This is a genomic window from Mesorhizobium sp. M0518 (genome assembly GCF_040321125.1).
In the GTDB taxonomy this organism is placed as follows: domain Bacteria; phylum Pseudomonadota; class Alphaproteobacteria; order Rhizobiales; family Rhizobiaceae; genus Mesorhizobium.
The window spans coordinates 1-101,801 of the sequence record NZ_JAMYQY010000024.1; the positions used below are offsets into that span (position 1 = coordinate 1).

The 101,801-nt window shown below is 59.8% G+C and carries 79 protein-coding genes, 9 pseudogenes and 2 riboswitches; of the genes and pseudogenes, 49 read left to right on the forward strand and 39 right to left on the reverse strand.

Annotated elements, in window-relative coordinates; genetic code table 11:
* Window positions 1-182 (forward strand): winged helix-turn-helix domain-containing protein (locus tag NKI66_RS27305; RefSeq protein WP_352753548.1); only part of this gene is annotated, 182 nt, incomplete at its 5' end.
* 152 nt (window positions 183-334) lie between these two features.
* Here NKI66_RS27305 and NKI66_RS27310 read toward each other — a convergent pair.
* Both NKI66_RS27310 and NKI66_RS32695 read right to left on the reverse strand, forming a co-directional pair.
* Complete coding sequence (locus NKI66_RS27310; protein ID WP_352753550.1) at window positions 335-9,181, reverse strand: Ulp1 family isopeptidase; 8,847 nt, start codon at window positions 9,179-9,181, stop codon at window positions 335-337.
* A 282-nt stretch (window positions 9,182-9,463) separates the two neighbouring features.
* A complete protein-coding gene (locus NKI66_RS32695; protein ID WP_023671820.1) occupies window positions 9,464-9,598 on the reverse strand; it encodes an aldehyde dehydrogenase family protein in 135 nt (44 codons plus the stop codon).
* Between the two features lie 908 nt (window positions 9,599-10,506).
* On the opposite strand from NKI66_RS32695, the pseudogene NKI66_RS27320 reads away from it, so the two are divergent.
* The 3 genes and pseudogenes from NKI66_RS27320 to NKI66_RS27330 form a co-directional block, all read left to right on the forward strand.
* Window positions 10,507-10,865: pseudogene (locus NKI66_RS27320) on the forward strand (DDE-type integrase/transposase/recombinase); the annotation flags it as partial.
* Window positions 10,866-11,132: 267 nt separating this feature from the next.
* Window positions 11,133-11,509, forward strand: a pseudogene (locus tag NKI66_RS27325) (type IV secretory system conjugative DNA transfer family protein); the annotation flags it as partial.
* 641 nt (window positions 11,510-12,150) lie between these two features.
* The gene (locus NKI66_RS27330) at window positions 12,151-14,685 is read left to right on the forward strand and encodes a two-component system VirA-like sensor kinase (RefSeq protein ID WP_352753552.1); all 2,535 of its coding nucleotides are present in this window, start codon (window positions 12,151-12,153) and stop codon (window positions 14,683-14,685) included.
* Between the two features lie 856 nt (window positions 14,686-15,541).
* Here NKI66_RS27330 and NKI66_RS27335 read toward each other — a convergent pair.
* Window positions 15,542-16,158: pseudogene (locus tag NKI66_RS27335) on the reverse strand (oxygen-independent coproporphyrinogen III oxidase); the annotation flags it as partial.
* 1,048 nt (window positions 16,159-17,206) lie between these two features.
* Between NKI66_RS27335 and NKI66_RS27340 the strand changes: the two are divergent.
* The 3 genes from NKI66_RS27340 to NKI66_RS27350 all read left to right on the forward strand — a co-directional run bounded on the left by NKI66_RS27340 (window position 17,207) and on the right by NKI66_RS27350 (window position 18,348).
* Window positions 17,207-17,512, forward strand: a complete 306-nt coding sequence (locus NKI66_RS27340) for a hypothetical protein (protein ID WP_245271846.1) — start codon at window positions 17,207-17,209, stop codon at window positions 17,510-17,512.
* A gap of 120 nt (window positions 17,513-17,632) precedes the next feature.
* On the forward strand, window positions 17,633-17,905 hold the full coding sequence (locus NKI66_RS27345; RefSeq protein WP_352753554.1) for a Fic family protein: 273 nt from the start codon (window positions 17,633-17,635) through the stop codon (window positions 17,903-17,905).
* 23 nt (window positions 17,906-17,928) lie between these two features.
* Window positions 17,929-18,348 (forward strand): Fic family protein, encoded by a 420-nt coding sequence (locus NKI66_RS27350; protein WP_352753557.1) that lies wholly within the window; start codon window positions 17,929-17,931, stop codon window positions 18,346-18,348.
* Between the two features lie 77 nt (window positions 18,349-18,425).
* On the opposite strand, the gene NKI66_RS27355 is transcribed toward NKI66_RS27350, so the two are convergent.
* Both NKI66_RS27355 and NKI66_RS27360 read right to left on the reverse strand, forming a co-directional pair.
* Window positions 18,426-19,919 (reverse strand): NAD-dependent succinate-semialdehyde dehydrogenase, encoded by a 1,494-nt coding sequence (locus NKI66_RS27355; protein WP_352753559.1) that lies wholly within the window; start codon window positions 19,917-19,919, stop codon window positions 18,426-18,428.
* Window positions 19,920-20,042: 123 nt separating this feature from the next.
* Complete coding sequence (locus tag NKI66_RS27360) at window positions 20,043-21,422, reverse strand: aminotransferase (RefSeq protein WP_352753561.1); 1,380 nt, start codon at window positions 21,420-21,422, stop codon at window positions 20,043-20,045.
* A gap of 98 nt (window positions 21,423-21,520) precedes the next feature.
* On the opposite strand from NKI66_RS27360, the gene NKI66_RS27365 reads away from it, so the two are divergent.
* From NKI66_RS27365 to NKI66_RS27380, 4 genes are all read left to right on the forward strand, one after another.
* A complete protein-coding gene (locus tag NKI66_RS27365) occupies window positions 21,521-22,402 on the forward strand; it encodes a transketolase (RefSeq protein WP_023768618.1) in 882 nt (293 codons plus the stop codon).
* Window positions 22,399-23,379, forward strand: coding sequence for a transketolase family protein (locus NKI66_RS27370; RefSeq protein ID WP_352538806.1), 981 nt, complete (start codon window positions 22,399-22,401; stop codon window positions 23,377-23,379). The genes NKI66_RS27365 and NKI66_RS27370 overlap by 4 nt, the downstream gene beginning before the upstream one ends.
* 33 nt (window positions 23,380-23,412) lie before the next feature.
* Complete coding sequence (locus tag NKI66_RS27375; RefSeq protein ID WP_023737065.1) at window positions 23,413-24,726, forward strand: aspartate aminotransferase family protein; 1,314 nt, start codon at window positions 23,413-23,415, stop codon at window positions 24,724-24,726.
* Between the two features lie 88 nt (window positions 24,727-24,814).
* Complete coding sequence (locus NKI66_RS27380) at window positions 24,815-25,498, forward strand: GntR family transcriptional regulator (protein ID WP_023737066.1); 684 nt, start codon at window positions 24,815-24,817, stop codon at window positions 25,496-25,498.
* 44 nt (window positions 25,499-25,542) lie between these two features.
* On the opposite strand, the gene NKI66_RS27385 is transcribed toward NKI66_RS27380, so the two are convergent.
* From NKI66_RS27385 to NKI66_RS32700, 7 genes and pseudogenes are all read right to left on the reverse strand, one after another.
* Entirely contained in the window at window positions 25,543-27,336 is a 1,794-nt protein-coding gene (locus NKI66_RS27385; protein ID WP_023737067.1) for a hydantoinase B/oxoprolinase family protein, read from the reverse strand.
* A 32-nt stretch (window positions 27,337-27,368) separates the two neighbouring features.
* Window positions 27,369-29,429, reverse strand: coding sequence for a hydantoinase/oxoprolinase family protein (locus NKI66_RS27390; RefSeq protein ID WP_352753565.1), 2,061 nt, complete (start codon window positions 29,427-29,429; stop codon window positions 27,369-27,371).
* A 16-nt stretch (window positions 29,430-29,445) separates the two neighbouring features.
* Window positions 29,446-30,435 carry an ABC transporter permease gene (locus tag NKI66_RS27395; RefSeq protein WP_031204409.1) on the reverse strand — a complete coding sequence of 330 codons (990 nt, stop codon included), beginning with the start codon at window positions 30,433-30,435 and terminating at the stop codon, window positions 29,446-29,448.
* Window positions 30,428-31,402, reverse strand: coding sequence for an ABC transporter permease (locus tag NKI66_RS27400; protein ID WP_023685593.1), 975 nt, complete (start codon window positions 31,400-31,402; stop codon window positions 30,428-30,430). Before NKI66_RS27400 ends, NKI66_RS27395 begins: the two co-directional genes overlap by 8 nt.
* Window positions 31,399-32,901, reverse strand: a complete 1,503-nt coding sequence (locus NKI66_RS27405; protein WP_352753567.1) for a sugar ABC transporter ATP-binding protein — start codon at window positions 32,899-32,901, stop codon at window positions 31,399-31,401. The genes NKI66_RS27400 and NKI66_RS27405 overlap by 4 nt, the downstream gene beginning before the upstream one ends.
* A gap of 74 nt (window positions 32,902-32,975) precedes the next feature.
* Entirely contained in the window at window positions 32,976-34,046 is a 1,071-nt protein-coding gene (torT, locus tag NKI66_RS27410; protein ID WP_023707089.1) for a TMAO reductase system periplasmic protein TorT, read from the reverse strand.
* A gap of 475 nt (window positions 34,047-34,521) precedes the next feature.
* A pseudogene (locus NKI66_RS32700) lies at window positions 34,522-35,027 on the reverse strand (ISNCY family transposase); the annotation flags it as partial.
* Between the two features lie 365 nt (window positions 35,028-35,392).
* On the opposite strand from NKI66_RS32700, the gene NKI66_RS27420 reads away from it, so the two are divergent.
* Window positions 35,393-36,145 carry an SDR family NAD(P)-dependent oxidoreductase gene (locus NKI66_RS27420; RefSeq protein WP_352753569.1) on the forward strand — a complete coding sequence of 251 codons (753 nt, stop codon included), beginning with the start codon at window positions 35,393-35,395 and terminating at the stop codon, window positions 36,143-36,145.
* Between the two features lie 11 nt (window positions 36,146-36,156).
* Here NKI66_RS27420 and NKI66_RS27425 read toward each other — a convergent pair whose 3' ends face one another.
* Window positions 36,157-36,825, reverse strand: coding sequence for a GntR family transcriptional regulator (locus NKI66_RS27425; RefSeq protein ID WP_352753571.1), 669 nt, complete (start codon window positions 36,823-36,825; stop codon window positions 36,157-36,159).
* Window positions 36,826-37,670: 845 nt separating this feature from the next.
* Here NKI66_RS27425 and hemA point away from each other — a divergent pair.
* The 8 genes from hemA (at window position 37,671) to NKI66_RS27465 (ending at window position 46,297) form a co-directional block, all read left to right on the forward strand.
* On the forward strand, window positions 37,671-38,882 hold the full coding sequence (hemA, locus tag NKI66_RS27430; RefSeq protein ID WP_352753573.1) for a 5-aminolevulinate synthase: 1,212 nt from the start codon (window positions 37,671-37,673) through the stop codon (window positions 38,880-38,882).
* 537 nt (window positions 38,883-39,419) lie between these two features.
* On the forward strand, window positions 39,420-40,724 hold the full coding sequence (locus NKI66_RS27435; RefSeq protein ID WP_352753664.1) for an ATP-grasp domain-containing protein: 1,305 nt from the start codon (window positions 39,420-39,422) through the stop codon (window positions 40,722-40,724).
* A gap of 224 nt (window positions 40,725-40,948) precedes the next feature.
* Window positions 40,949-41,065: riboswitch (TPP riboswitch) on the forward strand.
* Between the two features lie 103 nt (window positions 41,066-41,168).
* Entirely contained in the window at window positions 41,169-43,004 is a 1,836-nt protein-coding gene (gene thiC, locus NKI66_RS27440) for a phosphomethylpyrimidine synthase ThiC (RefSeq protein ID WP_352753576.1), read from the forward strand.
* A complete protein-coding gene (gene thiO / locus NKI66_RS27445) occupies window positions 43,001-44,002 on the forward strand; it encodes a glycine oxidase ThiO (RefSeq protein WP_352753578.1) in 1,002 nt (333 codons plus the stop codon). Before thiC ends, thiO begins: the two co-directional genes overlap by 4 nt.
* Window positions 43,971-44,168 (forward strand): sulfur carrier protein ThiS, encoded by a 198-nt coding sequence (gene thiS, locus NKI66_RS27450; protein WP_023737080.1) that lies wholly within the window; start codon window positions 43,971-43,973, stop codon window positions 44,166-44,168. The genes thiO and thiS overlap by 32 nt, the downstream gene beginning before the upstream one ends.
* A gap of 1 nt (window position 44,169) precedes the next feature.
* Complete coding sequence (locus NKI66_RS27455; protein WP_352753580.1) at window positions 44,170-44,943, forward strand: thiazole synthase; 774 nt, start codon at window positions 44,170-44,172, stop codon at window positions 44,941-44,943.
* A complete protein-coding gene (locus NKI66_RS27460; RefSeq protein WP_023737082.1) occupies window positions 44,940-45,545 on the forward strand; it encodes a thiamine phosphate synthase in 606 nt (201 codons plus the stop codon). The genes NKI66_RS27455 and NKI66_RS27460 overlap by 4 nt, the downstream gene beginning before the upstream one ends.
* Window positions 45,536-46,297, forward strand: a complete 762-nt coding sequence (locus tag NKI66_RS27465) for a hydroxymethylpyrimidine/phosphomethylpyrimidine kinase (protein WP_352753666.1) — start codon at window positions 45,536-45,538, stop codon at window positions 46,295-46,297. Before NKI66_RS27460 ends, NKI66_RS27465 begins: the two co-directional genes overlap by 10 nt.
* 21 nt (window positions 46,298-46,318) lie before the next feature.
* On the opposite strand, the gene NKI66_RS27470 is transcribed toward NKI66_RS27465, so the two are convergent.
* Window positions 46,319-46,492 (reverse strand): hypothetical protein, encoded by a 174-nt coding sequence (locus NKI66_RS27470; RefSeq protein ID WP_352753582.1) that lies wholly within the window; start codon window positions 46,490-46,492, stop codon window positions 46,319-46,321.
* A gap of 104 nt (window positions 46,493-46,596) precedes the next feature.
* Between NKI66_RS27470 and NKI66_RS27475 the strand changes: the two genes are divergently transcribed.
* Window positions 46,597-47,493, forward strand: coding sequence for a hypothetical protein (locus NKI66_RS27475; RefSeq protein WP_352753584.1), 897 nt, complete (start codon window positions 46,597-46,599; stop codon window positions 47,491-47,493).
* On the opposite strand, the gene NKI66_RS27480 is transcribed toward NKI66_RS27475, so the two are convergent.
* Complete coding sequence (locus NKI66_RS27480; protein WP_352753585.1) at window positions 47,426-47,737, reverse strand: DUF6471 domain-containing protein; 312 nt, start codon at window positions 47,735-47,737, stop codon at window positions 47,426-47,428. The genes NKI66_RS27475 and NKI66_RS27480 overlap by 68 nt on opposite strands.
* A gap of 34 nt (window positions 47,738-47,771) precedes the next feature.
* On the opposite strand from NKI66_RS27480, the pseudogene NKI66_RS27485 reads away from it, so the two are divergent.
* A pseudogene (locus NKI66_RS27485) lies at window positions 47,772-48,731 on the forward strand (IS1595 family transposase).
* Here the strand turns inward: NKI66_RS27485 and NKI66_RS27490 are convergent.
* The 5 genes from NKI66_RS27490 to NKI66_RS27510 all read right to left on the reverse strand — a co-directional run bounded on the left by NKI66_RS27490 (window position 48,676) and on the right by NKI66_RS27510 (window position 52,272).
* On the reverse strand, window positions 48,676-49,206 hold the full coding sequence (locus NKI66_RS27490) for a hypothetical protein (protein WP_352753587.1): 531 nt from the start codon (window positions 49,204-49,206) through the stop codon (window positions 48,676-48,678). The pseudogene NKI66_RS27485 and the gene NKI66_RS27490 overlap by 56 nt on opposite strands.
* A gap of 1 nt (window position 49,207) precedes the next feature.
* On the reverse strand, window positions 49,208-49,618 hold the full coding sequence (locus NKI66_RS27495) for a helix-turn-helix domain-containing protein (protein WP_352753589.1): 411 nt from the start codon (window positions 49,616-49,618) through the stop codon (window positions 49,208-49,210).
* The gene (locus NKI66_RS27500) at window positions 49,618-50,091 is read right to left on the reverse strand and encodes a hypothetical protein (protein ID WP_352753591.1); all 474 of its coding nucleotides are present in this window, start codon (window positions 50,089-50,091) and stop codon (window positions 49,618-49,620) included. The genes NKI66_RS27495 and NKI66_RS27500 overlap by 1 nt, the downstream gene beginning before the upstream one ends.
* A gap of 63 nt (window positions 50,092-50,154) precedes the next feature.
* Window positions 50,155-50,571, reverse strand: a complete 417-nt coding sequence (locus tag NKI66_RS27505) for a hypothetical protein (RefSeq protein WP_352753593.1) — start codon at window positions 50,569-50,571, stop codon at window positions 50,155-50,157.
* Window positions 50,572-51,984: 1,413 nt separating this feature from the next.
* Window positions 51,985-52,272 (reverse strand): hypothetical protein, encoded by a 288-nt coding sequence (locus NKI66_RS27510; RefSeq protein ID WP_081726247.1) that lies wholly within the window; start codon window positions 52,270-52,272, stop codon window positions 51,985-51,987.
* A gap of 551 nt (window positions 52,273-52,823) precedes the next feature.
* Between NKI66_RS27510 and NKI66_RS27515 the strand changes: the two genes are divergently transcribed.
* The 4 genes from NKI66_RS27515 (at window position 52,824) to NKI66_RS27530 (ending at window position 56,847) form a co-directional block, all read left to right on the forward strand.
* Window positions 52,824-53,489, forward strand: coding sequence for a hypothetical protein (locus tag NKI66_RS27515; protein WP_352753595.1), 666 nt, complete (start codon window positions 52,824-52,826; stop codon window positions 53,487-53,489).
* The gene (locus NKI66_RS27520; protein ID WP_352753598.1) at window positions 53,486-55,141 is read left to right on the forward strand and encodes an MFS transporter; all 1,656 of its coding nucleotides are present in this window, start codon (window positions 53,486-53,488) and stop codon (window positions 55,139-55,141) included. Before NKI66_RS27515 ends, NKI66_RS27520 begins: the two co-directional genes overlap by 4 nt.
* Window positions 55,142-55,463: 322 nt before the next feature.
* Window positions 55,464-56,054 carry an NAD(P)/FAD-dependent oxidoreductase gene (locus NKI66_RS27525; protein WP_352753600.1) on the forward strand — a complete coding sequence of 197 codons (591 nt, stop codon included), beginning with the start codon at window positions 55,464-55,466 and terminating at the stop codon, window positions 56,052-56,054.
* Window positions 56,055-56,655: 601 nt separating this feature from the next.
* Window positions 56,656-56,847 (forward strand): hypothetical protein, encoded by a 192-nt coding sequence (locus tag NKI66_RS27530; protein ID WP_023685615.1) that lies wholly within the window; start codon window positions 56,656-56,658, stop codon window positions 56,845-56,847.
* Between the two features lie 175 nt (window positions 56,848-57,022).
* On the opposite strand, the gene hemN is transcribed toward NKI66_RS27530, so the two are convergent.
* Window positions 57,023-58,384, reverse strand: a complete 1,362-nt coding sequence (gene hemN, locus NKI66_RS27535; RefSeq protein WP_352753603.1) for an oxygen-independent coproporphyrinogen III oxidase — start codon at window positions 58,382-58,384, stop codon at window positions 57,023-57,025.
* A gap of 1,002 nt (window positions 58,385-59,386) precedes the next feature.
* Here hemN and NKI66_RS27540 point away from each other — a divergent pair.
* The 6 genes and pseudogenes from NKI66_RS27540 to NKI66_RS27565 all read left to right on the forward strand — a co-directional run bounded on the left by NKI66_RS27540 (window position 59,387) and on the right by NKI66_RS27565 (window position 62,752).
* Complete coding sequence (locus NKI66_RS27540) at window positions 59,387-60,544, forward strand: porin (RefSeq protein WP_023737095.1); 1,158 nt, start codon at window positions 59,387-59,389, stop codon at window positions 60,542-60,544.
* Window positions 60,545-60,562: 18 nt separating this feature from the next.
* Window positions 60,563-60,826 (forward strand): annotated as a pseudogene (locus NKI66_RS27545) (thiazole synthase); the annotation flags it as partial.
* 75 nt (window positions 60,827-60,901) lie between these two features.
* On the forward strand, window positions 60,902-61,174 hold the full coding sequence (locus NKI66_RS27550) for a beta/alpha barrel domain-containing protein (RefSeq protein ID WP_352753605.1): 273 nt from the start codon (window positions 60,902-60,904) through the stop codon (window positions 61,172-61,174).
* 66 nt (window positions 61,175-61,240) lie between these two features.
* Window positions 61,241-61,774 carry a bifunctional hydroxymethylpyrimidine kinase/phosphomethylpyrimidine kinase gene (locus NKI66_RS27555; protein ID WP_352753607.1) on the forward strand — a complete coding sequence of 178 codons (534 nt, stop codon included), beginning with the start codon at window positions 61,241-61,243 and terminating at the stop codon, window positions 61,772-61,774.
* Window positions 61,775-62,078: 304 nt separating this feature from the next.
* The gene (locus NKI66_RS27560) at window positions 62,079-62,231 is read left to right on the forward strand and encodes a hypothetical protein (protein WP_352753609.1); all 153 of its coding nucleotides are present in this window, start codon (window positions 62,079-62,081) and stop codon (window positions 62,229-62,231) included.
* Between the two features lie 26 nt (window positions 62,232-62,257).
* Window positions 62,258-62,752, forward strand: a complete 495-nt coding sequence (locus NKI66_RS27565; protein WP_352753611.1) for a MaoC family dehydratase — start codon at window positions 62,258-62,260, stop codon at window positions 62,750-62,752.
* Window positions 62,753-63,540: 788 nt separating this feature from the next.
* On the opposite strand, the gene NKI66_RS27570 is transcribed toward NKI66_RS27565, so the two are convergent.
* Entirely contained in the window at window positions 63,541-64,017 is a 477-nt protein-coding gene (locus NKI66_RS27570) for a PIN domain-containing protein (protein ID WP_352753613.1), read from the reverse strand.
* Window positions 64,014-64,316 (reverse strand): hypothetical protein, encoded by a 303-nt coding sequence (locus NKI66_RS27575; protein WP_023737099.1) that lies wholly within the window; start codon window positions 64,314-64,316, stop codon window positions 64,014-64,016. Before NKI66_RS27575 ends, NKI66_RS27570 begins: the two co-directional genes overlap by 4 nt.
* 398 nt (window positions 64,317-64,714) lie before the next feature.
* On the opposite strand from NKI66_RS27575, the gene NKI66_RS27580 reads away from it, so the two are divergent.
* From NKI66_RS27580 to metE, 7 genes are all read left to right on the forward strand, one after another.
* Window positions 64,715-65,050, forward strand: a complete 336-nt coding sequence (locus tag NKI66_RS27580) for a recombinase family protein (RefSeq protein ID WP_352753616.1) — start codon at window positions 64,715-64,717, stop codon at window positions 65,048-65,050.
* 267 nt (window positions 65,051-65,317) lie between these two features.
* A complete protein-coding gene (locus NKI66_RS27585; RefSeq protein ID WP_245260337.1) occupies window positions 65,318-65,647 on the forward strand; it encodes an ArsR/SmtB family transcription factor in 330 nt (109 codons plus the stop codon).
* A 28-nt stretch (window positions 65,648-65,675) separates the two neighbouring features.
* Window positions 65,676-67,013 (forward strand): serine hydroxymethyltransferase, encoded by a 1,338-nt coding sequence (glyA, locus tag NKI66_RS27590; RefSeq protein WP_352753618.1) that lies wholly within the window; start codon window positions 65,676-65,678, stop codon window positions 67,011-67,013.
* 53 nt (window positions 67,014-67,066) lie between these two features.
* Window positions 67,067-68,239: a methionine adenosyltransferase gene (gene metK / locus NKI66_RS27595; RefSeq protein ID WP_023812683.1), complete on the forward strand. Its 1,173-nt coding sequence runs from the start codon at window positions 67,067-67,069 to the stop codon at window positions 68,237-68,239.
* Between the two features lie 106 nt (window positions 68,240-68,345).
* Complete coding sequence (locus NKI66_RS27600) at window positions 68,346-69,338, forward strand: adenosine kinase (RefSeq protein WP_352753620.1); 993 nt, start codon at window positions 68,346-68,348, stop codon at window positions 69,336-69,338.
* Window positions 69,339-70,524: 1,186 nt separating this feature from the next.
* Entirely contained in the window at window positions 70,525-71,931 is a 1,407-nt protein-coding gene (locus NKI66_RS27605) for an alpha,alpha-trehalose-phosphate synthase (UDP-forming) (protein ID WP_352753622.1), read from the forward strand.
* A 558-nt stretch (window positions 71,932-72,489) separates the two neighbouring features.
* A riboswitch (cobalamin riboswitch) is annotated at window positions 72,490-72,691 on the forward strand.
* Window positions 72,692-72,786: 95 nt separating this feature from the next.
* Window positions 72,787-75,138 (forward strand): 5-methyltetrahydropteroyltriglutamate--homocysteine S-methyltransferase, encoded by a 2,352-nt coding sequence (gene metE, locus NKI66_RS27610; protein ID WP_352753624.1) that lies wholly within the window; start codon window positions 72,787-72,789, stop codon window positions 75,136-75,138.
* Window positions 75,139-75,582: 444 nt separating this feature from the next.
* Here the strand turns inward: metE and NKI66_RS27615 are convergent, their stop codons facing one another.
* On the reverse strand, window positions 75,583-76,638 hold the full coding sequence (locus tag NKI66_RS27615) for a cytochrome-c peroxidase (RefSeq protein ID WP_352753626.1): 1,056 nt from the start codon (window positions 76,636-76,638) through the stop codon (window positions 75,583-75,585).
* A 956-nt stretch (window positions 76,639-77,594) separates the two neighbouring features.
* Here NKI66_RS27615 and NKI66_RS27620 point away from each other — a divergent pair.
* The gene (locus NKI66_RS27620) at window positions 77,595-77,948 is read left to right on the forward strand and encodes a hypothetical protein (RefSeq protein ID WP_352753629.1); all 354 of its coding nucleotides are present in this window, start codon (window positions 77,595-77,597) and stop codon (window positions 77,946-77,948) included.
* 137 nt (window positions 77,949-78,085) lie between these two features.
* On the opposite strand, the gene NKI66_RS27625 is transcribed toward NKI66_RS27620, so the two are convergent.
* Window positions 78,086-79,090, reverse strand: a complete 1,005-nt coding sequence (locus NKI66_RS27625; protein WP_352753631.1) for a glycosyltransferase family 10 domain-containing protein — start codon at window positions 79,088-79,090, stop codon at window positions 78,086-78,088.
* A gap of 82 nt (window positions 79,091-79,172) precedes the next feature.
* Window positions 79,173-79,830 (reverse strand): annotated as a pseudogene (locus tag NKI66_RS27630) (transposase); the annotation flags it as partial.
* Between the two features lie 413 nt (window positions 79,831-80,243).
* Here NKI66_RS27630 and NKI66_RS27635 point away from each other — a divergent pair.
* Window positions 80,244-80,714 (forward strand): Ros/MucR family transcriptional regulator, encoded by a 471-nt coding sequence (locus tag NKI66_RS27635; protein WP_023783325.1) that lies wholly within the window; start codon window positions 80,244-80,246, stop codon window positions 80,712-80,714.
* Between the two features lie 220 nt (window positions 80,715-80,934).
* Here NKI66_RS27635 and NKI66_RS27640 read toward each other — a convergent pair whose 3' ends face one another.
* The gene (locus tag NKI66_RS27640) at window positions 80,935-81,147 is read right to left on the reverse strand and encodes a cold-shock protein (protein ID WP_023679670.1); all 213 of its coding nucleotides are present in this window, start codon (window positions 81,145-81,147) and stop codon (window positions 80,935-80,937) included.
* Window positions 81,148-81,519: 372 nt separating this feature from the next.
* Between NKI66_RS27640 and NKI66_RS27645 the strand changes: the two genes are divergently transcribed.
* From NKI66_RS27645 to NKI66_RS27655, 5 genes are all read left to right on the forward strand, one after another.
* Window positions 81,520-81,747, forward strand: a complete 228-nt coding sequence (locus NKI66_RS27645; protein WP_352567335.1) for a hypothetical protein — start codon at window positions 81,520-81,522, stop codon at window positions 81,745-81,747.
* Window positions 81,748-82,667: 920 nt separating this feature from the next.
* Window positions 82,668-82,946, forward strand: coding sequence for a hypothetical protein (locus NKI66_RS32705; protein WP_502900973.1), 279 nt, complete (start codon window positions 82,668-82,670; stop codon window positions 82,944-82,946).
* Window positions 82,871-83,104 carry an insulinase family protein gene (locus tag NKI66_RS32710; RefSeq protein ID WP_502900971.1) on the forward strand — a complete coding sequence of 78 codons (234 nt, stop codon included), beginning with the start codon at window positions 82,871-82,873 and terminating at the stop codon, window positions 83,102-83,104. Before NKI66_RS32705 ends, NKI66_RS32710 begins: the two co-directional genes overlap by 76 nt.
* A complete protein-coding gene (locus NKI66_RS32715) occupies window positions 83,043-83,414 on the forward strand; it encodes a hypothetical protein (protein ID WP_502900976.1) in 372 nt (123 codons plus the stop codon). Before NKI66_RS32710 ends, NKI66_RS32715 begins: the two co-directional genes overlap by 62 nt.
* Before the next feature lie 175 nt (window positions 83,415-83,589).
* The gene (locus tag NKI66_RS27655; protein ID WP_502900972.1) at window positions 83,590-85,047 is read left to right on the forward strand and encodes an NAD-dependent succinate-semialdehyde dehydrogenase; all 1,458 of its coding nucleotides are present in this window, start codon (window positions 83,590-83,592) and stop codon (window positions 85,045-85,047) included.
* A gap of 757 nt (window positions 85,048-85,804) precedes the next feature.
* On the opposite strand, the gene NKI66_RS27660 is transcribed toward NKI66_RS27655, so the two are convergent.
* From NKI66_RS27660 to NKI66_RS27670, 3 genes are all read right to left on the reverse strand, one after another.
* Window positions 85,805-87,808: a class I tRNA ligase family protein gene (locus NKI66_RS27660; RefSeq protein ID WP_352753637.1), complete on the reverse strand. Its 2,004-nt coding sequence runs from the start codon at window positions 87,806-87,808 to the stop codon at window positions 85,805-85,807.
* A 337-nt stretch (window positions 87,809-88,145) separates the two neighbouring features.
* Window positions 88,146-88,925, reverse strand: a complete 780-nt coding sequence (locus tag NKI66_RS27665) for a phytanoyl-CoA dioxygenase family protein (protein WP_352583627.1) — start codon at window positions 88,923-88,925, stop codon at window positions 88,146-88,148.
* Window positions 88,926-89,431: 506 nt separating this feature from the next.
* The gene (locus NKI66_RS27670) at window positions 89,432-90,763 is read right to left on the reverse strand and encodes a lysine N(6)-hydroxylase/L-ornithine N(5)-oxygenase family protein (RefSeq protein WP_352753639.1); all 1,332 of its coding nucleotides are present in this window, start codon (window positions 90,761-90,763) and stop codon (window positions 89,432-89,434) included.
* Between the two features lie 182 nt (window positions 90,764-90,945).
* Here NKI66_RS27670 and NKI66_RS27675 point away from each other — a divergent pair, with 182 nt between their 5' ends.
* From NKI66_RS27675 to NKI66_RS27685, 3 genes are all read left to right on the forward strand, one after another.
* Entirely contained in the window at window positions 90,946-91,308 is a 363-nt protein-coding gene (locus NKI66_RS27675; protein ID WP_352753641.1) for a hypothetical protein, read from the forward strand.
* A gap of 990 nt (window positions 91,309-92,298) precedes the next feature.
* Window positions 92,299-92,700: a hypothetical protein gene (locus NKI66_RS27680; RefSeq protein WP_352753643.1), complete on the forward strand. Its 402-nt coding sequence runs from the start codon at window positions 92,299-92,301 to the stop codon at window positions 92,698-92,700.
* A gap of 140 nt (window positions 92,701-92,840) precedes the next feature.
* Window positions 92,841-93,536, forward strand: a complete 696-nt coding sequence (locus tag NKI66_RS27685; RefSeq protein WP_352753645.1) for an OmpW/AlkL family protein — start codon at window positions 92,841-92,843, stop codon at window positions 93,534-93,536.
* A 400-nt stretch (window positions 93,537-93,936) separates the two neighbouring features.
* Here the strand turns inward: NKI66_RS27685 and NKI66_RS27690 are convergent, their stop codons facing one another.
* From NKI66_RS27690 to NKI66_RS27730, 9 genes and pseudogenes are all read right to left on the reverse strand, one after another.
* On the reverse strand, window positions 93,937-95,097 hold the full coding sequence (locus tag NKI66_RS27690; protein ID WP_352753647.1) for an IS110 family RNA-guided transposase: 1,161 nt from the start codon (window positions 95,095-95,097) through the stop codon (window positions 93,937-93,939).
* Window positions 95,098-95,309: 212 nt separating this feature from the next.
* Window positions 95,310-95,599 (reverse strand): annotated as a pseudogene (locus NKI66_RS27695) (IS630 family transposase); the annotation flags it as partial.
* A 3-nt stretch (window positions 95,600-95,602) separates the two neighbouring features.
* Window positions 95,603-95,871 (reverse strand): annotated as a pseudogene (locus NKI66_RS27700) (transposase); the annotation flags it as partial.
* A gap of 134 nt (window positions 95,872-96,005) precedes the next feature.
* Entirely contained in the window at window positions 96,006-96,221 is a 216-nt protein-coding gene (locus NKI66_RS27705; RefSeq protein WP_352753649.1) for a hypothetical protein, read from the reverse strand.
* 196 nt (window positions 96,222-96,417) lie between these two features.
* On the reverse strand, window positions 96,418-96,642 hold the full coding sequence (locus tag NKI66_RS27710) for a hypothetical protein (RefSeq protein WP_352753652.1): 225 nt from the start codon (window positions 96,640-96,642) through the stop codon (window positions 96,418-96,420).
* A 188-nt stretch (window positions 96,643-96,830) separates the two neighbouring features.
* Window positions 96,831-97,085 carry a hypothetical protein gene (locus NKI66_RS27715; protein WP_352753654.1) on the reverse strand — a complete coding sequence of 85 codons (255 nt, stop codon included), beginning with the start codon at window positions 97,083-97,085 and terminating at the stop codon, window positions 96,831-96,833.
* Window positions 97,086-97,897: 812 nt separating this feature from the next.
* Window positions 97,898-98,899: an alpha-ketoacid dehydrogenase subunit beta gene (locus tag NKI66_RS27720; RefSeq protein WP_352753657.1), complete on the reverse strand. Its 1,002-nt coding sequence runs from the start codon at window positions 98,897-98,899 to the stop codon at window positions 97,898-97,900.
* The gene (locus NKI66_RS27725) at window positions 98,889-99,920 is read right to left on the reverse strand and encodes a thiamine pyrophosphate-dependent dehydrogenase E1 component subunit alpha (protein ID WP_352753659.1); all 1,032 of its coding nucleotides are present in this window, start codon (window positions 99,918-99,920) and stop codon (window positions 98,889-98,891) included. Before NKI66_RS27725 ends, NKI66_RS27720 begins: the two co-directional genes overlap by 11 nt.
* A gap of 1,160 nt (window positions 99,921-101,080) precedes the next feature.
* Window positions 101,081-101,801 (reverse strand): IS3 family transposase (locus NKI66_RS27730; protein WP_352753661.1); only part of this gene is annotated, 721 nt, incomplete at its 5' end.

Below are 101,801 nucleotides of genomic sequence, written 5' to 3' on the forward strand. Positions count from 1 at the left end.
TCGCGAGCCGTGTGCGTGGAGAAGAGGTGTACGATCGAAGTATCGATGTCCTAATCATGCGCTTGCGCCGAAAGCTGGAGGCTGATGCGGCCAACCCTCGCCTGGTCAAAACATCCCGTGGCGCAGGCTACTTCTTCAACGCTGACGTAGATGTTAGCTACGGAGGCACGTTGGCCGCGTGACAGTGAGCTATGCTGGAGATTGGGGTGACGAGGCTGATCAAGCCTTCCAACAGTACCAGCCTGATCAATTACGGCGAGAGCTACCGGTCCGGAGATCGCATCAGCGCCTCTGTCGTCAAGAGAGCTGTTCTGCTTGACCCCAGCCATGGAGCTCAACGCCCCGCGTCGGAGCGCTCCCTGCTTCTGAAGGAAGCCACTAGGTCCGCTCGGGCTTGATCGGAGGCTTGGCTGATGGACGTCGTGGTTGCTTCGCTCAGTTGCCGCCCCATGGCGCGGCTTTGCGGATTATCAGTCCTCTGCCTCTTCGCCGGTCTCAACAGCGCTGTGGAATGTTCATTGTTTATGATGACGCCCCCGCTGTTCACGAGGTTGCTCCTGTCAAGTGTACTCGTCAGTCCGTCCTGGGCCTCGCGCTTCTTGCCCAAGTGCCGTTCAAACGGCGCTGGCGCGACTTGTTGAGCTCGAGAGATGGGTCCCTGCTCTCCTGCGTGGCCATGAGCTTGTGCCGCGGTCTGCGCAGCGGCGTCCCCAATGGCACGAGCCTCCATGCCGACTGCGTCTTCCGGACGAGCAGCAAGGGCAATTTCGCGCCCGAGTGCGAACTTCCGGACATGAGTTAGTGCACTGATTTCAGCGGTTTTCATATAGCGCTTGGCATCTTCATCCAGCGACCGCTCGTGAAGCCGATCCGCAATCCCCGGCTTTTTGTTTTCAACCAGGCATTGACTGAAACGTCTAAGAGCAGACCCATAGACCTCAACGGTACGGGGTTTCGGCCCGGTCGGCGCTGCCTCGTACGCTTTGATGAGAGCCGCTGTGTACTCTCTGATGAGCACGGCGTCGGCAGGGTGGGGATTCAGGGCCGGGCGGCCCACCACTGGCGCTCCGCCCGCCCACGTCTTGAGACGACCCAGTGACCCAGCCACGGCCGAGGGGCCGCCACCCCAGATCTCGTACTCCTTGCGATCCCGATCCAGCGACTCCTCGTGAAGCCGATCCGCAATCCCCGGCTTGTTATTTTCAACGAGCCAATGACCAAAGCCGAAAAGAATATCTACATGGCGCTTGACCGTGATCTCCCCGACCTTACCGGCATAGAGTGCTGACCTCAGCCCTTCGACAAGGGTCGCATCGTTGGAATAAAGAGGACCCTTGTCGGGACCGGAGACCACTTTTGGGCGATCTGGCTGCACCGCCGCCGGCACAGAACGAGCATGGTCACGCAACTCGGACGGTGCGGGGGGATTCAGATCAACCACTGACGAATCCGGCGCATGATGATGGCGCGCCGTTGAGTGACCCGGCTGCAGCACCGAGGCACCCAGCATCGACCCACTGCCTCCGGCGTACGGCGCCGCGGCGTGTTCTTGTCCGCTCCCTTGCATCATGGGCTGCGCTTCCCATGGCAATGCACCCACTTGATGGGTGGGGGCCTGCATCAGCACGCGAGCGCCTGAATTGCCGATCTCGCTCAGCTGCGGCTCAGTGGCAACGTCCTGCAGACGACTGTTCGGGGTCCTTTGCCTCTTCGCTGGTCTCAACTCCGCTGTATCATGCTCACGGTTGATGAGGACCTCCTCGCTTGGTAGCTGGTTGCTCCTGTCCTGTGCTGCGATCCGCTCGTCCGGCGCGCGCTGGTCGCCGTCGCGCCAGCTCAGGGGACGAAAGGACCCTGCGGGATCCGAGGCTTGGTGATGGGGCCCAGTTGGCACGAAAGACGATGCCAGTACAGCGTCGTCTTCATTAGCTTTCCCAGGGGGGAGATACTCTGGCCAACTGTATTCCTCCTGCGGCCCGCTGTGCTGCGCAGCGGCGTCCCCCTTGCTCTCAAGACTTTGAAATTTAAATGGGTCCCCGGGAGCAACGTCTGGCGCTGACTGGCCGAGCCGCTTGATCTGCTGGTGAAACGTCCCAACGGGGCTTTCCTTAACCGCGTCTCGGGCCTGTCGGTCCATGAGTTCAAAGTTCGTGAGATTATTTGCCGTTCCGAATGTATCGTCACCCCTGAGGCGGGTTTGTAGTGCCTGCCGATTGACGACGAGGTTGTTGAGGTTCAGGTCATCTGGCTGCGATTGCAATCGCCCAACCAGCGCCCGCGTGCCGTCCACCACGTAGACTCCGCAATCCACCACGTTGCTCTGCTGGGCGATGCGGGATACGCCCACGCGGGTCTCCAGGCTGGCGCCCAGATTTTCTGCGAGCTCTTTTGCAAGCGGGTCATGCCATCCGTTGTAGGAGTCATAATGATAGGCAACCGGCCGTTCCCGGTCGCTGCGATCAACGAACAGCAGCGACCAATGTTTGCCGCGCTCCTCACGAGTCGTACCGGCATCGCTCACTGGCACGAACAGGAAGTCGGCTGTGTCGTTGCCGTTCTTATGGACGATGCGCTGGAATGCGCTTAGCATGACGCTCTTGGAGCCCAAGCGCAGATGATAATTGGCTACGAGGGGATCCACGAACCGCGTCCGGGCGGCGAGATCTGGATTGTTCCCCTGCAACTCCTGCTCCAGGAGTTGGTAATCCCTCTGGATATGTTCGTCGCCTAGCCATTCCAATGCGCCGAGCACCCGCCCGTCTTTAGCTTTCCCAGGGGGCCTCTCTGGCCGACCCAATGCCTCCTGCGGCCCGCTGCGCTGCGCAGCGGCGTCCCCAATGGCACGAGCCTCCATGCCGACTGCGTCTTCCGGACGAGCAGCAAGGGCAATTTCGCGCCCGGGTGCGAACTTCCGGAGATGAGCTAGTGCACTGATCCTCCGGTTACCACCGGAGTTCACATAGCGCTTGGCATCTTCATCCAGCGACCCCTCGTGAAGCCGATCCGCAATCCCCGGCTTTTTGTTTTCATGCAGGTATTCACTGAAACGTATAAGAGTAGATCCATAGACCTGAATGGTACCGCGATTCGGCCCGGTCGCAGGCGCTTCTTTGTACTCTTTGATGAGAGCCGCTGTGTAATCTCTGATGAGCGCGGCGTCGGCAGGGTAGGGATTCCGGACAGGGCGGTCGACCACTGGCGCTCCGCCCGCCAACGTCTTGAGACGACCCAGTGCTCTAGCCACGATCGAGGGGCCACCCCTGCTCTCGTACTCCGAGGGGCCACCCCTGCTCTCGTACTCCTTGCGATCCTGATCCAGCGACGATTCGTCAAGCCGAGCAGCAAATCCCGGCCTGTTATTGTCAAAGAGCCAACGACCAAAGCCGAGAAGAGAATTTACATGGCGCTTGACCGTGCTCTCCTTGACCTTACCCGCGTAAGCTGACCTCAGCCCTTCGACAACGGTCGCATCGTTGGAATAGAGGGGACCCTTGTCGCGACCGGAGACCCCTATTGGAGGATCTGGCTGCACCGCCGCCGGCACAGAACGAGCATGGTCACGCAACTCGGACGGTGCGGGGGGATTCAGATCAACCACTGACGAATCCGGCGCATGATGATGGCGCGCCGTTGAGTGACCCGGCTGCAGCACCGAGGCACCCAGCATCGACCCACTGCCTCCGGCGTACGGCGCCGCGGCGTGTTCTTGTCCGCTCCCTTGCATCATGGGCTGCGCTTCCCATGGCAATGCACCCACTTGATGGGTGGGGGCCTGCATCAGCACGCGAGCGCCTGAATTGCCGATCTCGCTCAGCTGCGGCTCAGTGGCAACGTCCTGCAGACGACTGTTCGGGGTCCTTTGCCTCTTCGCTGGTCTCAACTCCGCTGTATCATGCTCACGGTTGATGAGGACCTCCTCGCTTGGTAGCTGGTTGCTCCTGTCCTGTGCTGCGATCCGCTCGTCCGGCGCGCGCTGGTCGCCGTCGCGCCAGATCAGGGGACGAAAGGACCCTGCGGGATCCGAGGCTTGGTGATGGGGCCCAGTTGGCACGAAAGGCAATGGCAGAACAGCGTCGTCTTCATTAGCTTTCCCAGGGAGCTCGCGCCCGAGTTCGGACTTCCGGAGATGAGCTAGTGCACTGATCCCACCGGAGTTGTTATAGCGCTTGGCATCTTCATCCAGCGACCCCTCGTGAAGCCGAGCCGCAATCCCCGGCTTTTTGTTTTCAACCAGGTATTCACTGAAACGTCTAGGAGCAGATCCATAGGTCTGAATGGTAGCGGGATTCGGCCCGGTCGGCGCTGCCTTGTACTCTTTGATGGGAGCCGCTGTGTAATCTCTGATGAGCGCGGCGTCGGCAGGGTCGGGATTATTCAGGACAGCGGCGCGGTCCAGCACTGGCGCTCCGCCCGCCCACGTCTTGAGATGACCCACTGCTCTAGCCACGTCCGAGGAGCCACTCTTGCTCTCGTACTCCTTGAGATCCGGATCCAGCGACTCCTCGTGAAGCCGAGCAGCAAATCCCGGCCTGTTATTATCAAAGAGCCAACGACCAAAGCCGAGAAGAGAATTTACATGGCGCTTGACCGTGCTCTCCAATGCTGACCTCAGCCCTTCGACAATGGTCGCATCGTTGGAATAGAGAGGACCCTTGTCGCGACCGGAGACCCCTATTGGAGGATCTGGCTGCACCGCCGGCGGCACAGAACGAGCAGGGTCACGCAACTCGGACGGTGCGGGGGGATTCAGATCAACCACTGACGAATCCGGCGCATCATGATGGCGCGCCGTTGAGTGACCCGGCTGCAGCACCGAGGCACCTAGCCTCGACCCACTGTCTCCGGCGTAGGGCGCCGCGGCGTGTTCTTGTCCGCTCCCTTGCACCATGAGTTGCGCCTCCCATGGCGATGTATCCACTTGAGGGCCGGGATCATGCACTGGTTCGTCCATTTGCTTTTGCAACCGAGCCCACCTTTCGGCCACCGCGGCCTCGCCAACCGCGGAGGGCGTCTCCTCAGCCCTGGCGAACGCTGGCCCGGCAGGCGCCGCCGGCACAGAACGAGCATGGTCACGCAACTCGAACGGTGCGGGGGGATTCAGATCAACCACTGACGAATCGCGCGCCGTTGAGTGACCCGGCTGCAGCACCGAGGCACCCAGCATCGACCCACTGCCTCCGGCGTAGGGCGCCGCGGCGTGTTCTTGTCCGCTCCCTTGCGTCATGAGTTGCGCCTCCCATGGCGATCGTAGAAGGTCCGCGTGCGGAATCGAGTCGAAATATCCCGACAAATCAGCGTCGACCTTCTGCTTTTGCAACCGAGCCCACCTTTCGGCCACCGCGGCCTCGCCAACCGCGGAGGACGTCTCCTCAGCCCTGGCGAACGCTGGCCCGGCAGGCGCCGGCGGCACAGAACGAGCAGGGTCACGCAACTCGGACGGTGAGGGGGGATTCAGATCAACCACTGACGAATCCGGCGCATGATGATGGCGCGCCGTTGAGTGATCCGGCTGCAGCACCGAGGCCCCCAGCATCGACCCACTGCCTCCGGCGTAGGGCGCCGCGGCGTGTTCTTGTCCGCTCCCTTGCACCATGAGTTGCGCCTCCCATGGCGATGTATCCACTTGAGGGCCGGGATCATGCACTGGTTCGTCCATTTGCTTTTGCAACCGAGCCCACCTTGCGGCCTCCGCGGCCTCGCCAACCGCGGAGGGCGTCTCCTCAGCCCTGGCGAACGCTGGCCCGGCAGGCGCCGCCGGCACAGAACGAGCATGGTCACGCAACTCGAACGGTGCGGGGGGATTCAGATCAACCACTGACGAATCGCGCGCCGTTGAGTGACCCGGCTGCAGCACCGAGGCACCCAGCATCGACCCACTGCCTCCGGTATGCGGTGCCAGGTGCTCGTCCCCCAGCATCATGGGCTGCGCCTCCCATGCCAATGCACCCACTTGATGGGTGGGGGCCTGCATCAGCACGCGAGCGCCTGAATTGCCGATCTCGCTCAGCTGCTTAGCTTTCCCAGGGGGCTTCTCTGGCCGACCCAATGCCTTCTGCGGCCCGCTGTGCTGCGCAGCGGCGTCCCCAATGGCACGAGCCTCCATGCCGACTGCGTCTTCCGGACGAGCAGCAAGGGCAATTTCGCGCCCGAGTGCGGCGTACGGCGGGAACTTCCGGAGATGAGCTAGTGCACTGATCCACCGGTTACCACTGGAGTCCAAATAACGCCTGGCATCTTCATCCAGCGACCCCTCGTAAAGCCGAGCCGCAATCCCCGGCCTGTTGTTTTCATGCAGGTATTGACTGAAACGTCTAAGAGTAGCCGCATAGTCCTGAGTGGTTTTGGGATTCGGCCCGGTCGCAGGCGCTCCCTTGTACTCTTTGATGAGAGCCGCTTTGTACTCTTTGATGAGCACGGCGTCGGCAGGGTCGGGATTCAGGGCAGCGCGGCCCACCATTGGCGCTCCGCCCGCCGACTCTTTGAGACGACCCAGTGCTCTAGCCACGTTCGAGGAGCCACTCTCGCGCTGGTACTCCTTGAGATCCTGATCCAGCAACGGATCGTCAAGCCGAGTAGCAAATCCCGGCTTGTTATTATCAAAGAGCCAACGACCAAAGCCGAGAAGAGAATTTACATGGTCCGTGACCGTGCGCTCCCCGACCTTACCGGCATAGAGTGCTGACCGCAGCCCTTCGACAACGGTCGCATCGTTGGAATAAAGAGGACGCTTGTCGCGACCGGAGACCACTACTGGAGGATCTGGCTGCACCGCCGCCGGCATAGAACGAGCATGGTCACGCAACTCGAACGGTGCGGGGGGATTCAGATCAACCACTGACGAATCCGGCGCATGATGATGGCGTGTTTCCCCGGGAACAACGTCCCGTACGAACACCGAGTCTGGGTTGCCTTGGTCCGGCGCGACTGGAGCCAGGGCTCTGTCGTGCAACGCTCGCGCTGACTGGCCGAGCCGCTTGATCCGCTGGTGAAACGTCCCAACGGGGCTTTCCTTAACCGCGTCTCGCGCCTGTCGGTCCATGAGTTCAAAGTTCGTGAGATAATTTGCCGTTCCAGATGTATCGTCACCCATGAGTCGGGTTTGTAGTGCCTGCCGATTGACGACGAGGTTGTTGAGGTTCAGGTCTGGAAGGTCTGGCAGGTCTGGCTGCCATCTTTGCAATCGCCCAACCAGCGCCCGCGTGCCGTCCACCACGTAGACTCCGCAATCCCACTCGTTGCTCTGCTGGGCGATGCGGGGTAAGTCCACGCGGGTCTCCAGGCTGGCGCCCAGCCTTTCTGCGAGGTGTTTTGCAAGCTTGTCATGCCATCCGCTGACGGAGTCATAATGATAGGCAACCGGCCGTTCCCGGTCGCTGCGATCAACGAACAGCAGCGACCAATGTTTGCCGCGCTCCGCAAGAGTCTTACCGCCATCGCTCACTGGCACGAACAGGAAGTCGGCTGTGTCGTTACCGTTCTGATTATGGACGATGCGCTGGAATGCGCTTAGCTTGTCGCTCTCGGAGCCCAAGCGCAGATGATAATTGGCTACGAGGGGATCCACGAACCGCGTCCGGGCGGCGAGATCTGGATTGTTCCCCTGCAACTCCTGCTCCAGGAGCTGGTAATCCCTGTGGATATGTTCGTCGCCTAGCAATTGCAATGCGCCGAGCACCCGCCCGCTGGGGTCGCCGAAAACACCGAAAAACCCTTCGACCTCGGGGGACATCCCCTCAGGAAAGAGCTCTGGCGAGGCGGAATTCCCCGCCCGCAAGCTGGGCGGAGCGAATTCCGGTGGCAGTGGCACCTCCTCGCTTGGTAGCAGGTTGCTCCTGTCCTGTGCAGCGATCCGCTCGTCCGGCGCGCGCTGGTCGCCGTCGCGCCAGATCAGGGGACGAAAGGACTCTGCGGGATCCGAGGCTTGGTGATGGTGCCCAGTTGGTACGAAAGACGATGGCAGAACAGCGGCGTCTTCATTAGCTTCCCCAGGGAGCTTCTCTGGCCGACCCAATGCCTTCTGCGGCCCGCTGTGCTGCGCAGCGGCGTCCCCAATGGCACGAGCCTCCATGCCGAGTGCGTCTTCCGGAGGAGCAGCAAGGGCAATTTCGCGCCCGAGTGCGGCGGACGGCAGGAACTTCCGGAGTTGAGCTAGTGCAATGATCCTCCGGTCACCACTGGAGTCCTTATAGCGCTTGGCATCTTCATCCAGCGACTCCTCGTGAAGCCGAGCCGCAATCCCCGGCTTTTTGTTTTTATGCAGGTATTCACTGAAACGTCTAAGAGTAGCTCCATAGTCGTGAATGGTTTGGCGATTCGGCCCGGTCGCAGGCGCTCCCTTGTACTCTTTGATGAGAGCCGCTTTGTACTCTTTGATGAGCACGGCGTCGGCAGGGTCGGGATTCAGGACAGCGCGGCCCACCATTGGCACTCCGCCCGCCGACTCTCTGAGACGACGCAGTGCCACAGCCACAGTCGAGGAGCCACCACTGCTCTCGTACTCCTTGAGATCTTCATCCAGCGACTCCTCGTGAAGCCGAGCAGCAAATCCCGGCTTGTTATTTTTAAAGAGCCAACGACCAAAGCCGTAAAGAGAATTTACATGGCGCTTGACCGTGTCCTCCTTGGCCTTACCCGCGTAGAGTGACCTCAGCCCTTCGACAACGGTCGCATCGTTGGAATAAAGAGGACGCTTGCAGCCGCGACCGTCGGAGACCACTATTGGAGGATCTGGCTGCACCGCCGCCGGCACGGGGGAACGAGCATGGTCACGCAACTCGAACGGTGCGGAAGGATTCAGATCACCCACTGACGAATCCGGCGCATGATGATGGCGCGCCGTTGAGTGACCCGGCTGCAGCACCGAGGCACCTAGCATCGACCCACTGCCTCCGGCGTACGGCGCCGCGGCGTGTTCTTGTCCGCTCCCTTGCATCATGGGCTGCGCTTCCCATGGGGCCGCGCCTTCGATGAGGCTCAGGTCTCCCTGAGACGGATGAGGATGGAACGGGTCTGGCAGAGCCGGAACGCCGGGGGCGGGAATTTGGGCAGCGGCTTGGCGCGCCTCGCCCGAGCGCTGCTCAAAGCCCTCTTGCCCGGCCTGTGCCGCTTGCTCTTGAGATGCCGGGGGCTGCACCTGCCGCCAACCTGTTACATTGGATAGGTCAAATTTGTGCCGGTTCACGCTAGCCTCACGTCCACAGATCAGCTGAGCAACCTACTCGGGCATACTTACGAGAAGCTGACGAGGTCCGCGGTCCCGGAGCGGGTAGGCCTAATTTTCTGCGCGCCGATTGCGCTGGCGCGACGTAGCCCGGCCTTTTGCCAGCTCGGCAGCTACGGCTCGCAAAGAGCGTCGTAAGGCTTGCGGAGCCGCCCCTCAGCTCCCGTCGAGGAGCAATCCACAATTCACATATTTGGAGATGGCTCGCTGTTTACCGGTCTGCGAGCCCTGCAAGCCCATGCTTCAGATGCCGCCCGTGCAGAGGTATTTCATTTCGAGGTAGTCCTCGAGGCAATGGCGGGAACCCTCCCGCCCGATGCCGGACTGCTTCACTCGGCCGAAAGGCGCGGCTTCCGACGACATGCGTCCCGTGTTCATACCACTATGCCATATTCCAAGGCCTCGGCGACACGCCAAACACGCTTCCGTTTGAGGCACAAATGTGGGGGAAGGCCGTAGATCGTGTCGTTGGCCTCATGCACGACCTATCCGCATCGTCGAAGCAATCACAGCCGCCAGCCGCCCGAATGTCTCTTTCTTGCGCGATGGTCATCTCGCTGGAGACAGGACCGATAGTTCGACGTGCCATTCGCGCGATGCGTTTGCCCCCGCATCGAATTCTGCGGCCTTTCGCGACGGCATGGGATTCGATTTTGGCCAGAGCCTGCCTGTCGATCAGCGCACCGATCGCCACTCCGGAGCAAAGCCCTCGCCAAAGATAAGTGGCGGACTTTCTCCACGAACTCTCGACAAACACCTTCGTGAACGCCTGACTGGACGGGGGTAGCCATGCCGAACAGGTCGCATAACCACGCCATCGTTCGGCGACTGCAGCCGCGAAGCGTCTCGAACACATCGGCTCGATGCGGTTGCGTCCAGAATGCATCAGCGAGCGGCGGGAGTCTTCGCTATATTCGCCCCCGACATCCCGAAGTCCACCAGCTTGCCTGCCAAAAAGGGGTGTTGCATGAATAAACCCGCTTTCGTCGCCGTCAGCCGCGTGCCCAGGGAGGACGACAGTCTCCATAGCAAGAATGCGAGATGATCATCGTATTCAGCGGCAGCGTGCCGGCGAAATTGGGTTTTCGGCAAGCCAAATAGCGCGATGCAGAAGGATGGTGAGGATTTCGCGTCCGCCACTGCGATGCATAGAGCCACCCTTCGCAACCGACCAGCGCAACAAAGCTCGTTATGCGGCGCGTAGGTTCGTAGACGCTTATCCAGTATCGAGATAACAAGGCCGCTGCGCAGGAACGAACTCTGAGAGCGCACCCTGCGAGAGGTTGCGCTTGCTGACGCGGCTGTGGAAGAAGCAGGGGCTCGCGCCGAAGCGCATGATCACCGACTAGCTTCGCTCGTATGGAGCGGCAAAGCGACAGATGATGCCGGACGTCGAGCACCGGTCGCACAAGGGATTGAACAACAGAGCGGAGAATTCCCATGTGCCGCCGCGAAAACGGGAGCGGATGATGCAGGGGTCCGATCGCCGGGAGGCCTGCAACGCTTCGTCTCGACCTTGTCAGCCCTCCGCAACCTCTTCGTCCCCCGCCCCAAACGTTCTGCTCTCGCCATACATGTTCATCGCTTGCAAGCCACCGCCGAATGGAAGGCCGTGACTGGAACGCCCGCAACGATGGATTGCTAACGGCGAACTCATGCTGGTCGGCAAGGCGATACTGGCTGGAGCATCAACTCGGCCGACGAGAGTGGCCACACCATCCTAGACAGGATCGGCCGATATGCCCAGCATCGCCGCTCTGCAAAAAGCACAGCGGGCATCCAGACGTTGCCGGGTTGACTATGGGTGTCCGAACCGCGAAAAGAGGCCGCTCTTTATGAGTGCCGTGCGCTGGCAGTCTAACCCCAAGCCCCCCGCCCGGGCTGCCGGCGCGCTTCTAGGAACATCGAGGTAGATGACGAGACTCCGAACTACATTTCCAAAGCTATCGGTGGATTCACATTTCAAGCCCAATCGATTTCCTACAGCCAGGCGCGAACGTTCGATTGGAACGTTCAGAATTCACATCAAGGTGCACCGCTGTTGCGTCCCGAACAGGTGCGGCTGCTCAATGACGAGTACGAAATCGTTCTCATCAAGGTCTGCCACCATTAAAATTGAGGAAGGTGCGATATTTTTCGGATCGCATTCTGAAACGCATCTTTGAAAGCCAGACAGGCGCCCTCCCGGAGCCGGCGCCCTTGACGGGAGCAGAGGAGGCGCTCTCCGCAGAATCTCAACTCGATGACCCGCTGTGTGAATTGGCGCAGGACTTTGACGATACAGTTTGATGTGAGGCTAGTATGAACCCGCGAAATAGTAATCCATCCCGTGTAACAGCTTTGTCGCAGGTGCAGGACGCCGGCTTGGAAGACGGGCAAGCGGTCCAGGCCCGGCGAGTGGGCTTTGAGCAGCACGTGTCCGAGGCGCTCCGGCCGCTGTTCGATGGTCGAGCTGACGAGCCGCCTACCGGTCCAGAGGAGCTTCTGCGACTGGAACAAGGGTTTCGCGAGGTGCTTCAGCGAGGGCAGGATCATCAAGCCGCCTCGTCTTTTTTCAGCGATCCAAGGATGCCCGCTGGACGGGATGACCCCAAGGGAAGCGTGTCGGACGCTTTCGCAGCAGCCGGCTCTAGGCACGCCGGAGTCGAGGCCGCCGCCCCGCCAGTGTTAGCTGCCAGCCAACAGCAGATCCGGCCCTCGCCAGTTGCGTTTGACCGGCCGGTATCATCCTCGGCTGCTGCAGGCGTGCGCTTGTATGCCCCTTCGATGATCTCTCGGAAGACCAGTTCCGAAAACTGCGATCAGTTGCCCGCCTTGTGCTGCCGCCTCGCCGTCGAGGTCGAAACGCCCGCGAATCAATGGAAGGTCAGCGGGCCATGGGGGCAGAGTGCAACGGCGTCTACACCGCCTATTTGAGGGGAGAGGTACACTTGGCTTTCCTGTTCCAGCAGCATCCGGCCGCACACCGACGCGATGGGGAGCTAGAATTCAAATCGGATCTTCGCAAGGCACGCACCGCGGATCAAACGCCGTTCGTTTGGGAAAAATGGCTCAGTACCGACAAAGCTTCTGTAATGGCCCTAGTGGCCTCGGTCGCGCTCTTGGTCGCGATACAGTGGCAAGACCCCCAGATCAACGAGGCGGTCCTAAGCGAACTGCGGACGATTCAGATCAACTACGCATTGCTCCAGCGAGACGTCGCCCGCGCCGACATGGTATTGGACTTCCGTTCCGTTGCTTCTACCGGGCAAGCATTAAAAAGGAACCTTCAAAACTACCAACGCCTTGTTGAGATTTCGCCCAATGAGAGCTCCGGGGTGCACTCCAGGTTGGTTGCACAGCTCAAAAATTCCCTCGGAAACACAGAAGCTGCCATCTCGGCCTCGGCCGCGCAAAATGAGCTTCTGCAAAGCTCTCTCGTACGCTTTGCTCGCTCGGCTAATCGCCTTCGGGGGGGGGTGTCGAACAGGCCTGAATTTTCCAATCTGATCCTTCAATTTTCGGCCAGACCGGGATTCAGCCTCGCATTACAAATCGATCAGTCTCTCCGCCGACTTCCTCCTAGCCAGGACCAAGTCACGGAGGATGTTGCCCGCGAGGGCCGCGCTATCCTGTCCTCAATGTTGAGGTTGGACCGCGCTGTCAATCGGATCCCATCCTTCGACACGTTCGCCAAGGCTGCCGAATTGGAGCGAGAACATCTGAAAGCCTACAGCTTCGCCAGCGCGCAAGCGCAGCGTACACGACTTTTCTTTGGCTTGGTGTCCATATGCCTCTGCTTGTTTGCGACCATTCGAGCCTCCACGCTGCATGTGCGGACGAACCGGTTGGAAAGGCGGTTAGAGCTTGAAGCGGCGATGAGTGAGATCGAAGCTTGTTTCATCGACAGTCAAGCAACGAAGGCTTCGCGGCGCTTCTCCACCGAAGCAGCGCTTAGACTCATTCAATGCGTTTTCGATGCCGATCAATGCGCGCTTGCTCTGGTGGATCCGAGTATCAGCAGGAATACCGAGTACTTTGTCGCGAACAAGCGCATGCGCGTCTGGAACGCCACGCTAATCCATGAAGTCGTCTCACTTGTACACCCGGAACAGCCAGTGTTTCGCGTCGTTCCGGCGTCGGAAGTGGTTCGGACTGCCGTAGGCACTACCGGTGTTTGTCAAATTGTTGGTTGCAGGGCCTCCGATCAGCAGGCTGCGGTTTGTATCCTTGTTTTTGAAGGAGATCGCTCACCACCCTCCACAGACGACCTCCTGGTTCTGGCGAGCGCTACTGTGCGTTTAGGCAACCATCTTGAAATGCAACGTGTACACACGGAACGTAACCTTTTTGAGAGTCGATGGGAGCATGCGGAAAGGCTGACGGCTGTCGGCACAATCGCAAGCGGCGTTACACATGAATTCAATAATGTTCTAGGAGCAATAGTCGGCTACGCAGAGATGGCTAAAGGTCTTGTGCGTCGCCCCTCGAGAATTCGGGGCCACATCGGCCAAATTATCTTGGCCAGCAACCGAGCCAAACTGATTATTGATCAAATTTTGTCACTAAGCCGAAATCGGAAGCGCGTGACGATGCCTTTCGACGTCTCGGAGAGTGTAATGGATCTCGCGCCATTGCTGCGGGTTACACTTCGTGCGGATGTTCAGTTGAACTTCAAGATCAACGAGTGGCAAACGGTGATCGAGGGCAGCCCGACCGAGATACAGCAGATCCTTATGAATCTATGCAAGAACGCGTCGGAGGCTCTCTTGAATCAGGGCCGTGTCGAGATTAGCGTTTCTCGCGCTCACGTCTGTCAAACGAAGCCCGTGGCTAAGGGCAACTTGAAACCGGGAGATTACGTTCTCCTCTCCATCAGCGACGATGGCCAAGGAATCGCAAGTTCGGTGCTTCCGCATATCTTTGAGCCCTTTTTTACCACGCGCTCTCGCGTCGGCGGGACCGGACTGGGTCTTGCTGCAGTGGACCGCCATGTGAGCGCGCTCGCAGGATGCCTTGACGTCACCTCGGCTGTTGGCCGAGGTACACGCTTCGATCTCTACTTACCGGCCTGCGCTGAGGAGCAGGTCAGAGCTGATAGCGCTTTCGGCCCATGCGATGGATCACTTGGCAACGGAGAAATCATTGCAGTCGTTGACCCCGATCCAGCAGCGTTGGAGATCTACAAGGATAAGATCGCCGCGCTGGGTTATAAGCCGGTCGGCTTCGCGACCTTCGAGAGTCTTTGCGACTGGATCGAGAGCGGGAAGGCAGCCGACCTCCTAATTTTCGATAAAGCGACTTTCCTCGGGCCAGGACAGCCCGAAGCCGTACGTACCACCCTGATGACGGTGCCCATCATCGTCGTTGGTGGAAGCGACCCCATGCCGATCACATCTGGTAATCAGACCTTCGTCCTTTGGCTAGCCAAACCGGTCTCGTCCAGGACGATGGAGCATGCAATTCGTAGGATGATAATGGCATGATGCCGCCGACGCGCTCAGGATACCGAGCTACCGAGGCAGTCGGAGGCGGAGCCGGCTGGGATCCGGCAAATACAAGAGCGTCGGACGATCTCTGCGCACCCGGCTCATGGCGAGTTCCCCTCGAACACTGTCGTCGGCTTCCGCTCAAGGAAGGCTCCCCGACCACGGCAAACCTGCCGCCGTGCTCGTGACCGTCAAGGACAAGTCGCCGCGCGATGAGGTCTGCGGGCCTCCATCCTTGACAAGTCACTGCGCGCTGGCGGCGACAGGCGACGGGTAATATAAGGTCGGGACGAGGAGATGGTCGCCAATCGGTCACGCAAGATGGTTGACGAAATGACTCGAGAGCAAAGCTTGACAATCATCGCCCCATTCACGCCAGACTTCTCCTGTGCGTTCATCATCGGCCACGGCTCCTCGCTGCCCCGACAAGGCTATCGCCGCCCGGCCGGGCAAGCGATATCCCAGGTTCCGACGTGTTCCTTTCATGCTTGATGGACCTAGGCCCCGGCAGGCATGTGGCTGGGTTCTTGGTCGCGGATCTGTGAGGCAAGCACGGGGTAAGCGACGGCTCGACCCACCATTGGGAAGGCCGGCTTCGGCACGGAGGTGCGGCCTCGGCGTTGAAAGGCATCGGATCGGGTGTAGCAGGACTTTCGAACTAACTGCCGACAACACACTGGATAGGCCGTTCTCGTCGTTCGGTCCAGTTCACCAACGCCTATGTCGACATTTTACGGCGCTTCACTACTAACCGGGCACCGCACGATGGCAGCTCGTTCTCTCCGGCAAAAGGTACTCCCTGTGTTAGCTTCCGTGTTGTGTGCTTGCCCTCAACTGCGGGATACGTAAGGCCATCCCTAAAAGCATCGAATGCGGCAGCAACAGCGCGAATCCCAAAGCGATGCTCCCGCCGTTCGCGGACAAGACCGTTTTCGAAGTCCACTATTCCGTCCTTGGCCAGCATCGCCAAACGCTCATCTGAACCGCGAAGACGGATCGGATCAGATCCGTGGGCGACACAGATTGCCGGCACGTCAGCCTCGAAATCGCACATTAATCGCTCGATGATTGCGGCTCGCACGCGGTCGTCGTGAGGCGATGGCCCTTCGATGTCGCCAGTCGGCCAACTGCGATGTGCTGGATGTAGATATCCCGTGTAACTTCGTTTTGAACGTACCCCTGGCCGATGCGGCCGATAGCCGACGCGCCGAAACCGATCAGGGTTCTGCAGGTATCGGCAGAGTAGCCCAACGAGTTACGTCGCAGGCGACCGGTTTCCTGTGCCAGCGCGAGCTCGTCGTCCGGCAAGGCGAAATGGTCGAGCCCGATCTCCCGGTAGCCGGCGGCAACCAGCGTCACGGCGACAGCCGCATGCTGTTCAGCGCGGGCAGCGCTGGCAAGCCGGTCGGGGCGCATGGCGACCGCTGCCCTCGCCGTCTCGACCCACGACACCACCGTTTGACGCGGCAGGCGTCCCATGGTGATAACAAACCACCTTGCCGCTGAGCTCGCCTGTGTCTTTGCGTTATGCCAGTCCGTTCCGCTTAGATGTCTTGGCTGTTCCCGCCGAGACCTCACGCGCACCGTTTTGTTCCCACCATCCCTCCCCGTCAGCTCCGCCTGGGAAATTCTGCCAGCTTGCCGGATCCGACGAGATAATGCAGCGCTGGGACGGACTTTGCTCGCCAGCTAGCGACCGTGGTGATCTCTGCCAAAAGGACGAGGCCATGAACGCGATCGGCGCTAACGGTGGGCGTTTGTATAAGACTTGTGGTGGGAACTGGGCCTTCTATGCTGGCGCCACATACAAGCTCAACGAGACAACTTCGTTCTACCTTCGGCTCTCCCGGTGACCAGCTCTCAGTAGCGTCGCGGCAAACGTTGCCTATGGGCTTCTTTTCGATTTCACAGCTACGGCGACTCCAAACTCAGCAGTCGGCAAGATGGAAGCTTCCAACGGGAACTGCCCAATGCGAACAAGAAGAGCAGTGTCGGCAGTAATCCTGCGCTTGGAACGCTCATCCTAACGCCGTGAAGCGTTGAGCTCCGAGGTTGGGCAGACCAAACCCGCAACACGCTCCAAGAGAACGGCGCATAGAAGCCATACGAGATTGCAGCCTAGCCTTCGGGGCCGGACGTTGTTTCATATCAGACCGGTGGGGATGAAGCCTGCCATCCAGCAACCGGTCAGTTTCAGGTCAAACTTGAACTCCCAGTCGGGTCAGAACGCGATCAACTGGCAGTCCGACGCACTTAAAAATGACAAATGGATCGCCTGCTTTTGGGCCATCCATGGGGAATTCGGGCGCGAGAGAACAAGCTCACACAGCATAAGCGAAGCTCCAGGCGAATCTTGCGCTGGCCGAGGCAGAACCATGTTTAAAGCTGCCTGTTTTCCACCTCGAACCTGCCTGAGTCCGGCCGATCGTCATAGATCGGCCAAAGCATCGGCCAGATGGCTCCCCCAATTACGGTTTGTGCATAGTTGTCAGTACGATAGGCCTGCCGAACATCGGCCATGATCATCATCGGCAGCATCGATTTGTGTCCAAGCCTGGCGACGTCGGCTGTTTTGGGCAAAAGCCTGCACTCGCGTACCGCAGCCAACCTCGCCCATCTCGTGCGCATCATGAACACCTACTACAGCAACCTGATCGAAGGCCACGATACGCGCCCGCGCGACATCGAACGGGCGCTGGTCGGAATTTCGATCGAGACGAGAACCGCCGCAATCTGCAGCTCGAGGCGGCCGCGCACGTTCGCGTGCAAGCCGAGATCGACCGCCTGGCTGCCGATGGGCAGTTGCCGGAACCGGCATCGGTAGGTTTTCTTCGATGGCTGCATGCGGAATTCTACCGCGATGCGGAATCGCCCATGCTGACCATCAAGGGTTCCGGCCGTGAGTTCGTCATGGCGCCAGGTGAGTGGCGATCGAAGCCAGAGCATGACGTCGCCATCGGCCGGCATGAAACCGCCTTCGAGCGATCGCGTCAACGATTTCATGCAATACTTTGCCATGCGTTATCGCTTCGATAAGCTGGGCAAGGCCGGACGCATCCTGACCATTCCTGCCGCGCATCACCGCTTCAACTACATTCACCCGTTTCCGGACGGCAACGGACGCATCAGCCGATTGATGAGCCACGCCATGGCCCTCAGGCCGGGGTCGCCGCGCACGGGCTGTGGTCGATCTCACGAGGCTTGGCACGTGGCGTGAAAAGCCGAACGGATTACAAGAGCATGATGGATCATGCCGATATGCCCCGCCAGGGTGATCTCGACGGACGTGGCAACCTCTCCGAACGCGCACTCGGCGATTTTACCTTATGGTTCCTGCAGGCGTGTATCGATCAGGTGAGCTTCATGACCGGACTGTTCGATCTCGACACGTTGGCCAAGCGGCTGTATCGGCATGTGGAGCGCAGTGGTCTGAAGCCCGAAGCCGGCCGCCTCGTGGAGGAAGCGCTCACGCGCGGTGAGTTTGACCGCGGCGAGGCATCCCGTATTAGCGGACTACCCGAACGTACGGCGCGTCGAGTGTTCAATGACGTAATCGCGCTCGGACTATTGGCGTCGGAAACGCCAAAGAGCCTAGTGTCCCTACGCTTTCCGGCGGACGCTCTGGACGCGCTGTTTCCGAAGCTTTTTCCGGAAACGTAAGAGCATAGGGCGCTCACGATCTTAGGTCACTTCTCCTCGGAACCGGAAAGATTTTCACCGGATCACCCGCGGGTTCGTCATTCCGCGTTCTGAGACGTGGGAAAAGCCGGCGCACTAGAGCCGAGGCCGCCGATGCAGACATATTTGGTGTCGAGGTAATCCTCGATGCCCTGATGTCCGCCTTCCTTGCCGAGACCCGATTCCTTGACGCCGCCGAACGGCGCCTCCGGCGTGGTGATGAGGCCTTCATTGACGCCGACCATGCCGTATTTCAGCCCTTCCATGACGCGGAAGGCGCGGCCGAGATCGCCGGTGTAGAAATAGCAGGCGAGGCCGAATTCGGTGTCATTGGCGAGTGCTATCGCCTCCTCTTCGGTCTCGAACTTGAACACCGGTGCGACCGGGCCAAAGATCTCTTCCTTCATGAAGCGCATCTTGGGCGTCGCATTGGCAATGACCGTCGGCTGGAAGAACGAACCGCCGAGCGCATGGCGCTTGCCGCCGGCAACGATCTTGCCGCCCTTGGATGTGGCGTCGGCGATCAGTTCTTCGACCTTCTCGACCGCCTTCTCGTCGATCAGCGGCCCCTGCTGCACGCCGTCCTCGAGGCCGGATCCGACCTTCAGCCCATTGCTCGCGGCAGCGAGCTTCTCGACGAACTTGTCATAGACGCCAGACTGAACCAGGAAGCGGTTGGTGCAGACGCAGGTCTGGCCGGAGTTGCGATACTTGGCGGTGATCGCACCGGCGACCGCACGCTCGAGGTCGGTGTCATCGAAGACAATGAACGGCGCGTTGCCACCGAGCTCCATCGACACCTTCTTGACGGTGACCGACGACTTCTGGATGAGAAGCTTGCCGACTTCGGTCGATCCGGTGAAGGTGATCTTCGACACCAGCGGATTGGCGCAGATCTCGTCGCCGATCTCGCTTGCCGAACCGGTCAGGATGTTGACGACGCCCTTGGGGAAGCCGACCTCCTCTGCGAGCGCACCCCAGGCGAGGCCCGAATATGGCGTCTGCGAGGCCGGCTTGACCACTGCGGTGCAGCCGGCGGCGAGCGCCGGGCCGAGCTTGCGGGCCAGCATCGAGGACGGGAAATTCCACGGCGTGATGGCGGCGATGACGCCGACCGGCTCCTTGGTCACCAGGATGCGGCGATCCGCCCATGGCGAAGGCACGACATCGCCATAGGTGCGGCGACCTTCCTCGGCGAACCACAATATGTAGGCCGCGGCCGAGCCGATCTCGCCCTTCGATTCGAACAGCGACTTGCCCTGCTCGATGGTGAGCAGTTCGGCCAACACGTCCTGATTGTCCATCATCGCGTCATGCAGCTTGCGCAGCAGCTTCGAGCGCTCGAGGGCGGTGGTCTTGCGCCACGACTTGAAGGCGGCGGCGGCGGCTTCAATGGCGCGGCGGGTCTCGGCCCTGCCCGACTTCGGCACGGTGCCGATCTTGAGACCGGTGGCCGGGTTGTTGACGTCGACCGTCAGTCCGCTGTCGGCCTGCACCCACTCGCCGTTGATGAGATTGGCCTGGCGCATGAAATGGCTGGTTTTCTGAAGCATGGTCTGGCCTCCGTTCGGATAAGACAATCAGGATCCTGTATGCTGGCTACGGCTCGCGCTTGCCCAAGCGCCTTTCGCGCGGCCGGCCCCTCCAGCGACGTCTCGCCGCCTCGCCGGGCGGGTTCATGCCGACTGGTCAGTCCGCGCATGGGCCGCCGCGGTCTCATCAAGAGCCGCGCGAATGCCATCAACCATGTAATCGATCTCTTTAGTGGCGATGACGTAGGGCGGGCAGATTGCCAGCACGTCGCCCATGTTGCGGATCATGACTCCGTGCTCGCGGCACCGCCGCTCGACATCGGTGCCAATTCGCAGCTCCGGCGCAAAGGCGCGACGGGTGGCGCGATCCTCGACGATCTGGATCCCCGCTATAAAACCGCGGCCGCGGACCTCGCCGACCAGTGTATGGTCGTTGAGCGCGTCCGCGAGCGCTGCATGCATATAATCGCCGAGACGGCGCGCCTGGCTCAAGAGATCGATCTCACGGTAGATCCTGATCGCCTCGGCGGCGACGGCGGCTGTCACCGGATGGCCGGAATAGGTGAAACCGTGGCCGAACACGCCGACCTTGTGGGCCTCGTCGGCGACGCACTGGTAGACCTTGTCGGAGATAATGACGCCGCCAATGGGCAGATGACCGGATGAAAGCCCCTTGGCGACCGACAGCATGTCCGGTTCCATGCCAAAAGTCTGGCTGCCGAACCAATTTCCGGTGCGTCCGAAACCGCAGACCACCTCGTCGGACAGCATCAGGATGTCGTATTTGCGCAGCACCGCCTGAACCTTTGGAAAATAATTCTCCGGCGGTACCAGCACGCCGCCGGCGCCCATGACTGGCTCTGCGATCATCGCGGCAATCGTCTCTGGCCCCTCCGCCAGGATCAGGGCCTCGAGTTCCTGGGCCAGGCGCGTGGCGTAGTCATGCTCCGCCTCGCCCGGCAGACCGTCGAGATAGTGGAACGGCCGCGCGGCGAATATGACGGGAAGCGGCGGCAGGTTGAAGGACTTGTGCATGTGCGGCAGCCCACTCAGCGCCGCGCCCATGATCGTACTGCCGTGGAAGGCGCCAAACCTGCTGATGATCTTGCGTTTCTCCGGACGTCCCCGCGCGGCCTGGTAATACCAGGCGAGCTTGATCATCGTATCATTGGCTTCCGAACCGGAGCCGACCAGAAAGACGCGCGCGTGGTCGAACGGCGCCAACGCGGTAAGCTGCTCGACGAGTTCGACGGTGGGCTCGTTCGAGCGGTGGTTGAAGGTGTGGTAGACGGCGAGCTTGCGCATCTGGCGGTCAGCAGCGACAGCCAGCCGGCTGTCGCTGAAGCCAAGCGAGGCGCACCAGAGTCCGCCCATGCCCTCGATATAGCGGTTGCCCGCGTCATCCGTGACGGTCGCGCCTTCGCCGGCCACGATCGTCAACGGACCATGATCCTCATGCAGGCGTGGATCCGTTTGGGAATGAAAGTGCCTGGCCATGTCCAGCACGCGCGATTCGTTGTTCATCAAAATTCTCCTTGCGACCAGATAGGCGGTTGCTTCGGCGAGGAATATCTTATAACTTATAAGTTGTCGAGAAAAAATGATCCCGAGAGTGACGTCCAATGGCCAACGCACCCACTCCTTCAAACAACACCCTGCCACCCGACGCGGAGCGGATCGCCCTGTTGCGCGACAGGGCAGAGTTCGTCCGGCTCGAGACGCTGCGCCTCATCCAGATCGCCAAGGTGGGCCACTATTCGTCGGTGTTCTCCTGCGCGGAAATATTCGCCACGCTCTACTACGATGCGATGCGGCTGAGGCGCGGCGAGCCGCAATGGCCGGACCGCGACCGCTTCCTTATGGGCAAAGGGCACGCCGCGGTCGGCCTTTATCCGCTGCTGGTCGACTGGGGCTTCTTCTCCAAGGACGTCCTCGATGGCTATACCCGGCTCGGCAATCCGCTTGGCGATCATCCCGACATGCGCAAGGTGCCCGGCGTCGATTTCAGCTCCGGCTCGATCGGCCATGCCCTGTCCGGCGGCCTCGGCATGGTGCTTGGCGGCCGTGCGGCCAACCGGCGCTTCGATGTCTATGTCCTGCTCGGTGACGGCGAGATGCAGGAGGGCCAGGTCTGGGAAGCGGCGCTCTCCGCCGCCCACCATAAGGCCGGCAATCTGATCGCCATCGTCGACCGCAACGGATACCAGCTCGACGGGCAGGTCGACGACATCATCGGCATCGAACCGTTGGCCGACAAATGGGCGGCGTTCGGCTGGCAGGTGCACGAGGTCGATGGGCACGACGTCGTCGCTCTCGCGACGCTGCTGCGACAGTTGAAGGCCGAGGCAGACCGCACCCGGCCCGTCTGCATCATTGCCAAGACCTCCAAAGGCAAGGGCGTTGGTTACATGGAAACCGAACCCGGCTGGCATCTGGGCTATCTCGCGCCATCGGACGAGGCCTTGGCCGCCGAAGAGATCAAGCGTGGAGGCAAAACACAATGAACGGCCCGATCGATACCAACTCCTGGCAGTACCGCCAGATCAACGCGCGCGCGCCTGGCCTGAGTTACCTGGCCAACGCGCTCATTGAGCTGGTCGAAGACGGTTATCCGGTCGTGGCCGGTACGGCCGACCTTCAATATTCCAACGGGCTGGTGCGGTTCGCGCAACGCTTTCCCGAACGCTTCACGCAATTTGGCATTTCCGAGCAGAACATGGTTTCGGCTGCTGCCGGCATGGCCAGCACCGGCGCCATGCCGTTCGTCGCTACATTCGCTTCTTTCCTGGCGCTGCTGTGCTGCGAACAGATCAGAACCGACGTCGCCTATTCGGCGCTGCCGGTGCGGCTGATCGGTCATCATGCCGGTATTTCACTCGGCTTCTACGGCACCTCCCACCATGCGACGGAAGATCTTGCCATCATGCGAAGCATCGCCGACCTCACGGTCGTCGCGCCGGCTGACGGCCCGCAACTGGCGGCCGCCGTCAAGGCGTCTGTCAATCATGCCCAGCCAATCTACTTCCGCATTGGCCGCGGCCAGGAACCGCTGGTCTATGAAGACGACGGCGTCGAGTTCCAGTTCGGCAAGGCGATCGTTCACGGCGAAGGATCGGAACTGACCATCATCGCCTGTGGCTCGATGGTCCATCCCTCAAGGGAGGCTTACCGGGCGCTGCGCGCGGCGGGCAAGTCCGTCGGACTGATCGACATGCATACGGTGAAGCCAATGGATACGAAGGCAGTGCTCTCGGCCGCGGCTCACTCCCGCTTCATTCTAACCATCGAGGAACACAATATCCTGGGCGGTCTGGGCGGCGCCGTGGCGGAAATCCTGGCGGAGGCGGGCAGCCCGGCACGGTTGATACGCCATGGCATCCGCGACGAATACAGCCTGATTGCGCCGCCAACGCATCTCTACAAGCACTACCGGCTGGACGCGGCGGGAATCGAGGCCACCGTTCTTGAAGCCCTCGGCTGAGCCGGCGGACCATAGCCATGCACGGACATTCCGATGACCGATCAGAATAACACCGCCCGACTCATCGAGCGCGCCGGTGCGGTGATGCCGGGCGGATTGCTCAGCCCGAGCCGCAGGCTCGGCGCGCCGCATGTATTTGCCCGGGCGCAGGGTGCGTTTCTCTACGACGTCGATGGACACCAGTACACCGACTTCCACTGCGGCTTCGGCGCCAATGTGCTTGGCCACTGTCATCCGGCGGTGCGTGAACGCATCGCTGCGGTCTCCCAGGACATCGATCTTGTCGGCGCGGGAACGATGCGGCTAGAGATCGAGGTGGCGGAGGCGCTGGTCGACTGCATCCCTTGCGCGGATCTCGTCGCCTTCTGCAATTCCGGATCGGAGGCGACCTATCACGCCCTGCGCCTTGCCCGTGCCGCCACCGGTCGCAAGCGCATCATCAAGTTCCAAGGCGGCTATCATGGCTGGCACGACTATGTCGCCATGAACGTACAGTCGCACGCGCAGGCGATCGGCAAGTACGATCCCATCAGTGCTGGCATCCTCGAGGATGCCGCCCGTCACACCATCGTGCTGCCTTACAACGATGCCGGCGCCGTCGAGGATTATCTCAAGGCCAATCCCGGCGATGTCGCGGCGATCATCATCGAGCCAATCGCTCACAATATGGGGTCGGTGATCGCGACGGATGTTTTCCTGCGCGAGCTGCGTCGCCTGACCAGCGATCATGGTGTCGTGCTGATCTTCGACGAGGTCATCACCGGCTTTCGCCACGCGCTCGGCGGCTATCAGTCGATCGCCGACGTCACGCCTGATCTCGCGACCTTCGGCAAGGCGGCCTCCTCAGGCTATCCCGTTGGCGTGGTGGCCGGTCGTCGCGATCTCATGGCGCTCGTCGGCCGGACCGGGGAAGGATCCGTGTTCATGGGCGGTACTTTCAACGGCACGCCGTCGACGCTCGCCGCCATGCAGGCGACGATCGAGGAGCTGTCGAAACCAGGCTTCTACGACCGCCTGTTTGCCCTCGGCGCTTTCATGCGCACGCAGCTGGATGGCATTATCGATCGCCTCGGCCTGCCCGCGCAGAGCGCCGGGTTTGGCTCGGTCTGGCTGATCTATTTCCTCAGCGGTCCTTACCGCGACTACCAGGACTTGCTGGGCAACGACGATGTTTTCGATCTTGCGTTCCGCAGAGAGATGGTGGCGAACCGGCTGATCGGCCAGCCGCTTCCGCTCAAGCGTCTCTACCTGTCAGGGAGCCATGACCGGGCGACAGTCGAGAAATCGCTGGATATCATCGAGACAATCCTGCGCAAGCTCTCCGCTGGGAAACCCGCCAGCTCCTAGCCATGTTTCGCAACGGACTTATAGGATATAAGAGCGTCTCGCACTATCCGTTGTCGATTCGGTGCGGCCAAGATTGCAGCGGTGGACCATGAGCACGATGCAGCCAATCGAGCAAGGCAGTCTGTCGGCGAGAACTTATATCTCGCTGCGCGAAGCCCTGATCGCCGGCAATTTCCGGCCCGGCGAAAGACTGTTGATGCAGGATCTGGCGCAACGGCTGGGCACCAGCGTCACGCCTGTGCGCGAGGCCTGTTTCAGGCTCGTCAGCGAGCAGGCGCTGGAACTGCGGTCAGGGCGGTTCATCACCGTTCCAGAGCTGACCCGGTCGCGTTACTGGCAGGTCCGGCTCATTCGCATCGCGCTCGAGGGACTAGCGGCCGAACTCGCCGTTGAGCATGTTTCGGAGAAGGACATTGCAAAACTGGTCGAGATCCATCGCGATTTCGTGGCCGGCGAAACGTCCGGCGATGCTGACCGCGCCCGTCGCGCCAATCGTGAATTCCACTTCGGGGTCTACCGCCTGTCCAAGATGGATATGCTGATCGCCCAGATCGAAAGCCTGTGGGTCTCGATGGGCCCTATCCTTAACGTGTATTATCTGCAGGCCGAGAACGATTACATCGGCGCGGAGGAGCACGAGACGCTGATCGAAGCGTTCCGGACCCGCAACAAGAAGGTGGCGCGTAAGGCGATCGAACGCGACATCGTGCGCGGTGGCATGAACCTGTTGCGGTATTTCGACGAGCAGGACGCGGCCGCCAAGCGGGCGTGATCGAAGCCGCCGGTCATTTGCTGGCGACCTCTCTTCGCGCTGGCTCAGGCCGCCCGAAGGCGCGCGGTGGCATCCTGGTCGACAACCCAGACGCCCTGCTCGGCGTCCAGCACCAGGGCAACCTTGTAGGACTTGCGAGCCGCTTCGCTTGTTAGCCAGCCGCGGCCAACGCTGGCCGCGACACGGCGGACATCGCGCTTGGTCGGGTCGCCGTAGCCGCCGCCGCCACAGGCAACGAACTCGATGCGCTCGCCGGCGCGGCACGCCTCCTCATGGAAGGCCGGCAATTCCACCAGCTTGCCATCCGTGCCGCGCTTGGCACTGCGACTTGCTTTGGCGTCACCGCCGCCCAGCACGCCACGCGGCGGAAAGGTTGTGCCATCGGCCGAGTAGACCAGTGTCATCTCGTGGTCGACGGGATAGAAGACACCGCCCACCGCGGGAGCGCCCTCGAACTCGCCAATGCCTTGGGTACCCGCCACCACGCCGCGCGATTCAATGATGATGGGATACATGGATTCGTCCACCTCCACGGAATCCAGCGCGATCAGGCCGCCATTCGCCGGCCCGCAATATGTCAACCAGCCGTCATAGCCGTGACGCGCGCCGCCGCCGGCGTAGCCAATGAAGACCTGGTTGACGTAGGGCTGCCCGTCCTTGAACGGATCCTTGCCCGAAATCACCCCGATCCCCGCCGGCAGGTGCGAGCCGCTCTCGGCCTGGCCATAGGGTTCTCCCATCGTCGAGAACACGCAATTGCCGGCGATGATCAACCGGTCGTTGACATTGGTGGTCGCCACCGAGGTGCCTACGGGGTAGCGGGGTTTGCCAACCACGCTTCCCTCCCGCATCAACACCTTGATCCGGCTCTTGGCGCCCTCGTTGTGCGGGATGCCGTCGTCGAGATTGTTGAAGACGCCAATGCGGCACGAGCCCGTGCAGGTGTTTTCCGACAGGTTGAGACCGCCAGGGACGTTATCCATGTTGTCACGCACGTCGACCGTGATCTCGCCGGCTTCAGGGTCGACATCGATGGTGATCCGGACCGGGATCCCCTCCTCCGCCACGCCGGGGACCGGGTCATGGCGGACCTCGTAGGAGAACTTGCCCTTCGGCAATTTGGCGATCTCGGCCATGGCGCGACGCGCACCGTAGTCGAACCAGTCCTCGACGAAATCCAGCAGCGTGTCGCGGCCGTATTTTTCAAGCAGTTCCAAGAGACGGCGTCGACCGGTCCTGCAGGCGCCGATCTGGGCTCGCACGTCGCCCAGCCAGATGTCTGGAACACGGTTGCGCATCATGCCGATGCGCAGGATGTCCTGCTTCTCCCGGTGCTGTTCGACCACACGCACGCAGGGAAAGTGGATCCCTTCCTCATAAACGTTCTTGGCAAATGGCAGATATGTCGAAGGTGTCGGCGCGCCAGTATCGGCGTGATGGGAAAGCGCCACGGCCCAGAACAGCGGCTTGCCGTCGAAAAAGATCGGCATCGCCATGATCAGGTCGGCATGATGGGTGCCGCCCGTGTATGGGCAGTTGTTGAGGAAGATGTCGCCGTCGGCGATATCGTCGAACAACTCCGTTATCGGACGGGTCGCCAGATCCATCGACATGACGTGGATCGGCAGCGCGTCCTCGGTGGAAACCAGGCGGTGATCATAGGTCAGGATCGCACAGCTCAGGTCGCGGGCGTTCTTGATCACCGCTGAGCGGCTGGCCCGCATCACGACCAGCGTCATTTCCCGCACCACCGCCTCGAACCGGCTTTTGAGAACCGACATCAGGAACGGATCGACGCGGCGCGTTGGCGTCTCCAGGCGAATGACAGGTGAATTCATTTTACGATGCCTTGTTCGGGAAGGTTTGAGTCTCAATCGACTGTCACGACAATGTTGCCTTGCGGGTCGACGCGCCCGCGGTGTCCGTCCTTGAGGAAGGCGGTGAACGTCGTCGCCTCCACCAGGCATGGCCCATCAAGCGCCGCCCCCGCGCCCAGCTGGTCCATGTCGTAGACAGGCAGAGAGCTCGTCCGCCGGGTTTCGTGCAAATAAGCTGGCCGATGGGTCTTGGCGACCGGCGCCGTCGCCTGGTCGGCTAGCCTGAAGTCCCTCCAGGCGTCCTGATTAGCCCGCTTGCCCACCGCGCGCAGCTTCCAGTTGGTGAATTCGACGACGTCGCGGTCGGATCTGATTGAATAAATGCGTTCGTGCATCTGATGAAACGCTTCGACGAGACTTGGGAGTTTTTCCGCTTCGGGGCGCGCCTCATTGGCCTCGAAATGGACCTCGATTTCCCAGGACTGGTACTCGTAGCGACCAAGAAAGGAGAACTCGAAACGCCGGAGATCTGGCTCAACGCCGGCCTGTTCGAGGAATGCCTCGCCCGACACCTTCAACCGCGCCAGGATGTCGGAGACGCCCGCGGCGTCGAAGCGCCGGGTCGAGGTCAGAAAAACAGCGCTTTCCTCGCGCGTGATATCCGAGATCAACCCGCCGAACGCGCTCAGCCCGGCCATGAAGCGCGGGATCATGTAGCGTTTCAAGCCCAATATGTCGGCCATCTCGGCGATGTGGATGGCGGTCGCGCCGCCGCCGCAGACAAAGAAACTGTCGCGTGGGTTTATGCCCTCGCGAATGGTGATTTCCTCGATGGCCCCGACCATGTTGTGGTTGCTGGTGGTCTGGATGGCGTAAGCCGCGTCGAGCAGCGGGATGCCGAGCCGCGTCGCGATGCTCGCGACCGCTTTCTCGGCCAGATCGCGGCTGATCTTGATCCGGCCGCCGAGAAAATAATCCGGGTCAATGATGCCGAGCACGACATTGGCGTCGGTGACCGTCGGCGCGGTGCCGCCCGCTCCGTAGCATGCCGGCCCCGGCCGCGCGCCAGCGCTTTGCGGCCCGACACGAAGCAGGCCACCATCGTCGACCCAGGCAATCGACCCGCCGCCGGCGCCAACCGATCTCACATCGACTTTCGCGATCCCCAGCGAGTCGTCGTGGATCATGCTGTCCGGGGTGACGATGATCTGGTGGTCACGCAAAGCCGAGACGTCGAAGGTGGTGCCGCCCATGTCACCGACGATGACGTTGGCTTCGTCGCTCAGCGCCAGCGCGGCCATCGGCGCCAGCGTCGGCCCCGACATGACGCTGTAGATTGGCCGCCGCAGCATCTCGGCGGGAGGCATCATTCCACCGACGCAGTTGGCGAGCAGCAGCTCGCCCTGGAAACCCGCCTGCGAAAGTGCTTGCCGCAAGTCCTCGATGTAGGTGCGCACGATCGGATTGATCGACGCGTCGATAGCGGCCGCGATGATGCGCTTGTACTCGCGCGACATCGGATTGACTTCATGGCTAAGCGTGACCGGGATCTCCGGCCATGCCTGCGCGATGATATCGCGCACCGTTGTTTCATGGATGGGATTGACGACCGACCAAAGCAGACCGACCGCTATCGCTTCGACCCCATAGCGCCGGAAGTCGGCTATCGCCGCCTCGACATCGGATCTCGACAGAGGCGTGAGCTCCCGCCCGCGCGCATCGACGCGGCCCCGCGCCGTCTTCGTCAGGTGGCGCGGGACATAGGGCTCGGGATAGTCGAGCCGCCACTGGAAGGCGCCCTTGCGCGGCCCCTCGCGCAGGACGAGGATGTCCTGATGTCCTTCGTTGAGGATCAATCCGACCTTGACGGTCTTGCGCTCGACCAGCGCGTTGGTCGAGACGGTCGAGCCGTGTACGATCAAGTCGATCTTGGTCATGAACGTCGCGGGATCGAGCCCGTATCCGGCCGCCGCCACGTGCAGCACGTTGATGAATCCCTTCTCGAATTCGCCGGGCGTGGTGGGCGATTTGAAGATCGAGATTTTCCCACCGGGCTCGGAAATCAGGCAATCGGTGAAGGTTCCGCCGATGTCGATGCAGACTTGATAAGCCATTTAAGGTCCGAAGCTGTTAGCGTTTCTTGTAATCGCGGCCCAGTATCAGGCTGGCCAGAATGATGAGGCCCAAAAGAACCTGCTGCAGATAGCCGTCGACCTGCATGAGGTTCATGGCGTTGGAAATGACCGTGATGAACAGGGCACCGAGCAGAGCCGCGGTGACGCCTCCCTCTCCGCCGGTGAGGCGCACGCCACCGACCACCGCCGCCGCTATCGATTCCAGGGTCAGGTTGCCGCCGAGATTGGGCTCGCCCGATCCGGTCCGCGCGGTGAGCAGCATGGCGCCAATCGCGGCCAGCAGCGAGCAGACCACGTAGTCGATCGCAACGACGCGTCCGGTGCGAACGCCCGCCGCCTTCGCCGCGCGAGGGTTGGCGCCGATGAGATACAGGCCGCGCCCGAACACGGTGAAGCGCAGGACCAGGAACAGCAGTGCGAAACACAGCGCGGCGAACAGGATGGGCACCGGAATGCCGATCAGCCGTCCCTCCGCCAAGGCGTCCGTAAAGGCTTCGGGAACGCCCGGCACGGGAAAGCCGCCGCTGACGGTTGACGCCAGTGCCATGACAATGTTGGCCATGCCAAGCGTCGTCACCAGTGGATTGATGCCGATACCGGCGATGAGGACGCCGTTCAGCCCGCCGATCAGCAGCCCGACGCCAAGGCCAGCGGCGATCCCCCACAGGATGGGCATATCGCCGCTTCCGGTCATCACCATCGCCGATATGACGCTGACGAGCGAGACGGTAAAGCCAAGCGACAGGTCGAAGCCGCGCGTCAGCAGCACCATGGTCTGCGCCATGGCAAACAGTGCGAGATAACTCGTCTGGATCGCGATGTTCCAGAGATTGCCGCTTGAAACAATGCGCGGGTCGAGCAGACCGAGACCCAGCAGGGCCAGGAATACGAGCCCCGGCAGCTTGGCCTGCGACGCGAACTGGCGGATGTCCGGGCGAGCGCGGTCAAGAACAACCGGAGCCGCCATGTCTGGACGATCAGACATTGGCCCGCCTCCCCTGAACAATTCGGTCGAAAGCCAGTGCGCCGATGAGCACCGAACCCAGCACCAGCGTCTGGAATTTGCTGTCGATCTGCGTGAGGTTCATCGCATTGGCGATGATCGCCAGGCACAGCGCCGCCATGGCGACGTTCTCGGCGCGGCCTGAGCCGCCGCGCAATGAAACGCCGCCGATCACCGCCGCTGCGATCGTCTCCAGTCCGAGCGTCCCGCCGATCGTCGACTGGCCGGAACCGATACGGGCGGTGATCAGCACGCCGGTGAGTGCGGCCAGGAGACCGGAGAGCACATAGGCGGTAATTAACACACGGTGTGTGCGCACTCCCGACAGTCGGGCGGCGCCGACGTTGCCGCCGACGGCGTAGAAGTGGCGCCCGAGCGCGGTCCGACGCTGCAGAATGATGGCGATGGCGATCACCACGATCGCCAGCAGCAAGGCCGGCGGCAGGCCAAGCACCTGCCCTCGCCCGATGGCATAGACGAAGGCGTCGGAAACGCCATAGATCGGGATACCCTGTGTGTAATAGAGCGTAAGTCCCGCGACGATCGACAACGATGCCAATGTCACCATGAAAGGTGATAGGGAAAGGCGCGCCACCAGCGTGCCGTTTACCAGGCCAACACAGGCGCCGCAGGCCAAGGCCAGCGCTACCGGCATCAGCAGCTGGAGCCCATGCGCGTCGGGCATCGCGGCCATCGCCGCGGCCGTGACCACGGACGCCAAGGCCATGGTGGCGCCGACCGACAGATCAAAACCGCCGGTGGTCATGACGATCATCTGGCCGATCGCCGGAACCGCCAGGAAGGAGAAATTGCGCAGGACGTTGAGGATGTTCAGGCGGTTCAGAAAACGCGGTTCGATGATCGCGGCCGCGGCCGCAACCGCGACCAGAAGCAGGATGACGATCCCGCCGGTTTCCAGAAAACGGCGCCGCAGCGTGTCAGGGCTCATGCTGCCTCCGTGGCGCGGGTTTCGGCGTCGAAATAGTGACGCAGCACAGTGGCCTCGGTGATGCCGTCGGCTTTGAGTTCGGCGACTATGCGCCCTTCGCGCATGACATAGACGCGGTTGGCCAGGTGAACGAGCTCTGGCAGTTCGGACGATGACAGCAGAATAGCCGCGCCATTCTCGACCAGGCTTTTCATAAGCCTGTAGACCTCGCTTTTAGCGCCCACGTCGATGCCGACCGTCGGTTCATCGAAAATATGGACCGAGACAGGACGCATCAGACCGCGCGCCAGCACGAGTTTCTGCTGGTTTCCTCCCGAAAACGACGACGCCGCGCGTTCCGGCGCCATCGGTCGTAGACCCAGTGTCTTCAACGGCGCGGCTATCGCCCGGCGCTCGCGCCAGAACTTGAGCAGTCCGGCCTGGGACAGTCTCGGGTCGTCGAGCGCGGCCATGGTCACATTCTCGCGGCCTGGCCGGCCAAGCGCCAGTCCCTCGGCGCCGCGATCGGCCGGGTAGTAACAAAGTCCAGCACGCAACATGCTGTGCGGCACTGGCGCTCTGACCACCTCGCCATGGAGTTCGATCTCACCGGACGTCACACGCTCCAGGCCGAATACGGCTCGGCAAAGTTCGCTACGACCGCAGCCAACCAGGCCCGCCAGGCCGACGATTTCGCCAGCTCTGACCACGATGGAGGCATCGGATAGGGTGCCGGAGACACTGATCCCCCTGGTCGCCAGCACGATTTCGGCGGGGCGATGGCTAATTGATGGATAAAGTCGTTCGACCGGCTGGCCGACCATCATCTCGATCAGGGTCGCGTCCGATGCCGCGGCGATGGCCACTGTGTCGATCTTGCGCCCTCCTCGCAAGACCGTGACACGGTCCGCGAGCCGACGGATCTCGGCCATGCGATGCGACACATAGATGATGCCGACGCCCCGCGCCTTGAGGCCCGCGATTGCGGCGAACAGTTTTTCCGCTTCACCGTCGGTAAGCGACGCGGTCGGTTCGTCGAGGATGAGTATCTTGGCATCCGAAAGCATGCCCTTGGCAATCTCGACCATCTGCTTTTGCGCCCGGGTCAGCGTTTCGATCTTGCTGTCCAGCTCGACGTGAAAGCCAACGTCGCGGAAGCGTTCTTCCGCGCGGGCACGCATCGCGCGCCGATTTAGGAAAAGCCTTCCCTTGATCTCGCGTCCAAGAAACAGGTTCTCCTCGACCGTGAGGTCGGGGACAAGACTGAATTCCTGGAACACAGCCGCCACCCCGGCATCGCGGGATTTCTGTGGGGTCAGCGCGGAAACGGTTTGGCCGTCGATACGGCAAGAGCCTTCGGTCCAGCCGTAGGTTCCCGCTATCAGATTGATGAGCGTCGACTTTCCGGCGCCGTTTTCGCCGAGAAGGGCATGGACCTCACCGCTCAGCAGCGTGAAATCGACGCCGTCAAGCGCCACCACCCCCCCGAAACGCTTCGTCATACCCGTAAGTTCAAGCATCGCTGACACCACCGAACTCGAAGCAAAACGGGCGGCAGGCCAAGGCCGAGGTCTACCGCCCATCGAAGATGCGACTATTGTACCGAAAATTCAGGCTTCCACCCATCGGGCGCGAAAATCTGCGTCGGGTCGATTTTGTCGACGTTGTCCTTGGTCACGATACCCGGCGCGACCAGCAGAACCTTCTCATAGTCCTTCTTTTCCAAGGCGCGCACCGCGAGGTCGACGCTGATGCGGCCCATCATCACCGGATACTCGGCGGCAAAGCCAAGCACCTTGCCTTCCTTGACCAGCTTCAGCATCGTCTGGTTCTCGTAAGACGACATGATCACGACATCGTCGCGGCCAGCGTCGGCGACGGCGCTGACGGCCGCTTCCGCCGCAGCAGCCCCGCCCCAGATGACATTGAGATCCGGATAGGTCTGCAGGGCGTCCTCGACGAGGCGCAGGCTTTGCGGAACGCCGGGCTCACCATAGAGCTCGGCCGCGAGCTTGATGTTGCCGGTTTTGATGCTGTCGCGAAAGCCCGCCATATAGCTCTCCGCCCAACCCGATCCCTGCGGACCCGGCAGGCCGATTGCGGTCGTCTTTTTGTCGCCGAGATACTTCTTGAGGTACTCACCCTCCTGAAAACCCTTCTGGTAGGTATCGGGCGTGATGCGCGCGGTGATCGGAGTTTCCAGGATGGGATTGGCGACGGCGATCTGGACAAGACCCTTGGCGTCGCCCTCCTTCAGCTTGGCCGCCAGGCCGGCTTCCGAGATGGCGGCGACGAGGATGCCCTGGGCACCGGATGCGACGCAATCGTCATATTGCGACAGCTGCTTGGGCAGCGCGTCATAGCCGCCAGCCTGCAGGACCGTCACTTTGACACCCAGGCGCTTTGCTTCCTCAACGATACCGTAGTCGACCGAGACCCAGTAGCTGTCCTTGAGGTGCGGAAACAAGACGCACAGGTTCCAAGGCTTCTCGGCCTTTTCCAGCGGCACATAGTCGAGTGCCTCGACTTTTTTCAGATCGCCGCCCTTGGCCGAGTTGATCTTGAAGGGCCACCAATCCTTGGCCTGGGCGGCGTTGGGCAGGACGGCCACGCCGGTGACGAAAGCCGCCGCGAGGATGGATCGGAAAGCGTGATTCTTGGTCATGTGATTCCCCATTTTCGTGTGTTCCCGGGTCCGGAGCCGGCGATTTCGCCGGCTCCGCGGTCTGCCTTGGGAGCAGAGGCTTGCTGGCGGATCGTAGTACCGTCTAGGCGAGTCCGCCTTCAGGGCCATCCGCGCCGTTGTTCATTTTCACAGTGCTACCGTACTACTTATAAGTTATAAGTCAATAGGGTTTTCATTAGCCGGTGCTCAGCCGGGAAGGTGTCTTCAATCGCGGTTTCGCTGCCTCGACCGGGATCACAATCCATTTGACGAAAGACGAGGTCGGAGACAGCAGCCATGCAACTGGCCTCGGCGATGTGGGCTTCCTCGCGACCGACCGGTATGCGGCTTGTCGATCGAGTTGCCTGACATCAAGCGCCGGCGAATAAGTCAAAGCCATCAGCGTGGCCTTCGAATACAGAGCCATTGGTCAGCAGCCGCACTTCGCTAGCGACCAAATCGTCTAGGGTCTTTAGGGAGGAGATGTGCCCAGTGCATTCGCGTGCTGCAACAGCCGCGCTGAACCGCACGGCAGCGTGCCATAACACGCTGCGGTCGGATGATTGTTGAAATGACGGTTCCCCGCGCACGACCGTGCGGCTTTCCAACTTCTCTCGTCTGGCGCTTGCCAGCCTGAGTTCTTCCTAGAGGTCGGCGCCCGGATTGCGGGTGTTGTCTTGCGACATCATTCTCCCGGCAGCCGGGCAAAGGCCCGCAACGTGGAGGCTTCTAAATGGAACGCGGGTTCCCGATGCTTAGTGGGTGGTGCTGCTTGAGCAGGGGCAGGGCAGCACAGCCTCCGCCGGCAAGCCGTCGCGGCCGGTTCCCTTGATAGCGTGCCGGCGCAAGTCCCGCGTCACCAGGCTCGCAAATCGCGATGCACGTCCAGCCATTGCGACATGGTTTTGCCAGCTGAGAGGCCGATCCCGTGTGCGGCGAACAGTCGAAACACTGATTGGTCGGTGTGCGTTCTTGGCGTATTGTGCAGCACTTCTGGCATTACTGGCCTTGCGGGGATGACGAGTCGGTCATGCGACAGTATGGATGTCCCTATTGGAATAGCCGGTCCGCCTTATCGGTCGTCACACCCGCATATCGCTCCGCTTCTAGGGAAACCCCATCACGCGAGGAAAGACATGGCCACATGCGCAGTATCGCCAATCTAGCCGTTGGGCCGACGGCCCGGCGCTTGGGCCAGTCCACCGGCTTTAACCTGCGTCACAACTTGATCCACTGATCCTAGGTGACGACAACGTTGTTCGTCATGATTTGATGGGGCGGGGATTGGCCCAAAAGCGAGCCCCCCAAACTGTGCGGTTGCCAAATACGTAATGGAGTGAATTGGAATGATCATCGTAACAGGCGCCACGCACGGGATTGGGCGGGCCTGCGTGGAGAAACTTGCGTCTGCCGGTTCCAGAGTGGTGGCGACCGGCCGAGATGCAGAAGCGGGCGCGGCGCTCGAACGCGCCAATCACGGTGTCACGTTCGTTGCCGGTGACATCATCCGTGAAGACGATTGCCGCCGTGTCGTCGACCGTGCGCTTGAACTTGGCAACAGCCGGCTCGCCGGGCTCGTGAACAATGCCGGCATGTCGAAGCGCATTGCCTTCGCCACCGCCACCCAGGACGATTGGGATGAGGTCCTTGCGGTTAATGCACGCAGCGTCTTTTTCTTCATCCGTCATGCGCTGGACGGCTTGCGGCTCGGGAGGGGTTCAGTCGTCAACATGGCCAGCATCGCCGGAAAGACGGGCGAAGAAGGGCTCGCTGCCTACTGCGCCTCAAAGGCCGCGGTCATCGGGCTGACGCAGGCACTCGCGCTGGAGTTCGGCGAGGAGATCCGCTTCAACGCTGTTTGCCCCGGCCAGATCGAAACACGCATGATGGGCAACATCATAAGCGATGCACTGCGCAAGAAGCAGCTCGAACTGCGGATCCCTGCCAACCGCTTCGGTGCCCCTGAAGAGATCGCTGATGTGGTCGCTTGGTTACTTTCGAATCAATCGAGCTATGTCAACGGCACGGTGGTGACTGTAGACGGCGGGGAAACAGCCGGCCTGCGCACACCCCGCGTCGCGCAGATCGATGGTGCTTAGGGCAATTCAGCTCAGCCGGAGCCGCGCTCGTCGAAATAGCGCAGAAAACCATGTGAGCCTCGCTGGATGTCGCTCTCGATCGCCTCGCGGGCCCTCTTCCTGTCGCCAGCCCTCAAGGCCTCGATGAGATGGTCATGTTCTTCCGCGCCGGTGTACCCGCGCGGAATTTCCCGATCGTAAACGTTAAGGATTGGACCCATCGAGGCCCACATGCTTTCGATCTGTCCGATCAGCATCGGCATACGCGACAGGCGGTAGACGCCGAAGTGGAAAGCGCGATTGGAGGATCGCGCTTCCTTGATATTACCGGCCTTATGGCTCTCTACAAATGAGGCGCGGAAGGTCTCAAGCTGTTCGAGATCGGCGGGGGCAAAATGGTCGGCAGCGTGTTCTGCCGCAAGCCCTTCAAGTGCCACGCGGATCAGCTTGATCTGAATGTAGCGGGCGCGGCTGAGGTCTGGCACCGCGGCGAACCTGCCGGAGCGCAACTCGAGCGCCTGCTCGCTGACGAGCCGCAGACAGGCTTCGCGCACCGGCGTAATGCTGGTTCCGAGCTGCTCGGCAAGATCCTGCATAAGGAGACGATCGCCCGGCGCGAAATTGCCGATGATCAAGCCATCCCGCACCTTGCTGTAAATCCGCGCGGACAGGCTGCCCATCTCCTCGGGCTGCATCTTCATAGGGCCCATGGGACTCCCCTCGTCTGTGCTGCAGCTCTACGGAAATGTCGATTTACGCGTTTCACTACGTTTATAAGTTATAATCGCTGCCTATATTTCGTTATTCAGCGGCAGACAAGTACGTGCACGTTAATTGTCTGCAGCAAACATGTCCGTTTTCATAATTATTTGTGAAATTTTGTTTCATATAAAAACAAGGAGACCCTTCTTTTCCGATTCTGACAATGGAATGTGACGACAGAAAAAGGCGCGATCTCATCTGCGTGGCATGAGTTGGTGTGCGAGAGATGATGACATCTGAAGGAGCCGGGAAGCTTACATGTCCAGTCTGATGGGCAGAACTTTCCGATTCTGAGGCGACTCCGAACCGGCTGGACCGACGATGACGTCGGCACCGTCAAGATGATCCGGCAGGCCAGCACGTCCAAAAGCTGCGTATGGCGTTTGCAGTGCGTTTCGCCGCCGAAGGGCTTCAAGGGCTGTTGCGCGACAAGACGCGGCCCTCGCGCATTGCGGCTCTCGGGCCCGAAAGCCCGCCGAGCGCAGCTCTGACGAGGCCGCGACAGGAATCGAACGACGACTGGCCAGAATTATGAAATCGCTTGCGGCACTCATGCAATTTCAGACATTTCAGTAACAAATAGATTTAACATTCTCTTCACTTGCACTTTGGGGCGCGTTACCCGAATTAGCTGGAGCGGCCGAAACCCCCGCAAGATCAAGCGCGTAGTCGAAATCCAATCTTGCTGGTGCTTGTCGAGGGATGCGACGCGATGGGCCGGCGCAGGTGCGCTGTGAAGCAGCACTGAGCGCGCCGAAAAACGGCTTCCCAACAGGAGATTGATTTGGATTATGTGAAGTATTTCGCCGGAAGAATCGAGCAACTCAAAGGCCGTGGCGGGTATCGTGAATTTGCCGATCTGGAGCGTCAGTCTGGCAACTTCCCAAAGGCCTGGCTCAATAGGCCCGACGGGCGAAAAGAGATAACCATTTGGTGCACTAATGATTATCTCGGTATGGGGCAGCACCCCAAAGTGCTATCGGCAATGAAGCGCGCCATCGATGCCAACGGCGCAGGATCGGGAGGATCCCGCAACATTGGTGGCACCAACCATTATCACGTGTTGCTCGAGCGGGAGCTTGCAGGTCTCCACAATAAGGAAGCAGGATTGATTTTTGTTTCCGGCTTCAGCTCAAACGATTCATCATTGAGTACATTGGCATCTTTGATGCCGGACACAATTATTTTTTCTGACGCGCACAACCACGCTTCAATTATTAGTGGATGCCGCAACAGCCGGGCCGAAAAGCGCGTCTTCCGGCATAACGACGTTGCGCATTTGCGGGAGCTTCTGCGCAGTGTAAATCCTGCAAGACCCAAGATCATTGTTTTTGAATCGGTATATTCAATGGACGGTGACATTTCACCGATCAAAGATATCTGTGACATGGCGGACGAATTTGGCGCAATGACGTTTCTGGATGAAGTTCACGCATCGGGAATGTACGGTCCGAAAGGCGCCGGCATTGCCGCGGAACTTGGCATCATGGATCGTCCAACCATCATCGAAGGGACGCTAGGTAAGGCGTTCGGCTCGATGGGGGGTTATGTGACCGGACCTGCCTCCATTGTTGACAGCATACGAAGCTTCTCGATCGGTTTCATTTTCACCACGGCGCTTGCGCCAGCGCTGGCGGCTGGTGCGCTGGCAGCGCTGCGCCATCTTCGCGATTCAGATTCAGAACGAATTGATCTGCACCGGAAAACGAAACTTTTAATCGGATTGCTGAAAGAGGCGGGCATCCCGGTCATGCCGACCCGAAGCCACATCATTCCTGTGCTTATTGGTGATCCATTCCGTTGCAAGGAAGCGTCCCGCCAGCTTCTGGATCAGCATGGAATATACGTTCAGCCAATTCTGGCGCCGAGTGTTCCGGTGGGAACCGAGCGGTTCAGGGTGACGGTTACGCCTGCCCATAGTACGACAGATATTCGGACGTTCGTCGATGCGCTCAGGCAGGTTCTGCTGCGGGACAATCTTGGCAAGGCTGCCTAATGTAAATGCTGGGAACGAAAGGGCGCGCAGCCTCAGACCTGATTATATTAGCCGGGCTCGCCGAGGTGGAAGCGGCGGTCAGCGATCCGGTTCTGACGCCCGATCGCATCTTCGAATGTCATCGGAAAGCAGTTCCGTAACCCGCAATGACAGCTTTCGCGATCTTAAATGATGTGACTCCATGATTGAATGGGGCCGTTTGACGACTCGCTGCTTACACATCGGGCCGGTTCCAGATTCAGGGCTCACGATGAGCCGGTATGACCAGAGCGCATGTTCTTGTGCTGCGAGTTTGATGTGGCTTGGCCCACGGGATCACACACCAACCCCAGCTAACCTGGTTTGAACGGAGCAAGCCTCCGACGCCGCCCTAATCAAAAACGCTGCAACAGATCCTTCAAATCAATTTGCAAGATTTTTACAACCGTCAGTCGTTGACAATGGTACGGCACCGCGAGTCTGAGGTCCGGCACGGCTACAAAAGTGACGCCGGTACCCTCGGACCGCCGCCAGCACGCAACATCGGGATTAACAGCAATGGTAAGAAGAAGAGCGCTCATATTGGTCGAAGGCCATAGGGGTACTGGTCAGCTATACGTCCAAGCGGCTCAGTGTCTTGGTCTTCATCCAATTACTCTGACGGCTGATCCACCTCGGTACGACTATCTTTCGGCGGAAAACGTTGAGGCAATCCGTGTCGACACTGGCAATCTCGAAGCGTTGGTCCGCGAAAGTTCGCGGCTGCGTGCTACCCACGACATTGCTGGCATTACTGGCTTTGCCGGGGACCATGAATCGATCTATGCGACAGTTGGCAAGCTTTGCCGGCATTTCGATCTACCGGGACCGAACCCTGAATCGATTGAACGAAGCTGCGACAAATTCAAGCAACGCCAACTCCTCGCGCAGGCCGGCGTTCCAATACCGGCTTATCGGTTGGCAACAAATGCGGCGGAGGTAGAAAGCTCGGCTGCAGAGATCGGCCCGCCCGTGATTCTTAAGCCGGCAGTAGGCAGCGGCAGCATGGGTGTCCGATTGTGCCGCAGCCTCGAAGACGTAGCCGAACATACGACCTATCTATTGGGCGGAAAGCACATTTGGCGGTCTACACCGAAAATACTCGTCGAAGAATTCGCACAGGGCCCGTTCTATAGCATTAATGTTATGGGGAATGAGGTCGTTGCGATTTGCGCCAATGACTTTGGTCCCCTCCCCCATTTCGTCATACGTGAGGTGACGTATCCGGCCCTGCTAGCCGATCAGGAGCGTGAGCGCATCGCCGATGTTTCGCTGAGCTGTTTGCGGGCTCTCGGCCTTGGCTGGGGGCCAACTAACATTGAACTCCGGTGCACGAAACGCGGTCCAGTTGTCATTGAAGTCAATCCGCGTCTTAGTGGCGCGCCCGACCCTCAACTGGTCCAGTTAGCTTACGGTGTCGACCTCGTCACCGAGCACATCAAGCTTGTCATTGGCGAGGAATGGGATCTGCGCAAAAAGCATTCGCATACTGCGGCCGCGCGATTCCTGCTTCCTGATCAAGATGGCACCCTGGACTGGATTGGTGGCGACACTCAGGCAGCTGCTATATCAGGTGTGGCCGAGGTCAAATTGAATGTTGAACCCAAGACACCGATCGTCAGGAAGGGGGATTTCCGAGACTGGATTGGACATGTCATTGCCACTTCACCCAGCCGTGCTGAAACCGAGGGCGCCCTTCAGCGAGCGGTCGCCTTGATCGATTGGTCGATCACCCCTTTTCCGGCGACAATAGGAGGTGATCGAGAGCACGATGTTTGTGGGGCGTTCGGGCGGCCCACCAGTTCTGTTCCGATCAGGCATTGACGGCTTAAGATCCTTGAAACGCAGCAGTTCCGTCTATGTCAATGTCACATCAAGTTTGACGAGGCAAATGCAGCTTTGGCCACACCTGCCCTTATCTCCCGCGGAACTTCTCCGCGACCCGTGGCGAGGCCGTCGGCCCAATTTGGGCCCAATTTGATTGCCGCCCACCGCCGCCGCAGGACGAACACGCGCTTGACAAGACAACCCCGGCCCGTTCAACTTGAGGCATTCACCAGGGGAGTCCCGGCAAGGGGCTGAGATACTGCTGGCTTCCGCGGCGCAGTGACCCGTTGAACCTGATCCAGTTCATACTGGCGTAGGGACGGTGCAAGCGCTCTGCGGGAGTTCACGCCCGAGGTCCTGTTTCGGCAGGTAGACAGAAGCGTCTTTTCATCCTTCCGGCACAGAACTGGGTCTCCAATGCATGAGCAAAGGAGCCTCAAGATGAATGCCCTCACCCCCGCCGTGTCGACGGGACCGCTGCCTGCTTCGCGTAAGATCCACAAGCCCGGTGCCATCCACCCGCAGATCAGGGTGCCGATGCGCGAAATCTCCGTCCATCCGACAGCCGGCGAACCGCCCGTCACCGTCTACGACCCGTCGGGCTCCTATACCGATCCGGCTGTCGAAACCAGCATCCAAAAAGGCCTGGCCCGGCTTCGCCACGAATGGATCTTGGCGCGCGGCGATGTCGAGGACTGTGACGGCCGCCACGTCCGGCCGGAGGACAACGGATTCGCGACGGGCGAACGCCTGACGCCAGAATTTCCCATCCGCCACCGACCGCTCAGGGCCAAAGCAGGCAAGGCGGTGACGCAGCTTGCCTATGCACGCGCCGGCATCATCACACCCGAAATGGAGTTCGTCGCCATCCGCGAGAACCTTGGTCGCGAGATCCTGCACGGCAAGCTTGAGCGCGACGGCGAGGCTTTCGGCGCGATGCTGCCCGATTTCGTCACGCCCGAATTCGTGCGTGACGAGGTGGCGCGCGGACGGGCGATCATCCCCGCCAACATCAACCATCCCGAGAGCGAGCCAATGATCATCGGCCGCAATTTCCTGGTCAAGATCAACGCCAATATCGGCAACTCCGCCGTCACATCGTCGATGGCGGAAGAGGTCGAAAAGATGGTGTGGGCGATCCGCTGGGGCGCCGATACGGTGATGGACCTGTCGACCGGCCGCAACATCCACAACATCCGCGACTGGATCGTGCGCAACGCGCCGGTGCCGATCGGCACGGTGCCGCTCTACCAAGCGCTCGAAAAGGTCGGCGGCATTGCCGAGGATCTGACCTGGGAGGTCTACCGCGACACGCTGATCGAACAGGCCGAGCAAGGCGTCGACTATTTCACCATCCACGCCGGCGTGCGGCTGCATTACATCCCGCTGACCGTCGACCGGGTGACGGGTATCGTCTCGCGCGGCGGCTCGATCATGGCCAAATGGTGCCTGCACCATCACCGGGAAAGCTTCCTCTACGAGCACTTCGCGGAGATCTGCGACATCGCCAGAGCCTACGACGTCTCCTTCTCGCTCGGCGACGGCCTTCGTCCGGGCTCGATCGCCGATGCCAACGACGCGGCGCAGTTCGCCGAGTTGGAAACGCTCGGCGAGCTGACGCAGATCGCCTGGGCGAAGGATTGCCAGGTGATGATCGAGGGGCCTGGCCACGTGCCGATGCACAAAATCAAGGCGAACATGGACAAGCAACTCGCCGTCTGCGGCGAGGCGCCGTTCTATACGCTTGGACCGCTGACGACCGACATCGCGCCGGGCTATGACCACATCACCTCAGGCATTGGCGCCGCGATGATCGGCTGGTTCGGCACCGCCATGCTCTGCTACGTCACGCCCAAGGAGCATCTCGGCCTTCCCGATCGCAACGACGTCAAGATCGGCGTGATCACCTACAAGATCGCCGCCCACGCCGCCGACCTGGCGAAGGGCCATCCGGCAGCGAAAGTCAGGGATGATGCGCTTTCCCGCGCGCGCTTCGAGTTCCGCTGGGAGGACCAGTTCAACCTGTCGCTCGATCCGGAAACGGCGCGGTCCTTCCACGACCAGACTTTGCCCAAGGAAGCGCACAAGGTGGCGCATTTCTGCTCGATGTGCGGACCGAAATTCTGCTCGATGCGTATCTCTCACGACATCCGTGCCGAGGCGCAGAAAGAGGGCATGGCGGCGATGGCGGCGAAATACCGCGAGGGCGGTGATCTCTACCTGCCGGCGGACGAGACCGGCGCACCGCTCATACCTCAGCCACGTGAGCCATCATGAAGGTCTTGGTCAAAGGAGCGGGCGTTGCTGGCCTCACCGCCGCCTTCGAGTTCGCCGCACGCGGCGCGGCGGTTACCGTTGCCGAGACAAGGCCTGCCCTTGGGGGCAATGCGTCGTGGTTCGCCGGTGGCATGTTGGCGCCGTGGTGCGAGCGTGAAAGCGCCGAGCAGCCGGTGCTGGATCTCGGAAGCGACGCCGCCGACTGGTGGGACGCCGCAACGCCAGGCTTGGTAGCACGACGGGGAACGCTGGTCTTGGCCGCGCCGCGCGATGCGGGCGAGCTCGACCGGTTCGCCAGCCGCACGACGGGCTATCGGCGTGTCGAGGAAGATGAAATTGCGCTCCTGGAACCCGACCTCGCCGGCCGCTTCCGGCGTGGATTGCTCTTCCCCGACGAGGCTCACCTCGACCCACGCCAGGCGATGGCGGCACTTCATGACAAGCTCGCGGCCACGGGGGTCGAGTTCCGCTTCGGCGCCGACGCCCGGCCTGTTTCGGGTTTCGCCCGTCAGATAGACTGCATGGGAATGGCAGCGGCCTATGACAGGTTGCGTGGCGTTCGCGGCGAAATGCTGATTCTTCGTACGCCTGATGTCTCGCTGTCGCGGCCGGTCCGTTTGCTGCATCCGCGCTTTCCGCTTTATGCCGTGCCGCGCACCGATCACCGTTTCATGGTTGGTGCGACGATGATTGAAAGCCAGTCCGCCGGACCAATCACGGCGCGCTCCATGATGGAGCTTCTGGGTACCGCCTATGCCCTCCACCCGGCCTTTGGCGAGTCCGAGATCGTTGAAACCGGTGTCGGCGTCCGCCCAGCCTTTCCCGACAATTTGCCGCGCGTCGAAACGAACGGTGAAATCATCGCGATCAACGGGCTCTATCGTCACGGTTTTCTCCTGGCTCCCGCCATGGCGCGCCAGGCTGCCGACCTGGTTTTCAGTCAAGACAGAACCAAGGAGCTTGCTCATGAAACTGATGGTCAACGGCGAAGCGCATGAGGTTGCCGCCACCACGCTGGCCGGGCTGCTTGCCGCGCTTGACTACGAGGGCGATTGGCTGGCGACGGCCGTCAACAACGACCTCGTGCACAAAGCCAACCGGGCGGAATTCCAATTGAACGACGGCGACCGGATCGAAATCCTCTCGCCCATGCAGGGAGGCTAGCATGTTCGACCTTCTTGGAACGACGCTTCCCTCCCGACTGCTTCTCGGCACGGCTCAATATCCTTCGCCGGCCATCCTTGCCGATGCGGTCAGGGCATCGGGCACGGCGGTGGTGACCGTCTCGTTGCGCCGTGAGATGGCAGGCGGCAGGGCCGGCGAAAAATTCTGGTCGTTGATCCGATCGCTCGGCGTCAAAATCCTGCCCAACACTGCTGGCTGCCACTCCGTCAAGGAAGCTGTCACGACCGCGAAGATGGCGCGAGAAGTCTTCGGCACGAGCTGGATCAAGCTCGAAGTGATCGGCAACCATGACACGCTGCAGCCGGATGTTTTCGGTCTGGTCGAAGCCGGCCGCATCCTGTGCGAGGACGGTTTTGCTGTATTCCCCTATACCACAGATGACCTTGTCGTCGCCGAGCGGCTGCTGGAGGCGGGCTGCAAGGTCTTGATGCCCTGGTGTGCACCGATCGGTTCCGCCCTCGGGCCGGTCAACATTCCGGCGCTGCGCTCGATGCGCGCACATTTCCCTGAGGTACCTCTGATTGTGGATGCAGGGCTTGGGCGGCCGTCACACGCGGCGACTGTCATGGAACTCGGCTTTGATGCCGTTCTCCTGAACACCGCGGTTGCCAAGGCGGTCGATCCGGTCGGCATGGCGCGCGCGTTCGGCAAGGCGGTCGAGGCCGGTCGTGAAGCTTTCAGCTCGGGAATGCTCGAACCGCGCGACGTCGCCATGCCATCGACACCGACCATCGGCAGGGCAGTATTTTCATGAAGCTCGATCCCTTCTACCTGATCGTCGACAGCGCTGCCTGCATCGAACGGCTGGTGCCGCTCGGCGTCAAGCTGGTGCAGCTGCGCATCAAGGATAGGGACGAGGCCACGCTGCGGACGGAAATCCGCCGCGCGAACGGCGTCTGCGCGGTCCATGGTTGCCAACTGATCGTCAACGACTATTGGCGGCTCGCAATTGAGGAAGGCTGCGACTTTGTCCATCTCGGCCAAGAGGATTTGGCCGCGGCCGACCTGCTGGCGATTAAGTACGCCGGATTGAAGCTCGGGCTTTCCACGCACGATCATCTCGAACTGGAAACGGCCATCGCTGCCGAGCCCGACTATATCGCGCTCGGCCCCATCTATCCCACCATCCTGAAGAAGATGAAGTGGGCGCCGCAAGGGCTCGAACGGATCGGCGAATGGAAGCGCCGGGTCGCGCCGATCCCGTTGGTCGCCGTTGGCGGCCTCAACCCTGATCGGCTCGACGGCGTTTTCGAGGTTGGCGCAGACAGCGCGGCAGTGGTGACCGACATCACGTTGAATGCCGATCCCGAAGCGCGCACGCGGCAATGGATCGAAAAGACAAAGCCATGGCGCTAGGGCGGGAACCGCATGTGCTCGTGGTCGGCGGTTCGGACTCCAGCGGCGGAGCCGGAATAGCACGGGATATCGAGACGATCTCTTCCATTGGCGTGCGCACCTGCCTTGCTGTCACCGCGCTAACGGTGCAGACGCACCATGCGGTCATGGAAATCCACTCTATGCAACCCGGTCTGGTGGCCGGTCAGATGCGTGCGGGGTTGCAGGCCAACAAAGTGGCGGCCATCAAGATCGGGATGCTCGCCACGGTCGAGATCGTCATTGCGGTTGCCGGAGTGCTGCGCGAAAATCCGCAGGTCCCGGCAGTGCTCGACCCGGTGCTGGCGTCGACGTCAGGCCGGGCGCTCCTGGAAGCCGGCGCCATCGCCGCCCTGAAATGGGATCTGATGCCATTTTGCCGTCTGGTCACCCCCAATCTCTTCGAGCTGGCACTCCTTGTTGGCTCGGAGCGGGCAGTGGATGAGGACGGCGTAGTGTGGCAAGGCCAAGAATTGCTGGCGGCCGGCGCGCGGGCTCTGCTGATCAAGGGCGGCCATGCAACGGGACCGCAATCAACCGATATTCTGTTGCGCCCCGATCACGAACCAGTCCGCTTTGACACGCCGCGTCTTACCGCATCGATGCGCGGGACGGGCTGCATGCTGGCCAGCTCGATTGCGGCACATCTGGCGAAGGCGCAATCAATCGAGTACGCCGTGCGCCAGGGCAAGCTCTTTGTGTTAGAAAAGCTTCGGAAAACCCCAGCCGAATAGCCGTAGAGCCGGCTCAAGCGTTCAGCGGCTGACGCTGAAATGGAAGCCGTAGCCCTCCTGCCCTTTTTTCACAGGGCGTGACGGGATGAGGCCGCTTTGCAGATCGGAATTCAGCGGCGCCGAGACAAGCTGCCCTGCCAGGCCGGGAAAGTAACCGAACTCTACCTGCGGCGAAGCGCACTGCCAGTCAGGCATGGGGATGCACTTGTGCGGTCTTATGTAGCAAACGCACCAAGCCGCAGGGTGGACGCTAAAATGGCGACTCCACAACAGGTGTCTTTGCGGGCAAGGTGTACGGCATGGGGAAAATCATCAAACGACTGTTCGGCATTACAGACAAAAACGTCGACCGAATTGGCTACTGGACGCCAGTTTTTCGTTGGCTATTTGGCCTTATCGGCGGGTCATTCATCATGAGTTGGATTGGCTCACGATGGGAAATGCTAGCCGATCATGGATGGGCTGCAGTCGCGTTGTTCGGCATCGCGACTACAGCAACCTTGATCGTTGTATTATCGATGGCGGCAGTTTCTTGGCGCTATTTTCATCCACTTGGCAATCTCCCGGTTGCTGCAGAGCCTAATTCGCCGGAGATGAAGCCAACTTATTCTTCCGATCCACTTGCTGATGCGCTCGATAAACCGGCCTACAATGAGATCTTGGCATTCTGCCTCGACACTCTCCTGCCTGCCTGCAATGGAATTGCAGACCTCCAACGAATGATCATACAGGTAAAATGCGGTGACGAAACAATGGCGCAGCTCGCCTTTGATGGACTCTTCGCTAAATGGAGCGAGACGGGTAAATTCTACGAAAACTACAATGGTTTGTCTGACGGATTAACGTCCAGCCCCGGACCCGACATCACGTTTGAATCTATGATCGATTATATAGATGAATTGGAAAAGGGAGCTAATCACGAAAACTATGTGCAATTTGTCACAATGATCTCGACCATCGACATAGCGATTGAACAAAGGGGTGAGAACGCGATACGAAATGCTTGGGAGCACTTCCGCGAGAGCCACAATCAATTGGTAGACGAATACAATAAGATCAAACGGGACGTGCGATTTGGGAAACTTCTGCGGCCAGCCCGCGAAAGTCGATGGGGCCCTATAATAAATGCTATCCATCCAGTTGAAGGGATGCCGTTCCTATCGCTGCTAAGCATTGAAGGAAAAACGCAGCGGTAAACCCGCCCCGACTTATCTTGTTATTGAGATTCCGCTCCGTCTCGTGAATGTCCATAGCCGCCAGCCTTTCGGCGAGCTGGGCGTAGGTGACGCCCTTCCGCTTCAACTCTGACTTCAAAAGGTTCTTGGCCTTGGTCTCGTATTCGACGGTCTGCGGATCGTCCTTGCGTGCCATATCTTCGCCTCGAGAAATATCATCACATCCGATGATATAGGCCCTTGGATTTGGTGTGCAAGCCCGCATATACGGTGAACAAATATCACCGGATATGATGGCAATGGCCCAACACTTCCTCCTTTCCGCCGAAAGCCCTCTCCATCAAAGAGATTTACAAGGGTGGCGAGGAAAAGGTTTACGACACGTTCAAGCGGCTTCGTTGGGCTTCAACGCAAGGCGTGCCTGTTTGCCCGAAATGCGGGTGCCTGGATCATTACGACATTCCGACCCGTCGCAAGTTCAAGTGCGCCGCCTGCGGTGCGCAGTTCTCCGTTACGTCCGGCTCAATCTTCGCCTCGCGCAAGCTGGCGTTTGTCGATCTGCTCGCCGCGATCTGCCTGTTCGTGAACGGCGCCAAGGGCATGTCGGCGGTCCGGTTCTCCCGCGATCTGGACGTTCAATACAAGACCGCCTTCGTTCTGGCTCACAAGCTGCGCGAAGCCCTGTCGGCCGAAACCAAGAACGAAACCCTCAAAGGCGAGGTCGAGATTGACGGCGCATACTTTGGTGGCGTTGTGCGCCCTGAGAACCGCGTAGAGGACCGCAAGGACCGTCGCATGTAGGAGAACCAGTCAGACCGCCGCCGAGTTGTCATGCCCTGCGCAAGCGCGCTGGCCGCACCCTGACTTTCATCCGTCATCGTGAAGCGGAAGGCGTCGATATTGCCCGCGCTCGCATGCTTGCCGGTACCAAGCTGTTTGCCGACGAAGCCAGCCATTGGGACGCGCTGGAGGCTGATTACGCCTCGACCCGCATCAACCACTCGGAAAGCTACAGCGACGGCCACGGCAAGCATACCAACATGGTGGAAAGCTATTTCAGCCGCCTTCGCCGCATGGTCGCTGGCCAGCACCACCACGTCTCGCACCGCTACCTCTACCAGTACGCCATTCATGCGGCATGGCTGGAAGATCACCGTCGCCGCTCAAACGGCGGCAACGCTTTCGCCATACTAGGTGGCGCGCTCAACCTTCCTGTGAGCCGCGTTTGGGCCGGGTATTGGCAGCGGACAGGAAGTTAGGAACACGGGGTCTAGCAGGCTCCTTATGCACGGGGAGTGGCGGCAAACCGGTGGTGGCAGCCCAATCGAGATTGGCAAAAAGGCTGCGGAAATAGGGATAGCAAGCGAACGGCGCAACCCGATCTAGGAATGCAACCACAGCCTCCTCATTCAAATCAATCAAATTGTCATATGTGACCAGATATTCTGCTTCACAGTAGAGGGTTCGTTTCCGACCGCTCTTTGCCTCAACCTTCAAGGACAGAAAGGCCATCCCGGCCTTCTGGTCTCGCAGGTATTCCATCGTACCTTTGTCAATTGTATAAGAAAGGTTCCTGTGGTCGTCATTCGCAAAAAATTCAGGTTTGACGCTAAATTTCACGCTCGTCATCTGAACTGCGCTCAAATTCGCCAACTCGACTACGTCGCCATATTTTTCGAGGCGATCACGCTTCCGCGCGATCTTTTCATCCACGGCTGAAACTTTTTTCGCCATACTAAGCCGCTTCGTATTCGAGACATTCGGCATAGTTTTCGTTCGCAGGGCCAGTACTCCGGCCCCACGCACGGGTAGCTTCACGCACTTGGCACGCCATCATCGCAAAGCCACGATCGCTATCCGACTTCCCATCCATAACAGGCCGTTTCATTTCCGGCTTTCGGACCGGACAATAGTCAGCCTTGAGGTCGAGGATCGAAAGAGCGCGTCCAACTAGTTTGATCGTCGGATTTGCCTCCGAAGAAAGAAGCTGGCTAACTCTCGCACGAGTTACTCCGAGCCGCTCTGCAAGTTCAACTTGCGAAATGCCCTTCTCTTTCATCGCATCCAACAGAGCAAACTGGAAATCCATCAACGCGTTCTCTTCGACGCCAATGAAATCCATTGCGGTTTTGCTCTCTTTTTTCATTAAGCTATTTCCTCTGCTATCGCAGCCGCGTTTTTCAGTTTAGTTTGGTCGGCTTTGTTCTGCTTTTTGTAAGGATCGCAGGCCGTTCCAACAAAGCATCGCTTCCCACGGAACTGCTTGACCACGCCGTAGATGCGGAACTTCCAAGACTTAAATTCATAAACCTGCGCCTCGTTCCCCTTCGGACCGAAACGCCCGACCGGCTTAAACATCTGGTCGCCAAGCGGCTGATCTGAGGCGTATCTTTCAAAGTAGCGGGGAAGCTGCGTGGCAGAGACGATGCTTTTCTCATCTTTTCGCGCGAGCAGGGCTTCATATTCCTCTCGGGCTTCACCGAACAACCACACATCGGCATAGTCTCCGCAAGCGACCCGAATCCCGCCGCTTGTTTCAGGCACGGCTGCGTGGGTCGGCTTTGTCGGCCTTGCCGGTTGCGCGCGCTTCTTGCCTCGATCGCGATTTCGTCGATCCATATTTCTCTACAAAAGTTAAGTTATGCCTAAACACGAATCAAGGGGGGGCGCAACAGCAATAGCCTAACTATTTTGTAATGCGGTCCCGTTTGCAACCGCGCCTCGCCTCGCCCGCCACCCCTTCGCCGTCTTGATATTATTCATGAGTGGCTTTACCAGCGCAGCGTCCCATCCCTTGGCGCTTACGATGCGCGTCGCCGTCTCTCGGTTTGACGCGCTCCCTTCCGCCTCGTGCTTCAAGATCAGCCGGTGAAGCTCACCCTTGCGGAATCGGCTTGGGGTGCGCCGTAGCGGCACGATAAGCGACGGATCGCCCTTGTAGCCAAGGATGAGCAGCACCGCGTCTATGTGCTGTAGCTGGTGAGCCAGGTTCGCGCCCTTGAACCGGATCGCGCCGGATATCTCGGATCGCTTCGCCACCAGCGTATTGATGGCGTGTTCGTATCGGGTGGAGCGGACGATAGGGGCAACTCTGGGCATCCCCGGATTTTATGGGAACCCACCCTTTAGGTCGTGTGGGAAGTTGGTGCTTTTGCTACATAAGGCCGCACTTGTGCCTCCTGGCGAGTGTGAGGCCGCAGGAGCGAGGCATTTCAGCGCGGCAGGGGCCGCCGGATCTGGCCCCGCAGTGCTGGAGCAAAGCAAAGGCCGGTTTGAGTGGGTGGGGAGAGAGGGCCGCGCGCCTCTCTTCCCGCTACATAGGAAAGGTGCCGCTAGGCACATCCATGTCGGCGCAGCCGTGCCGCGAAGCGGCCCAAGAAAGAAGAGCGTACAAAACGGAAGCACCGAAATGCCCGCCAGCGGGACCAAGTCAGATCGGTGCAGGAGAAAGACCGTGGCCCTGAGACCGGCTCAACAGGGCGGCCGTAGGAGCATCAGCAACGCGCCGCCGTCAGGCGGGATGCGGAACGGACGGCCCCCGGCGAAGGGCGCCGTTCTCTTTGAGCTGCGACCCTGGTGAGCGCCTTCGTGCCTAAAGCTGTGCCGTCGGGCTAAGCTTCAGCTTCAGATCGTTCTGAAAAGCCCAACATGGTTCGTCGAGGTAACCCTTGAGGGAAGGATCCTTGTCGGGTTCCCTGTTTTTCGCCAAAATCGCCCTGCAGAATTATATTGCGATTTGGCGGCATCGCACTGCTGGGTGTCCGCCTTATAGCAAGCGTGGCGTAATCATGCTCGACGTTGTTGGAAGAAAGGTGGGTCTGAATGTCTTGGAGAATGGCAACTCCATGGGACATCCCATCTGCTCCGGAGTAGGTCATTACGAGTTGACCGGGTCGTTCAAAGCCACTTACCGAGCCGCTCCCTGCAACGTTCTCGTAGGTGCCAGACAAATCCGGGGCCGACGTGAATGTCACCTTGAAGGGGGTGCCCCAGGCCGACGGGGGTGACATCCGTAAAGTCGGGACCCTAGTACACCGAGAGATACCACTCGCCCTCTGTAAGAGCGTTGGCGGCTTGCCCGAGCCCAAGGCGCTGCATGCTCTTGTCGATGACAGTACGAACGACGTTGGACGTGCCCTGCTGGATGCCTTAGCCGAAGCCGGTCCAGATGAAGGCGCCTACGGCCAACACAGCCACACCCAGCAGGCCGAACCTCGCACCTGTTGACTTCGTTTCACGCCCGGGCTCGATTTCCGGCTGGTCCTGCATCCGCCCCACGCAACGCTCGTCGGGAACAACTTGGGACCCGATTATGGGCCCCAAGGGATCGGTCAGCAGGCTTCCAGATGAACTTTCTTCTTCATGTGCATTCCTCCTCGACTCAAGGGCACTTGCCGTGCGGAGCCGAACACACGCACTATGGAGATGATAACCCGATTGCGGCTTTCAAGCGTCCTCGCATCCCCCGAGGGCGCCACCTGATCTCTCGGGCAACCTTGTTCGGCGCCGCAGTTATTGAGGCGGTCGGCTTGGAAGCAGTTCCTTATGGCCCTCATGCATAAACCAGAGCACCCGTTTGAGATGACTGCGAAGGGCCTTACGGGCGCGGATTGGCTCTTTGACCGGATCGATACCCAGTACATCCAGCGCCATCTCCTCTTCGCTGGCACTGTCGGCGCAAGCGTCCATGAGCTTCAAATAGAGCTCGAAATGCTTGTCATCATATGCGGTTAGGCTTTCCGACCAGGGGACTTCCGTTGCAATGGTTGGATCAGGCGTTGGGCGCGATCTGCTTTTCATCCATGTCTCGCTTTGGCGATGAACCAGGCCCCCGTTCCGATTCAGAATATCTCCATCTAGCGCACTTTCAACAGTTCTCGGCCTTCTTTCGGACAGTGCCCAATCGTTGCATATGGTCGTGGGTTCCAAATTGGCGCGCGGCTGCTCGCGACCAATACATCCTCCACTTGGCGAGGCGATGTAACGCCCGGCTGAACCAGAATGGCGCGGCTATTGAGCATCGCCGATTGGATCGAACCTCTTATTTTAGCTTCGCGATAATCTTGTATGGATGCTTGCAAGCGTCCATCATGCCGCCGTACATACCTTAAGGATCTCGCCCATCACCGTACGAGCAGCAAACTTTCCAAACTCGATCTTGCAACTTGAGGCTCTGCGTTACTGCACAGCTGCATTGCACAAAGTGTGTTTGCGCATTGCACAATTTTTAGCCATTAAGCTTACAGCTGATGCACGCGATGGTTTCCTCCCATTCCATCGTATCAGCTGTTCCCCTCTGAAGGTTTTGACTTTACACCTAAAGGGCCTCGGTTTTCCGATGGCCCTTTTTTTTGGCGGTCGCCACGTCGTTAATGGAACGCGGCTCGATCGCCGGTTCAGCCATCAGGCTTTCGAACCCGTTCTGCCCGGCCGACCCCTCCCGACAACAGTCTGACCTTCGCCAGCCTTCTACGGGCAAGCGTTCGCGCCAAAAGTTCAAAGCCGCGTCCGTAACATTCGACGATGAAAGCCAATGTCATCAGGTCGAGCAGAAACTCGTCGATCGCATGTGTGAGCGCATCAGACTTTTGTCCGAACTGAAGGAGCAGGGCGCGCGCGTCTTCGATCGCGGCCTGGCAATCGTGTGCATCTATCAGGGAACTGATCCTGTCAAAGATCTGCAAGCGTCCTCACTTTTCGGAAGCCACACTCAGCATCGAACGCCGCTGATGAGTGAGTTTCCAACAAAAGAACAGGGTAACGTCGCGAAAAATCGCTCGGCAGCGCGTCGAACGAGCATGATGCCTCAAATGACATGTGAATTCCGGCTCACCAACATGTCGTCGAAGGCGAGTGAGCCGGCCCATGTCTGCGTCTCGGCCGCCAGACCACTGGTCAGGAGGAACTGTGGCCACATCGTCGGAGACAAATTGGTCCATCTATTCTTCCAGCCGCCACGGTTCAGCCTAGATTACATGGGAAGCGACAATAACGGAAAGCAAAGGATCGCAAAATGAGTAGGGTGGCTGGATCAAACGAAGATTTGGCTGCACCAACGATCTTTGGGCCACTTCTGCAGCCCACCTTTCGCTCGATCTGGCTCGCCACGCAGGTTTCAAGCCTCGGCTGGTTGATGCAGACTGTCGCCATCAGCTGGCTGATGGCAACGATCTCGACTTCCGATCTGATGGTTGCGTTGGTTCAGGCTTCATCGAACCTGCCCGCCTTCGTCTTGTCTGTCTTCGCCGGGGCTCTCGCTGACAATTTCAGCCGGCGCCGGGTCATGTTCGCCGGTCGGTGCCTTATGGTGACTGCCTCCGCGATGCTGACCGCATCGGTGGCGCTGGGCTTTGTCAGTCCGTGGATGATCCTCGGCTTCAGCTTCTTGATCGCAAGCGGCGGTGCTCTCAATGATCCGGCCTGGCAAGCGTCGGTTGGCGATATTGTGGATCGACGAGATGTTCCCGCTGCCGTCACCCTGCTTTCTGTTGGATTCAATACCGTCCGGACTGTGGGCCCGGCGCTCGGCGGCATTGTAGTTGCCTCGTTTGGCCTTATGGCGGCATTCGCGGTGACCACGCTCACCTATTTCGTACCCTTGGCCACTATTTGGCGCTGCAAGTGGAAGGTTCGTTCTTCCCCTCTTCCACGCGAGTCGATGAGGACGGCGATCTATGACGGGCTGCGCTTCACGGCGATGTCATCGGAAATCAAGGCAGCGATCGCGCGCGGAACCCTCTTTGGCTTGGCGAGCATCGCCATACTCGCGCTGCTGCCGGTAGTTGTCCGCGATCAGCTGGGAGGAGGCCCGCTCGCCTATGGCGCGCTCATGGCCGGCTTCGGGACCGGAGCCGTCTTCGCTGGCCTCTCCAACAGCCTGTTCAGACGGAGCTTGTCGCAGGAGCGGCTGATGAGGCTCTCCTGCGCCGCCTGCGCGGCGTGCTCACTTTCCCTGGCACTGACAACTTCGATCGGGGTGGCGGCAATTGCACTCGCTTTGGGCGGCGCGGGCTGGGTCACCGCCTGGTCAGGGGTCGGTGTGAGCGTGCAGCTGGCAAGCCCGCGCTGGGTCGTGGGGCGCACGATCTCGATCTACTATGCTTTGATAGATGGTGGCATCGCGCTCGGCAGCTGGGTGTGGGGCACGGTGGCCGAAAACCATTCGCTGGCCCTGGCGCTGGAGGGTTCCGCTGCCTCCCTGATGTTCGTCGCTGCAGCCGGCGTTCTGTTTCCTCTTCGCGAGCGCCGCGACTCAGAGCCCGATCCTCTGGAGGAATTCGATGCCCCGGCTGTCGCGCTCAACCTGAAGCCGAGAAGCGGCCCGATCGTGGTCAAGGTCGAATATCTGATAGCCGAGAGAGATCTCGAGGCTTTCCTCGACCTCATGCGGCAGCGGCGTCATGTACACAGCCGGGTCGGTGCTCGGAATTGGACGCTCCACCGGAACTTGCAGAAGCCTATGCATTGGACGGAAACGTTCCGCACGCCGACCTGGACGGACTACCTTCGCCTCAATCATCGTCTGACGGAAGTGGACAAGGAACTGGACGAGCGTGTCTTCCAGTTGCACGCGGGAGAGGAAGCGCCTCAGATGACACTTTCCATCGAGCGACCGACAAGCTCGGCCCGCAAGCCCGAGCACTCAGCTTTTCGCCATCCCCGTCATTGAAGCCCGGCCGGCACAGAAACGCGATTCTTGTCTATCGCGCTCAAACCGGTGCGGGAGACGGACAATCCACCAAAATTCGATGTGGGTGGCAGAGAAGAACCACAGGCTGAGAGTGCGGCCGATCGGTCCCACCGTGAAGCGGAGCCTGGGGCTGCAGCGGCACGCGACTATTGCCGCGTGTCACCTTTTGAATTTAAAGGTCTTCCTCAGCCCGCCTCGCTGATCCGGGCCAAGGCTATCTCGACGTTGGCATTTTGTCCCGCCAGCTCGCTGAGACGATCACGTTCGGCGGCGACCACATGCACCCGCGCGGAGCGTGCTGTTGCTGGAAGCAGGAAGGCATGATCGGCCAAAGCCGGGAGAGGTGCTGCCGGCAGTAGCTAACGGGCTGCTGCGTCAGCTTGGTGTCTGGACGCCGTTCGCCGAGGCCGGCTTCGTTGAAAATCGTGCGCTTGTTTCGGTGTGGGCCAATGAAGTTCCCAGCGAGCGGCACGGCATGTTTTCCGCTCAAGGTGCCGGCTGGCAGCTCGACCGGACGCGATTCGACCGGCTGATGGTGCAGGCGGCCAAGGCGGCAGGTGTGGACACGCGGTTTGGCTCGGCCGTGGGTTCGGCAGTGCGCGACGATCAAGGCTGGCTGCTCAAGCTGGCCGATGAAGCTATCGTTGCCCGCGCACGTGGTTTGGGCGACCGGTCGCAGTTGGAGGCCGGCGCGATGTTTCGGCGCCAAGCTCACCATGCACGGACATCTTGCCGCCTACACACGCTTTTTCGACCACGCACCGGGCGATTGCAGCATGGTCGTCGAGGCGCGTCCCGAAGGCTGGTGGTACAGCGCCGACTTGCGCGTGCCTCACCGATCCGGATCTGGGCAGCGAACTGCGCAAAGCCGGACATTGGTACCGCGCTTTAGCCGCAACGCAGTCCATCGCGCCGCTCGTGCCGCCCAACGCAATCGAGACCGCCAGCATGATCAAGGCGGCGGGAACCGCAACGATCGATCCCGCCGCCGGTGACCGCTGGGTCGCGGCGGGCGACTGCCTGTTCTGTGCCGATCCAAGTCATCACGCGGGATCGTGCATGCACTCCGCTCAGGGATCCTGGCGGCCTACGCGGCATCGGACATGCTGGACGGGCGTGGCGATTCGCCTGCGCCCGCTATGCAAAATCGCCACACGCGGCTTTGCCGATTAGCTCCCGGCGCTGGCTACCCACTATGCAGCCGCCGCGCGATGGGACACGCCTTTCTCGCAGCGGCGGCGCAGCCATGTCTTCCACGCGTATAGCATCGAAGGAGGGAGGTCAGAGGTGGTCTCGGGACGGGGTGCTCGGCATTTATGAACCGACCGAGCGCCAGCGAGTGGTCGTCGGCGGGCTCAATGGCGGCATCAGGTAAGGGAACTCGACCTCCATGATCATCTCCGATTTAATTCAAATTTGTCTGTATATATTGACGATTGCACTACCTTCACCTCGTAGACGGCAATGCGGGCGGGTAGAGAGGGTTCTATGATATGATAAGCGATTTTTCCGCCGCCCGAGTGCATTTAGATCGAGCGTATGACTACCTTTGTGGGGATGACCCGATGAGTCAAAGGGGCCGCGAAGCCTTGGACCTGCTAATTGAGGCGGTTGCCGTCGAAGAGTTCAAGCAGCCACGCCAAAGCGCTGAGGTGCTAAGGTTTCCGATCGGGCGCCGCTGCTGAGGTAATCTCCACGGCCGCCATGTAGCCTCGCGGGTGAGGCGCTCACGGCAGGGACTCGCCGCCCCGTGAGGGCCCGGAACGAACGCATTGGCAAACGGAAAGCCACTTGCCAGACCAGCGCCCGGCCGGCGTGGCAAGTAGGCCGGCGGTTCCAAGCGGAGACATTGATGCCGGACTATGTCGTGCTTTGCATCGCATTAAGCTGCTGCGGGATATACGTAACGCCATCCCTAAAAACATCGAATGCGGCAGCGACAGCGCGAATCCCAAAGCGATGCTCCCGCCGTACGCGGACAAAGCCGTTTTCGAAGTCCACTATCCCGTCCTTGGCCAGCATGGCCAAGCGCTCAGCCGAATCGCGAAGACGGATCGGACCAAATCCGTGGGCGACACAGATTGCCGGCACGTCAGCCTCGAAATCGCACATTAATCGCTCGATAATTGCGGCTCGCACGCGGTCGTCGTCTGTGAGGCGATGGCCCTTCGATGTCGCCAGTCGGCCAGCTGCGATGTGCCGGATGTAGGAATCCCGTGTAACTTCGTTTTGAACGTATCCTTGGCCGATGCGGCCGATAGCCGACGCGCCGAAACCGATCAGGGTTCTGCAGGTATCGGCCGAGTAGCCCAACGAGTTACGTCGCAGGCGACCTGTTTCCTGTGCCAGCGCGAGCTCGTCGTCCGGCAAGGCGAAATGGTCGAGCCCGATCTGTCGGTAGCCGGCGGCAATCAGCGTCACGGTGACAGCCGCATACTGTTCAGCGCGGGCAGCGCTGTCGGGAAGAAATTCCGCCTCGATGAGGCGCTGATTCTTTATTTGGGATGGGATGTGCGAGTAGCCGAACAAGGCAAGCCGGTCGGGGCGCATGGCGACCGCCGCCCTCACTGTTTCGACGCACGCCTCCACCGTTTGACGCGGCAGGCCGTAGATGAGGTCGAAGTTGATGCGGCTTACTCCATGCCGGCGCAGCATTTCCACGGCAGCCGACGTCTGGGCCTCGCTCTGGATCCGGTTGATCGCTTTTTGAACAATGGGATCGAAGCTCTGTACGCCCAGGCTCGCGCGGTTCACGCCGGCCGCTCCCAAGCCTTCCGCCATCTCGGGCGTGAGCGTGCGTGGATCGATCTCGATGGCGACCGTAGCTGTTTTCGAGATGGCGAAGCGGCATCGCAGGAATTCCATCAGAGCGAGGAACTCGGCTGGTCCGATGAGAGACGGCGTTCCGCCGCCGAAATGTATGTCGCTCACGGGCAACGTCTTCGGCACTCGCACCGAAACCAGACGGATCTCGTCACGCAGCGCCGCCAGATAGTTGAGGATGGGCGCATCACGGCGGGTGATGGTGGTTGGGAAGCCGCAATACCAGCAGGCTGATCGGCAGAACGGAACGTGCAGATAGAGTGACACCGGATCATCAGCCGGCAGGTTCCTGAGCCATTCCTCATAAGCCTCGGCGCCGACCGCCCCAGAGAACTCCGACACAGCCGGATAGATAGTGTACCAAGGCAGCCGGGCCTCTCGAAATTTCGTGGTCTGCAACGGTCACCGTCCCATGCTGATAACATCCAACCTTACCGCTGCGCTCGCCTGCGTCTTTGCGCTATGTCAGTCCGTTCCGCTTTGGGCTCGAAATTTTTTAGCAATGGGCGCCGTTCAGTCTTGGCTGGACAGCGATGGTCTGAGCGCACTCGGTCAGCGTGGTGTTCCCGCCGCAACCCTCACGCGCACCGTTTTGTTCCACCGTACCTTCCCTTCATCTGCGCGTGGGAGATTCTTCTGAGCGCAGATGCCGCATCCGACGAGACAATACGGTGTTGGGACCAGACTTTGCTCGCCAGCTAGCGCCGCCCCATAGTGATCTCTGCCATCTCGATGAGCTCGTTGTGTGAATTGCTGGCAAGAAGCATTAGCTGTGGCGCGCCGCTTTCAGGACGAGAACCTGCTCGACGCGACCGTCAGGTCCGCCGCACTGCCAAGGCTAGCGCCTACTGATTCAGTGGTGCAAGGCTGCGGCGCGTGGTTATCGACCATCAGCTCGCCAAAGTGACGGCGTCGTACCGGGCGGTGGCCGCCGCATGATGCCTCAACGGCGGGGCTCACAGCAAACAATGCCGTCGCCATTAAGCCAAACTGTCGCGAAGCGAACAGACGAGCCGTAGCCGAAAGATTTGCCGTTCCTGCTTGGGTGGATCCGCAAGGCAAAAAGAACGGAAGCGGGAACCAAGGTCCGCCCGCACATTTGAGCTTCAAGCCGCAGCTGGGTCGTCAGGATGGTACGTTATTTGCAGTAGTACCCTTTGTAAGGCCAACCGCGGAGGTGAAAAGGGGTGATTGTATAAAAATGTTGTATGACCGTCCGGGAGTGATAACTGCTTAATATATCTGACAACAAGTCTCAATCACATTCTAAATTCTCCTGAGCATTAGCACGACAGGTGCAGCAACACTCCTAGAATTCAGCTTGATGCGCTACCAATCGTTTGCTTGGCAAAAATCATTTACCGGTCTCGATTCCTTTTACTATTTAGACGGAGATCAATAATGACCATTGGGAGCCTCCTCCTCGGCTCAACTGCGGCACTGGTCGCCGTTTCCGACGCTCGCGCCGTGATCATCGTCCCCGAGCCTGATCCGACTGAGTACGTCAAGATCTGCGACGTCTACGGCTCGGGCTACGTCTACATTTCAGGCACCGAGACCTGCCTGCGCATCGGCGGCTATCTCAGCTACTACGTGGGCTTGGGCGATGTCGGATTGTTTTACCACGCAAGAACCTCAGATGTGAGGACTGGTGAGGATCAGGGTACATGGCAAAACAACACGCGCTTCACACTGAAAGCTTGGGCCGGCCAGGAGACCGAACTCGGCACGTTGAAGACCTACACCGAAACCCGCGTGAATTTCGGTAACCGCCACACTTCGGTTTCGGACAGTTCTCGGTCCTATGCCTTCAACGGAGACAGCATCTTGACTTTCGCCTGGATTCAGCTTGGTGGCCTCCGAGTTGGTAAGGACTGGTCGGCCTTCGACATGTTTATTGGCGGCGCGGGTGACGTACTCAACCAGACACCGGTTCCGTACGGCGCTTTGGATACCAATGTGGTCCAGTACTACTTCGACGCCGCGAACGGCTTTTCCGCCGTGGTTTCGCTCGAAGAAGGCTCAGGCGCGGTCGGCACAATCGACAACTACGCTCCGCACATAGTCGGCGGCTTGAAATACACACATGGCTGGGGAGCGATCACCGGCGTTGCTGGTTATGATAGCAACTACGAATCGGTAGCCGCCAAGGTCCGTGTCGACATCAATGTCACCAACGAACTGTTGCTGTTCGGAATGTTCGGCTACGGTTCCAATGGCAAGCTCAACGACGACTCCATGAACGCGATCGACGCTCATGGTCGCGGCTTCTATAAGATTTGGGGCGGGAACTGGGCTTTCTGGGCTGGCGCCGCTTACGAGGTCAACGAGACAACTTCGTTCAACCTTCAGCTCTCGGGTGATCAGCTCAAGAACTATGGTGTCGCTGCGAACGTCGCCTATGCGCTTCTTCCAGATTTCACAGTTACGGCTGAACTCGACTATGACCGCTACGGAGGCTCCGCCGTCGGAAAGGTGAAAGCTTCCGAAGTGAACTGGACCAATGCCAACAAGAAGAGCAGTGTCGGCGGTATCCTGCGTTTCGAACGCTCATTCTAATGCGATGAAGCGTTGAGCTCCGAGGTCCAGTTGATGCGCGGACATTTTCCCTACATTCCGTTGATTGTGGATCCACGGCTCGGACGGCCGTCGTACGCGGCGACCGTCATGGAGCTCAGGTTTGACGCCGTGCTCCTGAACACGGCGGTCCCGAGGGCGGCCGATCCGGTCGGCATGGCGCGTGCGTTCGGCAAAGCGGTCGATGCCGGTCGTGAAGCTTTCAGCTCGGGAATGCTCGAACCGCGCTACCCACCGACGATCGGCAGGGCCGTCTTCTCATGAAGTCGTGGACGTGCCGGCGGGATTGACCGGCTGGTGCCGCTCGGCGTGAGTCTGGTGCAGCTCCGGATAAAGGATATGGACGAGAAAGGACTGCAGACGGAAATCCGCTGCGCGAACGACGCCTGCGCGGTCCATGGTTGCCAAGTGAGCGTCAACGACTATTGGCGCACGGCAATCGAGGAAGGCTGCGACTCGTCCATCTTGGTCAAAAGGATTTGGCTGCCGCCGATGCTGACGATGAAATACGCCGGATTGAAGCTCGGCCTTTCGATCCACGATCACACCGAACTGCGCCAGTGGCCGAGCCGGAGTATGTGGCGCTCGGCCCAGTCTATCCAACTAGCCTAAGATGAATGGGCGTCGCAAGGGCTCGAGCGGATCAGCGAGTGGAAGCACCAGGTCGCGCCGATCCCATTGATCTCCATCGACGGCCTCAACCTGACCGGCTCGAAGGCGTTTTTCGAGGCTGGCGCCGAAAGCGCAGCCGTGGTCACCGACCTTGCGATGAACGACGCCCCAGAAGCGCGCACGCGAGAATGGATCGAAAGACAGAGCAATGGCGCTGGGGCGAGAACCGCATCTGCTCGTTGTTGTCGGGTCAGATTCCCGCGGTGGGGCTGGAATTGCCCGCGGATCGAGACGATCGCTTGCCTTGACGTGCGCACCTGCCTTGCTGTCAGCGCGCTGACGGTGCAAACCCATCAAGACGCCTTGGAAATCCAAGTTACGCAACCCGGTCTGGTGGCGGATCAGATGCGCGCTGCGCTTCAGGCTAACAGAGTGGCCGGCACCAAGGTTGGCATGCTCGCAACAGCTGAGATCATCGTCGCTGCGGTTGCCGCTGTGCTGCGCGAATATCGGGCGCATATCGACAGTCCAGATCCGGTGCTGGCTTCCACGTCAGGCGAGCGCTTCTTGAAGCAAGCGCCATCCCGCATCATGAAGTAGCATCTGATGCCGCTTTGCCGTGTCGACACCCAATGTCATTGAACTGGCGCTGCTTACCGGCTCAGAGCTAGCCGCCAATGAGGTCGGCGCGCTTCAAGAAGGACCACAAGCCATCCCGTCTGCTGGACTACTCCTCCACCATTCGAGACACGGATGGTTCCTATCCAGACAATTGATTTTATCAATCTGCGACAATACTGCATAGCGGCGCCGGCGGAATGATCACCGGTAGCAAGACGAGCTGTTTTCAGTGGCCTGCAGGACGCGCACCGCGACCGAGGTACAAGCCAGCTCGTCTGCAGCCATGTTCGGATCGGCCCGCATCGGTGCGCCGAATGAGATTGCCGGCGGAACGCTCTATTCGTGCAGCTATGACGGCAGTCATCTCACCGGGGCCATCCTGCCGATGGATGGCCGGCAGTCGGTGCAGCATGGGCTGACACTGTTCACGGAATGAAGCCGCTCGCGCTTCGGATGGTTGAAATGGACGACATTAGCTTGGAACCGATCAGTCTCAACGAGCTTCTGGCCAGCGTCGGCAAGGAAGTCGGCGTGTCGCCGTGGCGGGTGGTCTCGCAGCGGATGATCGACCAGTTCGCCGAGTCCACCGATGACCACCAGTTCATCCACTGCGATCCGGAGCGCGCCAAGCGCGAGACGCCGTTCGGCGGCACCATCGCACATGGCTTCCTGTCGCTTTCGCTTTTGTCGGCGATGACTTTCGAGACCATGCGGCCGCTCGAAAACTGCAAGATGGGTGTCAACTATGGCTTCGAATCGCTGCGCTTCCTGGCGCCGGTGAAAACCGGATCGCGCATCCGCACCCGTTTCGTACTGGCCGACGTCAAGGTCAGGCCGTCGGGCTGGGTGCAGACGGCGCTGGGCGTGACGATTGAGATCGAGGGCTCGAAAAAGCCGGCGCTGACCGCGCGCTGGTTGACGCTGACGCTGATCAAACGCCAGCCGGAGGCGGCCTGAATTGTCAACGAGCGTCAGCAGAGACGATCTTCACGTGCCGGGGCGATGTAGGCGACCAGTGCGCACCGATCGGCAACGCGGCCACGGGGGTCGGCTAGATAGAGTGGCAGGAATGCCTAATCGGGGCTCGCATCGATGTATCGGAAGCGCTTCGGCTTTCGGCGCTGCATTCCTTCTTCACGAAGGTCCATGCAGAATTCCCGACCACGGGGTCGAAAGATCGGCTTGTGATCGGAGTGGGCAGATCCTCCCCGACTGAATCTGCCAATAGGGTGTTATCGAGTCAACCGGGTCGAACTTGAGGTCGCGGGTGTCGCTGATCGGCTGCTCGTCGAGCTCGAGAGCTGCCAGCTAAAGGCAGAACACGGCGATGCCAAGAGCTCCGCAGTTGATGTGGACGCCCAGAGCTGGGAGTACAGACCAACGAGTTCCCGGCGGGCGAATTTGCCATTGGTAGCGCGCCAGACCAGTCGCGAGAAAGCCTCGATGAGAAGGCCCCCGAGCCGCACGCGGGATCGACTACAGTGGCGTTGGCGAGAGGCCTTCGAAGACAAGATCGAGTGTAAGATGGACGAGCTCGACACGCGTATCGCGCAGTCCCTGCGATCGCGCCTTGTCCGCGGCGCTCGTGCGTGCGAACTGTTGGTAGATCGAGCTGACTAGATGAACCGGGATGGCATTAAAGCGGAACTGGAAGAGACGTCCCTGGCCGAACTAAGCAAGATCAATCCAGCCATCGCTAGAGGTAGGCGAACACGAGACGTTCGGACTCCGTGCCGCTGAAATCCTCAAATTAAATCGGCCGGACCGTTGGAGCTATCATCACCCGCTTGGCTTCCAGAGCTAAGGAGCGGGTTGATTATCTGAACGTCCTCGAAGTCCTTTTCATTGTCGGTCACTACGACACACTCGTTGGCTTCAGCTATAGCGGCAATGATTGTGTCTAGGGCGCTCCGCGAACGGCCTCTGGCTTTGCCGTTGGCCATCAGCCGCGCCCACACGAGGCCAGCTTTCTCGTCGAACGATAGCACGCGGCCAGCGAACAGCGCTGGCGGGCCTTCGGAGCCCTCGAACCAAGTTTCAAGGCTGCTGCGCTTTTTCCCCTTCGGCTTCTCTAGGATGCCTCGGCGAATTTCGGCGACAGTAAGCGAAGCAATGAAGAGGTCTTCGTCCTTCTGCGCGCCCATCCAGGCCAGCAACGAGCCCGAAGGCTCCGGCTTTATGACGTTGCTGATGATATTGGTATGAAGAAGGTAGCGCGTCACAGGTCGATCTTGCGCCCCTCTTCGCGCGGCCGGCTGAGATCGAGACTGGAGCCAACCAGAGGCGAGCGACGCAACGCGGCGAGAATGCTGCCCGCTTTCGGTGGCTCACCCGCCACCGCTTGCTGTATGGTCCGACGAAGCTGTCGGGCATCCGGCCCGCTCTCCGTTAATTTTCGGGCAAGAGTTCGCAGTAGATCGCGGTCTGCGTCGAACGCCTGGATCTCGAACCGCGCGATGCCGCGCTCAGCCAGGCGAGAGCGATAATTCTCGATCGCTCTCTTCTGTGCAGTGTTGCCCATCGCGTGCCTCCGTTCTCTATCCGGATACATAGCCATGGCTTCTTCGGAGCACAAGGTGCCCCGTCATCGGCCAGCACTGGCTCCTGCGCGACGCGCGTTATTGATCACAAGAATTTCCAGCTTGTCGAAGCACTGTGACTTGGCATCATTGTGTCGCGAAACGGAGTATTTCGCGTCAGGACAGGAGCGCGATCATAGCGCGCCGAAACGGCAACAGCCGAAAAGCTTCGTGTGGTCGCCGGCGTGGCCCGCGAATCGGCTGTGCCTGCATCGCCGAAGCCCGATCGACGCTTCGTCAATCTGGTCCGGCTGCTGGCGCGACAGGCCGCACGGGATTTCGTTCAAGCCGAAACGGATAGCCAGACGCGAGACCGCGTCCCGGAGTAAGGGGCCGCCTCATGAAGGTCGCGCTTGGCGCTCGCTACTCAACTGACAATCACCGAGACGCCTCGATCGAGCATCAGTTGCGGCTCTGCTGCTTGCGTGCTGAAAAGCAAGGCTGGACAGTCGTCGACAGCAATACCTACCGCGCGATCTGCGGCGCGTCGCTGTTGCGTCCCGGCTTTCAGGAGCTGATCAGCGATGCGATGCAGGGCAATTCCGTGCTCGCAGAGGCGATGGATCGCCTGACGATGACCGCTGCAAACCGGGAGCAGGCCAGGCTGGGCAAACGTTGCAACAGATCCTTCAAGGAAATTCGTAGACTCTTAGCAACTTCGGCTCGCTGTGAATGATAGGCTTATTGCAACGTCTGAGCTCAGTGGTTCCAAACCGTGGCCCCGCTTATCTTCGACTCGCCGAACTGCTTGCAATTTCGGCTAAAGGCAAGAAGAGCGCCGATTTGTTTGTTCGACACAGGATATCGACGGTCGTCACGGCCACCGAGATTTGTCCGGTCGTTGGACAACCTTCGAAATCTGCAACTTCTGTGGAGAACGCGAAATGAGAAATTCGGTAGGACGTGGTTCTGAGCCATGATGACACTGATTAGTCGCCTACGCATGGCAGCGCATCCTGACCGTCTTCGAATCCTGGGCCTTTGTGCGCATGCGGACCTAACTGTCTGCGAGCTAGCGGAGATTCTGGGCGTGTGTCGAGAGCGGGTTGCGCGACACGTCCGGCTGCTCGCCAGAGCCGACTTTCTTTGCTGCAACGAACAGCCTCCGTGGCGCTCGTACCATCTCAACGCAGGATCCAACGACGGCGGGCTGGTTCAATTATTGGTTGATCTCCTGCCCCATCGCGACGGCTATCATAAACAGGACCTGCAGCGGCTCGAAGCGGTACGAGACACGCGGCCGAAGGGGACCGCGTGCTTGATCGTGAAATAGGTCAATCCAATTGGAGCGCGAAGCTACCATGGACAACTCCGCCGACGGCACGATCGCACAGCCCGACACCTACGGGCGGTCTTCCTTGGCCGCAGTTGATTGCCGCGTTCACGAGCTGCTTCTGAGACAGGAGCGGCAGGAGCGAACGACGCTTAAGCTCATCGCCTCAGAGAACTTTGCGTCCTCGGCCGTGCTGGAAGCGAACGGCTCGATTTTCACGAACAAGTACGCCGAGGGGTACCCCGGTGCGCGCTACTACGCTGGAAACGAGATCGTTGATGAGCTTGAGAATCTAGCCATTGAGCGCCTGAAAACACTATTTGGCAGCGAGCATGCCAACGTCCAGCCTTATTCCGGCTCGCCGGCCAACCAGGCTGTCTATCGTGCGCTTTTGAGTCCCGGTGACATAGTCATGGGCTTGCCCCTTCCGGAAGGGGGCCATCTGACTCATGGTTGGGCCATCAACTTTTCCGGTACTGACTATCAACGCGTGCCCTATGGGTTGGATGAAACGACACAGCAGATTGACTATGACCGCTTGCGCGAGACAGCCAAGCGGGAACGGCCGCGGCTCATTTGGGTCGGCGGAACTGCTTACCCGCGTGTCTTTGACTACGCGGCAATGGCAGAAATTGCCCTGGAAGCGAACTCCTATCTCGTAGCCGACATTGCGCACATCAGCGGCCTGATTGCCGCGGGAGCGCACCCGAATCCCGTGGGCCATTGCGACGTGGTCAGCAGCACGTCCCACAAGTCGATCCGCGGTCCCCGCGGTGGCTTCATTTTGTCAAGGAACGAAGATCGCTATCAGGCCCTGTATCATACAAAGAGCAAATACAATCTCGCCAGACGAATAGACCGGGCGGTCTTCCCTCACCTGCAAGGCGGGCCTCACATGAATGCCATCGCTGCGCTAGCGGTTGCCTTGCACGAAGCCGCGAACCCGTCCTTCCGAAGCTACGGCCAACAGACGGTCAAGAACGCCAAGGCTCTGGCACATGCACTGCTTGAGCGAGGTCATGACCTGGTGACCGGGGGGACGGACAATCACATGCTGATCCTTGATCTTCGCAATCGGCCACTATCGGGCAAGGCCTATGCCGAGCGACTAGCAAAGGCAGGAATCATCACAAACTTCAATATGGTGCCTGGCGACCCGCGGGATCCGGCGGTCACAAGCGGAATTCGCCTGGGGGCACCAGCAGTGACGTCAATGGGCATGCGCGATGTGGAAATGGAGCAAATTGCTGGCTTCATTGACTCCGTCCTCCAGCGGCCAGACGACGAAGATCTCCATGCCTGCGTGCGAAGAGACGTTGCCGACTTGTGCGCTGCGTTCGAGGTCCCGGGCATCTCCGACAAGTAAGGTGGGCCAAGCAAAATGCCCATACCACATCCAACACCCGAAGCGAGGTATTCATGGCTAGGCAGTTCGTGTTCTCTTCCGAATCGGTTGGCGCGGGGCACCCGGATAAGTTGGCCGACAACATCTCGGATGCCATCCTCGATGCCATCCTCCGCACAGATCCCAAGGCGCGCGTCGCCTGTGAAGCGTTGGTAAAATCAGGGATAGTCGTTCTGGCTGGCGAGATTACCAGCGATGCCCAGGTGGATTACAGCCAAGTTGCGCGCGATACGATTCTCGACATTGGGTACGACGACGAGGCCGTCGGCTTCGACGGCCGGCGTTGCTCCGTCGTCCATGCCCTCACCGAGCAGTCGCCCGACATCAGCCAAGGCGTTGACGAGGGAAGAGGGCAAGACCTCCAGCAGGGAGCGGGAGATCAGGGCCTCATGTTCGGCTACGCATGCCGCGAAACCGATACCCTGATGCCTTTGCCGATCCAGCTCGCTCATCGCTTGACGAAACGGCAGGCGTATGTCCGGAAGGCACAGCTTGGCTGGTTGCGTCCTGACATGAAGTCCCAAGTCTCAGTGCGCTATGAGGGGTTGCGCCCGGTCGCCCTGGATACGATCGTCGTGTCGACGCAACATGACGAGCAGGTCTCGCAAGAGACTGTCCGCGAGGGCGTCATTGAGGAAATCATAAAGCCTGTCCTGCCGACCCACCTGGAGACGGAAGGCATCAGAATTCTGGTCAACCCGACGGGGCGGTTCGTAGTCGGCGGGCCGCGCGGCGACTGCGGTCTCACTGGACGCAAGATCATCGTCGATTCCTATGGCGGGATGGGTCGTCATGGCGGCGGCGCCTTCTCGGGCAAGGACCCGTCCAAGGTTGACCGCTCGGCTGCCTACGCGGCCCGCTATGTCGCAAAGAACATCGTCGCCAGCGGACTTGCGGACGTGTGCGAGGTGCAGCTTGCTTACGCAATCGGCGTGGCCAGTCCGGTTTCCGTCATGGTCAACACGTTCGGGACAGCCAGGGTTGAGGAAAGCAGGATCGAGCGCCTCATTCTTGAGTTGTTCGATCTCAGACCGAAAGGCATTATCAAGATGCTTGATCTCTTGCGCCCTATATACCGCAATACAGCCACCTATGGCCATTTCGGCCGTGAAGAGCCTGATTTCACCTGGGAGAAGACAGACAGGGCGGACGAATTGCGTCGCGAGGCAGGACTCGCCGCCCCGTGAGAGCCGCCGGCGAACGGATTGGCAAGCGGAAAGCCCATTCCCACCGGGCGGACCCGCGCCTGGCAGGTGGCGAGAAGCCGGCTCGGGTTTTTTGGCGGAGATTTTGATGCCGGATTATGACGTGCTTTGCATCGGCAATGCCATTGTCGACATCATCGCCCAGTGCGACGAGGAATTCCTCCAGACCAACGGCATCATCAAGGGCGCGATGAACCTCATCGACACAAGGCGCGCCGAGCTGCTGTACAGCCGCATGGGCCCGGCGATCGAGGCCTCCGGCGGCAGTGCCGGCAACACGGCGGCCGGCGTCGCCAGCTTCGGCGGACGCGCCGCCTTCTTCGGCAAGGTCTCCAATGATGCGCTGGGCGAAATCTATGCGCACGACATCCATGCGCAGGGCGTCGCCTTCGACACCAAACCGCTCAAGGGCGAGCCGCCGACGGCGCGCTCGATGATCTTCGTCACCCCCGACGGCGAGCGCTCGATGAACACCTATCTCGGCGCCTGCGTCGAGCTTGGGCCGGAGGATGTCGAGGCCGACAAGGCGTCCGGTGCCAAGGTCACCTATTTCGAAGGCTATCTGTGGGATCCGCCGCGCGCCAAGGAAGCGATCCGGCAGACGGCCAAGCTGGCGCACGCGGCGGGCCGCGAAGTCTCCATGACACTGTCGGATTCGTTCTGCGTCGACCGCTACCGAGACGAGTTCCTCGACCTGATGCGTTCGGGCACGGTCGATATCGTCTTTGCCAACAGCCATGAGATCAAGTCGCTCTACCAGACATCGTCGTTCGACGAAGCGCTGGCGCAGATCCGCAAGGATTGCCGGATCGCCGCCGTCACCCGCTCGGAAAAGGGCTCGGTCATCGTGCGCGGCGACGAGACCGTGGTCATCAAGGCGACCTCGATCAAGGAACTGGTCGACACGACAGGTGCCGGCGATCTCTATGCCGCCGGGTTCCTGCATGGCTACACGCAAGGCCGCCACCTGCAGACCTGCGGCGACCTTGGCTCACTGGCGGCCGGATTGGTGATCCAGCAGATCGGCCCCAGGCCAAGGCAGAATTTGCGCCGCGAGGCGGAACGGGCTGGGTTGCTGTAGATGCGCGGGCAACTAACCAGCTGCCCAACCGACGCGATCATCGCAGTGGCGGAACTGTGTCAAAGCTCGCTGATAACGACAGCCATTCGCTTCGGAGAACTGACCGATGCTGCTGCCGTGAAGCTCGCTGGAAGGGGGTGCAAGGCGGGCATGCCTTGACGGCATTCACCGTCATCGAGATCGCCACCGGCATTTTCCAGAAGCTCAGCTTGGGGAAGGCCAGTAAGGTTCCTGAGGTAACGGAGAACCGCGGCGTCCGTCGGAGCACTTGACTTGCGATCACGTCCCACGATTCCGAATGCGGGCAGACTGGTTAGCCATTGGTCTGGGACCAGCGGAATTGGCAGCAAGGCTTCATCTTCGTCATCTCGACGAGGCGCCGGATATGAAGCCCGGCATTCCGCGGATATTAGGAAGTGCTCGCCTAGCTGGTATTTCACACATCCGAACCTAGGCATCGCGGTCTGGCTTCCACGATTTTGGGATCGTCGAGGGCAACGAGGAAGGGATTGCGATAAAAACGGACCCTGACGGGCGGAAAGGGACTACCCCGCCCTCTCCGATCTCCGTGTCAAAGCTCTTCGGCAGACGCAGAATCGCATCACGGGCCGGGCAGCCTTGGCGGCAGCGACATAGTTTCAGTTCATTTCAACAGGTGCTGGCACCTACTGGGTGTATCTCTTATCCGAACAATCGACAATTACCGCAAGCACGGTCCGCTCGATCGCGTCGCCAGCTATTTTTCGCGATAAGCAGGTTCTTGAGGGCGCCGAAGCGGAAACACGACAATCCGTCGCCATTTGCTCCCACGCTCGTCAGATTCTCGTCAGCAGGGGGTGTGCGAATTTGGAATTCCAGTTGCTCCATCTGGGGGAAATATTCAACGGAGGCATGAAATGGATGCATTGAACAACGCCAACTCGCCGCGCCGGAACCTCACATGGCAAACTGGGGCTGTTCGCGAACTAATCACTTTTGAACAACCCATGAGAGACTTGCCACAGGAGCCAGAACAACAAGCCGAAGTTGGCCCGTCCCGTCCTGTTGTCTCAGCCGCAGACCAGCGCTTCAACACGGCGGCCCAGCAGCCACATAGGAGTTGCTTATCGCAATTTCCAATCGCGGTGCGACTGTCAATTCTGATCAGCCCAAGACAGGCGGGCTTTCGGCGGCCCTGGAGTGCGTTGTGGAGCGTTCCGGCGCGGTCTGGGTAGGTTTTTCCGAGCATCTGGGCGACGGCGATAAGCAACAGGTGCCCCTCGTACAGCGTGGCAAAGGTCAAATCGGGTGGCTCGCTGGGCCGGCAGCGGACTATCCTCGGTACTATCAAGGTTTTGCAAATTCAATATTGTGGCCGGCGCTCCACTCGCTGCCGGACCGGATCTCAGGCTCGGAAGAGGATTATAAAAGTTATCGCGACGTCAATGCCTTCATGGCGCGCGCGGTGTCCGAATTGGGAGATAACGCAGTCTACTGGGTTCATGACTATCATTTCCTGCCGCTCGGCGCTGATTTGCACAGACTCGGTATTGACCGGCCGATCGGCCATTTCCTGCATACGCCATGGCCCGAGTCTGACATGATGGAGCGCGTGCCCAATTCTGGCGAGCTAATGAAATGTATGCTCGAGTATGATCTGCTCGGTTTCCAGACCGACCGTGATGTGAGCAATTTCCTCGCCTGTGTCCAATCTCATTTGGGGCTGGAGAGCAAGGACGGGGTCGTTTTCTCGGACCATGGCCAGACGCAATGCCAAAAGTTTCCTATAGGTATCGATCCGAAGCAATTCGAACAGTGTGCCGCAGATTCGCTTGAGGCGCAGAAAGCCTACATTTCGCAGTTGAAACTTGGTGGAGCAAAGCTAGTTATCGGCGTCGATCGGCTCGACTACACCAAGGGCATCGACAATCGGATTAAAGCTTTCGATCTGCTGGCAGTCGAGCCGCAACGTGTCTCGCTCTTGCAAATCGCAACTCCCTCACGTGGCGACATCCAAGCGTACAGCGAATATCGGCGCGACGTCGAAAGACTCGTCAATCAAGTCAACAACCGGCATGGCACGGACGAGTGGATGCCGATTATCTATGAGAACAGGTCGTTCACCCAAGCTGAGATCGCGGGTCTTTACAGAGCCGCGCGTGTTTGCGTTGTGACGCCGTTGCGCGATGGCATGAATCTTGTGGCGAAAGAATACATTGCTGCACAAGATCCGAGCGACCCTGGCGTTCTGGTGTTATCGAAGTTTGCCGGCGCGGCCGAAGACTTCGGCGAGGACGCCCTGCTGGTAAATCCGAGGCTCTCCGACGAGATAGCTACCGCGATCTCAAGAGCGGCCAGCATGCCGCGCGAAGAACGCATCCAACGCTGGCGGAGGATGATGGACAAACTTGAAGCGTATACGATCCACCATTGGTCAGCGGACTTCGTTCGGCAACTGGACAGCAGCCGGGTTACGGTCCCTGCGGATCACTTCCACTATGTTGGCTTGGGCTGGATCAGCGAGGCCCAAATGCCTTCGTATCGGACCGAGCCAGAATTGCACACCGCGCTGACGCGTGCACTTTATAAAAACTGGGTCCTGCCGATCGTATGATGCAGAATATGAAGCACGCGAGCTTTGCCTGCATTTGCGCATCCCTCAATGCCGAGCGCTTGGAGAGAGAGATACTTATCCTGACCGCCTGAATGCGGCTTAAGCGGCTTATCGGGACCACAGTCGGGCTTTGCATCAGACCCTTGAGCCAGGCTCCGTCAGTGTGGTCTCTTGCCGCCGAGCGGAGTCATCACGATTGCCTAGTCACCCGTGATGACGACTGGCGTGCCAATTCCCGCGGTTTGGCGCTCACTCCGAGAAAACCGCTTCTACCACGCACGCACGACTTGCCGCCGCATCGTTAGACATCGCCACCAATGCGATCTTCTGCATTCTAATGACGTTGTCACGCGCTTGAAGTCTCGTCCGAAATCCTTCATCGGCGACCTGCGAGGGATGTCGCAGCCCGACAGGGATCCATTAGTTGGACAATGGTGGCAGCGGAGCAGCGCCGCCAATGCGACTGAATATTTCACAATGTTAGACAAGCGTAAAAGCGAAATCACATAACGACATAAACATTTCGTTATGCGTCATTGACAAAAGAGCGGACTGCTGTGATTGTCTGCGTGTCGTGGTTCTCGCGTGCGGCGCTGCCGCAGCGGAGCTAAGAGGGAAGCCGGTGCAATGCCGGCGCTGCCCCCGCAACTGTTAGCGGCGAGCCAACCCCACTCATGTCACTGAGGCGAATACCCTCAGGAAGACGGGTAGAGGCTATGACCCCGCGAGCCAGGAGACCTGCCACGGCGAATTACGTCCACGGGCGGGGTGTCTCGGTGGCCGCTGCAAGCCGGCGTTCGTGCCGGCCTGCTAGCGCCTTCCTTGTCATCGGCGCCCCAACCATCGGGGTATGACATGACTGACTCTCAGGAAATTCCTGTAGCAACGCTCGGCGTGCCGCGCTTCGGTCGTCGGCGAGAACTGAAATTCGCGCTTGAAAGCTACTGGTCCGGAACATCGTCCGCTGGCGACCTTCTCACGACGTCGAAGGCGCTCCGTGCCGCTAGCTGGGAAGAGCAGCGCGATCGCGGCGTGTCGAAAATCCCGTCGAACGACTTCTCGCTTTACGACCATGTGCTCGACGCCGCAGCCATGGTCGGGGCCGTTCCATCCCGTTACGGCTGGAATAGCGGCGAGGTCCCACTTGACATCTACTTCGCAATGGCGCGCGGCAACCAGGGTCAGACGGAGGATTGTGGACACGCTGGTCACCAGGAGCAGGCTCATGGACCTGGTGTAACCGCGATGGAAATGACCAAGTGGTTTGACACCAACTACCACTACATTGTGCCGGAACTCGATGATGATCAGGCGTTCGCCCTCTCGTCATCGAAGCCGGTCGATTACTTCCTCGAGGCTAAAGCTCTCGGCATTCACACACGCCCAGTCATCCTTGGACCCATCACCTTCCTCAAGCTGGCGAAATCGCCTGCCGAGGGGTTCGGTCCCATCGCGCTCCTACCGCGGCTGCTGCCCGTTTACGAGCAAGTCCTGCAGAAGCTGAAGCTGTCGGGAGCCGACTGGGTGCAGATCGATGAGCCAGCGCTTGTCCTCGATCTGAACCCGAACGAACGAGCTGCGTTCGAATTCGCCTATGGCCAGCTGTCGAAAGCCGCGCCCGAGCTGAAGATCATGCTGGCTACGTATTTCGGGTCGCTGGGAGACAATCTCGAAACCGCGGTTTCTCTGCCCTTGGCCGGGCTGCATATTGATCTCGTGCGCGCTCCCGAGCAGCTGGAAACGGTGGGTCGGCTCGCTCCGAAGGATCTGGTGCTCTCGCTTGGCTTGATCGATGGCCGCAACGTCTGGCGTGCGAACCTGCCCGCCATTCTCGACCGCATCAAACCGATCGTCGCCGGCTGGCCCTTGGACCGCGTCGAGATCGCGCCTTCTTGCTCGATGATGCATGTGCCGATCGACCTGCGCATGGAGACGGAACTCGAGGCGGACATCAGGTCGTGGCTCGCCTTCGCGGCCCAGAAGACCGACGAGCTGGTCTTGCTGGCCCGGGCCCTGTCCCAAGGCAGGGATGCGGTGGCAGGCGCGTTGAAAGCGTCTGCCGAGGCTGCCGCCACGCGCGTGACATCCACGAGGATCCATGACCCGCTTGTTCAGGGGCGGATCGCTAGCATTGAGGACAGCGCGAAGCGACGAGAGAGCGCTTTTGGCGAGCGCTCCAGAGTCCAAGCCGGCTCACTCGGGCTGCCGCCGTTCCCGACGACGACCATCGGGTCCTTCCCGCAGACGCCGCAGGTACGCAAGGCGCGGGCCGCTCATGCGAAGGGCCAGCTGAGCTATGTCGACTATGAGACGTTCCTGAAGAAGGAGATCGAGGCTGCAATTCGCTGGCAGGAAGAGATCGGGCTGGACGTGCTGGTGCACGGTGAGTTCGAGCGAAACGACATGGTACAGCATTTCGGCGAGCAGTTGTCCGGCTTCGCGCTCACCCAGCATGCCTGGGTACAAAGCTATGGGTCGCGCTACGTGCGTCCCCCCATCATTTTCGGCGACGTATCGAGGCGCAATCCGATGACAGTGCGCTGGTGGCAATTCGCCCAGTCGCTTACGGAAAAGCCCGTGAAGGGAATGCTCACAGGCCCAGTCACCATTCTCAACTGGTCTTTTGTTCGCGACGACGTACCCCGCTCCGAAGCCTGCCGCCAGATCGCGCTCGCCATCCGCGACGAAGTGACGGATCTCGAAAGGTCCGGCGCAAGGATGGTCCAGATCGATGAGGCCGCCTTTCGCGAAGGATTGCCACTGCGCCAATCTGACTGGAAAGTCTATCTCGACTGGGCTGTCGAATGCTTCCGGATCGCTTCAACGGGTGTAAAGGACGCGACTCAAATTCATACCCACATGTGCTATTCGGAGTTCAACGAGATCATTCACGCGATCGCTGAAATGGATGCGGATGTCATTTCGATTGAGACGTCGCGCTCGAAGATGGAACTGTTGGACGCCTTCACGAGCTCCAAATATCCGAACGAAATCGGTCCCGGCGTTTATGATATTCACTCACCACGCGTCCCGGAAGCCGGCGAGATTTCGGACTTAGTCATGCTTGCCCGCGAGCGACTGTCCGACGGCCAACTGTGGATAAACCCGGACTGTGGCCTCAAAACACGCAAATGGGAGGAGGTCCGCCCTGCCCTCATTAACATGGTCGCTGCAGCACGCGCGCTCCGGCAGAAAGTGCAGGCGTGAGGCTTCTCTTCCTCACCGTGTGGGGAGTTGCCGACTGGCGGATGTCGGCCGGGAATATGCCAAACCGATCACACTCTTGGAAATAAGCCACTCGGCGAAAATGTGCGATTTTTCTTCGGCACGTGTCCTCATCCCGCAGAAATATGAATGTGACACTACGCTATAGTATTGGTCCTTGGGAACATACAGGCCCCGCGCCTCGAACAAATCGTACACACGTCGTTTCTCAAAGTAGACTGCTTGGCACGTTCGCTCAGGCGGCGACAATATATGGTGCTGCGCGTCTGTCCGCTTCCCCAGTTGATTCGCGCAGACTACGGGCGAAGTGGCAGGTTTCGGGTATTGCTAGCCTCCCGCCAATTCGGAGATGGATGTGGCAATTCGTGTGGCACAAGTAAAAGCCGCAATCATTTTCGATTGCGACGTCCGCAGCCAGTTAGCCCTTTATTTTCCTGAGATCTGCGTTACAGGCCGGGGCGTTGTCGCCGTTTCGGAGGGTAAGATGGGATAGGCGACCTCGGGTGCCTCTCCGGTCAGCGAGTTGAGGAAGGCAACAAGCAGGTCAACTTCTTCGTCCGCCAGTACTACGCCAAGCTGGGTGGTCCCCATGATGGCGACGGCCTGTTTCAGATCCCAAACCTTGCCCGAATGAAAGTATGGCGCGGTGAGTGCAACGTTGCGCAGCGGCGCCACGCGGAAAACATAGTAGTCATCGGCTGCATTGGTGACCGCAAATCGGCCCTTGTCTTTGTCCGGCAGGACCTCGGCGCTGGGCTGTTCCACGAGGCCGAATGGGAAATAGGCTTGCCCACCAACGTTGATGCCGGCATGGCAGGACGAGCAGCCTTTATCCATGAAAAGCGCCAGGCCCTGTTTCTGTTCGGAAGTCATGGCAAGCTCATCACCATTCAGGAAGCTGTCGAACGGGGCCGGTGTGACCAGTGTCGCCTCGAAGGCTTCGATCGCCTTGGCGAAGTTGTCGAAGGTGACCCGATCGGCTTCAGCCGGAAAAGCTGCATCGAACCACTCGACATATTGCGGCATGGACTTGAGCGTGGCGATGACTTGGTCCGGTGTATTGGCCATTTCGATGCCGGCTTGGACCGGTCCCTTCGCCTGAGCCTTCAGGTCTGCGGCACGACCATCCCAGAACTGAGCGATGTTGAAGACAGCGTTCAGTACAGTCGGCGCGTTGCGCTGTCCCTTCTGCCAACCATGGCCGATCGAGGTTTCGTGATTGTCGTCGCCGCCGGTGGCCAGGTTGTGGCACGAGTTGCACGACAAGACGCCTGACGCCGAGACGCGTGGATCGAAGAACAGTGCCTTGCCGAGAGCGATCTTTTCCGGGGTGATCGGGTTGTTGGCGACTGTCGGCGTGGTGGATGGCAAAGCCCTGAAGGTGGCCAATGCCGTATCTCTGAGGCCGGTGGGGATCGAATCCGCAGCAAAGGCGGTGGGTGCCAGCAAGGTGACAGCCATCGTTCTGAATAGGATTTTCATAAATGGTCTTCCTGCGTCGTGCACGCAGCCACTATGCGATCTGCGGCTCATGAACGCCCTGAGCTAGATCAGTTGAGGGAGAGGATCGGGGTCTGGCACCTGTTTTCGCGGCTGAGCTGGGACCCTCTTGGAAGTGATCGCTCTTCTCGATTGGACTTCAGGGAGGAGGAGTATCCCTGCTCGGCAACCGTTTGTATGCATCAAAGCACGTCCTGAGGGCGGCTTCGTAGATTCGGTCACTGCGATCTTCCCGCCATCGTTGAGAAAGTCGATAGCATCCGCAAGAATGGCAATCTCTTGCACGATGTGCGCTGCACGCCTTGCGAAAAGTGACCTTCTGAAACCTCAGGGTTCATTCGTTCCTCCTGACCGGCTGATTGCGTGAATCGACCTTATCGACACCCGCCGACTGCACATTGTGATGTCACCAGCGATGGCGGTTTCAATACCTAAGCAGCGATGGTCTATGCGACAGTATGGATGTCCTATCGGAATAGCCGGTCCGCCTTGTCGACCGTCACACCGGCATATAGTTCCGCTTCTACGAACATCCCATCACGCGAGGAAAGACATGGCCAATACGCGCAGTATCGCCAATCTAGCCCTTGTGCCGGCGCGGCGCTTGAGCAGGTCCACCGGCTGTAACTGCCTCACACCTCGATCCACAGATCCTAGGCGATGACCACGTTGTCGTCGTCATTTGACGGACGCGGGGCAGTGGCCCATAAGCGAGCCACCGCAAACTGTGCGGTTGCCAATGCGTAATGAAGTGAATTGGAATGATCTTCGGTTTGCGAAACACGCACGTCCGACGCAGCTTGCGTTGACAGAGGCGGTTTTACGCGCAATAGCACTTCCGCCGGCCTATTTTTGTGGAGTTCAATTGTGGTTCGGCCAAGGGAGCTGGGCGCCGGACCGGCCCCGTGTAAACCTCATCAAAGAGAGAGAGACCCTGCATGGATGAATTCTTACCGCGCATCGCCACTGGTGCCGGCATCGGCCCGGCTCTCGCAGAGAAGGGCGTTGGGTTAATGCTGGGTTTCCTGCAAAGCCACGCGGCCGACGGTCCCGTTGCGCGCATGATCGAGGCCATTCCGGGAGCTTCGGAATTAGTAGCGAAGTATCATGGCGACGACCCAGAGGGTGGCGGCCTTATGGGGCTCGGCCAGCAATTGATGAGTGAGGGTCTCAGCATGGCAAAGATCGCCGGCCTCGCCAACGAGACGATCGCCTGCGCCAAGGAACATGCCGGCGACGAACTCGTGGACGAGGTCCTCAATTCCGTTCCTGGCCTTCCCCAGTTCGTCTGATCAGCGGCAGCCGGGGGCGCATGACCTCGTGCGCCCGTGCCGGCCCGTCTGCGCAGCAGGCATTCTCCGCCGAGCGTTCCGTACCGATCTCGCCAGACCACCGACCGCCGGGCACGCGAAGCGAGCGTTGGAGTACTTCATTCGTCTATTCCAAAATCGACCTCAGGCGAATCGATGTGTATAATTTCCGGCGGTAAGGGTTTATCCTGAACGCTTTCGATGAAGCGCGCGAGATAAGCAAACGTATTGTATTTCTCAAGGACCAACCGCTTCGCCTCTCTTATTGCGCCGCGACGTTCCTTCCAGAGGTCCGAGTCGATGATTTCTTGAATTTTTGGGATTACGTTCTTGTCCTCTGGGTCAATCAGAACCATAGAGTCCGAAGGGAAGAACCTCGTGATTGCCGGGCTGCCGTAATAGATCGGCATTGTTTCAGCAACGAAGCAGTCCATAAGCTTCTCTGTAAAATAGTAATCAGCACGAGTATTCTCGAACGCTATACTGTAACGGTAAGGTGCGAGTGCGTTCCATTTATCTCCAATCAGCCGAAAACCTCGGCCGAACAGGTCAAAATCGAGCTCCTTTCTCAGCCGTTCCAGAAACCCCAGCCGATATCGATGTCCTTTAAGCAGGGCGATGTCACTGGTAATCCATGAGAGCCGAAGCGGCTTATCCACGACTTCGCTGACCAGAAGTTGGTCATATGTCTTGTTTACAGACCAAGACCGAGTGATAGGTGGAGACAAAACGAATCGGCGCGCTGCATTCTGCCGAGCAGCCAGCTCTGCGTCACACGTCAGGACGATAGTATTTTTCCCCTGCCCTTCATGAAACGCGCGATGAGCTTTCGTCGGCGGTTCGCCGATTGCAAAAATTGTCCTGTTTGGGCTCGCCTCGATATCAACAGGGAGCCCAAAAAGAGAAGCAGAGTTAAAGACGATATGCCAATCGGGCACGAAGGATGTCGTGCGAACAAAAGCGACATTGTTCCAGATTCCACTGCCCTTTGGAGTGAGATGGTGGATTGCATCATCCAAAACGCCCCAAGAATCTAGACATGTAGCAACAATGGGCGCCGGGCGTTCCGTCAACAATTTGGCCGACAAAGAAGTTTCACTCCCTTCACTCGTGAAGGTATTCAATCGCCATTCCGGATTGCGGTAACATTGGCCAGCATAAACCTTCCGGGACCCGCTGTCGAGGCGATTGTCGCTTTGCACTTGACTAGGTTCTTCCTCGCTTTGTGTGGTGATCAGGCCGGCTGAGTGGCAGCATGCGTGCCCTAATGAGTTCGCAGCCCGCTCTGCCCAATGGTACGTTTTCGTCTTCAGGCGGTTGATCAGCCCTTCCGCCTGGCCGTTGCTCCACGGTAGTTCAATGGCATCGCGAACGGCGTCAGCGTCACGGCGTAGGACCCGACCGCAACGCGTGATGGCGACGGACCCGGAGTTGACGCCACATCGATCGAAGTGTCGAGCTTGCCCAATTCACAGGCCCCGCAAAATGCCGCGGAAGCGCATGGCAAGCCTGCGCATAGTGGCAAACTCATGTGATCCCTGCTTCAGGACGTCGACCTTTGCGGCCTGGTTGATCATCAGCACATCCCGAGGCTTCGTGCAGAGGGCCGGGGCGACTACCGGCGAGATCACACGGCCAGTCGCGGGATTCCGTATCGGGACAGCGTCGCTGGCTGGTTGATGCGCATGATTGAAGCAGGCGACGCACTGTCCTTGCCCGGCCTCTCGGTGCGGCGCCAACTTGCGAGAAGCCGCTCCAGATTCGAGAAGCTGCCTGTGTCGCCGCGCTGTTCGATATCGTGGAACAGGTGTCGTCCGCAGCGATTGCCGTCTCTCGAGGACCGGCTAAGAAACGCCCCGAAATACATTGATGTCCTTTGTTACCAGCGGCGGTTCCCAGCCCCTTGGAAGAGTGGCTCACCGGGCGATGAACTTACATTTGGCCATGGCCAATGAACGTCCATCGTCCCTGACGCCACCAGCAAGCGATCACGATCCCTGATTTCACAGTCAAAAGAAGTAATACCGAGACAAAAAAACCGCGCTTAGGCTCAAGACTACTAGCAAGTTCGACGCAAAGTTACAGCCGGGACGCGCCACGCACCTCGGCAGGGTCGCCAACAACGAGTGGCTCAGCGTCACGACGGGAAATATGGCGCATCGATGTCGCTTCTGGACGAGCATTGGCAATAACGCTGTCGAGCATTGTTGCTTTCAGCGGCAACCGGCCCTATGAAGCGACGCTTCGCTGACTATGTTTCACCGCCTGGAGAGTTTCATGACAGAAGAAGCCGGAAAAAACGTCGACACCCTCATTGAGCTTGCCGCCGATGTCGTGTCGGCCTATGTCTCCAACAATCCGATCCCGGTGGGGGATCTCCCTGCCCTCATCGGCCAAGTGCATGCGGCTCTGAGAGCGACGGCCGGAGGTGTCTCTGCGCAAGAGCCGGTTGCCCTTACGCCTGCAGTCCCGATCAGGAAATCGGTGACACCGGACTACATCATCTCCCTTGAGGACGGGAAGAAATTCAAATCGCTAAAGCGCCATCTGTCGACCCACTATGGGCTGACGCCGGATGGATATCGGGCCAAATGGGGCCTGCCGGCGGATTATCCCATGGTCGCGCCGAACTACGCCGCGGCGCGCTCGACATTGGCCAAGACGATGGGGCTCGGCCGCAAACCGAAGGCGCCGGAAGCGCCGGAGCCTGCGCCGACGAAGCGAACCCGCAAGAAGGTCGCGGCTTGATTTCGGCAATCGAGATTCGTTCTGGAGCGTTTTAGCCATCGGCTTAATCTGCGCGGTCATATAAAAAGGCGGGGCCAACCCCGCCTTCCTTTCAAACAACTTTGTTTCATGAGGAATTCGCGACGCCTGCAGCAATCTGCTGCCCTCAGTTTTTGCTCGGTCCCATCGAGCGGCCGTGAGGACCTACGTGCCTACTCTTGCCAGGACGCAGGAGAAAATTTCAACCAGCTTTGCTGAGGCTGCCAGCGGAGGACTTGCCAGTGCGGCGATCCTGCTCGATCTCATAGTTGATCTTCTGGCCGTCAGCGAGGGTCGAGAGGCCCGCGCGTTCGACAGCGGAAATGTGGACGAAAACATCCGGACCGCCATTGTCGGGCTGGATAAATCCAAACCCCTTGGTGCTGTTGAACCACTTTACCGTTCCAGTCGGCATATACTTGTTCCTTCTTTTACAATGCAACGTGGGCAGGCCATTAGGCCTGTCCGAGTCATAGCCGAGAGTTGGGCGCAGCAAAAAGCGAAAAATTGTTAAGCCCCGATCAGCTGGCGCACTCCATTGTGGGCGTAGCCGCCAGCAAGCACTGTCCTACACTACCGCTCGAGCGTGGCCGGAAGCGCCCAATTTCTTCCAACGCTCCTCAGCGCCACGTCGATGGCTCGTGTTTGGAGGCACGGGACGTAAGGCCGACCGCTGCTCGTGCCGCAGGTCAAAGGCCGGGTAGTTCACGGAACTGCCTTCGAGCATAACGGCTTGGCAAGCGCATGAAGGAGTTTCGATTTGGATTGTTTCAAGAGGGTCGAGGGGTTGATCGATGCGACCAGCGTGGAAGCGATCGATAGCGCGCGCGTTTTGCTGGACCAGTTCAAGGGCAAGTCAGAAACAATCGCCCAAGCGATTGACGACTTCCTGCTTGATTTCATGACCTTGCTGTTTGTGGTAGAAGCCACCCGCGAGCAGTTCCACAATCCGGCGAGGCGGTTAGCGCGCATCAGATTGAGCAAGGTCAGGCTGTTACTCACCCGATGCCCTTGACCTAAAGCGACCACTCCGCCAGGCATGCATTTGCAGCCGAGCGCACCAGGCGGTATTTTACGCACATGAAATCAATCGCGACCGCTAAATTCTGCTGTTTGGTTCTCAGGGACGACGGCAAGCGCGGACAGCTTCCGTGCTGCTGTCCTGCAGCGGCAAATGTGCTGCATGCCCCATCCAAGGCGAGCTCGACGTTTGTTTCTTACGTTGACCAAGGTCCCGCGAAAACACTCCCCTTCCCGCAGCAACTCATCACGTTCAACGGACTCGCGGCAGGCCATCACGCCAGAAGAGAGCAACGGCATCGTTTTTCCCGCCCAGTCCTACGACCTCGTTTTCCAGCGCCTCGCGAATGTCGCCACTCGCCGTTTTTTTCAGGTCCGTCTTCGCGCGCGAGCTGGGTCCGCGCTCCACTTAGCTACGCTGCTCACGCCTCTACCCTTCAGCACCGCCCGGTCTGACTGTCGAGGACATCGGTCCGCTGGAGCGACAACATTTCAATTCTGAGCGTCGGTGCAGCGGCCTTCGAAGCGCATCCTGTACCCCTCCCCGGCAGCGCGCCTAATCGTCTTCCGAAGGAAGAAAATATTCTCAGCCGTGCTCGCGTCGCCTTCAGCCCTGTTCAATCGCCCACAATGTCGGATGCGCAACATGGCAGAGCCCGATTTGTCAACAGCCTCCAATGGTTTTCTGATCTGGCACGGTGCATGCCTGGTCGTCCGCAAGACGTCGCGGACCAAGGAAAATCCCTCCAATGGCCACCTCCCCAAGAACACCGCCGCAGGTCTCCTGGGTCCATCCGAAGGTGAGGCTCGAGTGAGCCCTGGGCCCATGATTCATCTGGCTCGGCGCTGCCCGCCGATCCTCCCACGGGGAGGCGAAGACGCAGCGCGTTCATCAAAATGAGGAACAAATCACTTTTGCCTCGAACCCTTTTCCTTGCCAAACGCAGCCATCGATCGCCCCACTGGCTGCGCAAGGCGTTCACTGCCACCGCCCTGGCCCTGGTGACGACCGCTCCGGCTCTGGCCGCCACCGACGGCGGCAAGATCGCGGATTTCCTGCTCGACCATGGCATGGAAGGGTCGACATCCGCGATCACCGCGCGCCAGTCGTCACTCACATGGTCTGGTACAAGGTCAGCAGCGCCGACGAGCCACCCGGCAAAACCGGACTTGCCCATTTCCTTGAACGTCTGATCTTCAAGGCGACCACCAACCGCGCCGGCAGCGAGTTCGACCGAGCCGTCTCAGTCAGCGGCGGCTACAATAACGCCCCCACCGCTATGACTAGCTTTGGGCGACATGATTGGCTTCGAGGCCGATCGCATGTTCAACCTCATCCTCAAGGAGGATGATATCAAGACCGAGCGAAATGTGATCCTGGAGGAGCGCCGTTGGCGCAGAGAGACGAACCCGCAGGTCTGCTGGACGAGGAGGTCAACACGACATTGCGGCCGAACCAGCCCTACCGCATTCCGGTCAAACGGCTGGATGCAGGAGATGGAAAAGCTGAACGGCACCGAAGCATTCACGATACAACAAATATTGCCGACCGAACGACGCGGTGGCCGGCACGTAGAACCAGGCGCTGGCCGCCAAGACCTTTGGCAGGGTTGTGCGTGGGCCGGATCTGCCCGCGCGCAACCGCCGGTCGAGCCCGGCTAGTAGAACCGCGACTCATCTTCTAGCGAATTCAGGTATTCTCCCTTTCCAGTTGGCAACTGTGGTCTGCTAGCTGTCTGGCCGAGGTCCTATGAGGAGCTTGGACGTCCGGACTACACACCGAACCTGCTATATACGCCTGGCGTTGAGGAGGAAACCATTGCCCCTGTGCCCGCCGATGATCCGTCACCTGAGATCCCCTGACCTGTTTGGACCCATCGATCGCCTGACGGCACTTGGCACGCGGATTAGAGAGCGGACATTCGAGGTCCTCAACCCGTCGACCGGCGAAGTGCTGGCAGAACTACCTGACATGGGAGTCGAAGAGACATGCGCTGGAATCGAGAAGGCCTATGTCGCGCAGCCTGGATGGGCAGGGCTTACCGCACGTGAGCGCAGCGATGTTCTATGGCGATGGCATGAGTTGATCATCGACCACACCGACGATCTCGCTGCAATTCTCACCGCGGAGATGGGCAAGCCGCTTGCCGAGGCCAAATCGGAGATATCGCATGCTGCGGCGTATCTGCAATGGTACGCCGAGGAGGCAAATCGCGTCTATGGCGAGACGATCTCCGCACCATCGACGGACCGCCGAATGCTAGTGATCAAGCAGCCCATCGGGGTGGTCGGCACGATAACCCCATGGAATTTCCCGGCCTCGATGGTGGCGCGCAAAATCTCGCCAGCCTTGGCGGCGGGCTGCACGATTGTCCTCAAGCCCGCTGAACAGACGCCGCTCGTGGCTGGAGCAATGTTCGCCCTCGCCCATCAGGCAGGCTTCCCCGAAGGCGTCGTCAACCTGATCTATGCGTCCGAAGGTGACGCGGTCGGCCGCGAACTTTGCACAAATCCCAAGGTCCGCAAGATCAGCTTCACCGGGTCTACTGAGATCGGGCGCTTACTTATGCGCCAGTGCTCGGACCAGATCAAAAAAGTCAGCCTAGAGCTCGGCGGCAATGCACCCTTCATCGTCTTCGATGATGCCGATATCGATGCCGCGGTTGACGGTGCGATCCAGGCGAAGTACCGCAATGCCGGCCAGACCTGCGTTTCAGCGAACCGCCTTTACGTCCAGTCGCGCGTTCACGACGAGTTCGTCGAGAAATTCGTGGAACGGGCTCGCCAACTTCAAGTTGGTGACGGTTTCGCTCCCGGAGTGGACATCGGGCCTCTCATCGACAAGCAGGCTTTGACCAAGATTGAATCCCATATTGCCGATGCCGTAGCTAAAGGCGGCGCAATTCGATGCGGGGGCAAACGCGTCGGCACGAATGGCACGTTTTTCCAACCAACGGTCCTGACCGGTGTCACCAGCGAGATGACCGTGGCGCAAGAAGAGACATTCGGGCCGCTCGCACCGATTATTCGCTTCAACGATGCGGATCAGGTCGTGCGTGATGCCAATGAAACGATCTACGGCCTCGCGGCGTATTTTTATGCCTCTAACCTGAAGCGTGTCTGGCGTGTCGCCGAGGCCTTGGAATATGGAATGGTCGGGGTAAATACCGGCCGGATGTCTTCGGAAGCGGCGCCGTTCGGTGGGATAAAACAGTCCGGCATCGGGCGGGAGGGATCCCGCCATGGCCTCGAGGACTACCTCGAAATGAAATACCTCTGCATGGGCGGCATCTGAAGCATCGGCTTGCAGGGTTCACAGACGGGTTACCTAGCGGGCGATCTCCAAACATGTGAATTGTAGAATCGCTCCTCGATTGGGAACTGAGGGGCGATCCGCACCCGAGCAAACACGCAATCCTGAGGAGCCTCCTAAAATAGCTGGATGTATTTCTCGACGAGACAAGCGTCTGCATTTTCGGCGAAGACGGCGCGCATGCGACGGAGGATACGCTTGCGATTTGGCGGCCCTCGCCGACTATCCTCAGGCGACGGGCTGTCGTTGCGCGGTCTGGTTGGAAGCTTGTGCACCAAGCCATCGTAATCAGTAGCTCAGCTGTTCTTCGGCTGACTGCCGCGCCGGTACATGCTCGGACAGAATCGAAGGTACCATCACGCGGCATTCCGCATCCACATTGGTGATCGGCGCACGGTCCAGGGCGCGCCAGGTTGACCGAGCGGGTCGAACCGAATGACAGCCTTGACCGGCTGGAGGACGGAAATCCCGATGCCGAAGAGGTTGGTCAGCCCAGTCGAGCCCACACGCATTTTCGGCACGAACAGCAAGGGCTGGGAAGCGATCGGCCGAGCGGTCCTTGAAGGGGCGGGCCAGGGTCGTTTGACGACGCGTTGGTTCAGGTCAGTTAATCTAGTCTCTACCGTTCAGAGCGGCTTCTCTTGCCAGTGACAGCGAGTCAAGATATTTGGCATCGTCGGCTTTGATTGCCGCGCAGATCTGGTCGAGATGGGGACAGCTCACTGGTGCACCTTTGGGCTCATAGTGTTTCCTCGTCATCGAGATGAGGATTGCCGGATTTGGCGTAGAACACCAACACGGGTCCGAGATCAAAGCGCGTCCCAGGCGCAAGGCGCTGGACGGATCGGGGCCATGTTTCGGTTGAGGCGCCATCCATGCCTCGCGCCAGCGTTCTGGCGAAGCGGGGCATCAGCGGAGCGAGTGTCGGTGCCAGGATCGCAGCGGCCGTCGTCTGAAGGGCTAGCGAAGTCCGATTGCGGGCGGGATAGAAACGTCGCGCCGCCGCAAAGTCTCGCGCCCCGCGGTAGATCACGCAATCGCGCACGAATTCGCAGACCTGAGTGGCCGCGCGCCGAACCGAGAAGCCTTCGTCCGAATAGGCGCGCTCCATCGCAGCACGATAGATCTCTATGCGAGCAAAGAAGGCGCGGTCGGCCGGGCTCCAGTCGCCTGCATCGGGTACACGGCCGGCAAAATCCTGCTTGATTTCCTGGTTCAACGCCTCAAGCCAGTTCAGCCAGATGCTTTGGAACACCTCTTTCTCGGTGCGGCGCAGCGCGTCCAGCGTGAAATCCGTCCGCTCACCTTCCGGGCGTGTCAGGCCCAAATGAAGGCGCACGACGTCGACTGTCTTTGGGCTCAGAACCTCCTTGCCCCAGACCGCATGGCGGCAGCTGGTTGAGAACTTCTTGCCGTTGAGCAGGTAGAACTCGTTGACGTGATAGCGGATGCGTGGCGTCCAGTGGGAGAAGACCTCGGCGTAAAGAGCGGGGTAGAGTAGCGCGTGGTAGAACGAATTGTCGAAGCCGAAGAAATGGACAATCTGCCAGTCGTTGCCGGGCATCTCCGCCTTCCAGTCGCGACCCATCGAGCGGCCGAGCGCCTGGATGTTGTACAGAAAACCGAATGCCATCTCCGGCCACACCCAGATCACTTGCCCCGGGAACCCCTCCGCCGGCAGGCCCCAGTCCGAGGGGTGGGTAATGGGCACTGAAAAGTCGCCGCGTTGGCGTAGGCGCGCGAAGAGATCCAAGATCCGTAGCGGGACGCCCGACGCCCTTAGATGCCGGTCGATATTGTCGTAGCATTGGTCCATGGCAAGTTCTGGACGGCGGAGGGAGCCGACCACCGGCGCCTCGGCAGACTGCCGTGACCGCGCTGCACCTAAGTCGTGGCAAAGGTTTGGGGCACCGCATTCCTCGCAGATGTTGCCAGCGGCGGAGCCGCCGCAATCGGGGCAGAGGCCGCCAACATCCGGCTCGTAAAGATAGTGGCCTGTCACAGCATCAAAAAGCGCAGGGCTCTGGCGCAAATCTACCGCCGCGCTGCTCAGAAGACTCCGGAAACACGCGGTTTGGAACTCGCCGTAACCGTCATCGTCCATTGTGGCTTGGAAGCTGTGGATCTCACAATCGAGATGTGCAAGCGTGGCGCGAATCTCGTCGGCGTAGTAGCGCGCCACATTTGCAGGCGTCGATTGATCGGCATCGGCGCGTGTCGCGACGTAGCTCTGGTAATCGTCGCTTCCGGTCAGGTGATAGGCCTCCACTCCTTTCATGCGCAGGAAACGAGTATAGACGTCAGCGCCGAAATAAGGGCCAGAAAGATGCCCCAGATGCAGATCGCCATTTGGCGTTGGCGGCGTGGAGAAGACGAAGATTGGGCCGCGTGGAGTCGTGGTCTTTGCAGCGGCATCAAGGGCGGCCTCGCCGTCTCGCCAGTAGACAGCGACGAAATCTAGGTCTTTGTTTCCGTCATTGCGCAGCACATGCGCTTCAAAAGGATGGAACAGAACGACATCGCCCGCCTCGACCGAGATTTCCCCCCGGTCGGTGGTGACATTGCCCGATCCTGACAGGATCACGAACGCCTCGATTTCGTCGTGCCGATGGGGCTCGGATGTGACGCCGGGTCCAACCTTTCCGAATGAAAACCCCGTGCGAGCGCTGCCCGTTCCAAGCGTGGCCGTGTCGATACCGAACGCCCGCGACAGCTCCGTTCGAGAAAACGTGTATTTGCGCATGACAACCAACCTAAGCTGTTGAAGCAGTGGGACCTTTGGCTGCCAACGCAACAGCCTCCCGTGCAATTCGTGGAAAGAAACGGCAGTCCGAACATTGGCGGCCCGGCCAGGGATAGTGCAGCTCTGGGCCGGCAAGCGGGCAACCAAGGGGGGGGCACTAGTCGGGCTGTAGGCGCACAGAAGACCGCCTGCGACCACCTCCACAATCCACGTGCCAAAGCGTCGTAACGGGCTGCGGTCGATGCTCCGCGAGCCCGCAAATCAGACGGCGATACCGTCCGCGCATTTTTGAGCGGTCGATCAGTCGTGTGCATGCCTCCGCCTGGCCTGCGTGAGCTCAATCGCGATAGAAGATGCCATTTGGGGGCTTGAGATTGTCGAGATCGGCCACTTTGCCCTCGGGTGGGTTAAGGGCGCGCTTAAGCACGTTATATTCAGCGCGGGTCGGCCCGCCGGTTGAAGCACGCTGGAACACCAAGTAGAGCGTCCGCCGAGAACGATTGCTTTTGTTCGGTCGTGAGTAGTGCGGTGCGTAATCGTCGAAGATGAAGATGTCGCCAGCCTTCCATACTACGGGTTCCCAGGAGAACTTTTCGGCAACTTGAGGGTCGATCACCCCACCGGCATCCATGGGAAACACCCCCTTCTTGTGGTTGCCGGGGCTGAAGAAAAGCCCGCCGTTTTCCTCGTCGGAGTCGTCGATGCCTATGGCAACCACCGCATGGACCATCCGATCCGGGAGTTTGTGTGGAATATGATAAATGTCCTGATGCGGGAGATAGCCGCCGCTGTCGGGGTAGTGGAAAATCAGCAACTCCTTGAGCCTGCGCGAATCTTCGCCAAGCAACTCCTCGACCGCTGACTTTATGCGCTGATCTTCTAAGAGCAAACGACGCAATGGATCATGGAAGTCGAGAAAATTCTCCATCTTGGAGGTGATCTTTCGATTGTCCGTCGTCTTCTCGAACCACATGAGCCATTTATCATCGCTGACGGCCCAGCGTGACATATCTTCGACAAAGGTAGAGATATCTTCCTGAGCCGCTGGATCGAAGAACCTTTCGAGCCTGACGTATCCGTCCTTCTGCCACTTTTCTCTTTGTGCATCAGTCAACATGCGAAAAGCCTCCTCTTGGAAACACTGGTTTGGTTGGACATGCCAATTAGGGCGGTCGGGCGCTGATCAAGTTGCGGGTCCACAGAGACGGACTCACGTGATGAGGGAGGCGATGCTAAGTGCGTTCCGCTCCGGCGGATATTGTCCGCAGAAGCTCGGCGCGAGACTGCCTATGTCAGGCTCAGCCGGGTCTAGGGGTTCCGCAAACTGGGCCGGATCAATCGCTTCACCCGGTTCAACCACGACACGCATCGCCAAAGGCCGGCACCATCCGCTACCTGCCGACCCAGCCATGGCCGCCAAGACCACGGCGGTCTTTCGAGTGAGCGACTTGGTACGGCCTTGGCAACCGTAGGGGAAATGCACGCCCCCAGAGTGATGCGATGCGCCGCTTGGTCGAAGGGCTTGGTCGGTCACGAACATATCGGAGAAGCCTCCGGGGTTCGCCGCAGCGCAGGCGGGCATCATTCCTAGGATGCCACCGCCGATGATCAAAAGCATACGAGTCATATTCCACTGCCCATTTCTTCGGCTGCGTGGTCGGGCCAGCTCTCGATCGAGGTATGAGTGATGAAGCCAGGATGCTCGGGGTTCGCGCATGGCGCGCGCCCAAGTAGGCTATCGAGGATGCGACGCGCGCGCCAGGCCAGCAAGCTTAGGTTCGGATCGGCCAGGCCGCGCTGCCCGAGGCTCGCATTTTGTACGAAGATGCGTCTGTCACACGGTCCGTCCCAGCTCACCGAAAAATCCTCGCGAATAGCTAATTCATTGTCGATCTGCTCCAAGCGGCCCATGATCGGTTCCAACAAGCTTGGGACCGCGTTCTCGTAACCGGTGGCCAGGATGACGATGTCAGCCGTGACTTCTTCGACCTCGTCCATGCCATGCTGCAAGGTCAGCCTGTGACCCGGTCCGGCGTTGATGCAGTGCGAGACGGTGCAGCCCGGCCGCAGTGTGATGTCGCATCGGTATGGCTCGAAAAATGCGTGGCGGTACAGCGCCTGATAGATCGCGCGCAACGTGCTTTCTGAAATGCCGTCCGAAGCAAGCACGAAACGCCGCAGGAGCAGCTTACGCTGCGACTCGCTCATCGCCGCGAAGCGATCCGAAAAGCAGGGCATGAACAACTCGTTTGTGAACGGGCTGTTGTCCAGAGGCAGATAGTTTTCGCGCTGCGAGACCCAAGTGATCGAGGCAGGCCGCCGTTCGTTCGGCAGGCCGACAAGGTGCAACATCACCTCGGCTCCCGACTGGCCTCCGCCGACAACGCAGACATGCTTTCTCCGCACCTCAGGGTGGATGTGCAGTAAAACCGATGAGTGGAACAGGTTGCGTCCAATCCAGCCCTGAAATTGAAGCGGAATTTGCGCCTGCTTGCCAATGCCGACCACAACGTTTCTGGCGCCGAGAACCGCCTTATCCGTCCGCACCCGAAACTCGCCGTCAAAGCGGATTTCGCGCACTGTCTCGCCGCCACGCACAAGTGGGTTCCTGTGGAAGACCCAGTTCAGGTATTGTTCGAACTCCACTCTGAGCACGGCTTCGAACTGTGCGTTCAGGAAGTGATACAGACGCCCGTTCTCGTGCAGGAAGTTTACGAAAGTGTAGGCTGATCGCGGATTCACCAGAGTGACCAGGTCCTTGAAGTGGCTGACCTGGAGCTCCGAGGAATCGAATGCGATGCCTGGATGCCAGCGGAAGTCGACCTGCCGATCCAGGAACACTGCCCCTTTCCCAACTTGCTCGTGTATCTGACACGCAAGGCTCAAATTGGACGGACCAGCACCGATCCCAACGCAACATAACTCCACCTGCTTCCTCCTATAGCGTCTTCCCACTAGGCGGCTTGTTCGCGGCGAATATCGGCCATAGCCATTAGCCTCCGCTCACGGACTTCGCGCCCCAGTCCCGACCGGGCTTGCGAGAATTGTCCTGCGCGTTCCGGTTGTCGAATGTAGACCCGAGCATTCCAGCGCGGTGACAATCGACGGGTCATACCGGCTACGTGGGGCAACGACGTATGTCCTTTCCGCCCGTCTGGATGCCCGCGTCGCCATCACGCGAGACGCTTTCCAAGCCCATTCAGGTGTTTGAAGCCGGCGCAATCGCCTGCCTCGACCATGAGGCGCCGGCCTTCGGCGGCTTGATGGCAGGCGAGCGCGCGGTTTTCACTGCGGCGACGGCATTTTCGGTGCGCATGATCATGGACGACCTCTCGCTGATGCGTTCGCAGAATCCCGTGCATGGGCCGTGCCAGAGAAGGAAAACCTTGTTAAACAGTGGGTTGGCTGATTTGCGATCCTGTCGGAAATCCGACATTGAGGGGAGACGCCACCGGCGGCGCCCGATTTGCACGTCGATGTCGCCTTTTCCGAATAGCTAATCGGGCACCTTCTGCACCAGAATACTTCTCATGGAGACCAGCACGAAGCCTTCATGATCGGACAGTGCATAACCTGGTGTCTCTGCCGGACAGATCGCGATATGCCGTCTCCCATCGAGGTCGGCAGTTGCAAGAGCTGCCAAATCCTTCGTCCTATCGTGCCGTTGCACTGGCTCGATCCCGACATCCTCGGAGGCGGCGATCATGAAGAGTGACGCAATCTCATGTCCGCCGCGACGCCTCTCTCATGAGGAAGCAATTCTCTGTGTTGGTGTCGGATCGATGCTCTTGATGACATGGTTGCGGATGGGCGCATGCCCAGACCTGAGCGCATCAATGATTGCGCGATCTGGGACCTTCACCAACTGGATTGTCGAATCTCTGTAAAGATAGCGGGAAGGAGAATTGCGTTCTGACCACTCTGCCGGTTCCAAAAGCACGACGCCATTCGGTCCCTGCGACTCAATCCAGGCGGAGGGATGAGGCCGCACAGCAGTCTTTTGCGCGCCCACCGGTCGGCCAGGATGGAGCCGTCATAAACGCAGTTATTCGATGATCGCCGCCGCGGAGTCCTCAGGCTGTGCCGCGCACGACACCAGCGACGTAGTGGTCGTCGATCGCCCCGTCGCCGATGTCGATCCGAAGCTCGGCCAGTTTCGCGGTGAGCTTCATTGCTATTCCGCGTGCCCACCGAGCTCGCACAGGAGGTTCTATCAGGCGGTCACGGCTGCACTCGTTGTCGGGTCTTCGACAAAGTCGGACATGAGACACACCGCAATCAGAGCCATGTCATTGTTGTGAAATGATTTTCCCGTTTGGCACGACACGTGCAAGGCTATCCGCAAACGCGCTGCGGCAAGGACTGAGGAGAAATCATGCCATGATCAAGCTCGCCGAACATGCGGTCGCAGCCGCGAAAACTGGCCTTTCCGAGCCGACAGGACGTTGCGGCTGTTTTCCAGTCGACATCATTCTTCACGTTATCCGGACATGACCGTATTCGATTTCCGCCCAACGCTGAATGCTCCGTACGATGATCCCCATCTTTGGCTCGAAGATGTAGAAGGAGAACAGACACTTGCCTGGGCCGCCAGCCAGTCTGCCAGGACCCTGAGGCACTTCGGTGGAACACAGTTCGATCGCGACCACGAGGCCCTGACAGCGATCTTCGACCGTCCTGACAAGGTTCCCGTGATCACGCGCCGCGGTCAGTACCTCTACAATTCTGGCAAGATGCCGGAAATCCGCACTACTATGGCGCCGGGACCACCCTTGCCGCCTATCCGCCGATCCTGCTCGCCACCACGAAGCGGGACGACCGCGTCCCACCCGGGTCACGCGCGTAAGACGGCCGCAAAGCTGCAGGCCTTTGGTTATCCCGCTTACTTCTAAGTGAGTACAGGTCGATGATTGCGAGCACGGCGCAAATAATGGGTGCGCGCTCCCACGCAAACTGCGCATGAGCGCTCCGCCAATCACGCAATTCGAACAAGACTTTACGTAGTTTTTCTAAACAGCAAGGAGAGAATATCATGGCGATAAACCAAATGCGCGCGGCACGGGGAGTAACAGCGGCCGTTTTCCTCATCGTGATGGGACAGCAGGCCGTCGCGGCGGATCTTGCGCAAGCGGCGAGCGTCCCGCAGGCGGGAGCCTCGGTCACGGAAGCGCCAAGCCCTTGGCAGATCCGCCTGCGTGCTTTGGGGGTCGTCACTGAGGATTCTGGCTACGTACATGCAGTGCCCGGCTCCGGTCTTTCCTATTCGGACACTGTGACGCCGGAACTCGATATCTCCTATTTCTTCACGGAAAACATCGCCGCCGAGCTTATCCTCGGCACCACCTACGCCAACATCGAGGGCCAAGGAGCGATCGGCGCGCTGGGCAATATCGGCAAGGTTTGGCTGCTGCCGCCCACGCTCACATTGCAGTATCATTTTACCGATTTCGGCGCGTTCAAGCCCTATGTAGGCGCCGGCGTGAACTACACGATCTTCTATAACCAGGGTGCCGGCAGTGCCGATGCTCTCAGGGTTAAGAATACGTTCGGCACCGCGCTGCAGGTCGGATTCGACTACATGGTGGATCAGCACTGGGGTGTTAACTTCGACGTGAAGAAGCTGTTCCTCAAGCCAGACTTCGACGTAACGGTCGACGGCGCGAAGCTGACGGGAAAGGCGGAGCTCGATCCCTGGTTGATAGGCGCAGGTGTCACCTACCGCTTCTGATGCGCAACGCGAAGGCGGGCTGCTGACAGCCGAGCTAAATCGAAGGGCGCCTCGTGCGCCCTTTTGCCGTCGGCCCTGCCTAAATGTTTGATCCCGGGCTCACATGACGATGCTGAGGTCAAGAGGTGTGTTAGGGCGGCATCGTATTGCTCCCTATTGGTGGCGGAATCCAGAGCTGGGCCCCGATTGCGTGACACGGCTCGGTCAATCGAGCCTAATCAAACTCACATACGGTCGCCGCTTGAGACGGCTGCACCAATATCCCGCTTGCGGCGGCAGGGGCCCAGAAGGCGAGACCCGTCTTTGATACGGCATTCTAGCCAGCTGGGATCTCGGTTCGCCTCCTGGATCCGCCGAGGCTGATCAGGCCTCGAGGGATGAGTGTATCGGTGTGATCTCGTCAGACGGCCTTCATGACAGCACCTTCGATGACGACGCCCGCGGTCACGTATTTCCACAGCGCCACGAGCAGCTTCCTTGCAAGGGCGACGATGGTTGTCTTTTTGAGGCGCCCCTGATTGTGCATCACGCGTTCGTGGAACCAGCGGGTAAGCGCTGAACTCGGTTGATTGCGCAGCCACAGCCAGGCCAACTCGATCATCGTCGTTCGCAGTCGGGGGTTGCCGGCCTTCGAGACGCCTTGCTCGTGCTGGACCGATCCGCTCTGCCAAGGCGTCGGCGCGAGCCCGGCATAGGCGGCGACCTGCCGGCGATTATCGAAGTGCCGGAACAGCCCTTCCGAGTAGAGGATGGCGGCACACTCGGGGCCGATACCCTTGAGATCGAGTAATGTCGCTGCTGGAGTTTCGGCGACTTCGATGGCCAGCAGAGCGTCGCGCTCGGCCTGCACCTCTTTGATCTGGGCTATCACCAGTTCGAGTCGGTCGAGCTCGCGACGGATTTGCCCCTTCAGATGTTCTGGCATTGCGCGGCCGTCGCCGGTCCTCAATTCCTCAAGCCGATGTCGCCGGTCACGTCCCAGCGGCTCGTAGCCGGTGATGCCCTGAGCAAACAGCAGGCCCTTGATCCGGTTGACATGGCAGGTCCGCTCACCAACCAGAACCTTGCGTTCACGGCCGATGCGCCGATGGTCCTCCTCCTTGACGCTGGGTACCCTAACCATCGCGCACACGCGCGGCTCGCCTCGTTTGTAGGCGAGCAGCGCACGCACCAACGCCTCACCATCGATCTTGTCGGTCTTGGCACGACGCCGCCGGCGCGACGTGGCAATCGAGGCGGCGTCGACGACATGGCTTTCGATCCCCTCGGCCTCCAGGATTCGATGTATCCAGAAGCCGTCGAGACCCGCCTCCTGAATGACCACAAGCGCAAAGTGCCGGCCGGCGCGCGCCTGTGCCTTGTCCTGAAGCTGGGCAAAGCGTGCCAGCAGTCCTGTCATATCGCCGCCGCGTACCGCATGTTTCGACATCTTCTCCCCACTGCCCGGCGACAGCGAAGTGATCAACCAGGTCGATTTACTGAGTTCCAAAGAAATGAAGATCGCGCCAAGATCGGTGCGGATAGCGGCAGGCGCCGCAGATCGATCGGCTACAACACGCATGATTGGCCTCCACAGAGTTGTTGGTCAGCAACCCCACTCTGCCAGAGCGCAGGTCGCTATCCACCACCGGTCATGGGATCTTTGATGGGGCATCATTGTCGTCCGAATCAAAGGATGCGCTATGGGCCAAGGCATGGGCTGAACACCCCCAACGGTTCCTTGTCAATCCGCTCCAGCAAATGCCGGGACTAAACACCTAAAGCGTGTCGCGATTAATTGGCCTCATATCCGGCCGCTTTGAAGAAGTTCTGCATTCGGTTGGCTCGAACAGGTGGCAAATATCGCCGAGAGCCTCGCAGAGTGCGTCGAAGGTTCTGGCCGCAATCGCCGGGCGACAGTTCGGGAGCGAAGTGCGTTTCGACGTAGTGTTCGAAGATGGCGGCATTCATAGGCGCGTGACGATCCACGGCGCGACAAGGCCGTGGCATCGTAGCCCGGCGATGAAGGTCTGCGTCTGCCATTTGCCGAATGGCGCATGCGTCCTGAAGCGCTCGCCCTTCGGTGCCCAGGCCGGGACGGTGCGCAACCGATCGAGATCGTTGATCCTGGTAGCCCCAGGCGACCGCAAAGATGCGGGCGCGCAGGATGTCGGCCATGGCGTGCCTCACCCGCTGTGAGCGGATCGTGGATCGCAGCCGCAAGCCGGTCGGCCAGTCGCAAACGCCGCTCGGCGGCCACCAGAAGCATGACGCCGTTATCCGATGTGATGCGTCCGCCATCACGCAGCTGTCCGACGGCTGGAAAACGCAACGGCGGCAACGTATCGTTGGTCATGGCGGGTGTGGCTCGCGAGATCTGATAGTAGGTTAGCTCAGCAGCCGGATCCTACGTCAATCAACCACTTAAGCCACATCCGCGTAACCGGGGCAAAAGCGGCGGCGTTTGGCGCGTCGATCTGCTGTTGGGGTTTAGCGAGCGGCGAGGAGAACGGGAAGCGGTAGGATCTTGCTGCCAGGGATGCCGCGGCGGTCGCCGAGATAATCCCAGAAGCTGACACCGAGCTTGTTGCAGGTCTTCATCATGCTGAGCATGGTGTCGCGGGCGGCACGGCCCTGGTTGCTGTGGGTTCCGCCGCTGATCTTGCGCCGGATCACCAGGCTGCGTGATATCGTTCTCCGAGCCATTGGTGTGGAGCGGAATGTCCGGGCGTTGGAGGATCTTCAGGAAGCTTTGGCGGTCGGTGCGGATGCGCGCGAGTAGACGGTCGAGCGTCACGAACCTGGTCTTCATGCCGACGATCCGGTCGAACCGCCGGGCCAGTTCCCTGAATCTTCGGGGCGTGGGATCCAGACACCACGCCTTGATGTCGTTGTAGAGCCACTAGATCCGGCTCTGGGTCAGGGCCTTGGCGCGGCGCTGCGGTTCGGTGAAGCTATCGAGGGCATGGATCTGCCGCTCTATATGGACCCAGCACCGCGCGTACTCGCCGATGGCGAACTGGCCCGCCCCATCACTGAGGATGACGGTGCCGTGGAGGGTCTTTGCGTCGGTCAGACCGCCCCACAACGCGCCTTCACTGGCGATGCGGAACGGGTCCGAGGGCATGCTTGGGCTCCAGGCCATGGGCGAGTAGATGGGCGTCCCATGACGCCGCGTCCTCGAACCCGGACGGCTCGCGCCCGGCATGCAGAAGATACGTCGTGATCACCGGCAGCCCGCGCTCCAGCATGTAGGCGCGTGAGGCGGCGTTCAGGACCCACCGCGCCGACCCCCGTGCAGGAGCTGCAGGAAGTTCAGCCGGCACTTCGACTTGGTGGTCGTGAACACGGCGAACCGGTCATTGCTGTTTGCGTGCACACGCGATTGACCGCGCCATGGCGGGCCCCGGTGTCGTCGACGCTGACCCAACGGGCCGAAGCGAGCCCGGCCCTCAGAACCTGCTTCGCTTCGGCGACGAAGGCGTCGATCTTGCCGGTCAGGATCCGCACGACTTGGCGCTTGGAGATCGACACGCCGAAGTCGCGCAGCAACGCGACGATCCGCTCCACGGTCGATTGATCCTGCAAAGCGACAGCACCAGACGCCGAAGCTCCAGCCCGTCGACACGTCCGGCAGCGGAGCGACGACGATCCGGCCATCCGGCAAACGCCAGCGGTCCGGATAGCGGACCACCCGCACCAGATCGTCAGATCCTGCACCACGAAACCGCGAGCCCGGTGGCGGCTCATAACAAAGACGGCGTTCTTCGGTGACGATCGCCCGGCTGGAGCCACGCCGCTTCGGACCGTTGCCGCAGGTGAGCTCCGCTTGGACGACTGCTCCATCCCGCTCCGCTTCAGCGTCGGGGGCGGCGGTAGACCTTTCAGACGCCGGATCTCATCCTTCAGAGCCGCATTCTCGGCGCGAAGCCCGGCGACCTCTGCCAGCAACTACAGATCATGTCGAGCAGGTCCGTGGGGGGCGGCGTTCGAGAATCATGGCCTGACAGAATCACGCCGCCCGCCAACCGCCACCCACTCTGACCCGATACACCCGAGTCATAACGCGGCGTCCGCCGCCGGTTTTGCCCCGGTTACACATCCGCCAGCCTCTCCAACAGGCTGCCGTGCATAAGACGGGCTAAACACCGTGCATCAGACGGAGCTCGTGAATCCGGAGCTTCGAATTCTGCAGCAATTGCCGCTCAACGGAACATGAACCTGATAGCAGCGACGGCGGCAAGCCCCATGACATATAGCTACAACATGGCTCCTGAACCTCATCTTCGGCAACCAGCGAGATATTGTAGCTTTCCTCGGTCCCGCTGGAGGGTAGAACGGAGTCGATTGTCACTTCCATTGTGTCGGAGTCTTTGAGAATGTCAGAGCAGTCGCCTTACGGCGGCGATTATGTGGTCCTTCGTCGGGAAGAAATCCTTCTCGAGGGCCGGACTGAATGGTACGTGGATATCCGGAGCGCTCACGCGCAGGATCGGGCGCTTCAATAGATGGAAAGCCTCTTCCGCCATTACCGCCGCGATTTCACTTCCGACGTTGCAAACGCGGTGCGCGTTCTCAATGATCACAAGCCGTCTTGTCTTGGCGACTGACGTTTTGATGGCCTCATGATCGACCGGTTTCAATGTGCGTAGATCGATCACTTCGACCGAAATGCCTTCCTCGGCGAGAGCGCTGACAGCTTCCATCGTCGGCCCAATGACACCGGCAACAGCGATGAGGGTTACGTCTTCTCCTTCGCGCTTCACCTCCGCTTTGCCAATCGGGACTAGGTGGTCCGGATCTGTGGGGACATTGCCCTTGAGCGGCCAAAGGCGCGTATCTTCGAAGACCATTACCGGATCGCCGTCGCGAATGGCCGATTTCATCAGCCCCTTGATGTCAGCGGCGCTGGTCGGGCTGATGATCTTGAGGCCAGGCACATTCATGAAAAACGGATAAGGTCGGTCGGTATGCTGCGCCGCCAGGGACCCCAGCGATGACATACAGCAACGAAACACGATCGGAATGTCGATCTGTCCTCCGGTCATATACCGCAATTTCGACGCCTGGTTGATGATCTGATCCGAGGCAAGATAGACGAAGCTGGAAACCGAGAGGTCTACAATCGGCCGCAATCCGTTGATGGCAGCTCCGATTCCGAGGCCGGTGAAACTGCCTTCTGAAATCGGCGTGTTCCAAATCCGGTTCTTGCCAAACCGCTCAATAAGTTTGGCGCCGCCATGAACCGAGAGCTCCTCTCCGATCAGGACGACGCGCTCATCGCGCTCCATTTCCTCCATCTGCGCCTGCATGAGCGCTTCAAAATAGGTCATCTGAATGTAGGCGCCGGCGGTCGAGGCACGCTTGTGGTCATCAGGTTCCATGTGGATCAAGTCCTCTCCGCCCAGCCACCAAGGCGTGATGCCCTGCAAGGGGCGAGTTGAACATGTAATCGGGTAAGGTTTCGGGCTGAGGCAGCGGGCTGTCTAAAGCAAATTGTACAGCCTGGTTTACAGCTTCGACGACTTCATCCTCGATTGCTGTCAGACTCATTTCATTTATGCCTTCATCAAGGAGCACAGTGCGATATAGCAAGATCGGATCCCGGTCGCGCTTTTGAGCCTCGACCTCTTCAACCGACCGATAAGGCTCCCCTAGAATCACCAAGCCGATATCGTGCTCATCGAACCGATATGTGTTGGCTACTATAAGAGTAGGCCCGCCGCCCGCCCGTGCTCGCGTGACGGCGTCTGCTGCAGCTTCATAGACGGCGCCCACACTCTGTCCGTCAACCGTTACCCCTAGCATGCCGTAGCCCGCTGCCCGGAGCGCGATGTCCGGCTGTCCGTGGCTGTGCGCCACCGAGGTGGTCATTGCATAGCCGTTGTTCTCGCAATGATAAATGACCGGAAGTTTCCACAGCGAGGCCATGTTGAGACTCTCATGGAAGGTGCCCTGATTCACCGCCCCATCGCCGAAGAAGCAAAGCGTAACCTGATCGACGCCGCGCACCTTGGCGCTGAACGCGCACCCTGTGGCAAGAGGAATGCCCCCTCCGACGATCCCCGATTCGCTGATGATCCCGACTGAATCGTCTGCAACGTGCATTGAACCGCCGCGGCCCTTGCAGACGCCACCCTCCTTTCCCATCAGCTCGGCCATGAGCCCATCCAGGTGCGCACCCTTCCCGATCGGATGCCCGTGCGAACGATGCGTTCCGGTCATGGCGTCATCGTCCCGAAGGGCGAGGCATGCCCCAACGACAGCGGCTTCCTGACCCACGCTCGAGTGGAACCAACCAGGGATATTGTCAGCTTTGAACTGGCGCATAGCTTCTTCTTCGAATCGACGGATGCGAAGCATCCGTCGGTAAGCTTCCAGTCTCTGATTGCCGTGCAACTGCATGATAGAAACGATGCTCCAATTTCGAAGTAGAAGATGCCCCTAGGTTGGCATAGCGCAGGTATTAGTTTTTTGCGGAATTATCACGCACTTTCCTGGTTTTCTCATTCCTCCGAAACAAAGAGCTTGCTGATAACTAGCCGGCGGCGCGATTGGCTGGTAAATTGTATTGACGAGAATTGCGGTTTGCGGCCTCAGCGTTAAGGGCCTTCGGCGTTTCAAGGATGTTTTGCGGCCACGAGAGAAGGTCAGCCTTCGTCCTTCGGGCGGGACGGGCAAGCCCTCTCCGCCTTTAGCGCCTGAGAGGACATCGCCGATCCGCTTCTCGTCCTCGGCGAAAAAGGTAATGGTAATCGCAAGTACCCGCGCCGAAATAGGCATGTCATGTGTCAGCTCTGAGAATCCGTGAAAGCCCTGGCTGACAGAACTGGTCGAGGGTGTTGCAGAAGGTTGCGATTGGGGTGGCCCTTTGAATACATTCTTCCGCAACCACATGCGGATCAAGGGTGAGCGCCAGCATTGGCGCGTCGGCCTCAGAGCAATCATGAGCAAAACAGCTACCGAGCACGGACCTCTGGAGTGTACTATGTCCCGATATTCAGCTGGAATAGAGACGCTCTTCTCAGGCGCTTGTATGGAACTTCGCGGTGTCAGCAATGGCCTTGTTTCCATTTTCTAGCACGCTTTCGCTGCGGCTACTGGAATAGGAGCAAGCGCCGCGCCAAGTTAACTAAGCTTTTGTACTCACATTGCTTTTGCAAACTATGAGGCCGCGCCGGAACAGTTCCACAAGCCTTCCTTTGTTCGAAGTTGGACAATATGTCGGAACCTCAACAAAGGAACGCGGGCCAGGCCGGCGCTATGGGACAAGCGCCGTGAATATGCTCTCAAGCGTCTTCGGCGTGCACTTTAGTCTAGAATGTGTTGAGCAATGGGCACCCGGCGTGTTTCGGTGTCCTGCAGCGGAGGCCCAACACAAAGAGCTGAGCAGCTTCACGATCAGCTCACCAACCAGAAGATCAAGCCGGGGCGAACCAAACAGGTAGCGGCCAAAGCCCGCGCAGCCGGCAAGCAGGGAGCGCGTCGTTGAGACGCTCGATCTGAACGTCGACTGGAGCTTAGCGCGATCTTCCGCTGGTGGCAAATGATCTTGCCCCCAGTTTCTATCCATTTTTGAGTTCGTTTCTGGCGTGGGTTGTGCCCTGCTGGGCGGGTGAAGCGACGGGCGCTGGCGCGGAGCCTTTGGCATAGCGCAGCGCGAGCGACCGTCGCAGACTGAAGGTGGTGGCGAACTCGGCCGGTGTCTGCCAGGCGATTTGGGAACGCGGCCGCGCGGTGTTGTAGTCGGCGCGCCACAGGGCGATGGCGACGCGTGCCTGAGCCAGCGAAGTAAACAGCGTCTCGTTGAGCAGTTCATCGCGCAGTCGGCCGTTGAAGCTTTCGATGAAGCCATTCTGCATCGGCTTGCCGGGCGCAATGTAATGCCATTCGACGCGGTTCTGATCCGCCCAGGAGAGGATGGCGTTCGAGGTGAACTCGCTGCCATTGTCGCTGACGATCATTCTCGGCCGGCCGCGCTCGGTGATGAGCCGGTCCAATTCTCGGGCAACCCGCATGCCCGAGAAAGACGTATCAACGATGAGTGCCAGGCACTCTCTCGTGCAGTCGTCGACGACGGCGAGGATGCGGAAGCGGCGCCCGTCTGTGAGCTGGTCCGATACGAAGTCGAGCGACCAGCGCTCGTCGGGCCTCAGCGGCACCACCATCGGCGCCCTGGTCCCGATCGCCCGTTTGCGGCCGCCACGGCGGCGAACGGAGAGCTTCTCCTCCCGATAGAGCCGGAACAGCTTCTTGTGGTTCACGACCAGGCCCTCCCGCCTCAGC

Excerpts from the sequence above, each read along its gene's own strand:
- NKI66_RS32695 (WP_023671820.1), bottom strand. The coding sequence starts at position 9,598 with ATGAACACGGGACGCATGTCGTCGGAAGCCGCGCCTTTCGGCCGAGTG.
- NKI66_RS27340 (WP_245271846.1), top strand. The coding sequence starts at position 17,207 with ATGATCATCATCGGCAGCATCGATTTGTGTCCAAGCCTGGCGACGTCG.
- NKI66_RS27345 (WP_352753554.1), top strand. The coding sequence starts at position 17,633 with ATGACGTCGCCATCGGCCGGCATGAAACCGCCTTCGAGCGATCGCGTC.
- NKI66_RS27350 (WP_352753557.1), top strand. The coding sequence starts at position 17,929 with ATGATGGATCATGCCGATATGCCCCGCCAGGGTGATCTCGACGGACGT.
- NKI66_RS27355 (WP_352753559.1), bottom strand. The coding sequence starts at position 19,919 with ATGCTTCAGAAAACCAGCCATTTCATGCGCCAGGCCAATCTCATCAAC.
- NKI66_RS27360 (WP_352753561.1), bottom strand. The coding sequence starts at position 21,422 with ATGAACAACGAATCGCGCGTGCTGGACATGGCCAGGCACTTTCATTCC.
- NKI66_RS27365 (WP_023768618.1), top strand. The coding sequence starts at position 21,521 with ATGGCCAACGCACCCACTCCTTCAAACAACACCCTGCCACCCGACGCG.
- NKI66_RS27370 (WP_352538806.1), top strand. The coding sequence starts at position 22,399 with ATGAACGGCCCGATCGATACCAACTCCTGGCAGTACCGCCAGATCAAC.
- NKI66_RS27375 (WP_023737065.1), top strand. The coding sequence starts at position 23,413 with ATGACCGATCAGAATAACACCGCCCGACTCATCGAGCGCGCCGGTGCG.
- NKI66_RS27380 (WP_023737066.1), top strand. The coding sequence starts at position 24,815 with ATGAGCACGATGCAGCCAATCGAGCAAGGCAGTCTGTCGGCGAGAACT.
- NKI66_RS27385 (WP_023737067.1), bottom strand. The coding sequence starts at position 27,336 with ATGAATTCACCTGTCATTCGCCTGGAGACGCCAACGCGCCGCGTCGAT.
- NKI66_RS27390 (WP_352753565.1), bottom strand. The coding sequence starts at position 29,429 with ATGGCTTATCAAGTCTGCATCGACATCGGCGGAACCTTCACCGATTGC.
- NKI66_RS27395 (WP_031204409.1), bottom strand. The coding sequence starts at position 30,435 with ATGTCTGATCGTCCAGACATGGCGGCTCCGGTTGTTCTTGACCGCGCT.
- NKI66_RS27400 (WP_023685593.1), bottom strand. The coding sequence starts at position 31,402 with ATGAGCCCTGACACGCTGCGGCGCCGTTTTCTGGAAACCGGCGGGATC.
- NKI66_RS27405 (WP_352753567.1), bottom strand. The coding sequence starts at position 32,901 with ATGCTTGAACTTACGGGTATGACGAAGCGTTTCGGGGGGGTGGTGGCG.
- torT (WP_023707089.1), bottom strand. The coding sequence starts at position 34,046 with ATGACCAAGAATCACGCTTTCCGATCCATCCTCGCGGCGGCTTTCGTC.
- NKI66_RS27420 (WP_352753569.1), top strand. The coding sequence starts at position 35,393 with ATGATCATCGTAACAGGCGCCACGCACGGGATTGGGCGGGCCTGCGTG.
- NKI66_RS27425 (WP_352753571.1), bottom strand. The coding sequence starts at position 36,825 with ATGAAGATGCAGCCCGAGGAGATGGGCAGCCTGTCCGCGCGGATTTAC.
- NKI66_RS27435 (WP_352753664.1), top strand. The coding sequence starts at position 39,420 with ATGGTAAGAAGAAGAGCGCTCATATTGGTCGAAGGCCATAGGGGTACT.
- thiC (WP_352753576.1), top strand. The coding sequence starts at position 41,169 with ATGAATGCCCTCACCCCCGCCGTGTCGACGGGACCGCTGCCTGCTTCG.
- thiO (WP_352753578.1), top strand. The coding sequence starts at position 43,001 with ATGAAGGTCTTGGTCAAAGGAGCGGGCGTTGCTGGCCTCACCGCCGCC.
- thiS (WP_023737080.1), top strand. The coding sequence starts at position 43,971 with ATGAAACTGATGGTCAACGGCGAAGCGCATGAGGTTGCCGCCACCACG.
- NKI66_RS27455 (WP_352753580.1), top strand. The coding sequence starts at position 44,170 with ATGTTCGACCTTCTTGGAACGACGCTTCCCTCCCGACTGCTTCTCGGC.
- NKI66_RS27460 (WP_023737082.1), top strand. The coding sequence starts at position 44,940 with ATGAAGCTCGATCCCTTCTACCTGATCGTCGACAGCGCTGCCTGCATC.
- NKI66_RS27465 (WP_352753666.1), top strand. The coding sequence starts at position 45,536 with ATGGCGCTAGGGCGGGAACCGCATGTGCTCGTGGTCGGCGGTTCGGAC.
- NKI66_RS27470 (WP_352753582.1), bottom strand. The coding sequence starts at position 46,492 with ATGCCTGACTGGCAGTGCGCTTCGCCGCAGGTAGAGTTCGGTTACTTT.
- NKI66_RS27475 (WP_352753584.1), top strand. The coding sequence starts at position 46,597 with ATGGGGAAAATCATCAAACGACTGTTCGGCATTACAGACAAAAACGTC.
- NKI66_RS27480 (WP_352753585.1), bottom strand. The coding sequence starts at position 47,737 with ATGCGGGCTTGCACACCAAATCCAAGGGCCTATATCATCGGATGTGAT.
- NKI66_RS27490 (WP_352753587.1), bottom strand. The coding sequence starts at position 49,206 with ATGGCGAAAAAAGTTTCAGCCGTGGATGAAAAGATCGCGCGGAAGCGT.
- NKI66_RS27495 (WP_352753589.1), bottom strand. The coding sequence starts at position 49,618 with ATGAAAAAAGAGAGCAAAACCGCAATGGATTTCATTGGCGTCGAAGAG.
- NKI66_RS27500 (WP_352753591.1), bottom strand. The coding sequence starts at position 50,091 with ATGGATCGACGAAATCGCGATCGAGGCAAGAAGCGCGCGCAACCGGCA.
- NKI66_RS27505 (WP_352753593.1), bottom strand. The coding sequence starts at position 50,571 with ATGCCCAGAGTTGCCCCTATCGTCCGCTCCACCCGATACGAACACGCC.
- NKI66_RS27510 (WP_081726247.1), bottom strand. The coding sequence starts at position 52,272 with ATGAAAAGCAGATCGCGCCCAACGCCTGATCCAACCATTGCAACGGAA.
- NKI66_RS27520 (WP_352753598.1), top strand. The coding sequence starts at position 53,486 with ATGAGTAGGGTGGCTGGATCAAACGAAGATTTGGCTGCACCAACGATC.
- NKI66_RS27530 (WP_023685615.1), top strand. The coding sequence starts at position 56,656 with ATGATAAGCGATTTTTCCGCCGCCCGAGTGCATTTAGATCGAGCGTAT.
- NKI66_RS27540 (WP_023737095.1), top strand. The coding sequence starts at position 59,387 with ATGACCATTGGGAGCCTCCTCCTCGGCTCAACTGCGGCACTGGTCGCC.
- NKI66_RS27550 (WP_352753605.1), top strand. The coding sequence starts at position 60,902 with ATGGACGAGAAAGGACTGCAGACGGAAATCCGCTGCGCGAACGACGCC.
- NKI66_RS27560 (WP_352753609.1), top strand. The coding sequence starts at position 62,079 with ATGTTCGGATCGGCCCGCATCGGTGCGCCGAATGAGATTGCCGGCGGA.
- NKI66_RS27565 (WP_352753611.1), top strand. The coding sequence starts at position 62,258 with ATGGACGACATTAGCTTGGAACCGATCAGTCTCAACGAGCTTCTGGCC.
- NKI66_RS27575 (WP_023737099.1), bottom strand. The coding sequence starts at position 64,316 with ATGGGCAACACTGCACAGAAGAGAGCGATCGAGAATTATCGCTCTCGC.
- NKI66_RS27580 (WP_352753616.1), top strand. The coding sequence starts at position 64,715 with ATGAAGGTCGCGCTTGGCGCTCGCTACTCAACTGACAATCACCGAGAC.
- NKI66_RS27585 (WP_245260337.1), top strand. The coding sequence starts at position 65,318 with ATGGCAGCGCATCCTGACCGTCTTCGAATCCTGGGCCTTTGTGCGCAT.
- glyA (WP_352753618.1), top strand. The coding sequence starts at position 65,676 with ATGGACAACTCCGCCGACGGCACGATCGCACAGCCCGACACCTACGGG.
- metK (WP_023812683.1), top strand. The coding sequence starts at position 67,067 with ATGGCTAGGCAGTTCGTGTTCTCTTCCGAATCGGTTGGCGCGGGGCAC.
- NKI66_RS27600 (WP_352753620.1), top strand. The coding sequence starts at position 68,346 with ATGCCGGATTATGACGTGCTTTGCATCGGCAATGCCATTGTCGACATC.
- metE (WP_352753624.1), top strand. The coding sequence starts at position 72,787 with ATGACTGACTCTCAGGAAATTCCTGTAGCAACGCTCGGCGTGCCGCGC.
- NKI66_RS27615 (WP_352753626.1), bottom strand. The coding sequence starts at position 76,638 with ATGAAAATCCTATTCAGAACGATGGCTGTCACCTTGCTGGCACCCACC.
- NKI66_RS27620 (WP_352753629.1), top strand. The coding sequence starts at position 77,595 with ATGGATGAATTCTTACCGCGCATCGCCACTGGTGCCGGCATCGGCCCG.
- NKI66_RS27635 (WP_023783325.1), top strand. The coding sequence starts at position 80,244 with ATGACAGAAGAAGCCGGAAAAAACGTCGACACCCTCATTGAGCTTGCC.
- NKI66_RS27640 (WP_023679670.1), bottom strand. The coding sequence starts at position 81,147 with ATGCCGACTGGAACGGTAAAGTGGTTCAACAGCACCAAGGGGTTTGGA.
- NKI66_RS32710 (WP_502900971.1), top strand. The coding sequence starts at position 82,871 with ATGGTCTGGTACAAGGTCAGCAGCGCCGACGAGCCACCCGGCAAAACC.
- NKI66_RS27655 (WP_502900972.1), top strand. The coding sequence starts at position 83,590 with ATGATCCGTCACCTGAGATCCCCTGACCTGTTTGGACCCATCGATCGC.
- NKI66_RS27660 (WP_352753637.1), bottom strand. The coding sequence starts at position 87,808 with ATGCGCAAATACACGTTTTCTCGAACGGAGCTGTCGCGGGCGTTCGGT.
- NKI66_RS27665 (WP_352583627.1), bottom strand. The coding sequence starts at position 88,925 with ATGTTGACTGATGCACAAAGAGAAAAGTGGCAGAAGGACGGATACGTC.
- NKI66_RS27675 (WP_352753641.1), top strand. The coding sequence starts at position 90,946 with ATGTCCTTTCCGCCCGTCTGGATGCCCGCGTCGCCATCACGCGAGACG.
- NKI66_RS27680 (WP_352753643.1), top strand. The coding sequence starts at position 92,299 with ATGACCGTATTCGATTTCCGCCCAACGCTGAATGCTCCGTACGATGAT.
- NKI66_RS27685 (WP_352753645.1), top strand. The coding sequence starts at position 92,841 with ATGGCGATAAACCAAATGCGCGCGGCACGGGGAGTAACAGCGGCCGTT.
- NKI66_RS27690 (WP_352753647.1), bottom strand. The coding sequence starts at position 95,097 with ATGCGTGTTGTAGCCGATCGATCTGCGGCGCCTGCCGCTATCCGCACC.
- NKI66_RS27705 (WP_352753649.1), bottom strand. The coding sequence starts at position 96,221 with ATGGCTCGGAGAACGATATCACGCAGCCTGGTGATCCGGCGCAAGATC.
- NKI66_RS27710 (WP_352753652.1), bottom strand. The coding sequence starts at position 96,642 with ATGCCCTCGGACCCGTTCCGCATCGCCAGTGAAGGCGCGTTGTGGGGC.
- NKI66_RS27720 (WP_352753657.1), bottom strand. The coding sequence starts at position 98,899 with ATGGAACCTGATGACCACAAGCGTGCCTCGACCGCCGGCGCCTACATT.
- NKI66_RS27725 (WP_352753659.1), bottom strand. The coding sequence starts at position 99,920 with ATGCAGTTGCACGGCAATCAGAGACTGGAAGCTTACCGACGGATGCTT.